The organism is Alcaligenes sp. 13f (genome assembly GCF_020496585.1).
GTDB classification, from domain to species: Bacteria; Pseudomonadota; Gammaproteobacteria; order Burkholderiales; family Burkholderiaceae_B; genus Alcaligenes; species Alcaligenes phenolicus.
This window is the reverse complement of sequence record NZ_JAHKKC010000016.1, coordinates 1-102,470: the sequence shown is the minus strand read 5'-3', so window position 1 is coordinate 102,470 and position 102,470 is coordinate 1. Positions and strand designations below refer to the sequence as shown.

General features: G+C 55.8%; 95 protein-coding genes, 1 tRNA gene, 1 other RNA gene, 1 pseudogene and 1 riboswitch. Of the genes and pseudogenes, 62 read left to right on the top strand and 36 right to left on the bottom strand.

Annotated features, from left to right (window positions below):
* Positions 1-221: 221 nt before the first annotated feature.
* Both KOE80_RS14455 and glnK read right to left on the bottom strand, forming a co-directional pair.
* On the bottom strand, positions 222-1,463 hold the full coding sequence (locus KOE80_RS14455; protein WP_083053308.1) for an ammonium transporter: 1,242 nt from the start codon (positions 1,461-1,463) through the stop codon (positions 222-224).
* A 14-nt stretch (positions 1,464-1,477) separates the two neighbouring features.
* Positions 1,478-1,816 carry a P-II family nitrogen regulator gene (gene glnK / locus KOE80_RS14450; RefSeq protein WP_009456229.1) on the bottom strand — a complete coding sequence of 113 codons (339 nt, stop codon included), beginning with the start codon at positions 1,814-1,816 and terminating at the stop codon, positions 1,478-1,480.
* A gap of 1,464 nt (positions 1,817-3,280) precedes the next feature.
* Between glnK and KOE80_RS14445 the strand changes: the two genes are divergently transcribed.
* The 4 genes from KOE80_RS14445 (at position 3,281) to KOE80_RS14430 (ending at position 6,796) form a co-directional block, all read left to right on the top strand.
* Complete coding sequence (locus tag KOE80_RS14445; RefSeq protein WP_009456231.1) at positions 3,281-3,757, top strand: MarR family winged helix-turn-helix transcriptional regulator; 477 nt, start codon at positions 3,281-3,283, stop codon at positions 3,755-3,757.
* 88 nt (positions 3,758-3,845) lie between these two features.
* The gene (locus KOE80_RS14440; protein ID WP_226349414.1) at positions 3,846-4,724 is read left to right on the top strand and encodes a TauD/TfdA dioxygenase family protein; all 879 of its coding nucleotides are present in this window, start codon (positions 3,846-3,848) and stop codon (positions 4,722-4,724) included.
* 36 nt (positions 4,725-4,760) lie between these two features.
* The gene (locus KOE80_RS14435) at positions 4,761-6,065 is read left to right on the top strand and encodes an MFS transporter (protein ID WP_226349413.1); all 1,305 of its coding nucleotides are present in this window, start codon (positions 4,761-4,763) and stop codon (positions 6,063-6,065) included.
* A 71-nt stretch (positions 6,066-6,136) separates the two neighbouring features.
* Positions 6,137-6,796 carry a CatA-like O-acetyltransferase gene (locus KOE80_RS14430; protein WP_407066151.1) on the top strand — a complete coding sequence of 220 codons (660 nt, stop codon included), beginning with the start codon at positions 6,137-6,139 and terminating at the stop codon, positions 6,794-6,796.
* A gap of 189 nt (positions 6,797-6,985) precedes the next feature.
* Here KOE80_RS14430 and KOE80_RS14425 read toward each other — a convergent pair.
* Together KOE80_RS14425 and KOE80_RS14420 are read right to left on the bottom strand one after the other, a co-directional pair.
* Positions 6,986-7,061 (bottom strand) — tRNA-Lys (locus KOE80_RS14425).
* A 75-nt stretch (positions 7,062-7,136) separates the two neighbouring features.
* Positions 7,137-7,988: a neutral zinc metallopeptidase gene (locus KOE80_RS14420; RefSeq protein ID WP_226349412.1), complete on the bottom strand. Its 852-nt coding sequence runs from the start codon at positions 7,986-7,988 to the stop codon at positions 7,137-7,139.
* 265 nt (positions 7,989-8,253) lie between these two features.
* Between KOE80_RS14420 and KOE80_RS14415 the strand changes: the two genes are divergently transcribed.
* Positions 8,254-9,900 (top strand): ABC1 kinase family protein, encoded by a 1,647-nt coding sequence (locus tag KOE80_RS14415; RefSeq protein ID WP_035272623.1) that lies wholly within the window; start codon positions 8,254-8,256, stop codon positions 9,898-9,900.
* A 153-nt stretch (positions 9,901-10,053) separates the two neighbouring features.
* Here the strand turns inward: KOE80_RS14415 and KOE80_RS14410 are convergent, their stop codons facing one another.
* Positions 10,054-10,752, bottom strand: coding sequence for a cytochrome b/b6 domain-containing protein (locus tag KOE80_RS14410; RefSeq protein WP_115633886.1), 699 nt, complete (start codon positions 10,750-10,752; stop codon positions 10,054-10,056).
* An 81-nt stretch (positions 10,753-10,833) separates the two neighbouring features.
* Positions 10,834-11,346, bottom strand: coding sequence for a hypothetical protein (locus KOE80_RS14405; RefSeq protein ID WP_203145645.1), 513 nt, complete (start codon positions 11,344-11,346; stop codon positions 10,834-10,836).
* A 310-nt stretch (positions 11,347-11,656) separates the two neighbouring features.
* Here KOE80_RS14405 and ribA point away from each other — a divergent pair, with 310 nt between their 5' ends.
* Complete coding sequence (gene ribA, locus KOE80_RS14400) at positions 11,657-12,328, top strand: GTP cyclohydrolase II (RefSeq protein WP_009456248.1); 672 nt, start codon at positions 11,657-11,659, stop codon at positions 12,326-12,328.
* A gap of 315 nt (positions 12,329-12,643) precedes the next feature.
* Here ribA and KOE80_RS14395 read toward each other — a convergent pair whose 3' ends face one another.
* Positions 12,644-13,270 (bottom strand): FMN-dependent NADH-azoreductase, encoded by a 627-nt coding sequence (locus KOE80_RS14395; protein WP_026483011.1) that lies wholly within the window; start codon positions 13,268-13,270, stop codon positions 12,644-12,646.
* A gap of 125 nt (positions 13,271-13,395) precedes the next feature.
* Between KOE80_RS14395 and KOE80_RS14390 the strand changes: the two genes are divergently transcribed.
* The gene (locus KOE80_RS14390) at positions 13,396-14,304 is read left to right on the top strand and encodes a LysR substrate-binding domain-containing protein (RefSeq protein ID WP_009456252.1); all 909 of its coding nucleotides are present in this window, start codon (positions 13,396-13,398) and stop codon (positions 14,302-14,304) included.
* 5 nt (positions 14,305-14,309) lie between these two features.
* Here KOE80_RS14390 and KOE80_RS14385 read toward each other — a convergent pair whose 3' ends face one another.
* On the bottom strand, positions 14,310-15,872 hold the full coding sequence (locus KOE80_RS14385; protein ID WP_226349411.1) for a glycosyltransferase family 39 protein: 1,563 nt from the start codon (positions 15,870-15,872) through the stop codon (positions 14,310-14,312).
* A 90-nt stretch (positions 15,873-15,962) separates the two neighbouring features.
* Positions 15,963-16,139: riboswitch (yybP-ykoY riboswitch) on the top strand.
* Between the two features lies 1 nt (position 16,140).
* Between KOE80_RS14385 and KOE80_RS14380 the strand changes: the two genes are divergently transcribed.
* Entirely contained in the window at positions 16,141-16,716 is a 576-nt protein-coding gene (locus KOE80_RS14380) for a TMEM165/GDT1 family protein (RefSeq protein WP_009456260.1), read from the top strand.
* A gap of 5 nt (positions 16,717-16,721) precedes the next feature.
* Here the strand turns inward: KOE80_RS14380 and KOE80_RS14375 are convergent, their stop codons facing one another.
* Together KOE80_RS14375 and KOE80_RS14370 are read right to left on the bottom strand one after the other, a co-directional pair.
* Positions 16,722-18,428, bottom strand: coding sequence for a methyl-accepting chemotaxis protein (locus KOE80_RS14375; RefSeq protein ID WP_226349410.1), 1,707 nt, complete (start codon positions 18,426-18,428; stop codon positions 16,722-16,724).
* Positions 18,429-18,630: 202 nt separating this feature from the next.
* Complete coding sequence (locus KOE80_RS14370) at positions 18,631-19,254, bottom strand: helix-turn-helix domain-containing protein (RefSeq protein ID WP_026483008.1); 624 nt, start codon at positions 19,252-19,254, stop codon at positions 18,631-18,633.
* Between the two features lie 852 nt (positions 19,255-20,106).
* Here KOE80_RS14370 and KOE80_RS14365 point away from each other — a divergent pair.
* Together KOE80_RS14365 and speE are read left to right on the top strand one after the other, a co-directional pair.
* A complete protein-coding gene (locus tag KOE80_RS14365; protein WP_226349409.1) occupies positions 20,107-21,192 on the top strand; it encodes an ATP-binding protein in 1,086 nt (361 codons plus the stop codon).
* Positions 21,193-21,366: 174 nt separating this feature from the next.
* On the top strand, positions 21,367-22,644 hold the full coding sequence (gene speE / locus KOE80_RS14360) for a polyamine aminopropyltransferase (protein ID WP_226349408.1): 1,278 nt from the start codon (positions 21,367-21,369) through the stop codon (positions 22,642-22,644).
* Between the two features lie 111 nt (positions 22,645-22,755).
* Here speE and KOE80_RS14355 read toward each other — a convergent pair whose 3' ends face one another.
* Positions 22,756-24,465 (bottom strand): sulfate adenylyltransferase, encoded by a 1,710-nt coding sequence (locus KOE80_RS14355; protein ID WP_035272635.1) that lies wholly within the window; start codon positions 24,463-24,465, stop codon positions 22,756-22,758.
* A gap of 461 nt (positions 24,466-24,926) precedes the next feature.
* Between KOE80_RS14355 and KOE80_RS14350 the strand changes: the two genes are divergently transcribed.
* Positions 24,927-28,370, top strand: a complete 3,444-nt coding sequence (locus KOE80_RS14350) for a PAS domain-containing hybrid sensor histidine kinase/response regulator (protein WP_226349407.1) — start codon at positions 24,927-24,929, stop codon at positions 28,368-28,370.
* Here KOE80_RS14350 and KOE80_RS14345 read toward each other — a convergent pair.
* The 7 genes and pseudogenes from KOE80_RS14345 to sstT form a co-directional block, all read right to left on the bottom strand.
* Positions 28,357-29,019 (bottom strand): response regulator transcription factor, encoded by a 663-nt coding sequence (locus KOE80_RS14345; RefSeq protein ID WP_035272636.1) that lies wholly within the window; start codon positions 29,017-29,019, stop codon positions 28,357-28,359. The genes KOE80_RS14350 and KOE80_RS14345 overlap by 14 nt on opposite strands.
* Positions 29,020-29,149: 130 nt before the next feature.
* Positions 29,150-30,814 (bottom strand): cation acetate symporter, encoded by a 1,665-nt coding sequence (locus tag KOE80_RS14340; RefSeq protein WP_088450403.1) that lies wholly within the window; start codon positions 30,812-30,814, stop codon positions 29,150-29,152.
* Entirely contained in the window at positions 30,811-31,122 is a 312-nt protein-coding gene (locus KOE80_RS14335; protein ID WP_009456280.1) for a DUF485 domain-containing protein, read from the bottom strand. Before KOE80_RS14335 ends, KOE80_RS14340 begins: the two co-directional genes overlap by 4 nt.
* Before the next feature lie 286 nt (positions 31,123-31,408).
* Positions 31,409-32,257 (bottom strand): MurR/RpiR family transcriptional regulator, encoded by an 849-nt coding sequence (locus KOE80_RS14330; protein WP_226349406.1) that lies wholly within the window; start codon positions 32,255-32,257, stop codon positions 31,409-31,411.
* Positions 32,258-32,451: 194 nt separating this feature from the next.
* Positions 32,452-32,955: a nucleoside 2-deoxyribosyltransferase gene (locus KOE80_RS14325; protein ID WP_009456284.1), complete on the bottom strand. Its 504-nt coding sequence runs from the start codon at positions 32,953-32,955 to the stop codon at positions 32,452-32,454.
* Between the two features lie 334 nt (positions 32,956-33,289).
* Positions 33,290-33,922, bottom strand: a complete 633-nt coding sequence (locus tag KOE80_RS14320) for a LysE family translocator (protein WP_226349405.1) — start codon at positions 33,920-33,922, stop codon at positions 33,290-33,292.
* Positions 33,923-34,080: 158 nt separating this feature from the next.
* Positions 34,081-35,307 (bottom strand): annotated as a pseudogene (gene sstT, locus KOE80_RS14315) (serine/threonine transporter SstT).
* A 144-nt stretch (positions 35,308-35,451) separates the two neighbouring features.
* On the opposite strand from sstT, the gene ssrA reads away from it, so the two are divergent.
* The 4 genes from ssrA (at position 35,452) to KOE80_RS14295 (ending at position 38,433) form a co-directional block, all read left to right on the top strand.
* Positions 35,452-35,813: a transfer-messenger RNA gene (gene ssrA, locus KOE80_RS14310) on the top strand.
* Between the two features lie 116 nt (positions 35,814-35,929).
* A complete protein-coding gene (locus KOE80_RS14305) occupies positions 35,930-36,553 on the top strand; it encodes a glutathione S-transferase family protein (RefSeq protein WP_226349404.1) in 624 nt (207 codons plus the stop codon).
* Between the two features lie 155 nt (positions 36,554-36,708).
* Positions 36,709-37,644 carry an NAD(P)/FAD-dependent oxidoreductase gene (locus KOE80_RS14300; protein WP_226349403.1) on the top strand — a complete coding sequence of 312 codons (936 nt, stop codon included), beginning with the start codon at positions 36,709-36,711 and terminating at the stop codon, positions 37,642-37,644.
* Positions 37,645-37,737: 93 nt separating this feature from the next.
* Entirely contained in the window at positions 37,738-38,433 is a 696-nt protein-coding gene (locus tag KOE80_RS14295) for a class I SAM-dependent methyltransferase (protein ID WP_060185300.1), read from the top strand.
* A 56-nt stretch (positions 38,434-38,489) separates the two neighbouring features.
* Here the strand turns inward: KOE80_RS14295 and KOE80_RS14290 are convergent, their stop codons facing one another.
* The gene (locus KOE80_RS14290) at positions 38,490-38,951 is read right to left on the bottom strand and encodes an Rrf2 family transcriptional regulator (RefSeq protein ID WP_060185299.1); all 462 of its coding nucleotides are present in this window, start codon (positions 38,949-38,951) and stop codon (positions 38,490-38,492) included.
* Between the two features lie 132 nt (positions 38,952-39,083).
* Positions 39,084-39,737, bottom strand: coding sequence for an FMN-binding negative transcriptional regulator (locus KOE80_RS14285; protein ID WP_226349402.1), 654 nt, complete (start codon positions 39,735-39,737; stop codon positions 39,084-39,086).
* Between the two features lie 105 nt (positions 39,738-39,842).
* On the opposite strand from KOE80_RS14285, the gene KOE80_RS14280 reads away from it, so the two are divergent.
* Complete coding sequence (locus KOE80_RS14280) at positions 39,843-41,351, top strand: PLP-dependent aminotransferase family protein (protein ID WP_226349401.1); 1,509 nt, start codon at positions 39,843-39,845, stop codon at positions 41,349-41,351.
* A 112-nt stretch (positions 41,352-41,463) separates the two neighbouring features.
* On the opposite strand, the gene KOE80_RS14275 is transcribed toward KOE80_RS14280, so the two are convergent.
* Complete coding sequence (locus KOE80_RS14275) at positions 41,464-42,363, bottom strand: LysR family transcriptional regulator ArgP (RefSeq protein WP_137430193.1); 900 nt, start codon at positions 42,361-42,363, stop codon at positions 41,464-41,466.
* A 110-nt stretch (positions 42,364-42,473) separates the two neighbouring features.
* Here KOE80_RS14275 and KOE80_RS14270 point away from each other — a divergent pair, with 110 nt between their 5' ends.
* The 3 genes from KOE80_RS14270 to KOE80_RS14260 all read left to right on the top strand — a co-directional run bounded on the left by KOE80_RS14270 (position 42,474) and on the right by KOE80_RS14260 (position 44,323).
* Entirely contained in the window at positions 42,474-43,091 is a 618-nt protein-coding gene (locus KOE80_RS14270) for a LysE/ArgO family amino acid transporter (RefSeq protein ID WP_009456290.1), read from the top strand.
* A 203-nt stretch (positions 43,092-43,294) separates the two neighbouring features.
* Positions 43,295-43,786, top strand: a complete 492-nt coding sequence (locus KOE80_RS14265) for a RidA family protein (protein ID WP_009456291.1) — start codon at positions 43,295-43,297, stop codon at positions 43,784-43,786.
* Positions 43,787-43,819: 33 nt separating this feature from the next.
* The gene (locus tag KOE80_RS14260) at positions 43,820-44,323 is read left to right on the top strand and encodes a GNAT family N-acetyltransferase (protein WP_083053328.1); all 504 of its coding nucleotides are present in this window, start codon (positions 43,820-43,822) and stop codon (positions 44,321-44,323) included.
* Positions 44,324-44,422: 99 nt separating this feature from the next.
* Here KOE80_RS14260 and KOE80_RS14255 read toward each other — a convergent pair whose 3' ends face one another.
* The gene (locus KOE80_RS14255; protein WP_226349400.1) at positions 44,423-46,165 is read right to left on the bottom strand and encodes an ABC-F family ATP-binding cassette domain-containing protein; all 1,743 of its coding nucleotides are present in this window, start codon (positions 46,163-46,165) and stop codon (positions 44,423-44,425) included.
* A gap of 730 nt (positions 46,166-46,895) precedes the next feature.
* On the opposite strand from KOE80_RS14255, the gene KOE80_RS14250 reads away from it, so the two are divergent.
* Both KOE80_RS14250 and KOE80_RS14245 read left to right on the top strand, forming a co-directional pair.
* Positions 46,896-47,351 carry a MaoC family dehydratase gene (locus KOE80_RS14250; RefSeq protein ID WP_035274486.1) on the top strand — a complete coding sequence of 152 codons (456 nt, stop codon included), beginning with the start codon at positions 46,896-46,898 and terminating at the stop codon, positions 47,349-47,351.
* Positions 47,352-47,939, top strand: a complete 588-nt coding sequence (locus tag KOE80_RS14245; RefSeq protein WP_088450381.1) for a TetR/AcrR family transcriptional regulator — start codon at positions 47,352-47,354, stop codon at positions 47,937-47,939.
* Positions 47,940-47,979: 40 nt separating this feature from the next.
* Here KOE80_RS14245 and KOE80_RS14240 read toward each other — a convergent pair whose 3' ends face one another.
* Positions 47,980-48,381, bottom strand: coding sequence for a RidA family protein (locus tag KOE80_RS14240; RefSeq protein WP_022983255.1), 402 nt, complete (start codon positions 48,379-48,381; stop codon positions 47,980-47,982).
* A 142-nt stretch (positions 48,382-48,523) separates the two neighbouring features.
* Here KOE80_RS14240 and KOE80_RS14235 point away from each other — a divergent pair, with 142 nt between their 5' ends.
* A complete protein-coding gene (locus KOE80_RS14235; RefSeq protein ID WP_226349399.1) occupies positions 48,524-49,426 on the top strand; it encodes a LysR family transcriptional regulator in 903 nt (300 codons plus the stop codon).
* 56 nt (positions 49,427-49,482) lie between these two features.
* On the opposite strand, the gene KOE80_RS14230 is transcribed toward KOE80_RS14235, so the two are convergent.
* Complete coding sequence (locus KOE80_RS14230) at positions 49,483-50,766, bottom strand: pyridoxal phosphate-dependent aminotransferase (RefSeq protein ID WP_226349398.1); 1,284 nt, start codon at positions 50,764-50,766, stop codon at positions 49,483-49,485.
* 290 nt (positions 50,767-51,056) lie between these two features.
* Here KOE80_RS14230 and KOE80_RS14225 point away from each other — a divergent pair, with 290 nt between their 5' ends.
* On the top strand, positions 51,057-51,545 hold the full coding sequence (locus tag KOE80_RS14225) for a MarR family winged helix-turn-helix transcriptional regulator (RefSeq protein WP_022983289.1): 489 nt from the start codon (positions 51,057-51,059) through the stop codon (positions 51,543-51,545).
* Positions 51,542-52,318, top strand: a complete 777-nt coding sequence (locus tag KOE80_RS14220) for a DNA alkylation repair protein (protein WP_226349397.1) — start codon at positions 51,542-51,544, stop codon at positions 52,316-52,318. Before KOE80_RS14225 ends, KOE80_RS14220 begins: the two co-directional genes overlap by 4 nt.
* A 22-nt stretch (positions 52,319-52,340) precedes the next feature.
* Here the strand turns inward: KOE80_RS14220 and KOE80_RS14215 are convergent, their stop codons facing one another.
* A complete protein-coding gene (locus KOE80_RS14215; protein ID WP_115633870.1) occupies positions 52,341-53,465 on the bottom strand; it encodes a metallophosphoesterase in 1,125 nt (374 codons plus the stop codon).
* Positions 53,466-53,714: 249 nt separating this feature from the next.
* On the opposite strand from KOE80_RS14215, the gene KOE80_RS14210 reads away from it, so the two are divergent.
* The gene (locus tag KOE80_RS14210; RefSeq protein ID WP_083053334.1) at positions 53,715-55,790 is read left to right on the top strand and encodes a catalase; all 2,076 of its coding nucleotides are present in this window, start codon (positions 53,715-53,717) and stop codon (positions 55,788-55,790) included.
* Positions 55,791-55,833: 43 nt separating this feature from the next.
* Here the strand turns inward: KOE80_RS14210 and KOE80_RS14205 are convergent, their stop codons facing one another.
* Positions 55,834-56,637, bottom strand: coding sequence for a hypothetical protein (locus KOE80_RS14205; RefSeq protein WP_226349396.1), 804 nt, complete (start codon positions 56,635-56,637; stop codon positions 55,834-55,836).
* Between the two features lie 106 nt (positions 56,638-56,743).
* Here KOE80_RS14205 and KOE80_RS14200 point away from each other — a divergent pair, with 106 nt between their 5' ends.
* On the top strand, positions 56,744-57,073 hold the full coding sequence (locus KOE80_RS14200) for a hypothetical protein (protein WP_009456315.1): 330 nt from the start codon (positions 56,744-56,746) through the stop codon (positions 57,071-57,073).
* Positions 57,074-57,162: 89 nt separating this feature from the next.
* Here KOE80_RS14200 and KOE80_RS14195 read toward each other — a convergent pair whose 3' ends face one another.
* Positions 57,163-59,178 (bottom strand): ligand-gated channel protein, encoded by a 2,016-nt coding sequence (locus KOE80_RS14195; protein WP_203145666.1) that lies wholly within the window; start codon positions 59,176-59,178, stop codon positions 57,163-57,165.
* 235 nt (positions 59,179-59,413) lie between these two features.
* On the opposite strand from KOE80_RS14195, the gene KOE80_RS14190 reads away from it, so the two are divergent.
* Together KOE80_RS14190 and fdxA are read left to right on the top strand one after the other, a co-directional pair.
* A complete protein-coding gene (locus KOE80_RS14190) occupies positions 59,414-60,487 on the top strand; it encodes a linear amide C-N hydrolase (protein ID WP_226349395.1) in 1,074 nt (357 codons plus the stop codon).
* Between the two features lie 138 nt (positions 60,488-60,625).
* Entirely contained in the window at positions 60,626-60,958 is a 333-nt protein-coding gene (gene fdxA / locus KOE80_RS14185; protein WP_226349394.1) for a ferredoxin FdxA, read from the top strand.
* Here the strand turns inward: fdxA and KOE80_RS14180 are convergent.
* Entirely contained in the window at positions 60,955-62,490 is a 1,536-nt protein-coding gene (locus KOE80_RS14180; protein WP_226349393.1) for an MFS transporter, read from the bottom strand. The genes fdxA and KOE80_RS14180 overlap by 4 nt on opposite strands.
* Positions 62,491-62,574: 84 nt before the next feature.
* On the opposite strand from KOE80_RS14180, the gene KOE80_RS14175 reads away from it, so the two are divergent.
* Positions 62,575-63,441 (top strand): LysR family transcriptional regulator, encoded by an 867-nt coding sequence (locus KOE80_RS14175; protein WP_035272676.1) that lies wholly within the window; start codon positions 62,575-62,577, stop codon positions 63,439-63,441.
* Positions 63,442-63,447: 6 nt separating this feature from the next.
* On the opposite strand, the gene gph is transcribed toward KOE80_RS14175, so the two are convergent.
* From gph to ompA, 3 genes are all read right to left on the bottom strand, one after another.
* Positions 63,448-64,143: a phosphoglycolate phosphatase gene (gene gph / locus KOE80_RS14170; protein WP_226349392.1), complete on the bottom strand. Its 696-nt coding sequence runs from the start codon at positions 64,141-64,143 to the stop codon at positions 63,448-63,450.
* Between the two features lie 6 nt (positions 64,144-64,149).
* Entirely contained in the window at positions 64,150-64,872 is a 723-nt protein-coding gene (ubiG, locus tag KOE80_RS14165) for a bifunctional 2-polyprenyl-6-hydroxyphenol methylase/3-demethylubiquinol 3-O-methyltransferase UbiG (protein ID WP_226349391.1), read from the bottom strand.
* An 83-nt stretch (positions 64,873-64,955) separates the two neighbouring features.
* A complete protein-coding gene (gene ompA, locus KOE80_RS14160) occupies positions 64,956-65,552 on the bottom strand; it encodes an outer membrane protein OmpA (RefSeq protein ID WP_009464175.1) in 597 nt (198 codons plus the stop codon).
* Positions 65,553-65,992: 440 nt separating this feature from the next.
* On the opposite strand from ompA, the gene gyrA reads away from it, so the two are divergent.
* From gyrA to cysM, 15 genes are all read left to right on the top strand, one after another.
* Positions 65,993-68,677: a DNA gyrase subunit A gene (gene gyrA / locus KOE80_RS14155; protein ID WP_035272681.1), complete on the top strand. Its 2,685-nt coding sequence runs from the start codon at positions 65,993-65,995 to the stop codon at positions 68,675-68,677.
* The gene (gene serC / locus KOE80_RS14150; protein ID WP_009463913.1) at positions 68,677-69,786 is read left to right on the top strand and encodes a 3-phosphoserine/phosphohydroxythreonine transaminase; all 1,110 of its coding nucleotides are present in this window, start codon (positions 68,677-68,679) and stop codon (positions 69,784-69,786) included. Before gyrA ends, serC begins: the two co-directional genes overlap by 1 nt.
* Entirely contained in the window at positions 69,779-70,870 is a 1,092-nt protein-coding gene (pheA, locus tag KOE80_RS14145) for a prephenate dehydratase (RefSeq protein ID WP_009463912.1), read from the top strand. The genes serC and pheA overlap by 8 nt, the downstream gene beginning before the upstream one ends.
* A gap of 63 nt (positions 70,871-70,933) precedes the next feature.
* Complete coding sequence (locus KOE80_RS14140) at positions 70,934-71,203, top strand: hypothetical protein (protein WP_226349390.1); 270 nt, start codon at positions 70,934-70,936, stop codon at positions 71,201-71,203.
* 39 nt (positions 71,204-71,242) lie between these two features.
* On the top strand, positions 71,243-72,127 hold the full coding sequence (locus tag KOE80_RS14135) for a prephenate dehydrogenase (RefSeq protein WP_088450366.1): 885 nt from the start codon (positions 71,243-71,245) through the stop codon (positions 72,125-72,127).
* The gene (gene aroA / locus KOE80_RS14130; RefSeq protein ID WP_226349389.1) at positions 72,124-73,446 is read left to right on the top strand and encodes a 3-phosphoshikimate 1-carboxyvinyltransferase; all 1,323 of its coding nucleotides are present in this window, start codon (positions 72,124-72,126) and stop codon (positions 73,444-73,446) included. The genes KOE80_RS14135 and aroA overlap by 4 nt, the downstream gene beginning before the upstream one ends.
* Positions 73,443-74,120: a (d)CMP kinase gene (gene cmk / locus KOE80_RS14125; protein WP_226349388.1), complete on the top strand. Its 678-nt coding sequence runs from the start codon at positions 73,443-73,445 to the stop codon at positions 74,118-74,120. Before aroA ends, cmk begins: the two co-directional genes overlap by 4 nt.
* An 84-nt stretch (positions 74,121-74,204) precedes the next feature.
* Positions 74,205-75,923, top strand: a complete 1,719-nt coding sequence (rpsA, locus tag KOE80_RS14120; protein WP_022983279.1) for a 30S ribosomal protein S1 — start codon at positions 74,205-74,207, stop codon at positions 75,921-75,923.
* Positions 75,924-75,928: 5 nt separating this feature from the next.
* A complete protein-coding gene (locus tag KOE80_RS14115; protein WP_026482971.1) occupies positions 75,929-76,288 on the top strand; it encodes an integration host factor subunit beta in 360 nt (119 codons plus the stop codon).
* A gap of 114 nt (positions 76,289-76,402) precedes the next feature.
* Positions 76,403-76,735, top strand: a complete 333-nt coding sequence (locus tag KOE80_RS14110; RefSeq protein ID WP_009456012.1) for a lipopolysaccharide assembly protein LapA domain-containing protein — start codon at positions 76,403-76,405, stop codon at positions 76,733-76,735.
* 16 nt (positions 76,736-76,751) lie between these two features.
* On the top strand, positions 76,752-77,999 hold the full coding sequence (gene lapB, locus KOE80_RS14105) for a lipopolysaccharide assembly protein LapB (RefSeq protein ID WP_009456011.1): 1,248 nt from the start codon (positions 76,752-76,754) through the stop codon (positions 77,997-77,999).
* The gene (gene rfaE1, locus KOE80_RS14100; RefSeq protein ID WP_226349387.1) at positions 77,996-78,925 is read left to right on the top strand and encodes a D-glycero-beta-D-manno-heptose-7-phosphate kinase; all 930 of its coding nucleotides are present in this window, start codon (positions 77,996-77,998) and stop codon (positions 78,923-78,925) included. Before lapB ends, rfaE1 begins: the two co-directional genes overlap by 4 nt.
* The gene (gene rfaD, locus KOE80_RS14095; protein ID WP_083053346.1) at positions 78,922-79,920 is read left to right on the top strand and encodes an ADP-glyceromanno-heptose 6-epimerase; all 999 of its coding nucleotides are present in this window, start codon (positions 78,922-78,924) and stop codon (positions 79,918-79,920) included. The genes rfaE1 and rfaD overlap by 4 nt, the downstream gene beginning before the upstream one ends.
* A gap of 116 nt (positions 79,921-80,036) precedes the next feature.
* Positions 80,037-80,423, top strand: coding sequence for a ComEA family DNA-binding protein (locus KOE80_RS14090; RefSeq protein WP_115633863.1), 387 nt, complete (start codon positions 80,037-80,039; stop codon positions 80,421-80,423).
* A gap of 99 nt (positions 80,424-80,522) precedes the next feature.
* Positions 80,523-81,428 (top strand): cysteine synthase CysM, encoded by a 906-nt coding sequence (cysM, locus tag KOE80_RS14085; RefSeq protein ID WP_009456005.1) that lies wholly within the window; start codon positions 80,523-80,525, stop codon positions 81,426-81,428.
* Here cysM and mltB read toward each other — a convergent pair.
* Positions 81,425-82,618, bottom strand: coding sequence for a lytic murein transglycosylase B (mltB, locus tag KOE80_RS14080; protein WP_226349386.1), 1,194 nt, complete (start codon positions 82,616-82,618; stop codon positions 81,425-81,427). The genes cysM and mltB overlap by 4 nt on opposite strands.
* Before the next feature lie 11 nt (positions 82,619-82,629).
* Here mltB and KOE80_RS14075 point away from each other — a divergent pair, with 11 nt between their 5' ends.
* From KOE80_RS14075 to KOE80_RS14050, 6 genes are all read left to right on the top strand, one after another.
* Positions 82,630-83,553: a histone deacetylase family protein gene (locus tag KOE80_RS14075; RefSeq protein WP_026482964.1), complete on the top strand. Its 924-nt coding sequence runs from the start codon at positions 82,630-82,632 to the stop codon at positions 83,551-83,553.
* 85 nt (positions 83,554-83,638) lie between these two features.
* Positions 83,639-84,388 carry an electron transfer flavoprotein subunit beta/FixA family protein gene (locus KOE80_RS14070; RefSeq protein ID WP_009456000.1) on the top strand — a complete coding sequence of 250 codons (750 nt, stop codon included), beginning with the start codon at positions 83,639-83,641 and terminating at the stop codon, positions 84,386-84,388.
* Positions 84,389-85,318 (top strand): electron transfer flavoprotein subunit alpha/FixB family protein, encoded by a 930-nt coding sequence (locus KOE80_RS14065; RefSeq protein WP_026482963.1) that lies wholly within the window; start codon positions 84,389-84,391, stop codon positions 85,316-85,318. It begins immediately after the preceding gene.
* A gap of 108 nt (positions 85,319-85,426) precedes the next feature.
* On the top strand, positions 85,427-87,244 hold the full coding sequence (locus tag KOE80_RS14060; protein ID WP_060185276.1) for an acyl-CoA dehydrogenase: 1,818 nt from the start codon (positions 85,427-85,429) through the stop codon (positions 87,242-87,244).
* Positions 87,245-87,430: 186 nt separating this feature from the next.
* A complete protein-coding gene (locus KOE80_RS14055; protein WP_009455994.1) occupies positions 87,431-88,072 on the top strand; it encodes a peroxiredoxin in 642 nt (213 codons plus the stop codon).
* A 207-nt stretch (positions 88,073-88,279) separates the two neighbouring features.
* Entirely contained in the window at positions 88,280-88,474 is a 195-nt protein-coding gene (locus KOE80_RS14050; protein WP_226349385.1) for a hypothetical protein, read from the top strand.
* 31 nt (positions 88,475-88,505) lie between these two features.
* On the opposite strand, the gene KOE80_RS14045 is transcribed toward KOE80_RS14050, so the two are convergent.
* Both KOE80_RS14045 and KOE80_RS14040 read right to left on the bottom strand, forming a co-directional pair.
* The gene (locus KOE80_RS14045) at positions 88,506-89,276 is read right to left on the bottom strand and encodes a biotin/lipoate A/B protein ligase family protein (protein WP_035272697.1); all 771 of its coding nucleotides are present in this window, start codon (positions 89,274-89,276) and stop codon (positions 88,506-88,508) included.
* On the bottom strand, positions 89,273-89,548 hold the full coding sequence (locus KOE80_RS14040; protein ID WP_035272700.1) for a lipoate protein ligase C-terminal domain-containing protein: 276 nt from the start codon (positions 89,546-89,548) through the stop codon (positions 89,273-89,275). Before KOE80_RS14040 ends, KOE80_RS14045 begins: the two co-directional genes overlap by 4 nt.
* 272 nt (positions 89,549-89,820) lie before the next feature.
* Here KOE80_RS14040 and rplS point away from each other — a divergent pair, with 272 nt between their 5' ends.
* Together rplS and KOE80_RS14030 are read left to right on the top strand one after the other, a co-directional pair.
* On the top strand, positions 89,821-90,195 hold the full coding sequence (gene rplS, locus KOE80_RS14035; RefSeq protein WP_003799181.1) for a 50S ribosomal protein L19: 375 nt from the start codon (positions 89,821-89,823) through the stop codon (positions 90,193-90,195).
* 153 nt (positions 90,196-90,348) lie between these two features.
* Positions 90,349-91,020, top strand: coding sequence for an NUDIX hydrolase (locus KOE80_RS14030; protein WP_052159464.1), 672 nt, complete (start codon positions 90,349-90,351; stop codon positions 91,018-91,020).
* A gap of 78 nt (positions 91,021-91,098) precedes the next feature.
* Here the strand turns inward: KOE80_RS14030 and rsgA are convergent, their stop codons facing one another.
* Positions 91,099-91,998, bottom strand: a complete 900-nt coding sequence (gene rsgA / locus KOE80_RS14025) for a ribosome small subunit-dependent GTPase A (RefSeq protein ID WP_115633857.1) — start codon at positions 91,996-91,998, stop codon at positions 91,099-91,101.
* Complete coding sequence (locus KOE80_RS14020) at positions 91,995-93,242, bottom strand: M48 family metallopeptidase (RefSeq protein WP_226349384.1); 1,248 nt, start codon at positions 93,240-93,242, stop codon at positions 91,995-91,997. Before KOE80_RS14020 ends, rsgA begins: the two co-directional genes overlap by 4 nt.
* A gap of 43 nt (positions 93,243-93,285) precedes the next feature.
* Here KOE80_RS14020 and orn point away from each other — a divergent pair, with 43 nt between their 5' ends.
* From orn to paaK, 10 genes are all read left to right on the top strand, one after another.
* The gene (orn, locus tag KOE80_RS14015) at positions 93,286-93,831 is read left to right on the top strand and encodes an oligoribonuclease (RefSeq protein ID WP_009455985.1); all 546 of its coding nucleotides are present in this window, start codon (positions 93,286-93,288) and stop codon (positions 93,829-93,831) included.
* Positions 93,832-94,117: 286 nt separating this feature from the next.
* Positions 94,118-95,110: a 1,2-phenylacetyl-CoA epoxidase subunit PaaA gene (gene paaA / locus KOE80_RS14010; RefSeq protein WP_009455984.1), complete on the top strand. Its 993-nt coding sequence runs from the start codon at positions 94,118-94,120 to the stop codon at positions 95,108-95,110.
* Between the two features lie 94 nt (positions 95,111-95,204).
* Positions 95,205-95,489, top strand: coding sequence for a 1,2-phenylacetyl-CoA epoxidase subunit PaaB (gene paaB / locus KOE80_RS14005; protein ID WP_003799192.1), 285 nt, complete (start codon positions 95,205-95,207; stop codon positions 95,487-95,489).
* A gap of 8 nt (positions 95,490-95,497) precedes the next feature.
* Positions 95,498-96,262, top strand: a complete 765-nt coding sequence (paaC, locus tag KOE80_RS14000; protein WP_035272706.1) for a 1,2-phenylacetyl-CoA epoxidase subunit PaaC — start codon at positions 95,498-95,500, stop codon at positions 96,260-96,262.
* A gap of 5 nt (positions 96,263-96,267) precedes the next feature.
* Positions 96,268-96,768, top strand: coding sequence for a 1,2-phenylacetyl-CoA epoxidase subunit PaaD (gene paaD / locus KOE80_RS13995; RefSeq protein WP_060185316.1), 501 nt, complete (start codon positions 96,268-96,270; stop codon positions 96,766-96,768).
* Between the two features lie 4 nt (positions 96,769-96,772).
* Positions 96,773-97,855 carry a 1,2-phenylacetyl-CoA epoxidase subunit PaaE gene (gene paaE, locus KOE80_RS13990; protein WP_009455981.1) on the top strand — a complete coding sequence of 361 codons (1,083 nt, stop codon included), beginning with the start codon at positions 96,773-96,775 and terminating at the stop codon, positions 97,853-97,855.
* Positions 97,856-97,938: 83 nt separating this feature from the next.
* Positions 97,939-99,603, top strand: coding sequence for a phenylacetic acid degradation protein PaaN (gene paaN, locus KOE80_RS13985; RefSeq protein ID WP_115633854.1), 1,665 nt, complete (start codon positions 97,939-97,941; stop codon positions 99,601-99,603).
* Positions 99,604-99,617: 14 nt separating this feature from the next.
* The gene (gene paaG / locus KOE80_RS13980; protein WP_009455980.1) at positions 99,618-100,409 is read left to right on the top strand and encodes a 2-(1,2-epoxy-1,2-dihydrophenyl)acetyl-CoA isomerase PaaG; all 792 of its coding nucleotides are present in this window, start codon (positions 99,618-99,620) and stop codon (positions 100,407-100,409) included.
* On the top strand, positions 100,409-100,870 hold the full coding sequence (gene paaI, locus KOE80_RS13975; protein ID WP_009455979.1) for a hydroxyphenylacetyl-CoA thioesterase PaaI: 462 nt from the start codon (positions 100,409-100,411) through the stop codon (positions 100,868-100,870). Before paaG ends, paaI begins: the two co-directional genes overlap by 1 nt.
* Positions 100,871-100,944: 74 nt before the next feature.
* The gene (gene paaK, locus KOE80_RS13970; protein WP_009455971.1) at positions 100,945-102,258 is read left to right on the top strand and encodes a phenylacetate--CoA ligase PaaK; all 1,314 of its coding nucleotides are present in this window, start codon (positions 100,945-100,947) and stop codon (positions 102,256-102,258) included.
* Positions 102,259-102,470: the final 212 nt, after the last annotated feature.

Genomic DNA, 102,470 nt, shown 5'->3' with positions numbered 1-102,470 from the left:
GTCGCCCGGAACCAAGGAGTCCAGCGTGACCATTTCCCATTCATGTTGATAAGCAGTCGGGGTCTTAAGCATGAACGTATTATGAACAAGCCTGCTGTTTTATGGGAGGGTTTGTCAGCAGTCTGAGCCCTCGAAAGAGGGCTTTTTCTTTTAGGCCTGTGCCTGTGTTTAAAGGGAGCAGTTTGCCCGCAGGCAAGATTGGCAAGAATCATGATGGGATCTCAGTGTTGATAACCCGTTTCACCGTGGGTACGGATATCCAGACCTTCGCGCTCGTGGTCAGCATCGACACGTAAACCGCCGCAGACTAGCTTGGCAATGGTGAAGGCAATCCAGGCAGCCACACCGGACCAGACCAGCGTAACCAGCACGCCTTCGAGCTGAATCCACAACTGCATCCAGATACTGTTACCAGCGGCAGTACCAGGACCACCCAGAACAGGTGCGTTGAACAGACCTGTGAGCAAAGCGCCCACAATCCCGCCCAAACCGTGAATGCCAAAAACGTCCAGCGTATCGTCGGCGCGTAACCAGCGCTTCAGAACATTCACACCCCACAAGCACGCCAGGGAGGTAATCAGGCCAATGGCCAGTGCGCCGGAAGGAGCCACAAAACCGGCTGCCGGAGTAATGCCGACCAAACCTGCGATCGCACCCGAGCAGGCACCCAGCAAGGAAGGATGACCTTTGCTGATCCATTCACCCAAAGTCCAGGCCACAACGCCGATGGCGGCTGCCAGCATGGTGTTGAAGAATGCCAGCGTGGCATTTTCATTGGCCGACAAAGCCGAGCCTGCGTTGAAACCGAACCAGCCTACCCACAGCAGAGCCGCACCAATAAAGGTCAGGGGCAGGTTATGAGGTGGCATGGCTTCACGACGGTAGTTCAGTCTGGGGCCAATCATCCAGGCACCGACCAGACCGGCAATACCGGCGTTGATATGCACCACCGTGCCACCGGCAAAGTCCAGCGCGCCACGGGAGTTGAGCAAGCCGCCGTTCTGTTCATCGGCAAACCAGACCATATGGCAAATGGGCAGATAGGCCAAAGTGAACCAGATCACGGTAAAGACCAGGATGGCGGACAGGCGGGTACGTTCTGCCAGACTACCGACAACCAGAGCGCAAGTCAGGCCGGCAAAGGTGGCCTGAAAAGACGCAAACAGCAGTTCAGGCAAGGTGCCCGACATGGAGAACTGTTGGTCAGCAGCGGTGAACATGCCGTTGAACAAGACCTTGTCGAAACTGCCAATCAAGGGATTGCCAGCGGTAAAGGCCAGTGAGTAGCCATAGATAAACCACAGCACCACCCCCAGACTGAACACCAGCAAGGTCTGGGACAACATGGACAAGGCATTTTTTTGACGCACCATCCCCGAGTAAAACAGGGCCAGGCCCGGCGCGGCCATCATCAGTACCAGAAGCGTGGAGACCAGCATCCACGATAGATCAGCGTTGTTCATGATGGAGTCTCCGATTACAGGGCTTGCTCATCGCATTCGCCGGTGCGGATGCGGATGACATGGTCCAGCGGCTGGACAAAGATCTTGCCGTCACCAATACGTCCGGTGCGGGCACTGCTTTGAATGGCCTCCAGAACGCTTTGCAACTGCTCGTCGGGAATAGCCAGTTCAATGCGGATCTTGGGCAGGAAGTCGACTGCATATTCCGCACCGCGGTAAAGCTCGGTGTGGCCTTTCTGGCGACCAAATCCCTTGACCTCGGTAAGCGTCATCCCCTGTATGCCCAGATCGGAAAGGGCCTCGCGTATCTCGTCAACCTTGAAGGGTTTGACGATGGCGGTAATCAATTTCATAGGTGTTCCTGAAGTAAACACAGGCAAGCTGGCCTTGCGGATGCAATGGAACACCGAGAGGGGTAGGAGACGGTTGAGAGGGGGCCGACCGGGATGGGTAATCCTGGTGGATGGCTTGAGTGCAACCGGGCAACGCCGGTTTGAGCGACTCTCCGGCTGTCAGCAGGGTGTGCGACAGCGCGAACGCAAGTGGTAGGCAAGCGGACCTGTGTTGTAGGTTGAAGAGCAACACAATTCCGGCAAGGCGAGTAAGCTAGCTAGGCACGTGACCCCGGTCTTGCCTAGTCGGTGGGCAGCGAGATAACAGCAGCGCTCTGTGACGCCTGTCTCCGCTCATCTCACCACCGCAGGAACAACGACTATGGAAAAATAATATATGTTGCGGCGCAACAAGTGCGCATTTTTTTTTAATAGTCTTAACTTTGCAACATTCGGTTCAGTAAAATGACCGGCTGCAGAGTAGGCAAAACAGACCTGTTCGTGCTGGAATTGCCGTGTCTGAATGGCAGGGCGCCAGGAGGATCGACAGGGCAGCCCGCGTGTCAGCGCTGCCCGTGTATCGATAGAGCTAGTTCTGCGACTAGCAAGGATCAAGAGAGCAGCTCAGGACCTTTGTGCTTTCTGGTTTTTTTGCTGTCTGTGCTCTGAGTGGGGAAAGTAAGCGGTACATGCCGCCGGTTAAATGCCTGCAGGCCTCCTTGCCATAATTTGAATCCCAGGCAGGCGTCCCATTTGTCGCGTTGGTATAGCCAATGGGTGTGACAAACAGTGCAGTGATACAGACTTTCGGTGCTTGGTTCGTCAGTGTCATCTACTCGTCTGATGGGTTTGAGGTAAGGATGTCGTTGAGCGTTGGGTTGCGATAGTGGAAGGGTTTGGCACATGATGCACATGGTGCCTCGGTCTAGCTGGGCCATACAATGCTCCTCAAATAATTTTGTGGTTGATGTAATAGCGTTTGCAAACTGGCTTGCCAATTAGCGTAGGGTGATGGTTTGTAATAAATATCACCACGATTCACTGTACTGCAGAAAATGTGACAGCCGTTTCAGGCCGCATCTCAATGTAATGACACGCGACCTGCGTATGGCGAGCAAGTGTTCAAATTCCTGCAAATACCAGCGTCAAAAGCTCTGGCCTTTGACTATTTTTTGGATGGCGGCTCATTGCCAGGAATCTTTTTAGGGTCCGGCTCGGGGTTGGGCGTTTTGCCGGGAGGAGTGGTGTCGGGCGCTTTGGTGGGATCAATGGCAATTAGCATGAACATCTCCTGACTGAAGTGATCTTCCAGCGTATCGGATTTAGGGCGCAGCTAAAGTAAACAACTATGACTGCAGGGCAGGCCGCTCTTGTTTTTTCTTGTTGCATCGAAAAGAAGCTGGGTAGCCAATCGGCGAAGCCATTGCCTGGCGATGCTATGATCAAACTCCTTACAGAAAGCGGACTAGCGCCTTGGGAAGCGAGTTGGAAAAAACCACCCTGGACCTGGAGAATTTTCTCCCTTATCAAGTCACGATATTGGCCTCGCATATTGCGGTGACCTTTGCGCGTCAGCATGCACAGCAATTTGGTTTGTCCATTCCAGAGTGGCGCATCATTGCGACCCTGGGACGCTATGGCACCCTGACCTCGGGCAGTTTGACCGAGCGCACCAGCATGGACAAGGCCAAGGTCAGCCGTGCCGTTTCTCGCCTGACAGCCGCTCAGTTAATTGCTCGTCGCGATAATGAAAACGATATGCGCAGCAATCTGCTGTGTCTGACCGAGCAGGGTCAGCAAGTGCACGATCGCATTGTGCCCATCGCTCTGGGTCTGGAGCAGGAGCTGACGTCCGTGCTTAGCCAGGAAGAGCTCAGCTCCTTTAAAGAGATGATGACGCGCCTGGAGAACCGTATGGTCCAGCGCTTTGGCAGCGATTTCAGCGGCGACGCACATATTTGAAGTCTCAAGGGTAATCACCGAGTTGTGCTGGATATTTCTCACGCTAATATTGTTTCGTTTGAAACGAAACAATATTCAGGAGAGGATCATGACGCAGGTCGTAGACAGCCCAATCGCAGCCAGCCGCTTGGAAACCAGAATCATGTCGCCCGCTATCGGTGTCGAGGTAGCGGGTGTCGATTTGACTCAGCCCCTGGAAGATACGCAGGTACAGGAGCTGCGCGCCTTGTTGTTGAAGCATCAATTGCTGGTGTTTCGCGACCAGCCTTTGAATGCGGCACAGCATGTTGCATTTGCCCGTTGCTTTGGTGAGCTGGAAGTGCATCCGGTTTTTCCACACGATCCGGACTATCCCGAGCTGGTGCTGCTGGGGGGCAATAACACGCAGCCGGGGCGTGAGAATATCTACCATAGTGATGTCAGCTGGCGGGCCGAACCTTCCATGGGTTCCATTCTGCGTTGCATTGAATGCCCACCCGCCGGGGGCGATACGATCTGGTGCAATATGGCAGTGGCCTATGAGAACTTGCCGCCTCACATCAAAGATATTTTGCATGAGCTGGAAGCCGTGCACGATTTATTGCCTGGTTTCATAGACCGTATTCCTGAGGAGGACAGGGCGGCAATGCGAGATCGTTTTCCAGCGCAGACACACCCTGTGGTGCGTACTCATCCAGAAACCGGTCAGCGGATTCTGTATGTCAGTAGCTGGACTACCCATCTGGCCAACTACATTGAAACCGGCTTTTTCCGTGGCATGCCCGAGCTGCAAAGCGGTGCTCATTTCCTGCTGCAGTATTTGGTGGATCAGGCCCGTCACCCGGAGTATCAAGTGCGCTTGAAATGGCAGCCTCACACCATTGCGTTTTGGGACAACCGGGCCACCCAGCATTACGCCGTTCAGGACTACTTTCCTTTGCCCCGCAAAATGGCCCGAGCCACCATTATTGGTGACCGTCCTTATTGATCGTATCGCTGTACTTTTGACAAGTTGGGGGGAGACATGGAAAACCAGAAAAAGTATTTCCCAGGACAGCGCTACGTCGTGGTGTTCTTGTTGTTTTTGTTCATGGTGATCAACTTTGCCGATAAGGCGATATTTGGTCTGGTCGCCGTGCCGTTGATGGAGGAGCTGGCCATCGGGCCACAGCAGTTTGGCACCATTGCAGGCAGCTTCTTCTTCCTGTTTGCGATCTCGGGCATTGTGGTGGGTTTTGTGTCCAATACGGTGTCCTCGCGTTTGCTGCTGGTGGGGCTGGTCGTTATCTGGTCTGTAGCCCAGGTTCCGATCGCTATGGGAGCCAGCACGATTATTGCCTTGATGGCTTGTCGCATTTTGCTGGGAGTAGGGGAAGGGCCTGCCTATCCCCTGGCCTTGCATGCTTGCTACAAGTGGTTCCCTGATCAGGAACGTACCTGGCCTACGGCCATCGTGATGCAGGGTGGGCAGGTAGGTATGCTGCTGGCCGGTCCCTTGGTGGGGTATTTGACCATCAGTCATGGCTGGCGCTCGGTGTTTTGGGTGACAGCGGCAGCAGGGCTGATGTGGCTGGTGGTATGGGCCTTGTTGGGTAAGGACGGCCCCCTCAGTGCAGCTGCGGCGCCCGCTGCAGGCAAGCACATGCCGCAGTCTCGTTGCTCTTACCGTGCTGTGCTTTTGAATCGTAGTTTCATCGGCAACCTGCTGATGTACTGGGTAGCGTACTGGTGTGCTGCGTTGGTCTTTACCTGGTTGCCCGCTTATTTGCAACGCGGTCTGAACTTCTCGTCGGACACGGCGGGATGGCTGTTTTCCTTGTGCATTTTCGTGGCAATCCCGATTGTGTCGGGCGGCTCTTACCTGTCCAACCGCTTCTTGCGTCAGGGGTATTCGTCCCGAGTGGCACGCAGTCTGGTCACGGTAGGTTTCTTGTTGGCAGGGGCCTTGTGCCTGCTGGCGGCCGCTTACTTGAAGCCGGGTCCAACAGCGGGGATTGTGCTGATCGCCTTGGGCTTGAGTTTTCCCCAGGTCGGTTTTGTGCTCTGTTCGGCAATCTCAGCGCAAATCAGCCCGATTGAAAAGCGGGGTTCCACACTGGCCATCACCAATTCATTGTCCACAACAGCGGGCCTGGTTGCGCCCATTGTGATGGGAAGGCTGATTCAGGCCGAGCCCGGTCTTGCCGGTTTTCACCAGGGCTTTGCCTTGACGGCCGTGCTTTTACTAATGGGAGCCGTGTTGGGTTTCATCTTGGTGGATCCTTCCCGCACGCTGTCGCAGATTCAGGCAAAGGCAGGAGGTCCTGTGAGCGGTCCGGCCTCTGTTTAAGGCAAGGTTTTGAAGAACACAGAGTGGCACTGCTTACCGTGTTTTTCTATACACTTGCCTGGATGGACAGTATGGAGATTCAGGAAAAGATGATGGCAAGCTACCAGAAGTTCGATCTTGAGAGTTGGGGGCGGCGTGAGCATTTTGAAGTCTTTAAAACGTATGCTCAAAATGCGTTCAGTATTACGGTTGAAATTGAAATTACCGGGTTTCTGAACTGGGTGAAGGCCAGGCGCTGCAAGTTTTACCCGGCAATGATCCATGAGGTAGCTGCTGTCCTTAATCGCTATCCCGAGTTTCGTATGGCCATGAAGGACGATGAGCTGATTGTCTACGATCGACTCAACCCCAGCTACACCATCCCGCACGTGCAGCAAGAAAGTTTTTCATCTATTTGGAGTGAGTACCACGAGAAGAAAGAGGACTTTCTGGCCGAGTATGAGCGGGATCTGGAAAAGTACGGCGAGGACACTCGTTACTTTCCACGATCCGATACGCCTGAAAACGTATTCTATATTTCCGCCTTGCCGTGGGTTTCCTTCACCAGCTTCAGTATGCAGTTCGCGAGCCTGCATAATTTGTTCACCCCTATTGTCACGCTAGGCAAATACTTTGAACGGGACGGCAAGGTTTATATTCCCGTGGCCATTCAGTTGCATCATGCTGTGTGTGACGGGTTTCATGCGGGCCGCTTCATGACCGAATTACAGAAGGGGTGCCACGACTATTGATCGTGTTCAGTACTTACTGTCACCAAAGCTTTGCCGATCCTTGCATGGCAGGGCTACTGAGCCTCGCTGAGCTTGTATTCAGACGCAAAAAAGCCCGCTCTATAGCGGGCTAAAATGCTTTTTGCGGAGCAAGGTACATTTTGCGGAGCAGAAATTTACCTTGAAAACTCTCGCAAGTCGCAGGGTGCTTGGTGGGTCGTGACAGACTCGAACTGTCGACCAATGGATTAAGAGTCCAGTGCTCTACCAACTGAGCTAACGACCCCCGTTTCCTGCGAAGAAAAATATTATAGAACGGAAATTATCTAGCGCAAGACTAGGTTACATAATTTTACGTTTATCAGGAGACCGGGTCAGGACGGGTGAAGGTGTCGCACATTTTCAGCTGTCCGGTTTTATAGCCTTCCATGAACCAGGCCATGCGTTGTTGCGAGCTGCCGTGGGTAAAGGAATCGGGGACCACATAGCCTTGCGATTGCTTTTGCAAGGTGTCATCGCCTACGGCTTGAGCGGCATCCAGGGCCGAGCGAATATCGCCTGGTTCCAGAATCTGGCGTTGCGCGTCAGCGTGGTGTGCCCAAATACCGGCATAGCAATCAGCCTGAAGCTCCAGGCGTACGGAGGCTTGACGAGCCTGAGAGGCGGAGCCGCTGCGACGGGCCTCATCGACACGACGCATCATGCCTAACTGGTTCTGAACGTGGTGGCCCACTTCATGCGCAATCACATAGGCAGGGGCAAAGTCGCCCTTGACGCCCATCTTTTGCTCCATCTCGGTGAAAAAGCCCAAGTCTATATAAAGCTTTTGATCGGCAGGGCAGTAAAACGGCCCCATGGCAGATTGACCCGCCCCGCAGGCGGTCGGGGTAGCGCCCCGGTACAGCACCAGCACGGGATCGCGGTAGCTGCCATTGGTTTGCTTGGCAAAAACATCACGCCAGACATCCTCGGTTTCGCCCAGGATCTTGGCAATGGTTTGGCCCTGTGCATCCGAGGCTGCAACGGGTTGAGACTGAGGGGCGCTGGTAGGGCCGTCGGCCAGGTTCAGCACCACACTGGGATCCACCCCAAAGTACATGGCCACCAGGGCCAGCACGATTGTCCCCAGGCCGATCTTGCCGCCGCTCAATCGTGGCCCATTGGCACGGCGGTCCTCGACATTACGGCTGGAGCGAGACTTATCCAGACGCATCACGCTCTCCTTGAATTGGAAAACGTCAATGTACTCTGATTTCCGTGGATAGAGCAGGGGCATTTTCGATTCTTGTCATCGGAAAACGGGTAGGGGGCGTTAATTACCCCACCATGACAAGTCATTGAATTGCTTGGCTTTATGTGACTTGTCCAAAGGCTATCCCCGAGCTTGCCCACTGAAAATGTGGATAAGTGGATAAGTAAGTCACCGGGACACTGCGGTATGCTACTTTTCTCAGAGCGTACCCTACTGGAGAGCGAGTATGTTGGGAGGAACCTTGTTGGCCTTGCGCGACCATGCACGGGTCCGTGCCATTGGAGCGGTCATAGCTCGATACGGGATTGGGGATGTGATGCATCGCCTGGGCTTGTCGGACCTCCTGCCCGGTAACAAGACCCCGGTGGCGGCCGAAATGCCCGAGCGCTCGGCACCTGAACGTTTGCGACGTGCGCTGGAAGAGCTGGGTCCGACCTTTATCAAGCTGGGTCAGATTCTGGCTACACGTAATGATTTGCTGTCGTTGGAGTGGACACAGGAGCTGGAGAAGCTGCAAGGTCATGCCGCGCCGGTGCCTTGGGAAACGATCAGACCCGAGCTGGAGCAGGCTTTGGGGCAAACGGTTGAGCAAGCCTTTGCGCGCTTTGACACCCAGGTGCTGGCCTCGGCCTCCATGGCACAGGTGTATCGCGCCTGTTTGCGGGATGGCACCGAAGTCGTGGTGAAGGTGCAGCGCCCTGGTCTGGAGCCACTGATTCAGGCTGACTTGCGTTTGTTGAAACAGATTGCCCGCCTGGTCCAGCAACAAGGCCTGCTGCCCGAGTATCGCCCTTACGATATCGTGCGTGCCCTGGCTGAAGCCATTGCCGATGAGCTGGACTTCACCCGCGAAGCGGCCAATACCTTGGCGGTGCGCGAGAACATGCAGCCCTTCAAGGACATCGTGGTTCCGCGTGTCTATATGGAGTGGACCAGCGCGACGGTCATGGTGCAGGAGTTTGTCCCCGGGGTCTCGCCCATTCAAGAGGCACAGTTGCAAGCTATTGAGGCGGATCGTCCATTATTGGCCCGCCGAGGTGCCTTGGCGTTCCTGCATATGGTGCTGGAGGACGGGCTGTTTCATGCTGATCCGCACCCCGGCAATATGATGGCCTTGCCGGGCAATAAGGTTGCCTTTATTGATTTCGGCTTGGTGGGCCATTTGACGGAACGTCGCCGCCAGCAATTGCTGGTGTTGCTACGGGCGATTGTGGATGGACAGGCAGATGGGGTGGCAACGACCTTGCTGGACTGGTCCGGGGCAGAGGACTTTGATTGGAGCCGTCTGGAAGAAAGTGCCCAGCGTTATGTAGCCCGACAAAGCAGTGGGCTGTTGTCCATCTCGGCTGCCTTGCTGGACTTCATGGCTCTGGCGCGCGAGAACCATTTAATTCTGCCGCCGGATCTGGCCTTGCTGTTCAAGGCTTTTATCACGGCGGACGGTGTGCTGAAGCGTCTGGACCCGCAGTTTGATGTGGTCGAAGTCGCGCAGCCCGTGATTATGGGCTTGATGCGCAAGCAGTACTCGCCACGTCGTGTTTATGCGGACCTGCAACGCAGTTTGCTGGAGTCCCGGCAGTTGGCCATGGATGCGCCCCAATTGCTGCGTCTGTTGATGCATAGGGTGCGGCAAGGAAAGATCTCGGCGCGTATTCAAATCGAGGGAATGCCGCGTCTGGCCTCGTCGCTGGAAAAGGCGGCCACCCGTCTGGCCATTGCGATTGTGACGGCGGCTTTTGTATTGATTTTGGGTCCGGTGCTGGTTACGCGCGGTCCCGCATGGCTGGGTCTGACTATTTTCAGCTGGGCGGGTTTATTAGCCGCTGTGCTGGGCCTGGTTCTGGTTTTGTGGGGATTTTGGCGACGGCGCTAAGAAGTATCTTGAGGCCGTCGCTTTCTGCGCAGGAAGTGCTCAAGCGGCTAGTCACCGTCCAGTTTAAAAGACGGCTAGTAAAAATGCGGCTCAGCCCAAACAGTCCCCGCATTATCCCCAGGTTTATTCACAGCTTCTGGGGATAAGTCGGGCTTACATAAAGTCGTCCATGCCGCCGCCTACGGGTGCCAGACCTGTCATCCAGTACACACCCCAGGCAATCAGCGCCACAATGATCAGAGCGAGAAAACGGGTTTTCCAGCTGTCTTTGCTGGCAGGCAGGCTGGCATCGGCGGGAACCGGCATGCTGCCCTTGACCATGACGCTGGTTAATTTCTGACCACGCAACACGCGATACAGGAAAATAGCCAGGATATGCAAGGCAATAATGGCCAGCATGATCCATTCATTGGCTTTGTGCAGGCCGGTCAGGGTTTTGGACCAGTCGCTGCTCAGATAGGCCAAAGGGCCAGTCGTGAAGATGTCGTCATTGGCAAACAGGCCCGAGACCGCTTGAAAACCGAACACAATCAACATGATCCAGACGGACCAGGCACCGATGGGGTTGTGGCCGGGGTAAACCGCGGGCTTGTCGCGCAAGTAGCGCAGGCTTCGTACAGGATTGGGCAGGAAGTGGCTGAAGCGGGAGTAGTAACCACCAATCAGACCCCAGACCAGACGAAATGCCAGCAGCCCCAGAGCCAGCAAGCCAAAGCGTACGTGCCAGTCCATCCACAAACCGCCAACCTTGATCGTCACAAAACAACCCACGATGCTGATCACGAGCAGCCAGTGGAACAGGCGGGTGGGTAGATCCCAGATGAGTAAAGGGCGAGTCGAGGAGGCGTGCATAGGGAAAATCCGGAGAGACTAAGACATCTGATTATAGTCAGTGTTGTCTTGGAGTCCGTTTTCCGCCGCGGGTTCCTTCTCTTATTGAGTGCGGTGTTTGCGCTTGCGCAAACTGATCGTGCGACCGTCGTAACGGTACTCGTCGATCAGGGTGGGATTATCCAGGCTGGGGGTTTCCATGATCAGGGTTTGGCCCTGGTGGCGTACTCGAATTTGTGCGCTGCAAGACCCAAACGCTGGCGAGACGGTATAGCCCTTGGATGACACTGTGACCCAGTGATAATAAATCGAGCAACCCCCCAGGCCGTTGTCCACCGAAATCAACGCTGTCTGGTTGTTGGATTGTCTGAAGGCGTAGGGAATATTGATCAAGCCCTTGAGTTCGGGCGCGATGATTTGCGAGTCCAGTTGCAGTTGTGCTTCATAGACATAATCGCTTTGGCTCACTTGCAAGGTGCCGTAGGGGCTGTCCAGACTTAATTGAGAAGGAGGCTGGGGCCAGGTCTGGCTTGCCGCACTATGGGCGACAAACGGTTGCAGGGCCAAGCCGAGCCCAATCACAACATAACGAATAAAGACCTTAGTGGCGGGCATGATCAATCAAGTAAGAGGATGATCAAGGCTCAGTGAAAAACACAAAGCGCCATAGATCATCTGTATTTGTAAGTTTCATAACATTTTATGTATTTTCTTGTTGCGTAGAATACCGGATCGCAGAACTTTTCGCTATAAGGATAGGCACATAAGGTGAATGTTTCATGTCTGTGTCATAGGGGGACTGGCGAAATTAGTCCTGAAAAGCATCTTGCCTCAGGCTTAAAGAAATGGAGTGAATTGGGCTATCATTGCTAGGTTGCCCCGGATGGGGCCAAGCCGCATTTCTTCGTTGCAGCAGAGACTCATTATGCAATCCATCCCGGATGCCGCACTGGCATCAGAATCGGACTCCCCGCTGGCTGCCCAGCAGGCCAAACCCGGCGCTTTATTGGACTACGTCAGCTCCAGCCGTTTGCCTACCCCCTGGGCCGTATTCCAAATCCATGTATTTGTAGAGCGCAGCAATCAAAAAGAACACGTATTGTTGACCCTGGGGGATGTGGCCGACGGCGAGCCTGTCCTGGCCCGTGTCCACTCCGAGTGTCTGACGGGCGATGCCTTGTTCAGCCTGCGCTGCGATTGCGGCCCTCAACTGCAATTAGCGCTGGAACGTATTGCTACGGCAGGCCGTGGTGCCTTGATGTATTTGCGCCAGGAAGGGCGGGGTATTGGTCTGGTGAACAAGATCCGTGCCTACAACCTGCAAGATCAGGGGGCGGATACGGTGGAAGCCAACGAGAAGCTGGGGTTTCCTGCGGATATGCGTCGCTATGATATTTGCAAGGATATGCTCGAGCACGTCGGTATCCAGAAGCTGCGTCTGATGACCAATAATCCGCGCAAGGTAAAAACCCTGCAGGAAATTGGCATTGATGTGGTGGAGCGTGTGCCGCATCAAATTGAAGGTAATCCCTTTAACGAGGCTTACCTGAACACCAAGCGTCTGCGCTTGGGCCACTGGCTGGAAACAGACGAATAAAAAGGGGCGCGCGGGCAGAAATTGATTCTGCTCCGATTTCGTTCCTGCTTATCGCGGTATCAACACAAAGGGCCATCAATTGGCCCTTTGTGTTTTTCTCTGGTGGAGATTCAGCGCGATCAGAATGTGCTGCCTGCCTGCCTGCCTGCCTGCCTGCCGGCAGGCAACGCAAAAGAGAAAGCCGGATCCGATGTCCACGCAGGGATTGGGATCCGGCTTTATCTTTGCTTGCTCAGGCTTGAGCGCTGAAGGGGCGGGTGGCTGCTTGTGCAGAACTAAACAGCCAAGGCCTGGTCGAACCAGGCCTTCCCGGTCTTAGGCAGGGCTCTTTTCCAGCAAGGCGCTGACACTGGCCTTGGCGTTCTCTACAATCTGATCACGCAGCTCTGGGGTTTTGCCCAGACCTTCGGCGTACACAATACGCAGGTCCGTTACACCCATGAAGCCGAACATCACACGCAGGTAGCTTTCCTGATGTTCCATGGCCTGGCCTTGCTCCGATTCGGAGTAGATGCCACCACGGCTCAGAACCAGGTAAACCGTTTTGTCGCCGGCCAGACCTTCCGGGCCATTGCTGGTGTAGCGGAAAGTGCGGCCAGCTTGAGCCAGACGGTCCATCCAGGCTTTCAGTTGGCTAGGAATGGTGAAGTTGTAGAAGGGGGCGCCAATCACCACCACATCGGAAGCCAGGAACTGGCTCAGGTATTGTTCGGTGATGGCGTTCTCGGCACGCTGGCGCTCGCTCAGGGTGGCTGGGTCCAGACCCAGGCGCATGCCCAGGGAGTCAGCCGAAAAGTGAGGTGGCGGGTTCAGGGCCAGATCTACATGCTCCACTTGGACTTGCTCATTTTGCTGGCGCAGCTGATCAACCACAAATTGCGAAAGTTCGCGGGAAACGGAGTTGGCGCCGGTGATACTGGAGTCTACGTGTAGCAGTTTCATGATGTTTGGTGTCCAAAGCGATGAAGGAATGGTGTCATTATGTTTGATGCCCATACCTTTGATAAGCCGGTTTTTCTGAGAAAGATTATTCTACTTTTGTCTGTAATCCTGGAAAACTTCCCTGTATGTATGACTTAAATGACATGGTGCTGTTTACCGAAGTGGTACAGCGTGGCGGCTTTAGTGCTGCTGCCCGACACTTGGGCATGCCGCCATCGCGAGTATCGCGACGTCTTAGCCGTCTTGAGGCTGAAGTCGGTGTGCGCCTGCTGCAACGCACCACGCGCAGCCTGTCTCTGACCCCTGCTGGAGAGGTGTTTCTGCGCCATTGCCAGGCCATGCGTGACGAGGCCGAAGCTGCGTATTCTGCGGTGGCTCAAGTGCAGCAAGAACCACGCGGTCTCTTGCGTATCAGTTGCCCGGTCACCTTGGCCCATACGGTCTTGTCGACCGTGTTTGCACAGTTTCTGATTCGCTACCCTCAGGTTGAGCTGGAGGTGGAAGTCAGCAACCGGGTGGTTGATCCGGTGGCGGACGGGATTGATGTGGCTTTGCGAGTGCGCAGCACCTTAAGTGATAGTGCGAGCTATATCGTCAAGCGCCTGGGTGAAACAGGGGCAATTCTGGTTGCTCAGCCTGAACTGCTGGCGCGTTTTGATCCGGTGCGCGGCCCGGCTGATTTGGTGAAATTGCCCACGGTGGCCATGTCGGCCCGACAAGGTCAAAACGAATGGGAGCTGTATGGTCCCGAGGGCGCCAGCCTGACGGTAACGCACAGGCCGCGCTATATGGCCTCGGATTTGCTGACGTTGCGTGAAGGGGTGGAGCAGGGCATAGGTGTGGGTATCTTGCCCGACTATATGTGTTGCGAGGCCTTGAAAGCCGGACGCCTGGTGCAGGTATTGCCACAGTGGGCACCCTTGCCGGGGATTATTCACGCTGTGTTTGCTTCCCGCCGAGGCATGGCCCCGGCGGTACGACATTTTCTGGATTATCTGGGTGAGCAACTGCCGGTGCATCACCCTAAAATTTAAGTGATTCAGCGGGCAGTGGCTGTAAAGGGGCAGCTGCTTTGTGCGGGCAGAATGGCCCAGTTCAGATCAATCATGGGACTGCGCTCGGAAGACCAGCGCTGCTCGGCCTGCCCCTTGATAGGGGCTTGCTCGTACAGCTGGAGCAAGGATGCGGGAGGTTTCCCACGGGTCTGGAGGCTGTACACAATCAGAGCGCCGCATTCCATATCCTGCGGGAGTGTCAGCCAAGGTGAAGCAGCCGGGTCAGCATCAATAAAGACCATCACATCCTGGCCGGCATGAACGGCAATATTGCCGCCTAGCCAGGTATCGGCTACTACGACTTTAAGTGGGATGCCGGGCATGTGTTCGTTCCAGATGGCTTGCATTTGGGCAGACACTTCCGGGCCGGGGAAGGTGGAGCGAGAGTCCCTACCTTTATGCCAGGCCAATGGGCCACGAGCCAAGGCGTAGCCCGATGCCAGCAATATCTGCAACACGATCACAATAATAGCCACGCGCCGCAGCTGGATCTTGTCCTTGCCGTGCATGACCCAAAGAGCAAAAAAGCCATACAAAACAAAGAAAGTGGTGGCCCAGGAAGCGACCAGACGGGTGCCCATCATGGCTGAAATCAAGACGGTGCTGACGATCGGAGTCAGGCCCACCCACAGCAGGAATTGCTTGTCGCTGCGGGAAATATCATCGGCGTAGCGTTGCTTGTTTTGCAAGGCCGCGTCGGATGGGGCCAGCTTTTTCCTGTCGCGACGATTCCAGATACCCAGCGCAATCATGGCCACAACCATGGGGCTTAGTCTCCCCAGCTGGTCCAGGCTAAACGCCAGCAGTTCCTTGTAGGCCTCCCAGCGGGTATGTGTTTCCAGCGAGCCGTCCATATAGCGGAAGGGGGCGAAGTCGTGCTTCACCAGCCAGTACAGATGGGGCGACAAGACCAGCACATAGGCAAGCAGGGCCAAGCCCAGCCCTATCCAGGTCTGCCGCTGACGCCACATACCGCTGCGCAGGAAATACAAAAAGAAGGCGGTGAACAGAATCACGGCACTGTATTTGGTGACCGTAGACAGCGCAGCGACGGCGCCCAGCCATAACCAGTCTGCCGGTTTCTGGTCGCGGCTGGCGCGATAGAAAAACCAGGTCGCGGCGGTTACGGACCACAGTTGTGCCGTGTTGTGATTAAAAATGGTGCCGCGCAAGGAAAAGTAAATACTGACAGAACTGATCAGCAAGACCATGAAGGCGCGTTCGGGATTCAGGAATTCGCAGGCCAGTTTCCAGATAAACCATAGCCCCAGCACCGAAGCTGTCATGCCCGCGGCAAAGGTCAGCCATGCCGGGCGTCCGACTACGCTGGTCAAGGCGGCCATCACCCACGCTGGGAAGGGCGGATGCTTCAAATAGCCCAGCTCGAAACTGGTCGACCAGACCAGTTCTTCCATGCCGTCCAGATCGGGGGCTTTATGGCTAATTGCCATCAAAACGGTCCACAGCAAAATCATGAATAACAGATACAGCAGCACATAGCGCTGGTAGGTGTTGGGCTGAGCCGATGCTGGGTTTTGGGCAGTCATGCGTCTGGTGAAAGCGTGAAAATAAGCAAGTGTACTTCTTGTGCGTTGAAAAGCCCCGATTGGACAGGCGTCTTAATCTGGGCTACGATGCGCTTCGTCATTAGGGAGTAGCCGCTTCGGTTTACCGAAGATCAGCGTCAACATACTTGACCTACACAGGGTCATGGCGCTGATAGCAACTTAGCCTGGCAAGACTTTTGACCATGGACCTTCGCGTTTGGCCGGGAAGGTTTGTGGTCATTTGTCTCTTATCCGGCCAGGAGTTGTTATGGAAGCGTTGTTTATCTCCACGGGTGTGGTTGCCTTGGCAGAAATTGGGGACAAAACCCAATTGTTGGCTTTTATTCTTGCAGCCCGCTACAAACGCCCTTGGCCCATCATTCTCGCTATTTTCATAGCAACCTTAGTTAATCACGGTCTGGCTGGCGCCATTGGTGCTTGGGTTCCCGCTTTGCTGGATCCGGAAGTGCTGCGTTGGGTGCTGGGTATTTCCTTTCTGGCCATGGCCATATGGATTCTGATTCCTGACAAGATCGATGATGCCGAAGCCACCCGTACGCGTTTTGGTGTTTTTGGCACAACGCTGGTGACATTCTTCCTGGCCGAGATGGGCGACAAGACACAGATTGCGACGGTCGCTTTGGCTGCTAAATATCAAGAGTTCGGTTTGGTGGTGCTGGGCACGACCTTGGGCATGATGTTGGCCAACGCACCTGCCGTTTTGTTTGGCGAGCGCATTGCCCGCCGTTTGCCGACTCAGTTGGTACACCGGATTGCTGCCTGTATCTTTGCTGTGCTGGGCGTGCTGGCCTTGTTGGGAGGGGCTGAAAGCCTGGGCTTTTAGCGAACTCAGGTACTGGATGCCAATTGTCGTAGTCGGCCTGGGTGGGCTGGTTTGCGACGAGCGGCGTCCATTTTCACAACCGGGGCCAGGATCAAGGGGGCAGCAGAGCGAGTGGGTGGATGAGTATGCGCACTTTCTCCGTGATTCAGGACACTGATAGCCTCTTGCAGTTCGGCCCCATTCTGGTTCAGTTCCTGCGCTGTTTCACTCAAGTCATGGACCAGAGCGGCATTGTCGCTGGTGATTTGGTCCACCTGTTTCAAGGCCTGGGTCAACTGGCCCAAACCGATGCTCTGCTCGCTGGTGGCAGCAGAAATCTCACCCATCAAACCCGCAACCTCAGACACGGATGTCAGGATTTCCTGCATGGTCTGCCCCGCATGGGCGGCGTGGGTGGCACCTTCAGCACTGAGGGTTTGGGTTTCGGTGACCAGTTGCTTGATTTCATCGGCCGCTTGAGCCGCTTGCTGAGCCAGCGAACGCACGGCAGAGGCAACCACCGCAAAGCCTTTACCGGCCTCTCCGGCGCGGGCCGATTCAATTGAGGCGTTGATCGACAGGATATTGGTTTGAAAGGCGATGTTATTGATCATCGACACGATATTGCCGATATGCTGCGAGCTTTCCAGAATCTGCTGCATGGATGAGCTGACTTTCTGAACCGCCTCGTTCCCGCGACCCGCGATATCCGCGCTGCGGCTAGCCAGTTCGTGGCTGGCCTTGGCGTTTTCCGCGGTCTGTAGAACGGCTTGCCCAAAGGAGCTCATACTGGCAGTGGTCTGCTGCATGGAGGCCGCTTGCTCTTGAGTGCGTGCTTCCAGCAGGGCGCTGTTATCCGAGAGCTTGCGTGACACCATTTGATTGTTGCTGCAGCTATGGTCCACGTCGGTACTAATGCTCATCAGGCTCTTACGCATCAGATCCAGATTCTGGCCCAGCGTTTCCAGCTTCTTCACAGCGGGTCCGCGTGTGTTGACTGTCAGGTTGCCTGCGGCAATTTGTTGGGCGATGTGCGTGGCCGTTTTAAACGATCCCAAAACCCGTCGCATCAGCACGGCCTGATAGCCCAAAATCATCAGTGTCCCCACCCCCAGAGAACTGGCCAGGAGGATCATGCTTTGCTGTGGCATTTCCGTATTCAGGATCATGGCAATAATCCCGCCGGTAATACCCAGATTCAACAGGCCTTTTCGTAAAAAGGCGGCCAGCAAACTGGGGCCAGCCAGGAAACGAAGGCCGGCAAAAGGGCGACGCCAGCTGCGAGCTGTAATTTGGCCAGCGCGTATCGTTCGGGAACGATTTCGACCTTCGCGCAATTCCTGATAAAACTGTTCAGCTGCTTGAATATCCTGAGGTTTTGCGCGCACACGAACCGACGCAAAGCCGGTTAATTCCCCTTGTTCAATAATGGGACTGGCATGGGCCAGAACCCAATAAAAACCGCCGTCTTTACGGCGATTCTTTACCACCCCCACCCACGAACGGCCCTGTTTTAAGGTATGCCACAAATCTGCAAAAACTTCGGATGGCATATCGGGGTGACGCACGATATTGTGCGGCTCGCCAATCAATTCTTCCCGACTAAACCCGCTCACCTCGACAAAGGCCGGGTTCGCATAAATGATGCGGCCGGCCAGGTCAGTTTTGGAAATGAGATATTGCTCGTCCAGCAGCTCGGTTTCGATGCCGGTAATTGGTAGGTTCTTGCGCATAGCCTTTCCCTTTGTATTTTTGTATCAGCAAAAGACTCGAGATAAACGGATCAATTTCTTGTTGTGAATTTTCGTGAATAGTATCATTTGATTCGTTTTTTATGTCTAAAAATAAAAAAATGATAATCAAATGAAAATTTTTGTCACAAAAAGATCGAAATTGAAAAAATTGATCCTGGCTGATAAAGGGAAGAGGACGTGCTCAGGAGGGCAGGTATTGGGCGTGGAAGGCTTCGCTGAGCAGCTGCAGGAGCAGGGCAATGGGAATGGGCTTGGCCAGGGCTGTTGCTTTGCCGGGCAGACCGCCACGCGCGTGAATATCGGCGGCGCTCAATGCAGAAATCACATAAATCTGGGTATGTTCGGTTTCAGGGGCATCGGCCAGCGCCTTGAGCATGGCAAAACCATCCAGTTTGGGCAGGTTCAGGTCCACGATCAGCACATCAGGGTAGAAATTGCCGGCAGCAATCAGACCTTTCAGGCCATCTTGTTCGCAGCGCAATTCGACCGGGAAGGGCAGATGTTCCATGGCCATGCGGTAAATCGCCAGCAAATCCAGGTCGTCTTCAACGACCAGTACGCGCAGGCAGGGTTCACCGCTGCAAACAGGTAGGCTGGGAGTGATCGGAGCATCAGGCGTCGGGGGGCTGGTTTGCCCACGGCGCTCTTGCAAGATGGCTTGTACGGAATCGCGGTCGATGCGTCGGTGCCCGCCTTGGGTTTTCCAGGCTTTCAGGGTCCCGGCTTCTACCCAAAGTTGTACGGTGCGTACAGACACACCTAGTAAATCAGCAGCCTGCCGAGTGGAGTAAACGGCGTCGTTCATGGAGTCAACAAAATGAAAGCAGGCCAGACCGGGGAAAGAAAGGCTATGGGCCCCGATGTAGCAGTGCAGAGTGTAGAGACGGTATTAGTAAGTACAGAAATACTACTAATGGCAATGGGAAGTGGCCTGTTCACGCCAAGTGATAGGCAGAGTATTCGACACACATGCTTCTAATATCTCCGATTTTCAGATGTTCATGCTTCATCAGGGACTCACTTCAATCGGGCGGGCCTGTGAACCTGGACTCGCCTTGCTGATTTTACGCGTATCCCTTGCGCTGTCGTGTTACCGGACGGGCCCAGTGTGGGGAGCTGAACACACTTATAAGTGTTGATGTTACGGGCGGGTCCGGGCGGTGCTCGGCTTGTCGGGCCAAGAAAAAGGGTGTTAGCACCCTAGCACTTGTTTTTATCGTTAGTCTTGATCCTGGTCAGTCTTTATGAAATAAATAGGAATCCATTTTGTACAAGTTCCCTTGTTTCCTCAAAGAAAATTTATGCGCCTTATGATACGGCTGTTTCTGCCGTTAAGCAGTATGGGCGGTGGTTTTGGAGTAAAACTTTTAAAAAGTACTAATCCCTTTCTTATTGTTCCGCCTGATTGTTATGAAATTTATTTATTAGGCGATTAACCGTTTTTTCACCCAGGCTGATGCAAAGGCATTGGCAGATCAGTAATCCCATCTAGAAAAATGCTTGGTTTATCCGCTGGACTGGCTTTTTGTCGCATGGAGATTGAAACCACACTGAGGCAGGCCTGGTGCTTGTTTTGGGACGAAAATAGGGGATTGGCTTGTTGCTCACACTATTTACCAGTTTTTTGATCGGGCAACGTTTGTTTGACCGAGCGAGCGTGCCTAAATGGCCGGGACAGGCTTATGAAAAAGCACATCGCTTTGAGCAAATGCTGGATGCCTTGCCCGATGCCATTGTCATGTTCGATTCCTGTGGGCGAATTGAGGGTTGTAATCGGGCCATGCGGCGTTTGCTGGATACGCCGGAATTGGCCAATGACAACGATGATTTAATCCATTTTTTCCAGAATCTGGAAAAAGGAATACGGGCAGATTTAGCGTATTTGCTCCCTGGGATTAGTCAGGTTATTAACCGCGAAAAAAATCCTTTTTACTACATGCACCGGGATGGGGAAGGGGAACAGGCCCGTGCCCTGGAGTTTCATGCCTATGCGGCCTCCGATTCAGACAGCGCAACTTTGTTGATGATTCGCGATGTCAGCACAAAAATGCAACAGGAGCGCGATCGTGCCGACTGTTTTGCCATGGCTGCCCATGAAATACGCTCTCCGCTGGCCGCCATCAGCGGCTATATCCAATTGCTGCAACTGGAGACAACCCCGTCAGCCTGGGCCAGCAAGATCTACTCTCAATTACATGAAAAGGTTCGTGGCGTTGATGTGCTGCTGGATGATTTGACGCGCTTGAATCGCATGGAGTACGAGGGGACGAGCATGCAGGAATGGCGCGAGTCCGATTTGCGTGCCGTGCTGCGCCTGAGTCTGCGCCCTTTTCACGAACAGCGCCACCGCATTTACCTGGATGTGCCCGAGTATGGCTTATGGGCCAAGGTGGATATCGTTCCTTTATTGGTAGCTCTGCGCAATGCGCTGGAAAATGCCCTGAAGTACTCCGCGCCAGACACCATGGTGACCCTGCGCTTGCAGCCGGGCGAAACCGGTTGGGCTCGGATAGAGGTCCTGGACCAAGGGCCGGGAATTGATCCGCTCTATAAAGAGAAGGTCTTTGACAAGTTCTATCGCCTGCCCGGGCAACAGGTGCAAGGAAGCGGTCTGGGCTTGTCCATTTTGCGCTCGATTGTTCACCATCATGGGGGCAGAGTCTATTTCAAGGACCGTCCGGGTCCAGGAGCGCATTTGGTCATGGAATTGGTTCTGCTGCCTTCCGCGTCGTATATACCTTAATCTTCCCTAAAATAGGGTTATTTTCATATATTTAAGTTTGATATAAGGTACAATTTGCGCTCTTTTCGATGAAGCGAGGTGATCGCCATTCCAGGTGCACCTCGCTTTGAAGTTTTTACGTTGCGGTCGTCTCGTTGGTAGGGAGCGCAAAATCTGTTAAAGGAGCACACGATTATGCAAGGCTTGCACTTGACCGCAGACCTTTACCAATGTGCATGCAGCCCGGAGCTGCTAATCGATGCCCAGAAACTGGCTGATTTTTGCCGTCAGCAGACTATTGATGCAGGGCTGACGATTGTTGGTGAAGAGTGGCAGGCATTTCCCGAATTTGAAGGGCAGCCTGGTGGTGTTACCGGGGTACTGTTATTGGCCGAGTCTCACTTGGCCATCCATACCTGGCCAGAGCGTGGTGGCGTGACGCTGGACGTCTATGTCTGCAATTTCATGCAGGACAATTCGGGCAAGGCGACCCGCCTGATTGACGGTATTGAGCAGGCTTTCAAGCCCGGCCAAGCCCAGCGTAATCGCTTGTGGCGTGGCGAGGCTGATGGCCCGGCCCATGCTGGTGAACTGCTGACGGAAAACCTGAATCAGGATGCGCTGTACGGCTTTCGCTTCACCGAGCGTTTGCTGGAGCGCCAGACTGCTTTTCAGCGTCTGGAGTTGCTGCGTTCCGAAACCTTGGGTAAGACCTTGCGCCTGGACGGTTGCATGATGACTTCCGAGGCCGAAGAGTTCTTCTACCACGAAGGTCTGATTCACCCGGCCGCTATGTCTCACCCGAATCCACGCCGTGCCCTGATTGTGGGCGGTGGGGATGGTGGAGCCCTGGAAGAGTTGTTGAAGTACCCCAGCCTGGAGCGAGTCTCTCTGGTTGAGCTGGATGGGGAAGTGATCGAGGTGGCCCGCGAGCACTTGCAGTCCATTCACAAGGGGGCGTTTGATAACCCGCGTGTACAAATTCAGATCGAAGACGGCGCGAAGTTCCTGGCCCATACACAGGATCGCTTTGACTTGATCTATCTGGACCTGACCGACCCCGAAACTCCGGCCGGCCCCTTGTACACGACTGCCTTCTTTGAGTCCTGCAAACGTGCGCTGGCAAGTGGTGGTGCTTTGGTATTGCACCTGGGTTCGCCTTTCCACGAAAGTCAGCAGGTCAAGAACCTGAGCGAATCCCTGGCCAGTGTGTTTGCACAAGTGCATGGCTACGGTCTGCATATCCCGCTGTACGGCTCTTACTGGGGGCTGGCAATTGCCTCCGACGAGCTGAACCCGCGTGCTTTCTCCGCCGATCAAATCCAGGAACGACTGGAGCAGCGTATGAGCAACGAGAACCAGGATTCCCTGCAGTTCTACAACGCTGATATTCATGGCGCCTTGTTTGCTCTGCCTACTTTTTACCGCCGCCTGATGCCTGTGAATGAGGTCAATCTGGAAGAGGTCTGTTGAGCAGGTTCTGGACAGTTTGAGTCTGCCTTCGGGCAGATTTCGTGATGAAAAAGCCCCTGATCTTGTCAAGGTCAGGGGCTTTTTCTGTTCAGGGGGAAGCTGGATAGAGCCTTATTCCTTATCCGCCCCACGATAGCGCTGGTAAGGCAGGACGTTCCAGGTCCTTTTGGTCAACTGCTTGGCAGAAATCACGGTCGGAATATCATCCAGCAAGCTGCGGGCCGAATGCAGCTCGCGCACGACTTCCTGCTTGTCCTGATACATGAACTCGTCCGAGGCTTCTTCCGGTGCTTGCTGCTGCTTTTCTTCCAGATCGCTGATCAGACGTTCCTGCTGGAAGCGTAGAGCAGCACGTGCATCCTCAATCCAGGCGGCTTGCATGCTGCGGTTGTGATCCACCACGGCGCTGTACTCGGTGTACACCCCGTTGTAGATATCTCCCGCATGGTGCCGCACGTCGTGGCTGGCGATTTCCAGATCGCGCACCGTCAGCTGAGATGGATCCAGCGGTTCACTACGCTTGGCCCCGCCCAGACGGGTGTACTGGGTGTAGTAGGGGAACATGCTCTGGATCACCTTGCTGACAGGCTGGATTGCTTCGCCTTCCTCGCACAGTCCTTTGGGCTGTACGCCTTGCATGGCCGGCAGAATGGATTCAGGGCGGCAAATTTCCTTGGGCGGCATGATGCCGTGACGCAGCATCTCGCGAATGCCGGTGCCGGAGATGGTCAGCCTGAAGCGATCATCGTGCGGGCAGGTCTCGGAAGTGGCATGGCAGGCACAACGCGTGCAGTAAAACACTTCGTGGAACAGGCGCACATCAATGCCCATTTCCTTGGGGCTGAACTGATCGAAAATACTGTGGCTGGCGTACTTGTCGTAGTAGCTGCCAATCCCGGCGTGATCTCGACCAATCAAGGCGTGGGTGCACCCATAGTTCTTCATGATCAGGGCATGCAAAATGGTTTCGCGCGGACCCGCAAAAATATAGGTGACCCGCAGCGGCGAGAGGATGGCACGGTCCTTGGGGTAGTAGGTATCCAGTACGTTTCGGTAGGCCATCATGCGGAACTCGTGGCGCACGTATTCACGCTTGGCCATCTCTACCAGTGGCTGCAGGAACAGGCCATCAATCCCTTCCAGCGCATTGCGGTGAATGTACTCGTGGCCACGGTGCAGCGGATTCGCACCGGTGATAAAGCCTGCCACGGAATTGAATTTCTTTTCTTCGTAGAACAGGCGCCAGGTGTCTTTGGGTTCGCGGCGCAGCTTCTCGAACGGGCCCCAGTCCACACGCTGCAGCAGGTGCAAGGTGCCACCCAGGGACACATCGCCCATGCGGCGGTAAATGGAGTCCACGCCGGGGTGATTTCTGTCCGTGGTGCCAAACAGTTGCTGGGCGCGTTGCTCTTTGTCGTAGGAGAAGATGTCCTCGATGCTCAGGATGGCTACCGGCTCGTTGTCGCTATTGGTCAGCGCCACTTCAGAGCCGACCGAAAGTCCTTTAATAATGTCGCGGTTGCGATCGCCAATCGGGGCGAAGCTCAGCGGCACAGGCCACACCACACCATTACTCAAACGACCCTCTTTGAGCACGGAGTTGTAGTCGGCCTCGTTCATGAAGCCTTTGTTGGGGGAGAGCACGCCCGTAGCAATCATCTCGATGGTGATGACGGCTTCCAGATCCACGCGGATGCTGGGCAGGGTGCGCGCACGTTCGATCTCGTCCTTGACGCGATCCTCCGGGACAACCTGGTTGACCAGCGTTCCACCGTGCGGTTGCTGTGGATAGCGATCAAAGTTCAATGTTGAGTGGTTCATATTGCCTCCTTTAATTTGCCCCGCATGACGATGAAAGATAGTTTTTTTGTCGGGGCGTTTTTCGTTTGCGAGTGATAGATGAGTTCTGGACTGGAGCAGTGACTCCCCGGTTTCAAACGCTCTATTTCTTCTTGTGATGCCAGACGAAAGCTCTTCGTCCAAACAGGTGATGCAGCGCTGGCTTGAATACCGCCTGCGCATTGTTTTGCTGCGCTTGTTAAATGCGACATGAGGACAGGAATGCAGGCATCGTTCCGGGTTTATCGGTGCGTGAGGTGATCCTCGCCGTGGCTCATGATGCTGCGGGTGCTGCCTGCCCCAGGAGATCCGTCCTGAAAATCAAATTGGGTATAGGTGATAAGCCCTAGTTTTCCGAGCTCAGATCCTGCTGGAACTGTCTTAGTATTACTCACAATCGCGAGAAAAATCATCGCGTTATACCAAAGTAGGAGACAGTGCAGATGACGCCAGCTTGGGTGGTGTTGGCCTCGTTGATTTACGCCGCAATTTTGTTCGCCATTGCCTGGTTCGGGGACAGGAATCCTTTGTATACCCAGCGCCCCTGGTTGCGACCTACGGTCTACAGCCTGGCCCTGGCTGTGTACTGTTCGTCGTGGACGTTTTACGGCGCGGTCGGGTCAGCCGTGCGCTATGGCATTGGTTTTCTGCCTATTTATCTTGGCCCCATGCTGATGCTGCTGTTTGGCTGGCGGATTATTGAACGTCTGGCGCTGGTGGCTCAATCCCAGAACACGGTTTCCATTGCGGACTTCATGGCCAGTCGTTATGGGCGCTCGCAGCGCTTGGCGGCCATGGTGGCGGGGATTGCCGTGGTGGCGGCCGTGCCGTATCTGGCCCTGCAATACAAGGCGGTGGCCTTGAGTTTGAGTGTGCTGGCCGGGACCGAGTTTCACGCCGGGCTGTTTGGTGATCCGGCCTTGTATGTCGCGATTTTGATGGCCTTGTTTTCTATTCTGTTTGGAACACGCCAGGTGGACGCGACCGAGCATAGACCGGGTTTGATGCTGGCCGTGGCCTTTGAGTCCGTGGTGAAACTGGTGGCCTTGGTGGCGGTTGGCCTGTTCGCCTTTCGCTGGTTTGGCAAGACTGAACTGAATATGGTGGGGGCCGTCAGCACACTGTTCGAGAACAGTCCGCCGGTGGGTTTTGTCGGTCAAACCTTGCTGGCCTTTGCCGCGATTATTTGTTTGCCCCGTCAGTTCCATGTGGCCATTGTGGAATGTGGTGACGTGGTGGATATACGGCGGGCGCGCTGGTTGTTTGGGGCGTATCTGCTGGTGGTCAGCGTCATGGTCTTGCCGATTGCTGCGGCAGGTGTCAGCCTGTTTGGCGTCGGGGGCGAGGGCGTGGCGCCGGACAGTTTTGTGCTGGCCTTGCCCCTGTCGCAAAACCAGGTTGGCTTGGCCTTGATGGTTTACATAGGCGGTTTTTCGGCTGCAACTGGCATGGTCATTGTGACCAGTGTGGCGCTCTCAACCATGGTCAGTAATGACTTGGTGATGCCTTTGTTGCTGCGTCGTGGCTGGGCGCAGTATCAGCAAAGTACGGTGGCCTCCACAGTGCTATGGATACGCCGTGTCGCCATCATGGCGCTGGCGGGTGTGGCTTACGGCTATTACATGCTCAGTGGCAGCGATACGACCCTGGCCGCGTATGGGCTGATGGCCTTTGTGGCGGTTGCGCAGTTTGGGCCGGGCTTGATTGGTGGTTTGTATTGGCGCGGTGCCAGTCGACAGGGCGTAGAGGCCGGACTGCTATTGGGCTTTGCCATCTGGGTCTACACCTTGCTCTTGCCGACGCTGACCGAGGTGGGCTGGCTGGCGGATGATTGGTTGTATCACGGGCCATTTGGCCTGTCCTGGCTGCGCCCTTATCAACTTTTTGGCGTAGAGGGCTGGGACCCGCTGACACATGGCACTTTCTGGTCCCTGCTGTGCAATATCAGCGCCTTTTTGTGGGTGTCCTGGCGCCGGCGTCCGGGCTTGGGAGAGCGCTTGCGGGCCGAACCGTTTCTTAATCCTTATGCGGAGCGGCAGACCTTGGCGGCCCGTCATTCTTATGGGGATTTGTCGGTCCAGGATTTGCTGCTTTTGGCAGAGCGTATCGTTGGTAAAAAAATGGCGAAGCGGGCTTTTGAAACGCAGGCCAGACAGGCCAAGCAATCGCTGGAGCCTGGTTTGCGGGCGGATAGTTCCTGGGTGCATTTCACGGAGCTATTGCTGGCAGCTGCGGTGGGGGCCGCGTCCGCGCGCCTGGTGCTGACCAGCGCCTTGCGTGGTTCGGGCATGGAGGTGGCTGCCATCATGGCCGTGCTGGATGAGGCGGGGCAGGAACTGCGTTTCAATCGGGATATTTTGCTGGCCACCCTGGAGAACATTGATCAGGGTGTCAGTGTGGTGGATGCGGACATGCGGCTGGTCGCCTGGAACCAGCGCTATCAGCAGTTATTCGATTACCCGCCCAGCATGTTGTACGTGGGGAGGTCCGTGGCGGATCTGATTCGCTTTAATGCCGAGCGGGGCAAGGTCGATGGCGTGGAAAGCATAGGGGTGGAACAAGCTATAGAGCGTCGTATTCAGTTCATGCGCGAAGGCTCTTCCTATGTGACTCAGCGTATGTTGAATGACAAGCAGGTGATCGAGCTGCGGGGGCGGCCTTTGCCGGGCGGCGGTTATGTCACCAGCTATAGCGATATTACGCACTACAAGCGCGTGGAGCGCGAGCTGCGGGAGATGAACGACAGCCTGGAGCAGCGTGTCGCGGTGCGTACGCAGGAGGCGGAAAAAGCTCAGGAGTCTCGTACCCGATTCTTGACGGCCGTCAGCCACGATGTGCTGCAACCGATTAACGCGGCACGTCTGTTTGCGGCGGCCTTGCGCGATACGCATGACCTGGCGGAGATGCCCAATCTGGCCGAACGAGTCGATACCTCTTTGCGTACGGCGGAGGAATTGCTGGAAGGCCTGCTGGATATTTCCCGTCTGGATGCCGGAGCCTTGAAGCCGGATCTGGGCGTGATCAATGTGCAGCATCTGCTGCAGCATTTGGCAGACCAATACGCTCCTATGGCTGCACGACGTGGTATCCAGTTGCGGATTCATGCTCGACCTTTGCAGGTGTATAGCGACCATCGTCTGTTGCGGCGCGTGCTGCAGAATTTCCTGGCCAATGCCTTGCGCTACACCCAGGAAGGACGAGTGGTGTTTGGCGTGCGTGTCCGGGGCGAGGAGCTGGAGTTTCAGGTCTGGGACTCAGGCCAAGGTATCCCGCCACATCATATTCAGCAGATTTATGCGGAGTTTCATCGCTATGAACAAGCCTTCGATTGGGATGGCCGTGGCCTGGGCTTGGGCCTGTCCATTTGCCAACGTATTGCGGTCTTGCTGGGGCACACGCTGGATGTGCGATCCGAAGTGGGGCGTGGCAGCATGTTCTCCATTCGCGTTCCTTTGAGTGACGCTACGCAGGCCAGCAGTCAGCAAAATAACGAGTCCAGCAAGCCTGCCGATGGCTTGCCTTTAACAGGCTTGCGTGTGCTGTGTCTGGATAACGATCTGGATATTATTGCGGGTATGGAAGTGCTGCTGGGGCGTTGGGGAGCACAAATTATCACCGCCAACACGGTAGATAGCGCTTTGGAGAAAATTGCCTTGAGTCCCGATGTCTTGCTGGTGGATTATCACTTGCATGATAGGCTGGACGGCTTGCAGGCACTGCAACTATTGCGTCTGCATCTGCCCCATGCGCAAGGCGCTTTGTTGACGGCGGATGGTAGCGACGAGCTGAAAGCAGCGGCTCGACAATATGGCTATCTGGTGCTGACCAAGCCGGTAAAGCCCGCTTCACTGCGAGCTTTTTTGGCCGCGCAAATTAAAACGTATTAGCGTCCTGGGATTCGTCCTGGTTCAGGCCAAGATGACTGGCCATCAAGACCGCCTGGGTGCGATTGGAAGCACCGAGCTTGCGCAGGATGGCGGTCATGTGCGCCTTGATGGTGGCCTCCGAGACATTCAGTTCGTAGGCAATTTGCTTGTTCAGTTGTCCGGTACTAAGCATCTGCAGAACGCGAAATTGTTGCGGTGTCAGCTCGCGCAATTTCGCCGCGACCTCCCGTTCGTCCAGGCTGATGCCCGGAGAGGAAGAGCCGATTTCCGGCAACCAGGTGCCACCATCCAGAACCACCTGCAGGGCCACGCCCAGCGTCTGTGCATCAATGGATTTTGGGATGAAGCCCATGGCTCCGTGATCCATGGCGCGGCGCATGAAGCGTGCCTCTTCATGGGCGGTGACCAGAATGATGGGAAGGCAGGGGTAGGTCGCGCGTAAATGGACCAGAGCGCTGAAACCGATTGCCCCTGGAATATCCAGATCCAGCAAGAGCAGATCGGCGTCAGGATGGTCGTCGACCAGGGGATACAAATTGGAGATACGATCCGCTTCGTAGATGGCCGTGCCGGGAAACAGGTTAGCGACGACGCCTCGTAACGCCTCACGAAATAGTGGGTGATCGTCAGCAATGAGCAGTTCATTCATGTGGGGATTATGCCATGTTCAAGTATCTGTAATGGTGCCTGCCAGGATGAGCTGCACATCAGTAAAAACAGGGCACCGAAATGCCCTGTTTTTTGTCCCTGCGTGCTGATTAAGTCAGCGTTGAAAAGGTTTAGTGAGCGCTGGCGCTGGCAGCACCAATGCCGGTTTGACTGCGTACGGTCAGAGCCTCGAAGGCTTCGCGTTCCTGGGTAGCGCGGGCGCTGTTATCCAGGGTCGAGAACAGCCAGATCGAGAAGAAAGCCAGTGGGATGGACAGGATGCCGGGGTTAGGGAAGGGGGTGATGGGCTCGGCAAAACCGAATACATCGACCCACACCGTGCTGCTCAAGACCACCCACACCGTGGCGGTGACCAGGCCCAGGAAGCCGCCAATGGTGGCGCCCCGTGTGGTGCAACCACGCCAGGCGATCGACAGCACCAGAACCGGGAAGTTGGCACTGGCGGCAATGGCAAAGGCCAGGCCCACCATGAAGGCGACGTTCTGGTTTTCAAAGATAATGCCCAGCAAAATCGCCAGCACACCCAACACCACTGTGGAGATACGCGAAATGCGCATCTGGTCTTTTTCGGTGGCGCGGCCTTTGGCAATGACGTTGGCGTACAGGTCATGCGAAATGGCGGCGGCACCGGCCAAGGCCAAGCCTGCAACCACGGCCACAATCGTGGCGAAGGTAACTGCTGCCAGGAAGCCCAGCAACAGGTTGCCGCCTACTGCATTGGCCAGGTGCACCGCCACCATATTGGTGCCGCCAATCAGGTTGGTCAGCATGTTGAAGGAGCCGTCCGGACCCGTCTGGAAGTACTCGGGATGCTTGACCAGCAAGGCAATCGCACCGAAACCGATGATGAAGGTCAGCAGGTAGAAGTAGCCAATAAAGCTGCTGGCGTAGATCACGGATTTGCGGGCTTCCTTGGCATCGGCCACGGTAAAGAAACGCATCAGGATATGCGGCAGACCTGCGGTACCGAAGGCCAGGGCAATACCCAGGGACAGCACGTTCAGCGGGTTGCTGCTGACAGCTGCGCCGGGTTCAAGAATGGCGTGTCCGGTAGGGTGTGTTTCCACGGCAGCGGCCAGCATGGCATCGACATCCCAGTAGAACGCAGCCAGAACCAGAATCGTCATCAGTGTGGCACCGAACAGCATCAGTACGGCCTTGATGATTTGCACCCAGGTGGTGGCTGTCATGCCGCCAAAGGTGACGTAAATCATCATCAGTGAACCTACGATGACGACGGCCACGTTGTAGTCCAGACCAAACAGCAGCACGATCAGCTTGCCAGCGCCGACCATTTGCGCGATCAGGTACAGGGCGATGATCAATAGGGAGGCACTGGCCGCCAGAATCCGCATGGGGTTTTGCGACAGGCGAAACGAGGTGACGTCGGCAAAGTTGTAGCGGCCCAGATTGCGCAGGCGCTCTGCAATCAGGAACATCACAACCGGCCAGCCGAACATGAAGCCGATGGCGTAAATCATGCCGTCGAAACCGCTGACGTAGACCATGCCCGCAATCCCCAGGAAAGAAGCGGCGGACAGATAGTCCCCGGCAATTGCCAGGCCGTTTTGAAAGCCGGTCAAACCGCCACCAGCGGTGTAAAAGTCGGACGTGGTGCGTGTACGGCGGGCCGCCCACCAGGTAATGACCATGGTCCCGGCAATAAAGATCAGGAACATCACAATGGCAGAGGTATTGGCCTGGCCGGAAGAGGCTGCCATGGCATTGCCACTGGCCATGCCAAACAGGCCCAGGCTCAGAAGTAGTTTCTTCATGTCACGTCCTTCATGATTTGAGCCAGCAAGGGGTCATACACCTTGTTGGAAATGTAGACGAAGGTGGACACCAGGACGACGGCACTAATGAGCACAATGGCGGCGCTAAGTACGCCAATGGTCATGGTCATGGAACCGACAGAACGGCTGAAAAGTTCGGGGTCAAAGGCCAGGGTCAAGATAAAACCGGCGTACACAATCACGGTCAAGCCGAAAAAAATCAGGCTCATGCGGTTGCGTCTTCTAAGCAGTTCTTGATAGGCAGGGTGCTGAGTTACTGCCGTCACGACAGTATTGGCTGAGCTCATTCTTATGTCTCCTTATGGGGTTTGATGATTCTTGGCATCGAGGCTCTCTAAACACGGCGTGTACAGAGAGTTGGCGCTTGAGGGCGCTCTGTGTACAGCATGTATAGAACGAATCAACTTTTCCCAACAGGCGACTTTGGTCGTAGATGAGGGAGGAGAAGGCTCTGATTTTGGAGCCTTGGTTTAGCTGGGCGGGGAAAATGATGCAGGAGACGCACAGGCACAAGAGCTGGTCTCTTCTGCTCTGAGTAGCTTGCAGAGCTTGAGAAGGGAGTTTTTTGTTAGTTCAAAACAGCGCGTCAGCGGTGGCCAGTTCTTGTTCTGATTCATCACGGCGATCAGCGCCACGTACTTTCAGTATTTCGGACAGCAGCAGATGAGACAGGCTGGCAACGGCCACCGAATTATCAGGCAGCGCTTCAGGCCCAGGCTGGCAGGGAAGGGGCCAGCGGGTTTTGGGCCGCTCTTTGTAATCCTGGTCGGTGATCAGCACGATGTCCGCACAGCGTGTTTCCAGGCGTCCGATCAGCTCCGGCATGTGGCTGGGGCGTGGATGCAAATCAAAAACAATCACGACATCCTGGTGCTGAATGTCGGCCAGGTAGTCGGAGACGGTTTGCCCCGCTCCGGGGATAAGCCGTACGCCCGGCATGAGTTTGGACAAATGCCAGTAAAAATGCCCGGCCAGAAAGTAGTTTGCCTGTAAACCCACCAGCCAAACCTGCCGCGCACGGCTGATGGCCTGACTGGCTTCCTGCAGAACAGAATGGGACAGATGCCGATAGGTATTGCCCAGCTTGCTATAGCTTTCCTGCAAGTGTGAGTGCAAGGCGGCCTCGCCCGGAGATAGCGGCTGGTGGACCGAGGTGAAGGAGTCATCCGTTCTTTCCGTGCGAATCTGCTTGCGTGCCGCTTCGTAGTTGGCGTATTCCAGACGACGGATCAGACGTGTGACAGTGGCATTGGAAACTTGGGCCAGACTGGCGAGTTCCGAGGCGTTGTAGCTGGATAAATCACCCGAGAAATCCAGTGTGAATTGGGCCAGACGTCGCTCGGAGGCGGGGAGATCACTAAGAATGGCGCGTACACGATCAAGAAAAGAGATGTTGCTGGTGTCTGGCATGGTGCTGGGCATAGCCCTGTTTTTTTGATTCAGGAAAAGCGGGTGCGGCGGGGAACCAATTGTGGTTCCTGTGTACGGGCAGGGAATTTCAAGTTCACATCATACCTGAGTACAAGATGCGTTTAATTTCCCTGAAAACCGTTTAATTTTGACTCTGTTTGACTGCTTGTGATTGATTAATCAGCAGTATTTTTTCCGAAAATGAATTAGCCAATAGCTTTGAAATAATCCTGTGCGGCGATCAGGGCATCCGTAAAGGAACCGTGTACAAACTCCGTGCTGATCGCCACCATCAAGTTCGAGGGCAGGCCAAAGTCTTCGATCAGCGCACCATTGCGATCACGCCAGATCTGGCTGGCCGGGTCCAGCACAACTGGGCTGTAGTGCTCGCGTACGGTGTCCAGAACGGTATCGGCGGTAGAGCGGTAGGTAAAAACAGGCAGGCCCTGGGCTACGGCGTAACCGATTTCAAAAGCGGTGCCGGTATCAATCTCTGCGCCTCGAAAGGGCGTGATGTTGGCCAGAACCGCATCGGCTTGGTCCAGCAGACGAATATTATGGTGGTAGATAGCCGAGGCCTCGATCTCTTCCTGATCAACGGGATGCAAGGGCTTGAAGCCAAAGTCTCGTACCAATTGCTTGTGCAGCTTGGCACGCTCGGTGGCATCGCTGAAAAACACATCAGGACCCGCTAAATAGATACGCTTCATCTTGGCTCCTTGTTGATTCGGGGTGAAGGGAAATCGTGCCGGTTCAGGCTGGGCTGCTGGCCGCTGGGGCAAACCGGAATTTGTGAGGACATGGCTGTTCTGAACCCATAGCAGGCTATTCGTGGTGGCCATCTGAATGATGATATACGATCCCATCAGCCTGAACATGGCGCTGGGTGAAAGGACCTGGCACGGGTTTGCGGTTTGTCGTTTGGCCTGTTGCTCTAGCGTCACGGATGGTGAGGTGCAGTCTTGTGGTAGGCAAGACTGGCTTGCAGCACATAAGAAAAAGGGACCGATTCAGGTCCCTTGTTTTCCTTGGAGGTTGCGATCTTCAGTTGACATTACCGCGTCGATACAGACTTAACGCAATACCCAGACCTGCCAGCATGCCAGCACAAGCCCGGTTCAACCAACGCATAGCCTTGCCGGAAAGCAGCCGCATGGCGTGATGGCCACCCACGGCGTAGACAGTCATTAAAGCCATATCAATCAGGGCTGTGACCAAGGCCAGTGTGATGTACTGAACGGCAATCGCTTCTTCCGGACGAATGAATTGCGGCAAAAATGCAGAGAAGAACAGCAGCGCTTTAGGGTTGGACAGGGCAACCAGCAAAGATCGCAGAAAAGCCGCGCGACCCGTCCGAACTTTTTCCGTGGGAGTGTCTGTCTGGATAGAGCCGACCGGAGCGTGCCAGAGACCATAGGCCAGATAGAGCAGATACGCCGCACCTATCCACTTCACCACTGTGAAAAGCTGCTCGGAGGCAAGCAGCAGCGCGCCCAGTCCACAGCCGACAGCAGCAATCAGAATCAGGTCCGAGAGCGCCGCACCCGCAATACCGCATGCTGCGATCCGTTTGCCGCCATGTGCACCATTGTTCAAGGCAAGCAGCATGGTGGGACCCGGTATGATAGTGACGGCCGATACTGCAACGATATATAGAGAAAGGCTGGCTAAATCCACGAAGATTCCTTGGTAAGAGTCTGATTGCAGAAGCATTGAGTGCCTGCGCACTCAAGCATGGCGGCGGGTACTTGGGCTGAGGCAATCAGGCGTTGCTTGATCGGCCTACAAAAAGGGCCAGCCTGAATGGCTGGCCCCTTGTGCGTCAAGATATCAAATCAGGCACGGCCTGGTTCGAGTGTTGCCGCAGCGGTAAACAGCACGTCGGTCGAGGAGTTCAAGGCCGTTTCTACCGAGTCTTGCACCACCCCAATCACAAAGCCTACGCCAACCACTTGCATGGCGACATCGTTGGAAATACCGAACATATTGCATGCTAGTGGAATCAGCAGCAAAGAGCCACCAGCAACGCCCGATGCACCGCAAGCGGCAATGGTAGCCACCAGGCTCAGCAGCAGGGCGGTAGGCAGGTCAGCCGGGATTTCCAGTGTGTGCACCGCAGCCAGCGTCAGGACGGTAATCGTGACGGCAGCACCGGCCATATTGATGGTGGCACCCAGTGGAATTGAAACCGAGTAGGTGTCTTTATGCAGGCCCAGGCGTTCGCACAAAGCCATGTTCACGGGGATGTTGGCGGCAGAACTGCGGGTGAAAAAGGCTGTGATGCCGCTTTCACGCAGGCAGGTGAATACCAGCGGGTAGGGGTTGCGACGAAGCTTGGCAAACACGATCAAGGGGTTGATGACCAGAGCCACCACCAACATGCAGCCTACCAGCACGAGCAGCAGCAAACCGTATTGGCGCAGCGCATCAAAGCCGGACTCGGCAATAGTGACTGCTACCAGACCAAAAATACCCAGCGGTGCAAAGCGAATGACCAGGCGCACCAAGGACGACACGGCATTGGCCATATCGGTCAGCAGGTCGCGAGAACCTTGCGAGCCGTGTTTCAGCGCCAGACCCAGAGCAATAGCCCAGGCCAAAATGCCCATGTAGTTGGCATTGAGCAAGGCATCAACCGGGTTCACCACAATGCTGGTCAGCAGATCCAGCAATACCTCAACGATATTGCCAGGAGGGTTCAAGGTGGCATCGGCCAGATCCAGCTAGAGCTTGACCGGGAAGGCGAAGCTGGCGATTACGGCAATCAGTGCAGCCAGGAAGGTGCCCAGCACGTACAAGAGCAAAATAGGACCCATGCGGGTGGAGGACTGGGCTTTTTGGTTGGCAATGGAAGACATCACCAGAACAAACACCAGAATCGGCGCAACCGACTTCAAGGCAGAGACAAATAATTGGCCCAGCAGGGCGATCGAGTGCGCGGCATCGGGAGCAAAGCGTCCCAGCAAAATACCGGCGACCAAACCGATCACAATTTGAGTAACAAGACTGCCGTGCAGGATAAAGCCTAATGGGCCTCTGGCTTGATTGGCGGGATGGGCCATGAAAAGCGACTCCAAACAAATGGGTAGGCGTGAAGTACGTGAAAAACGCTCTGGCGAGGACTCAGCCAGAGCGCGGAAGAGGGTTATTCTAGCACCAGGTGCTATACATTTTGTAGCCGATGTGATATGGTTGCTAATCCACATGGGGTCGACATGGCTTCGACGTGGGTCAAGAAGCAGATCAGGGCGTGTCGAGCACCAGTACGCTCGTAAATCCACTGGAAAACTACAAACGCCAACGACGAGCGTTTCGCTCTAGCCGCTTAAGGCTGGGCCACTGCACTAATTTGTCTTTGGGTTAGGTAGGGCAACCTACAGCAGTGTTATTTACAAAGAATCGAATCGGCCTGCGCCACGAAGTCCGGTTCTAAAACTTAGTGGATCGCCAAGGAAAGGCCTGTCAATTGGCACAGTCCAAGGTTAAAACTTAAAATTAATTGACTACACATGTAGAACTGTCTGTGGACGGCTTGCGGACGGGGGTTCAATTCCCCCCGACTCCACCAAGATATCCCAAGAAACCCAACAGCTTAACGGCTGTTGGGTTTTTTGTTTTCTGCTTGCCCAACAAGGCTTCAGCGTCATAATGATCCTTTCGTTTTATGGACAAAAGGAGATCGACATGTCTCGTTGGGTGTTCTATTCCGCGCCAGGGACCTGCGCGCTTGCCACTCATATTGCACTGCATGAAGCAGGGGCTGACTTTGATGTGGTCAAGCTGGATTTTGGTGCGAATCAACAGCAAAGCCCGGAGTTTCTGCGCGTCAATCCCAAGGGGCGTGTGCCGGCACTGGTGACAGAGCAGGGGGCTTTGACGGAAACTCCGGCTTTGCTGGCTTTTGTGGCGCAGAGCTTTCCGGATGCCAAGCTGGCGCCTTTGAATGATCCTTTTGGATTCGCCCGTATGCAGGAGCTGCATAGCTATCTGGCGTCCACGGTGCATGTGGCCCACGCACATAAGCGCCGTGGCTCTCGTTGGGCAGATGATCCAGCGGCGGAAGAAGCCATGCGCGCCAAGGTGCCGCAGAACATGACGGTTTGTGCGGCTTATCTGGAGTCCTTGATTGTGGGTCCCTGGGTGTTGGGCGATCAGTTCAGCGTAGCTGATGCTTATCTGTATACAGTAGGTGGTTGGCTGGAGGGGGATGCAGTCGATATGAGCCAATTTCCCAAACTAAGTGCTTATCTGGAGCGGGTAGGGGCGCGTGAAGCCGTGCGCAAAGCGGTAGCCGAGGCCGCTGCCTGAACGGCATTCTTTATATGCGTTGCGCTGTGTTCGGCATGGCGTAACGCCTTTCTTCCTATTCCCGAATCAAAATCGTAACAAACATAGTTTCATGAGTTGACCTGCTTTTCTCTAATACGTAACATGAAAAGATACGTTAAAGAGAGGGTGAATTTATGGACTTCGACATCATCATCGTCGGTGGCAGTTTTGCGGGTCAGGCTGCGGCGATTCAATTGGGTCGGGCGCGGCGGCGCGTACTTTTATTGGACGCGGGACAGCCCCGGAATCGCTTTGCCCAGGCCTCTCATGGTTTTCTGGGGCAGGATGGGCAGGCTCCGGCGGCCATCATGGCGACGACAAAACTTCAGCTTGCGAAGTACGAAACGGTCGAGCAGCGAGCCGGGCGTGCTGTGGAGGTTCATGCCATTGAGGGTGGGTTTCAGCTATTGACCGAGGACGCCCAGACCATCCGTGCGAGTCGCCTGATTCTGGCCACTGGCGTCAAGGACAGCTTGCCTGATATTCCCGGTGTGCAGGAACGTTGGGGCAGCAGCGTGCTGCATTGTCCTTATTGCCATGGCTTTGAGCTGAACCAGCAGCCGTTGGGTGTGTTGGCCAGCAGCGAGCTGGCTATACATCAAGCCATGCTGGTGCCAGATTGGGGGCCGACCACTTTGTTTACTCAAGCTGCATTTACACCGAGTGCAGAGCAGGAAGTCCAACTGATAGCGCGTGGCGTGCAGATCGAAAAGACACCGATTGCAGAGCTGTTGGGAAGCAAGCCTGGGCTGGAGGCAGTGCGTTTGCAGGATGGCAGAATCGTGGCTATTTCCGGCCTGTTTGTAGCGCCCAAAACAGAGCTGGCCAGTGACCTGGCCATACAGCTGGGTTGCAAGCTGACAGCGGGCCCTACGGGGTCTTTTATTGCTGTGGACCCCATGCAGCACACGTCCGTGCCGGGTGTGTTTGCGGCGGGTGATGCTGCCAGTCCCATGGCTAATGCCACCCTCGCAGCCGCCGCGGGGGTAATGGCGGCGGGTGGGGCACATCACTCCCTGATTTACGGCTTGGCGGAGCAGGGGGGAGCCAGCTCTGAAAAGGCTGCATGAGGCCAGAGTAACGTCCAGCGCCAAACTCCACGCAGACCGAGTAATGGCATAGGGTGTACCCATGCCATTGCTTACCACCCGCTCAGGATTTCAATGAAAACACCCACTTCCGTCCAGCCCTTTAGCGATCCTGCCTTGGTCGCCCGGTATGCCGATACAACACCACAGCGCATTCCTGGCTTCCATGATCTTCATCGCATGGCCTTGATCCTGCTTTCCGAACGGGTAACGAGCAATGCCAGGATTCTGGTCCTGGCAGCAGGTGGTGGGCTGGAGTTGAAGTCCTTTGTGCAAGCCCGCCCGGATTGGTCTTTCGTGGGAGTCGATCCTTCGCAAGCCATGCTGGATCTGGCGGCCCAGGTGCTAGGGCCTTTGGGGTCGCAAGTGGATTTGATACCAGGCTATGTGGACGATGCACCGCTGAAGCTGTTTGATGGTGCTACTTGTCTGCTGACTCTGCATTTCTTGTCAAAAGCAGAGCGCTTGTCGCTGTTGAAGTCCTTGCGCGCACGCTTGAAGCCGGGGGCGGCGCTTATCGTGGCTCATCATTGTCGGTCAGAGGAGGGGGCAACTGAGGACTGGCTAGCCCGATCCATCGCCTTTGCTACAGGGGCGGAAACTACGGCGGAAGCGATAAGTTCTGCATCAAATATGGCCCGGCATTTGACGCTGTTAAGCCCGCAGGAGGAAGAGGGTTTGTTGCGGGAGGCCGGGTTCTCGTCACCAGCCTTGTTCTATGCTGGGCTCTCGTTCCGGGGTTGGGTAGCCTATGCGGATGATCAGGCCTAATTGCTCAACCTTTGCTCTTGTATTGATCCTGCCCTGAACCAAGCAGAGCCTGCGGATTATTGCTCCGCTATTTTCCTGTCCAGCTCTGCCATTTCTGCCTTATAGAGCTGCTCAAACTCGGCCAATAGCTCTGCCAGGGGGATGGCTTCCAGCCTTTGCATGACCAGGGCTTCCGCTTCCTTGAGCACATCGCCCAAGGCGGCGTTAACCACTTTGGCGACACCGCAGCTTGGGTTCTCGTTCTCGTGGCCGATAAAGAAGATACGCGGTCCCCCAACCGCCTTGTGTATGTCCAGCAGCGTGACTTCTTGCAGATCACAGCTTAGCGTCCAGCCGCCCCCGTGCCCTTTCTCGGAGCGCACGTAGCCCGCCTTGCGCAAGCCGGCCATGGTGCGTCGGACGACCACGGGATTGGTGCTGAGCATGGTGGCGATTTGCTCGGAGGTAAATGGCTGATCGTGCCTGGCCATGTGCAGCAAAACATGCAGCATGCGGGAGAGCCGACTATCACTTCTCATATTCTTGACCTTGTAATGCACCGGGGAAGGAAGGGGGGAGGGTGTCCCGGTGCACGATGTCACATTATAAGTAGCAATAAGGGGATAGTCCGAGCGGGGTGGTTTGTACTTTGCAGTTGGCCGTCACCTTGCTTATTTCTTGGCCTCTTGTGCCCGTTTTTCTGCTGCCACCGCCTGCATCGCACTGCCAATGAAATGATCTCCCTGGCTGATTAATGCTGCTGATGCGGCCTCCACATCCCGAGCCTCCTTATTCTGGCTCAGCTTGGTTTTGCCGATCAGCCGAGTGATCTCAATTTCAATTCCGACAATGGCTTTCAGCATGGCGTCGATATAGTCCTTGGGGCCATCCGTCATCTTCCAGGGCACGGGCTGGCTGGCTTCGTGGATGCGGGTCAAACGTGCCACGGCACCGCGAACATAGCGTTCTTCATCGCGTATTCTTACTCGCCCATAGGCGTGTACCACGATGTAGTTCCAGGACGGGACTTGCTTGTGTGTTTCCAGTTTGCTTGGGAACCACTGTGGGGAGATGTAGGCGTCTCCTGCACGGAATATCACCATCACTTCGTCACCGTTTTCCAGGTCTTGCCAGACGGGATTGTTTCTGGCGACGTGGCAGTGCAGTACTCCTTGTGCACCTTCCTGGGGATGCAGCATGAAGGGCAGGTGATTCGCGCTTAATCCGCTTTTGCCATGGGCGACCAGAATGCCCAGGGGATGCTGGGCGATCAGCTCGTGCAGTGGTTCAGGCCGGGATTCATTGAAGTGAGCGGGGATATACATCGTTGTCTTTCTTGGCTTGGGATTCAGGATCAATGTGTCTATTATTGGTCTATTCTGGATCATTGATCTGTACCAGTTTGGCGCTATTTTTATGGACCACAATTCATGTCTCGTACTGCTCATAATCCAAAGATTCCTTCCCTTGGCGAACTGGACCGAAGTGCAGGGGGCCTGGGCCGTCAGTTGGCGCAGAAGTTGCGCGAAGCAGTAAAAAACGGTGCGCTCAAGCCGGGTGAATCTTTGCCCTCCACACGAGCCTTGGCAGCGTCTTTGGGTGTCGCCCGTGGCACGGTCGTAGAGGCTTTCGAGCAACTGATTGCCGAAGGTTTTCTGGAGTCCTCGCTGGGCGTAGGTACTTACATCGCTCACTCGCTGGCCAATCCCGAAACAAGGCCGAAGAAGCGCAGGGCGGCATCGCTGCCTGCCCAGCCTGCACCACTTGCCGCCCAGCCATTCAATACGGTTGCGGCTCAATTTCAGCCTTTGCCCTCTGCCCCGTTTGCCGTGTCGATCCCCTTGGGTGCCGCCGCGCCAGGCCCCATCTGGCGACGCTTGGGGAATCGCTTGCGGGCCCATGGTCAGGGCGCGCCGGGTGGTTATGGGGACCCTCAAGGCGCCTTGCCATTACGAGAGGCTATTGCAGAGTACGTGCGCCGGTCACGCTCGGTGCGCTGCGAGGCGGAGCAGGTCATTGTGACGACGGGTACACAGCAGGGCTTGTTTCTGGCTTGTCTGGTGTTGATGGGCAGGCAGGATTTTGCCTGGGTAGAGAACCCCGCCTATCCCGGTATTACCGCGATCTTGAATACGATAGGTTCGCCGGAACGTATGGTTCGTGTACCGGTGGATGAAGAGGGGCTGGATGTGGCTGCGGGCATACGTTTGCAAGCAGATGCGCGGCTTGCCTTTGTCACTCCCTCGCATCAATATCCTTTGGGCATGCCCATGAGCATGGCGCGGCGCAATGCCTTGTTGGCCTGGGCACGCGATAGGTCCGCCTGGATTGTCGAAGATGATTACGACAGCGAGTTCCGCTACAGTGGCCATCCCTTTCCTTCCTTGCAAGGCCTGGACCCGGAGCGAGTGGTCTATCTGGGGACCTTCAGCAAGGTGTTGTTTCCCTCGCTGCGCCTGGGCTATGCGATTGTGCCGCCGCAGTTGGTCCAGGCTTTTTGCGGAGCGCGCGTTCTGCTGGATCGGCATCCGCCCAGTGCAGACCAGCATGTCTTGGCCAGCTTTATTTCAGAGGGGCATCTGGAGCGCCATATTCGGCGTATGCGCGGGATCTACACCCAATGTCGTAACCACCTTTTTGAGATTGTGCGCGAGGTTTTGCCCAGTGACTTGGCCAGCTTGCAGCCAAGCGATCAAGGCATGCATTCCGTCTTGTGGCTGGCCTCGCCGGTTGATGATGTGGTGGTGGCGCAGCGGGCCATGAAGGAAGGCGTGGCAGTGCGTCCCGTCTCACCCATGTATCACGCTGGGCAGGGGCCTTCGGGACTGATTCTGGGTTTGAGCGCATTCAGTCCCGAGCAGATGAAGGAAGCGGCGCAGAAGCTGGCGCGCATTATTTCTGAGCTTGCCCGACCTTCCAGAACCAAACGAAAGTCCTGAGTGCTGTTCTCGACAAGTCTGTGGCAAGAGCCGGCATGAATCAGACTTCTGCCATCTTCCTGAAGTGGAAAACTCCACCCATTGTTTCCCCGTACGGACCTCAAAGAGCTGTTCAAGAAGGCGCTGGCAGCAGTGAGGTGCGGGTCGCTTCTTGAAGGGCTCTACCCATATTGCGCAAGGTGTCGGAGCGGATAGCCGCATGTTGCCAATACAAAGGCACATCCAGCCACAGGCCGGGGGCGACTAAAGCCAGCTCTTCGGCGGCCAAGGCATCGCTGACCATGGAGTCGGGTGCCAGACACCACCCCAGGCCCAAAGCCGCTGCTTTCACAAAGCCGGTGGAGGTGGGCAGGTAGTGGATGGGAGGGGCTACGGATTCATTCGTGATTTGGCGTATAAAGCGCCACTGCAATTCGTCCTTGCGGTTAAAGACGATCATGGGGGCTTGAGCCAGGGATGCTGCGTCTATTCCCAATCCAAAATGGCGGGCCACAAACTCGGGAGAAGCAATGGCCTGATAGCGCATGATGCCCAAGGCCTGCACCTCGCAGCCTTGAAGGGGGGCAGGTTCGGCAGTGACCGCGCCCAGCACGGAGCCATTGCGTATCAATTCCAGTGTGTGGTCTTGATCATCCACGCGCACATCAAACAGGTAGCCATATTCCTGACTTAGCCGGGACAAGGCTTCCAGAAACCAGGTGTCCAGCGAGTCACTATTGACCGCAATGGCGATAGGCCGTCGTGGGCCATTTTGCTCTGGCAGGAAGTCTGCGACGGCCTCGGCTTCCAGAACCTGCATGGGCCGTACACGACGCAGCAGCAACTCTCCCGCCGGTGTTGGACGACAAGGCGGCTGGCGCAGGACCAGCACTTGCCCCAGTCTGTCCTCCAGCGCTTTGATACGCTGCGAGATGGCTGAGGTGGTGATGTACAGCTTGCGCCCGGCTGCTTCAAAACTGCCTTCTTCCAGGACGGCCGTAAATGCTCGTAGTTGTGGGTGCAGCAGATCCATAATTGGCTTGTTTGATTAATTATTCTTAATTAAGTGAAGAATAATTAGCTTTTCTTAAACCGTAAATGACAGCACCATAACGCAGTTTTTCAATTCTGTGGATGGCTGGCATGTTCTTCTCTGTTGTTGCAACTGGCTTTCTGACGGGGGCGGGCCTGATCATGGCTATCGGCACTCAAAATGCCTTTGTGTTGCGACAGGGCTTGGAGCGTAGTCATGTGGGGCTGGTGGTGGCAATCTGCGCGCTGGCCGACATTGTCCTGATTCTGGGGGGCGTGGCTGGCATTGGTACGTTGGTACAGGAATGGCCTGGTTTGCTGCAAGTTCTGCGCTTTGGTGGCGCGGCTTTTCTGGCCTGGTATGGGCTGCTGGCCGCGCAGCGGGCCTGGACGGGTAAAGGAAGCCTGATGGCCGGGCAGGGGAGCGAGCGCAATCGTCGTCGTATCTTGCTGACCTGTCTGGCGTTCACCTTTTTGAACCCCCACGTCTATCTGGATACGATGGTGCTGTTGGGCAGTCTGTCCACGCCTTATCCCGGTAACTTGCAGTGGGCATTTGCTTTGGGGGCCTGTGCGGCCAGTGCCAGCTGGTTTCTGGCCTTGGGCTATGGGGCGCGGTTGCTGCAACCTGTGTTTCGTCAGCCGTTGGCCTGGCGTGTACTGGATGGCAGCATCGCTGTTTTCATGCTGGCTTTGTGTGCTTTATTGCTGTTGAGGCCTTTGCATTAAGCCTTGGACTCCTTAGAGATTTTCTGTGGATGCGATTGCTGCCTGGATAACAGCCCGCTGCACAGACTACAGAAAGACAGTTTTTTTGAATCAAAAGATAACTGTCTGAACTTTAGAGCGGCTTTCTGAAATTAAATAGGCTTTAGGGAAGAGCTTGTACCTAATGAAGTCTTGGTTTTTGAACCTTCAATCAGGAGAAAACTATGAATGTCGTGAAGATGCTTGCCTCTGCTGCCTTGATCAGTAGCCTGGCTGCGCCGGCGTTGGCGCAGGATGTGAAGCGCCATCCTATTCCCAATTCGGATTTCCCGATTCTGACGGCAGTGGAAGTGCCTGCCGGTAAAACCACGGTGTACTTGAGCGGTACCGTTCCCGCTGTGCGCGACAAGTCGGCTGATGCAGCCAGCACGGCAGCCTACGGCAATATGCAGCAGCAAACCGAGTCCATCATGGAGCAGATCAAGGCTCAACTGGAAGGCATGGGCATGTCGGTAGGGGACATTATCAAGATGCAGGCCTTCCTGGTTGCTCCGGAGGGCGGCAAGTTGGATTTTGACGGCTTCATGGCAGGCTATTCCAAGTACTTTGGAACCAAGGAGCAGCCAAATCTGCCTGTGCGATCAGCCATGGCGGTCCAGGCTCTGGTGAACCCAGGCTGGCTGGTCGAGCTGGAGGTGACGGCCGTGCGGCCTTGATCGCCGCCAGATTTTTCTTGAAAAGGATGTGTTGTGATCTCTATTCGTCCGGCTCAGGCGCGCGAATGGCGCACGTATCAAGCATTGCGTCTTGGCGCCTTGCGTGATTGTCCCGATGCATTTGGGAGTACCTATGCCGTGGAGTCCACACATCCAGAGCATTTCTGGCAGGAGCGGATTCAAGCTGCTTGTGCGTCCGAGACGGACCGCGTCTTGTTCGCTGAAAAAGAGGGGCAGGCTTGCGGCCTGGTCTGGTGCAAGTTGTCTGCCTCAGAGCCCGTTCTGGCCGATATTTATCAGATGTGGGTGGCGCCGTCGGCGCGAGGTTTGCGAGCGGGTTTTGCTCTGCTGGATACCGCAGTGCAATGGGCAAAAAGCAGGCAAGCAGCCTGTGTTCGCTTAGGCGTGACCCTGACGAATGAAGCAGCCGTCCGGCTATATGAGAGTTACGGCTTTGTGCCCAGCGGAGAGCCCGAGCCTTTGCGTGAGGGTTCGTCCTTGATGTCGCAGACCTTGGTGCTGGATTTAGCAGACTGAAGCCCAGCTGATACTGACAGCCCCTTGTTGAATCTGACAACAAGGGGCTGTTTTTATGCCTTGCCGAATCTGTTGAGCAGTCAAGGCATAAGGTCTGGATTACTCCAGGTTCAAGGCTTGGCGCAGCTTGTGGATTTCCCCTTGCCAGACCTCTTGCAAGCCAGGCTTTTGATGCTTGGGCTTGCGTGCCAGATCAGCCTCCAGTTTGCTTTCCAGTTCAATCAGTTGCTCCAGCAATGTGTCGTCGCTGGAGGGGGTTGATTGAGCCCTTGTTGTGCTCCCTGGGCCCGGACTGAGGATGGGTGAGGATTTCTCTGGCTGATCTGTCTGGATCAGAGCGGCATACAACTGCGTCAAGTCCTGCATTTCCGTCAAGGAACCTTCGTCCACCAGCCAGAAGCGATTGCAGCTTTTCTCCAGCAGCTCCCGGTCATGGGTGACCAGGATAAAACCGCCTTTGAATTCGCACAGTTCCTCTGCCAGTTCTTCCTTGCCGTCCAGATCCAGGTGGTTGGTTGGCTCGTCCAGAAAGAGCAGATGATAGTTGGCCAGCGACAGGGCAATAAACATCAGCCGAGCACGCTCGCCACCACTCAAGCTATCCACCTTCTGTGCATGCCGCAGATAAGGAAAACCGGCACTGATCAGCGCCATTTTCCTGACATCGTCCGGCAAGGGCGAAAAGTCCTGCAAGGCATGCAGCAAGGTCTTGGAACCATCCAGTTGCTGTTGGTCCTGGTCGTAGTAACCAATGCGGCATTGCGGGTGAAACTTCAGCCCGTCCATGTCCGCCTCGTCCTGCCAGTATCGCCATAGCTGACGCAATAAAGAGGATTTACCGCAACCATTGCGACCGACCAATCCGATGCGATCCCCGCTGCGCACTTGCAGGCCATGGGCTTGAAAGAGAGCAGGCAGGTTCTGTGCCGGGCTGACGACCATATCTGCAATATCCAGTAGGCGATCTGCCTTCATGTCCAGGCCATGCAGCTGCAAGGTCCAGGGTGTGCCATCCGTCAGATCGGTCTGGTTTTCACGCAGTTTGGACAGGCGCTTTTCCATGCTTTGGGCTTTGCGGGAAAAGGTCTCGTTGTCGTAGACCTGTCCCCAGATGGCCAAGCGTTTTGCGCTTTGTTCGATGCGATCAATTTCCTTTTGCTCGCCTTGGTAACGACGCAAATCCGCCTCGTCTCGATTGCGCAACGCTTCACGCGCAGCCGAGCAGGGCAGAGAGAAAAAAGACAACGTACGATCACGCAAAATAATGGTGCTGTTGCACACACGATCCAGCAAGCGCTGGTCGTGAGAGACTAGTACAAATGTGCCGCGCCAACTGCTTAGAAAGCCTTCCAGCCAAAGCAGGGAAGGCAAGTCCAGATGGTTGCTGGGTTCGTCCAGTAAGAGCAGATCAGGCTGGGTAATCAAGGCCCGTGCCAGCAGCAGGCGAGTGTATTGCCCACCACTTAAGGCACTGACCTGGGTATGCCAGTCCAGTTCCTGAAAGCCCATCTCGCCAAGCAAGCTTTCTGCGCGCCAGGCATCCGTATCGTGCTGCTCTGCGGGCAGGGCAGCCAGTACGGCGTTCAGCAAACTCAAGGCGTGCAGATCCGCTGGCAGGTATTGCTCAACACGCGCCAGAATGCAGTGGTTTGCTAGTGAAATACTGCCTTGCCTGGGCGTCAGTTCGCCGCAAAGCAGGCTGATTAAGGTGCTTTTGCCACAACCGTTGTGGCCTATAAGTCCCACTCGATCTCCGGCCTTGATAGTGAAGGCAATTTCTTTGAATAAAGGACCGGAAAGGGTTTCGTAAGAGAGTGAGTGGACTGACAGTAAAGTACTCATGACATGCTCAAGTTTTTTGGGTGCGCGGGTACAGCGCATCCTCGTCAATAGAAGCTGACGATAATTCTTGAGGCCTGAGTGAAGTCCTTCAGTAAGTTAATGCTTCGCTCAAGTCTAGATTATCGCGCTGCGAAATCGAAAACTTGAGCCGTTCTCTATACCAAAGAAGAGTGCATAAATGAATGTGCACATAGGTGTAGGATCTCCTCTTAATCAATGGGTTAGCCATGCTTGAAGCGGGTACAAAAGACTTGTTGAATCAACAAGCTTGTGGCCTCAGGGCAGGGTAAGGACTGGTTGTGCCTGGGAAGGAAAGACGGGTATGAAACACCGTTCGTCCCGACAAAACCGCAAGAGTGTGATTGTAATCAGGAAGCAGAACGATAGAAAACTCAGGCGTTGGTTTTTGGAGGGGTGTGTAGCATTCAAGATGCATTGTCCCTGTAGTAGCAGGGGTGTGGCCTGACGGGTGTGTCACTGGCTACTGTGCCTTCATCTGGCCGCAAGGAACTGATTTTTAGACTGTTTTTCGGCGTTCAGGCACCTGCTTTCAAGCGTCTGGATGGGTTGTTCCGCAGTAAAAAAAGCAGAATTATTACCATTTTAAAAATAGAGTATGACCATAATCTATCCTTGATTTTCCAGGAAGGCTGTGCAAGGATAGCTGCCATCCATAATCTATTTACGCGGGCAGCGACGCGCACTCACACACTTTCTGGAGAGTATTCGGATGAGCCTTACAGCACCTGTCTATCTTGAGGATCTGGCCCTGGGAATGGAGTTTCGCAGCGCAGAACATGCTCTGGATGAAGCGCAAATTGTCAGTTTTGCCCGCCAGTTCGATCCGCAGCCTTTCCATCTGGATGCAGAGGCGGCCAAGGGCACGTTCTTTCAGGGGCTGGCCGCCAGTGGATGGCATACCGCCGCCATTACCATGAAGCTTTTGGTGGACAGCCTGGTATTCAGTCAGGGGATTATTGGTGCAGGCGGGCAAATCGATTGGCCACGGCCTACGCGCCCTGGCGATGTCTTGCATGTGCTCAGTAAAATCATCGACATTCAGCCCTCCCGCTCCAAAGCGGACAGAGGCATGGTGGTGGTGGAGTCTCACACCCTGAATCAGAACAATGAGGTGTGCCAGCGCCTGATTGCCAAGCTGATTGCCTTTCGTCGTCCGGAGGTTTGAATGGGGCGTGTCTCGCGTGAGCAGGCCGAACGCAACCGCGAGCGTGTGCTGGAGACGGCTTGCCGACTGTTTCGCAAACATGGAGTGGAAGGGGTCTCGATCGGGGACATCATGAAAGAGGCGGGCTTGACGGCAGGCGCTTTCTACAAGCAGTTTGTCTCCAAGGAGGCTTTGATTGACGAGGCCTCCCGATTTGCTTTTACCCAGTCTTCCGAATCCTGGGAGCGTATCAACCAGCGCTATGAACAGGACGCCGTGCAAGGGTTTCAAGCCTTGATGCGGCGATATTTCAAGCACCGTCCTCAAACCCAAAGCTGCCCGATCCTGGCCTTTTCTTCCCTGGCCAGCGGCCTGCCTGCGGATGCGCAGACCACAGCAATTTACAGCGAAGGCGTAGAAAGCTTGTTTGAGCAGTTTCGCGGCGTTGCCATGCAAGCGTGTGCCGAGCAGACCGAAGAGCAAGTCATGCTCTTGTTTGCCGCCATGTTGGGGACAGGGATGATCAGTCGGGCCATGGGCGATACCGCGTTTACACAAAGTATGCAGGCTGCGGTATTAGCTGCATTGCCTGGCAGTGAGTCCGATTAGCACGATTAGCCTATCGATAAAGGCGACAAGAGCTTGCGTATCAGGCTTGTTCGGGCAGTTGCGCCACTACCTTGATCTCGAACTGAAAGCCTGACAACCAAGGCACCCCTACACCTGTCAACGCCGGGTAGGGCGCATCACCCCAGTAGTCCGGCAGAACCTTCCACAGGGTTTCCAGATTGGCTTCCGGGTTCACCAAAAACAGCGTCACATCCAGCACATGAGCAAAGCTGCAACCTGCTGCGGCCAGCACGGTATTGAGGTTCTCAAAGGCCAGGCGTATTTGCTGTTCCAGGTCCGGCTCGGGTGAGCCGTCTTCGCGGCTGCCGACCTGGCCAGAAATAAACAAAAAGCCATTGGAACGAATCGCCGGTGAGTAGTGACCACGCTCATACAAGGCTTGGCGTTCGGTGGGGAAGACGGCTTGGCGTAAGGTAGTCATCATGCTTTCCAGTGCCTGCTGGGCAGGTGAAGTTCATTGAGCTATGCACTGTAGGTCTTGTGCGTGGACAGATAAACGCTGGATGGCAGACAACACTATTTCTATAATCCAAACAATCACTGCAACCGATTGGGGACAATACGTGGACCGTTTCGAAGCGATGCGTACCTTTGCCAAGGTGGTGGAAACGGGCAGCTTTACCAAGGCGGCCCAAGCTTTGCATCTGAGCCGAACCCGGGCCACGCATCTGGTGCAGCAATTGGAGGCACGCTTGCAGGTGAGCTTGCTGCATCGCACGACGCGCAAGGTCAGTGTGACCAGCGCTGGGGCACTTTATTTTGAGCGTGTGGTGCAATTGCTGGCCGATCTGGAAGACAGTGAGCGGGATCTGGCCCAAGCCTTGGCTTCGCCCAGTGGCCGCTTGCGGGTAGATGTGCCCAGCCCTTTAGCCAGCCGTGTGCTGGTGCCTGCCTTGCCGTCGTTCTACGCACGCTACCCGGATATTCAGCTGGATATGGGCGTAGGCGACAAGACGGTAGATCTGCTCGATGAAAGCATGGACTGTGTGGTTCGAGGTGGTCAGATTCAGGACCAGTCCTTGATCGCCAAGCGGGTGGGGGCGCTGCATCTGTCCATCTATGCTGCACCCTTGTATCTGGAGCGGTTTGGTACCGTTGTGCATCCTGAAGAGCTGGACGGGTCTGCACATCGAATGGTGGGGTACCTGTGGGAACATCAGAACAAACCGTTTCCTTATGCCTTGCGTCGCGATAAAGAACGGGTTTCTTTGCCAGGCCGTTATGGCTTGGCCGTGAATGATGGCAACGCCTATCTGGCAGCGGGTGAAGCGGGTTTGGGGCTGGTTTGCCTGCCGGCGTATTTGGCCAAGGAAGCGGTGCAAGCAGGGCGCCTGATCGCGTTATTCCCGGATTGGACGATGGACCCTATGCCCTTGTATGTGGCTTTTCATCGCAGCAAACATACGAATGTTCGGCTGCGTGTCTTTATTGATTGGGTTGCGGAGCAATTGTCTCAAGTATCTTGAGTGCCAAAAAAAGCCAAGGAGAATGAGTCCTTGGCTTTTTTCATTGAGTCCAATTTTTATTCAGCTTCGGCGCTGTCTACGACTGGAATGGTCGCCTGGGCAAACTCAGGCCGTTCTGTACCGTGCTTGATACGGTAGTCTTTCAGGAACTTGGCGATGCGGTTGATGGCCTCGCGCAGGTCCGGCTCGTGGGGCAGAAACACCATGCGGAAGTGATCCGGATGAGGCCAGTTAAAGCCCGTGCCTTGCACCAGCATCACGCGGGTGGCTTCCAGCAGTTGCAGGAAGAATTGGCGGTCGTCCTTGATGGGATAAACCTCGGGATCCAGACGCGGGAACATGTACAGGGCAGCGTGGGGCATGACGCAGCTAACCCCTGGAATGGCGGTGATCAGCTCGTAAGCCAGATCGCGCTGACGGCGCAGGCGTCCGCCTTCGCATACCAGATCGTTAATGCTTTGATAGCCACCCAAGGCGGTCTGAATGGCCCATTGGCCGGGCACGTTCGCGCATAGTTTCATATTGGCCAGCATGCTCAGACCTTCGATGTAGTCGGCACCGGCTTTCTTGTCGCCCGAAATCACCAGCCAGCCTGCGCGGTAACCACATGCGCGGTAGCTCTTGGACAGGGAGTTGAAGGTCAGGGTCAGTACGTCGTTGGACAGGCTGGCCATGGCGGTATGCTTCATGTCGTCGAACAAGACCTTGTCGTAGACCTCGTCGGCCAGCAGCACCAGATTGAATTCGCGAGCAATATCGACCAGAGCGTGCAGCACCGAGTCGGGGTAGAGCACGCCGGTGGGGTTGTTCGGGTTGATGACAACCAGGCCCTTGGTGCGTGGGGTGATCTTGGAGCGGATATCGTCCAGGTCCGGAATCCAGCCTTTGGATTCGTCACACAAGTAGTGCACGGGTGTACCGCCGGACAAGCTGGTTACAGCCGTCCACAGCGGATAGTCGGGCATGGGCAGGAGCAGTTCATCACCGTCGTCCAGCAGGGCGTTGGTGGCCATGGCAATCAGCTCAGAGGCGCCATTGCCCAGGTAAATATCTTCCAGCGTCACGCCCTTGATCCCTTGTTCCTGGGTGTAGTGCATGACGGCTTTGCGCGCGGCAAAAATACCTTTGCTATCCGAGTAGCCCGAAGAGTTAGGCAGGTTGCGGATCATGTCGAGCTGGATTTCTTCCGGGGCGTCAAAACCGAATACCGCCAAGTTGCCGATATTGAGCTTGATCAGTTGCTGGCCCTCGTCTTCCATTTGTTTGGCCCGGTCCATGATGGGGCCGCGAATATCGTACAAAACATTCGCCAATTTGCTCGATTTCTTGATGCTATTCATGATGCTGGTAATCGGATTCCATGTGTGCTGCTAATGAACGGTGGCAGGGCTGATGCCTGACCAGCCTTATACCTTACCGCATGCGTGAGCCTGTCTTGTAAGCATCAAGCTTAAAATGTGGCATTGTCGAATTTTGGCGACACTCTTTTGTCGATAGGCTCCTTACTACCTGGACATATTCCGCTTTATGGATTGGATTGGCATGATGTGAAATCAGCCCTCCTTTATTTTTCTTGTTTTTGAAGCGCTCTGAGATTAAGATTCGATATCAAATTATTTGATGTCGAACTATGAAACTGGAAGCGAAATATCGGGCCTTGCTCTCGCACGCAGAGCAGCAAAAGGGCGTCAACGTTCAGGGCATGTCCCTGTGTTTTCAGCTCCTGTCCTTGTCTGCCCGTATTGATCGAGACTGCGCCGCCTTGTTGGCGCCCCATGGCTTGAGTGAAGCCCGTTTTGTGCTTTTGTTCCTGCTGGAAGAAGCACCCGACGGGATGCCTTCCCACATCCTGGCTGAACGGGCAGGCGTGACGCGGGCGACTGTCACAACTCTGGTGGATGGGCTGCTGAAAGCGGGCTTGGTGCAGCGCTTTGCGGCTCAGACCGATCGGCGTTCTGTCATGGTGAAACTCAGCCCTCAGGGGGCGGAGTTGGCCAGGACGCTGGTAGGAACTCACGCCCAGTGGATAGGCGAATTGTTCCGGCATTTGTCCGAGGCGGAGTGCACCCAGCTTAGCGCCTTGTTGAATAAAGCCGCTGGTGGAGAAGACGCGTCATGAGTATCGAGAACCGCAAGGCTTATGCCAAGGTCGCGGATATACCGGCTGATATTTTGCTGGCTCTGTCCAAGGGGGAAATCCAGGGTCTTACTCTGACCGAGTCCTTGGCCATCGATCAGCGCGTGCTGGTGGCGACCGTATTTCCGGATTTGGATGAGCAGGGTGCACAGCACATCGACACCCTGGCCCAATTGGGCATCCTCAAGCGCATGAAAGCCATTGGGGAATATTTGCTGGACACGTATGGCGAGATGGCCTGGACGCGCTGTTTGGATCACCCGGCTGATGTGGTGCGGGGCTGGGCCTGCTTTATGGTGGGAGCCCGTGCATCCTTAAGTGTGCCTCAGCGCCTGGAGGCACTGCGCCCTTTGGCTGATGATGCGCATTTTGGTGTGCGTGAATGGTCCTGGATGGCGGTACGTCCTCATTTGGTGGCCGAGCTGGATGCGTCGATTCAGAGCTTGCAGCAGTGGGCGCGCTCAGACTCGGAATATCTGCGTCGTTTTGCGTGTGAGGCTTTGCGCCCTCGGGGAGTGTGGTGCGCACATATTGCCATCCTGAAAAAAGAACCGGAACGCATGTTGCCGATTCTTGAGCTCTTGTATCGGGATGGCAGTGTGTATGTGCAGGACTCGGTAGCCAATTTCTTGAATGATGCGGCCAAGGATCAGCCGCAGTGGGTGCGTGATCTATGTGCTCAATGGCAGATGCAAGCGCCGGATAATGCTGCTGTGCAGCGCCTGTGTCGACGGGCGCTGCGCAGCGTGTCTTGATGCTCCGGTTCCAGTCCTGGAATCAGGAGGCGCGCAAGGTAATCAAGGTGATTTCTGAGGCGCGCCCCAGTCGCAGCGGGAAGCCCGCCCACAGTCCGGCACCGTAGCTGACGTACAGCTGCATATCCCCCACTTGATACAGTCCACCCACATAGCCATCATTGGCCATCTGCACGATCTTGTGCATGCCCACAATATGGCCGCCATGGGTATGGCCCGACAACTGCAAGGCCGCCCCGGCCGCAGCGCTTTCCTTGGCGGTGTCAGGGCGGTGGGCCAACATGATGATGGGCATGCCAGCAGGGATCCCGGCGACTGCTGCAGCCACATCGGGCATGGGTTGCCCATGCACGGCTGCCGACTTGTCGGTAATGCCAGCCAAAGCAAAAGCAGCATCGTCTTGTTCAATAATGCTGTGCTCGTTCAGAAGCATACGTAGCCCAAGGCTGTTGAAGTGCTCGATCCAGGGTTGGTACTGGGTGTAGTACTCGTGGTTGCCTGCAATTACCCACACCCCTTGCGGGGCAGACAGGGCTTGCAAGGGGGCGACATCATCGCGGCGCGCTTTCACCGTGCCATCGACCAGATCACCAGTAATGACGATCAGGTCCGGTTTCAAAGCCTGTGTTTTATCAACAATGGCTTGTATCCAGGGGCCTTGCAGCAGACGACTGGCGTGCAGATCAGTCAGTTGCACCAGCTTGAAACCATCCAGCTTGGGGGACAGGCCCTTGACCTTTACTTCGATGGACTTGAGCTCGGGGACTTGCACTGCCTGCCAGACACCCAGTGCGGACAGGCTGACCGCTGCGATGCCCAGCATGCCCCGCAAGGCAGGGGAGCGCAACAGAAGCAGCCCGGCTGGCTTGTACAGAACGCGCATCAGCAAACCTGCCAGATCGGTGATCAAGGTAAAGCAGGCAGCCAGCAGGACGGCCCCGAAAGCCCAGCCCAGGACCATGATGACTTGTGCAGGGATTTCCGGAGAAGCTCGCGACCCCCAGAACAGGGCTACGGTGTAATGGTGGAGTGTGGCCGCAATGGCCAAGGCGCTTAGCAGCCACTTGATCCAGGGGCGGATCTTCAGCGGTTTGATCAGTCGCCAGGCGACATACAGGGCAAAAACGAGGGCAGCGACTTGAAACACGAAATCATTCCAAAAAGAAACGGGGAGCCCGCACTTGAGCAGGCGATAAAGCGTGCCCAGTATAGAGCGAGGAAGTGGGCATGATGTCAGAGCTCAGCAGACAGTTACGGGTCTGTCACGAAAAAAGCTGGACATGCTTGTTTACGTTTTGAGAGATTGCTTCGCACATCAAGTCATTAAAACTTCTAGGCTTTTTCCCAAGGGCACCCCAGTGGAACGGGGTTTTCGTTTGATTTGATTGGAGGACATATGGTGACGAAAAAATCCGCAGCCAAAACCAATCAGGATGCCGTGGGGCAAGGTGGGGAGTTACATCAGTTTGGCCATGCTGAGTTGACGACCAATCATGGCGTACCGATATCGGACAATCAGAATTCCTTGCGTTTCGGGGCGCGTGGCCCGACCTTGTTGGAAGATTTCGTCCTGCGCGAGAAAATATTCCATTTCGACCATGAACGTATACCGGAGCGCATTGTTCATGCTCGCGGCACAGGAGCACATGGTTATTTTGAATGCACGCAAGCAATCCCGGAGTTGACCCAGGCCTGTGTATTTCAAAAGGAAGGACATCGGGTGCCGGTGTTCTGTCGTTTCTCAACGGTAGCCGGCTCTAAAGGCTCCAAAGACACACCACGCGACGTGCGTGGTTTCGCGGTCAAGTTCTATACCGAGCAAGGCAACTGGGATCTGGTGGGCAACAATATGCCCGTTTTTTTTATCCAGGACGCCATCAAGTTCCCGGATCTGATCCATGCCGTCAAACCCGAGGCGGACCGGGGCTTTCCTCAGGCAGCGTCAGCCCATGATACGTTCTGGGATTTTGTCTCCCTGATGCCCGAGTCTTTGCATACCGTCATGTGGCTGATGTCTGATCGAGCCTTGCCACGGTCCTTTCGCATGATGCAGGGCTTTGGTGTGCACACTTTCCGTTTTGTGAATGCCAAGGGCAAGTCGCACTTTGTGAAGTTTCATTGGAAGCCCAAGCAGGGCTTGCAGTCCACCCTGTGGGATGAGGCGGTCAAGATTTCCGGGGCGGACTCGGATTATCTACGACGCGATTTGTACGAGGCGATTCAAAACGAAGCCTTCCCGGAGTGGGAACTGGGTGTGCAGGTTTTCGATCAGGAGTGGGCTGACAAGCAGGACTACGATGTGCTGGATGCGACCAAACTCATTCCCGAGGAAAGTCTGCCCGTCAAGATCGTGGGTCGTATGGTTCTGGATCGTTATCCCGACAACTTCTTTGCAGAGACCGAGCAAGTTGCTTTCTTGCCGTCCAACATCATTCCGGGGATCGACTTTACGGATGATCCCTTGTTGCAAGGCCGCTTGTTCTCCTACCTGGATACGCAAAAATCTCGACTGGGAACGGTCAACTTTCATCAGATTCCTATCAATGCACCCCGCTGTCCATTCAGTAATATGCAGCGCGACGGCATGATGCAGACGCAGGTTCCCAAGGGCCGTGCGACCTACGAGCCCAATAGCCTGGAGGAGGCGGGTGAATCGGGCGGACCGCGCGCGCAGCCGCATGGCTTTCGCACCTTCCCCAGTACCGTAGACGATGGCGCAAAACTGCGTGTACGGGCTGAGTCGTTCTCGGATCATTACAGCCAGGCCCGATTGTTTTATCGCTCTCAGACTGAAGTTGAGCAGGAACATCTGATTGCCGGGCTGGTATTTGAACTGTCCAAGGTCCAGCTCAATCATGTTCGTGTGCGTGTGCTCTCGCACATGCGTGTCATTGATGAGGATCTGGCCAAACGAGCGGCTCAGGGATTGGGGCTGGATTTGCCGCCTCCTGCCAAGCCCGCCCGCAAGCCGATCGACATGGCACCTTCCAAAGCCTTGTCCATACTGGCCCAGAAGTCGCCGATTGCCGGTCGGATGCTGGGTATTCTGGTAACGGACGGAGCTGACAAGGGCTTGCTGGAAATGCTGCTGACAGGGGCTCAGGAGGCCGGGGTGGCCGTCAAGCTTATCGCTCCGCAAGTAGGGGGAGTGACGCTGTCAGACGGCACACAATTGGCTGCCGACGAAAAGATTGCGGGTGCGCCTTCGGTTCTGTTTGATGCGGTGGCCTTGCTGCTTACCCAGGAAGAAGCTTCAAAACTGTGCACTAACAAGGCGGCGGTGGATTTTGTAGCCGACGCCTATGGACACTTGAAAGCAATTGGTCATAACGGCGCAGCCCAACCCTTGCTGGACCGGGCAGGCGTTTCAGTGGACAAGGGGGTGTTCGTCATCAAAACCGGTGATGATCTGCTTGAAAAAGTGTCTTCACGGTTCTGGGAGCGACGCCATCAGGTAGATGGTATGGCCTGATGTCTTGTGAAAAGGGGGCGGTGCCGCCCCCTTTCACGTGCCGTCAGTAGCGCCAGCTCAGCCCCAGCACGGGGCCCGACATGCGAGTGTCAAAGACATGGCCGGAGCGACGATAGTCCACATCCAGCATCTTGTATCCGGCAGCGATGGAGAAGTTCTCTGACAGATCGTAGTTCAAGGTCAAGGTAGCTTGATAGCTCAGGCGCGAGCCGACGCCAAAGCCGCCCAAGTGGATCTGGGCTTGAGTGGAAAACTCCGGGGTGAAACGATAGAACGCCCGCAGTCCTATCATGGGGTCTACCCAATTGAAGCTCTCCTGATGATGTCGGGTTCGGCCAGCCGTACTCAGATGGGCACGGGTGCGTATATCCCAAAAAGAAAAACCGGCCAGTGCGTCCAGGCTGGCTTGTTCAGTGTCGTAGATGCGGTAACCACCTTGCAACGTGGCCATGAACAGACGTGTGTCCACGGTCCCTTCTGCAGCACCGACCAAAGGCAAACCACCTACCACTTCACTTTCGCGTGTGTTCACGTAGAGCAGGTCACTGTTGAACACATAGCGGTCGCGACGCACCCAGGCGTTCAGAAAGGCCGCGGCACGCAGATCGTGCAGGACATCTGAAAAGGACTTTTCTATATCCAGGGAGGGCGCGCGTTTGAAGGGGGAGGACTCACCCGACAAGCCGGTAATCCAGGCATAGGGTGTAATCTGCACGGCATAGTGTGGCGAAGTCGTGCTGTCGGAAATGGCGTCTGGACGTTGAGCACTCACTTGGGCATGAGCCAGACTGGCCAGTGGCAAGACTCCCAATAATAGCCAGCGGGAATGAGTGAGTTTACGCTTCATTGTCATGGCCCCCCTTTTTAATTCTGTAAATGACGGCGCACTAGCGCCAGTCTTGTGTCTTTCGGTATGCTGGACTAGCCGATCACCAACCCGTGGAGAACGTGTCATGCATGTGTTTTACCTTAGCAAGCAAGATATTGATAATTTGTTGCCCTTAGTGCAAGCGGCGTTACACGCTGATCGCACCGGACAAGTTGGTTTCACGGACGAAGAACTGGCCTTGCGCGCTGCCCTGGAGGCGATGCAGGACCCCAAGCTGTCCGAGCTGCTGGCCGGTGCCCGTGTCGAACCGGGCCGCATAGCCGTTGGCTTGGCTGAAGAAGATTACCGGGAAAACCTGCTGGCTCTGGAAACCCGTGACAGCGCTTATGTCATTGACCAGCTTATGGATAGCTATGCAGGATTGCCGGGTTTTTTTGATTGCCTGGAGTTTTGATTGCCTGGAGTTTTGAATGGCCGAGTTGAACTGATATGTAAAAACGGCCCATGTAGGGCCGTTTTTTGATTTAGCATGAAGCGGTGTTTTTAGAAACCGACAGTGAGCTGAGCCCAGTAGCGGCGGCCATCATACACAGCATCAAAGGTTTCATCCGTGACGCGCTTGTCAAAGATGTTGTAGACACCAAAGCCAACTGTAGTAGTTTTGTTGAACTTGTAGTTCAAGCCGGCATCCAGGAAGGTGAAGGATGGTGTCCCTTGCGCCATGCTGGTACGACTCAGATAGTCCGAAGTCTTGCCGCGGTAGTTCACACGTGTCCACAAGCCCAGCCGCTCGTTGGCATCCCAGTCCAGCGTGGCATTAAACATATGTTTGGGCATCTTGTTCAAAGGCTGACCGGAGAAGTCTCCGCTCTTTTGCTTGGAGTAAGTGTAGGTATAGTTGGCGGCCAGACGCAGATCATCGGTAATCGACCAGGTTGTGGATGCTTCCACACCGCGCATGATGGCCTTGTCTACGTTGACACGGTCACTGATGAATTTGTAGCCTTGATCGCCTGGGAAAACGTGGCAGTTAGGCAGGCCATCCGGATCTGTGCAACGGCGTGTCTCAGAGATCTTGTCTTTGAAGTTGGTATTAAAGAAGGTCAGGCTGTTGACCATACCGTTCTGGTTATCCCAAACAACGCCCAGTTCCTGGCTCAGGCTCTTTTCAGGCTTCAGGTTCGGGTTACCAACAATCACGGCAGGTACGCCACCGCCACCACCCGTGATCTGCCCCCAGTCCGCCACGGCTGAGCGCAGGGAAGGGGCCTTGAAGCCGGAGGACACTCCGCCTTTCAGGGTCAACTGCTCGGTCGCATGCCATACACCGTACAGGCGTGGGGTCCAGTGATTGCCGTAGTTCTCATCGTGAGTCATGCGCACGCCTCCGGTCAAAGCAAAGTTGTCGGTCATGCTCCATTCATCTTCAGCAAAGACGGACCATTGCTCGCGGCTCAGGCGGCTGACATCAGGTTTGTATTGATTGTTCGTGTCACGCAGTTGCTCGTGTAGATATTGAAATCCCGAGGTCAGCATATGGTTGCCCAAAGGCAGGCTCCATTGCGTATTGAACTCGGTATTTTTCAGGAACATGCTGCGGCCGGGGTTATCAATCTCTTCACGTTGCACGTAGGTGTTGGAGACAGCTTGTCCCCAGCGACCGTTATGGCCTACGGAGAACACATTGCGAGAGTACTTGCTGGTAGAGATCTCGTTGGGCGTGCATTTGCCGTTCTTGCCGCAGGTCTCAGCTGCCATGCTTTTGCCGGGCGTAGACGTACGCTCTTGCAAGGTACGGGAGAACTCGGCAGTAAAGTCGTGGTTGGCCGAAGGGGTCAAGGTCAGCTTGACGGTACCCGAGGAGGTGTTCTGCTTGTTGAAACCGTTAAGAATTTCGTCTTCGTTGCGACGGGATTCCTGACCATAAATTTGCAGGCCCAACATGTCTTGCTTGATGGGGCCTGCCAGGTAGAAATTGCCTTGATAAATATTGCCGGACTTGGAGTCCTCCTGGACGGTGCCTTCTGTACGCAGCGAGCCGGTCCATTCCTGGTGGACTTTGCGGGTAATGATATTGATCACACCACCCATGGCTTCCGAGCCATACAAGGACGACATGGGGCCGCGGATGACTTCAATACGTTCGATTGCCTGCATGGGTGGCAACCAGCCTTGCTCGATACCGGCACCGTCGCTATTGGGACGTGTCTCACGCGAGTTTTGTCGTTTGCCGTCAACCAGAATCAGGGTGTAGGCCGATGCCATGCCACGGATACTGATATCGCTGCCGCTGGCTCCCCCGGTGATGACAACGCCGGGCACATCGCGCAGTGCGTCAGTCACATCGCGATAGGCCTTCTTTTCCAGTTCGGCACGTGGCACTACGCTGATGGACGCAGGGGCATCTTGAACCGCTTGCTCAAAGCCAGAAGCCGTAACCACGATATTGTCGAGCTGGTTAACGCTTTGTTGAGCCAAGGCACAGGAGAGGGGGGCAAGGGAGCCGGTCAGGAGGATTACGGCGCGGGCAGCAGGGGAAAGAGGAAACAAGGGGGACATGAAAATCAGGTAAGGAACAATAATGAGAACAGTTATTATTATTTAAACGCTGTGTTTCTCAAATCAAGAGAGCTCTTTTTCATGTATCTGTAGGTCTTCTGCCACAACTTGTCACTTGGCTTGACGCGCTGCCCTAATCCTGTTTTTGTTACACCCGTGTCCAATGTATCGGCTGTGAAAGCAGTCGGTTTTTTTGTTTCATTGATTGGGCGGCTAGCCGTCTCTGGAGAGAAAGATGTTGCTAAAAAAATGTCGTCGTACTTTGCTGGCATGTGCAGTTGGGCTGGCTTTGGTGCCTGCGGCCTCTCAGGCGTGTACCCGAGCTGTTTTTCTGGGTGATAACGGACAGGTGATTACCGGTCGCTCCATGGACTGGAAGCTGGATGTCGGCACCAACCTCTGGATTTTTCCTCGCGGTGAAAAACGCACTGGCGAAGCTGGCCCCTCGTCCATTGAGTGGACTTCGAAATACGGCAGCGTGATTGCGTCGGGTTATGACCTGGCCTCCACGGACGGTGCAAATGAAAAGGGACTGAACGTCAACTTGCTATGGTTGGTGGAGTCGCAATACCCCACACCTCAAAAGGGCGACAAAACCTTGAGTATGTCCTTGTGGGGGCAGTATGTTCTGGATAACTTCGCCACGGTGGCTGAAGCGGTGGCTGCCTTGGAAAAGAATCCCTTCGTGGTCATCAGCGACAAAGTCCCCAACGAAGAGCGTTTGGCAACCTTGCACCTGTCCATGTCGGACTCGTCTGGTGACAGCGCCATTATTGAGTACATCGACGGCAAGCAGCATATTCACCATAGCCGCAAGTATCAGGTGCTGACGAACTCACCGACTTTCGATCAGCAACTGGCAATCCGGGATTATTGGCAATCTGTGGGAGGCATGAACATGTTGCCGGGCACCAGCCGTGCCGCTGATCGTTTTGCCCGTGCTTCTTTTTATATTGATGCCGTGCCTCGCAACCTTAGCGATGACAAGGCCGTAGCCAGCGTACTGAGCGTGATGCGCAATGCCTCCACACCTTACGGCATGACCGTACCTGACCAGCCTAACAACTCTTCGACTCGCTGGCGTACAGTGTTCGATCACCAGCGCAGCCTGTATTACTTTGACTCGGTACTGTCGCCCGGTGCGTTCTGGGTCGATATGAGAAAGGTCGATTTCTCGGCCGAGACCGGCAAGGTCATGAAGCTGGATCTGGGTCCCGAGCAAAGCACGGTGTATATGGGTGAAGCGCTGGAGCACTTCAAACCTGCCAAGCCCTTCCAGTTCTTGCCCGCGAAAGTACCTGCCATCTAAGTTGCCTGGTGGTTCAGGCCGCTTCAGGGTAGCTTGAGCCCAGGCTGAATACCCGGGGCATAGCCGACAGCGATCACATGATGTTCATGTTCAGCTGTTATGCTATGCCCCGTCTTTATTTGTTGAAGTAGCTGTTTCATGACCTATGTAGTGACGGAAGCCTGTATCCAGTGCAAGTACACCGATTGTGTGACGGTGTGCCCCATGGATTGTTTTTTTGAAGGCCCGAATTTCCTGGTCATTCATCCTGACGAGTGCATTGATTGCTCCATCTGCGTGGCCGAGTGTCCGGTGGGGGCGATTGTCAGTGATCAGGATGTGACGCCCGAGCAGCAGGTCTATGTGGAACTGAACCGGACCTTGAGCGAGGACCCGGCCTGGAAGCGTATCAGTCAACAAAAAGCGCCCTTGCCGGATCATGAGTACTGGGCGACTCAGAACGACAAGCTGGCGCTGTTGAAGAAAGATTAATGGGCTTTCTGATGGCTGTTGTTGCGTTGGAAGTACCAGACCGCCAAGGCCGCAATCACCAGCAAAGCCGTACAACTGGCCAGTACAGCGACATAGCCTTTATCAAAAGAGTCGCGGGCCAGTTCACTTAAGGTCAGAGCCAGATTCTGTGGCATGGTTTCTGCCATCAACAAGGCTTGATCCAGGCTGTCGTAGGCCAGGGCGCGGTCACTTAATTCCTGTGGCAAGATCAGGCTGGCGCTATATACGAAGGACAGCAGGCTACCCATAATGGTCACGCCCAGCGCACCACCCAGTTCATAAGACATTTCCTCGACCGAGGCCACCATGCCAGCGCGTGAAGGTGGCACGCTTTGCATGATAGTGCTGGAAGCCGCCGTCATGGCCGCACCGATACCCAGGCCCAGCATGACCAGGCTGATCACTTGTAGAGGCTGTGCACTGTTATGCCACAGCAGATAAGCGGCCATGCCTGCTCCCGCCAGGCTCAGGGCGCCAATCAGCAGTCGCTTGCTGCCGATGACGACCAGCAGGCGCCCGGCCAAGGGACCGGCTATAAAGGCTGCCAGTGGCAAAGGAATAATGGCCAGGCCCGCTTCCAATGGTGAGAAACCCAGTACCAATTGCAGGCGTTGGCTGAAAACCAGTTCCATGCCGATCAAGGCCGCTGAGGCCGTCACGGCAGAGAGTACGGCGGTGCTTAGCGTGGCGTCCTTGAACAGGGCAAAGTCCAGCAAAGGGAAAGGGCTGCGGTTTTGTTGACGGACAAACCAGCTCAGAAACAAGATGCCGATCAGCAGGGCGGCAGCGGTCAAACCCCAATCCGTATGCAGCTTGCCCATTTCCTTGATAGCCAGGGTGCTGGCTACCAGGCCCACCATGATCAGCAAGGAGCCTTTGATATCCCAGGGGCGCGATGCATCTGGCGTGGAGCGGGGCACCAGAATCCAGCCCATAGGCAGTGCGATCAGCACGATGGGCACGTTGATCAGAAAGACTGACCCCCACCAGAAATGTTCCAGCAGGAATCCGCCCAGAACCGGACCAAAGGCGGCACCACCGGAGGCGATAGAAGACCAGACACCGAAGGCCACCGCACGTTCGCGCTCATCATGAAAGGTGATGCGTATCAGCGATAAAGTGGCGGGCATCATCATGGCCGCTGCCACACCTAAAAAGGCGCGTGCGGCGATCAAGGCCGTTGGGTTCGGAGAGTAAGCGGCTGCGACTGAAGCCAGACCAAACATGGCCAGACCCGACAGGAACAGGCGCTTGTGACCCAGGCGGTCACCCAGGGTGCCCATGCCCAGCAGCAGTCCGGAGACGACCAGAGCGTAGCTGTTGATGATCCACAGCTTGTCCGAGGCCGAGGCCTGCAGATCATGGGTCAGGCGTGGCAGGGCGGTGTAGAGCACCGTCATGTCCACCACAATCAGTAGAAGAGCTGCCGACACAATTGCCAGGATCAACCAGCGACGGCTTGGGGATAGGGGAGCAGTGTGGGCTTGATGGGTAATCGAGCTGTGCAGCATAAAAGACCAGAGGGGTAGGAAAGCAAGTATGATCTATCAATATTATCAACAGTCAAAGTTGATTAGCATCTATAAAATAGATAAATGGATTGGACACTAGAACGTATTCGACATTTTGTCGCTGTGGCAGAAACTGGCTCCATGACTCAGGCCGCGAAAGAGTTGGGCAAGGTGCAGTCAGCCGTCAGCACCTCGATTTCCCTGCTGGAAGCGGATCTGAATCTGGAGCTGTTTGATCGTTCACGACGAACGTTAAGCCTGACGGTGCCGGGCGAAATCATGCTGCTGGAAGCCAAGGCTCTGTTGCGTCAGGTAGATGTGTTGAATCGTCGGGCCCTGGATTTCTCGCAAGGGCAACCGACTAGACTGGAAATTGCTCTGGATGAAGCCTTGCCTCAAGAGCCCTTGCGGCTGCTGCTCAAGGAGCTGGCTGAACGCTGGCCTGCGCTGGAGTTGACGGTCTGGAACGGAACCGCTTCCGAGGTGATGGACTATGTGCAGGAAGGCCGCTCGGATATGGCTTTTCAGTTTGATCGTGGAGCTGATGCCACGTCATTTGCGCAAAGCTATATTGGCGCTGTGCCCCAAGCAATTTGTGTGGCGCGTACGCACCAGCTTGCCAGTCAGCATCAGGTCAGCCGTAAAGAGCTGACGGCACATCGACAATTGCTGATTCATATCGAAGGGACAGAGCAGACGGTTGTCAGCCCCAGTGTGTGGCGCTCAGACAGCTTTTATGTCATTGCCGATATGGTGGCCGATAGTCTGGGCTGGGCGATTTTGCCGCTGAACATTGCGGAGTATGAAAACTTGCGCAACAAGTTGGCGCAGTTGCATTGCCGGGAGATGGTTTTGCCACCCTTGCCAGTGCGGATGCTGTGGCGACAGGGGCAAACTTTGCCCCCTGCGGCAGTGTGGATGCAGCAGCGCCTGTCGGAGCTGCTGCCTTAAGCCTGTTTAGCAGGCCAGCGGGGAAGGGCGGGATAGCTGACCGTTGGCCCAGCGTTGTACGCCTTCCCAGATATCAGAGGCGTGATGCACGGTCATATCGGCTTGCCAAGTGCTCAGGCTGTCGTCCTGAGCGCAGTAGCCGTAGGCGGCAATCATGGTAGCCATGCCCGCCGCCTGACCTGCCTGGATGTCGCGCAGATCATCACCTACGTACAGGCAGTCTTTGGGATCAAAGCCCGTTTTCTCAGCGGCATACAGCAAGGGGGCGGGATGAGGCTTGGTGTGCTGGGTGGTATCGCCACCGACGGTGACTGCGCAACCCGCTTCCAGTCCTAAATGACGGATCAGGGGCAGGGCCAGGTATTCCAGCTTGTTGGTGACGATGCCCCAGGTGTAGCCGGCCTGCTCTAACTGTTTCAGCATGGGGGCTACGCCCTCAAACAGATAGGTCAGCTCCGTCATGTGATCGTTGTAGTCCTGCAGGAATTGCGCTCGCAATTGTGCGTAGTTGGGGTGATCGGTATTGATATCCAGCGCTACCTTGAGCAGCCCCCGTGCACCGTGCGAGGCATAGGGACGTAGCGCTTCGTAGGGCAAATCAGGCAGGCCATGTTCATTGCGCATGCGATTGGCCGTAGCAGCCAGATCCGGAGCAGAGTCGGCCAAGGTGCCGTCAAAATCGAATAGAACCAGTTTATTCATGAGGGCTTAGCTTTGGCGGCGGCTGGCCAGCAGGTAGTTGACGGAGGTGTCGCCAGACAGGCGATAGTGCTCGGTAATCGGGTTGTATTCCAGACCTTTCAATGCCAGGGCATCCAGACCACTGCGGTGGGCCGAGGAAATCAGCTCGCTGGGTTTGATGAAGCCCTCATAGCTGTGCGTGCCCTTGGGAATCAGGCGCAAGAGGTACTCGGCACCCACAATGGCAAACAAGAAAGATTTGGGATTGCGATTCAGGGTCGAGAAAAAGACCCAGCCACCGGGTTTGACCAGTTTGGCGCAGGCCGCAATGATGGAGCCCGGATCGGGGACATGTTCCAGCATTTCCATGCAAGTGACAACGTCAAAACGACCAGGGTGCTGATCAGCCATGTCTTCGGCGCTGATCATCTCGTATTTGACGGGTACGCCCGATTCCAGACTGTGCAAACGGGCAATCTTCAAGGAGCGCTCGGCCAGATCAATGCCGGTGACGTCGGCGCCGGACTGAGCCAGGCTTTCCGACAAGATTCCGCCACCACAACCGACGTCTAATACCTGCTTGCCCGCCAGGGAGCCGGTGTAGGACAGAATCCAGTCCAGACGCAAAGGGTTGATGGCGTGCAGCGGTTTGAACTCGCTGTCAGGGTCCCACCAGCGGGATGCCAGTGCACTGAATTTATCGATCTCTGCGGGATCGACATTGACGTTAGTGACGGTGGAAGCGGTCATGGCTCATCCAAAAAAATTAAGGCCCCGCAAAAGCGGAGCCTTAATTGTAGCCTTAGCTACAGAAATACGTGATGCAGCAAGAATTACTTGCGGTTGCCCACGATTTCGATTTCTACGCGACGGTTTTGAGCACGGCCTTCGCGGGTCTTGTTGGACGCCACTGGCTGAGCTTCGCCCTTGCCTTCGGTGTAGATACGGTCTGCAGGTACGCCCTTGTTGACCAAGTATGCTTTAACAGCATTGGCGCGACGCTCGGACAGCTTCTGGTTGTAAGCTTCAGCGCCGATCGAGTCAGTGTGACCGGTAGCGATCAGAGTTTCCAGATCGATGGACTGAACGGTGTCAGCCACTTGATCCAGAACCTGGCGGCCTTCTGGCTTGATGGTGGATTTGTCGAAGTCGAAGAACGTGTCAGCGTTCAGAGTCACTTTGGTGACAGTAGGAGCGACGACAGGAGCTTCGGGGGCTTGGGCAACGGGCACACCGTCACAACCTGGAATACCTGTAGCAGGTGTCCAGAAGTTGTTGCGCCAGCACAGTTCGTTGGTGCCGTTTTTCCAAACGTCGCCGAACGGATTGCGCCAGTTGTTAACTTCGCCGGACTCTTGTGCGGAAACTGCACTAGTGGCCGATGCGGCGGCAATGGCGAGTACAAGTGCGATTTTGGAGGGTTTGTTCATATTTCTCCTCGTTGAGCTGATGCTGTTAAGTGACCGCAGCGAACCCCTGCCGCTGATTAACGGAACCAGTATAGCAATCCTTTGAACGGAACAAAGACTTGCTTGCGCTGGGTTTCATGCGTGTTAGGTCGAATCTTAAGACATTTCGGCCACATGCGTGAGGGGGACGGGGAACGATTCGTGAAGATGCGTGGAATTAGCCTTGTTCTTTCCTTTTATTGTTGGTTTTAGGCAACAGGGAAAGGGTGGGGCCGCTTCTTCAATCCATCATCGATACGATTAGTGGACGATGGATTTTTGGCGAATCGACCGTTTCAATCACATATCGCCCGCCTTCTCGCCTCGCTACGCTGCGTCCCTCTATGTGAAAGTGCTAGAATTTCCTCTTGTCCGTTTACGGCTGGCTTACTGCTTAACCCATATCTATAAAGAATTGACCTATGGATTCCTTTGCCAAGGAGACGCTTCCCGTTTCGCTTGAAGAGGAGATGCGCCGCAGCTACCTCGATTACGCCATGAGCGTGATTGTGGGCCGTGCTCTTCCCGACGTGCGAGATGGTTTGAAGCCCGTGCATCGCCGTGTTCTGTTCGCCATGCATGAACTCAATAACGACTGGAATCGTGCCTATAAGAAGTCGGCTCGTATCGTCGGTGATGTGATCGGTAAGTACCACCCTCATGGTGACTCTGCCGTCTATGACACTATCGTGCGTCTGGCGCAGGACTTTTCCATGCGCTACACCCTGGTCGACGGACAAGGTAACTTTGGTTCCATCGACGGGGATAACGCCGCGGCCATGCGTTACACCGAAATCCGTCTGGCCAAGATCGCCCACGAACTGCTGGCCGATATCGACCAGGAAACCGTGGATTTCGTGCCTAACTATGATGGCAGCGAAAAAGAACCGGCCCTGTTGCCTTCGCGTCTGCCCAACCTGCTGGTCAACGGCAGCTCGGGTATTGCCGTGGGTATGGCTACCAATATTCCGCCGCATAACCTGGCTGAAGTGGTCAACGGCTGTCTGTACTGCCTGAGCCACCCCGAGTGCACGGTTGATGAGCTGATCGAATACATCCCGGCCCCCGACTTCCCGACCGGCGCCATTATTTATGGCATGTCCGGTGTGCGCGAAGGCTATCGCACGGGTCGTGGCCGCGTCATCATGCGTGCCAGTACACACTTTGAAGACATGGAAAAGGGCAACCGTCAGGCCATCGTGGTCGACGCCATTCCTTACCAGGTTAACAAGAAGTCGCTGCAGGAACGCATTGCCGAGCTGGTCAACGAAAAACGCATCGAGGGTATCTCCGATATCCGCGACGAGTCCGACAAGGACGGTATGCGTTTGGTCATTGAACTGAAGCGCGGCGAAGTGCCGGAAGTTGTGCTGAACAACCTCTACAAGAATACACAGTTGCAAGAAACCTTCGGGATGAACATGGTGGCACTGGTCGATGGCCAGCCCCGTCTGCTCAACCTGAAACAGTTGGTGGATTACTTCCTGAGCCACCGCCGCGAAGTGGTTACTCGCCGTACCGTATTCCAGTTGCGCAAAGCGCGCGAGCGCGGTCATGTGCTGGAAGGTCTGGCTGTGGCCCTGGCCAATATTGATGAGTTCATCGAAATCATCAAAGCGGCTCCAACGCCACCGGTTGCCCGTGTCGAGCTGATGGCTCGGTCCTGGGATTCTGGTCTGGTGCGCGAGATGCTGGCCCGTGCCGACACCAGCGCCATTGTCGGCGGCCGTCAGGCTTACCGTCCGGATGATTTGGGTGCTGAATTTGGCATGAACACAGACGGTCTGTACCGTCTGAGCGAAGTGCAGGCCCAGGAAATTCTGAACATGCGCTTGCAGCGCCTGACTGGCCTGGAGCAGGACAAGATTGTTCAGGAGTACCGTGAGGTCATGGACAAGATTGCTGATTTGCTGGATATCCTGTCCAACCCGGCCCGTGTGTCCGCCATTATTGGTGACGAGCTGATCGCCGTGCGCGACGAGTTCTCGGCCACTGGCAAGGACGTTCGTCGCTCGCAGATCGAGCACAACGCCACCGAGCTGGATACCGAAGACTTGATCACCCCTATGGATATGGTGGTGACGCTCTCGCATACCGGCTATATCAAGAGCCAGCCGCTGTCCGAATACCGAGCCCAGCGTCGTGGTGGCCGTGGCAAACAAGCCACCGCCATGAAAGAGGACGACTGGATCGACAAGCTGTTCATCGCTAATACCCACGATTACCTGCTGTGCTTCTCCAACCGTGGCCGTGTGTACTGGCTCAAGGTCTGGGAAGTGCCACAAGGTTCGCGCAACTCGCGTGGCCGTCCTATCGTCAATATGTTCCCTCTGGAAGATGGCGAGAAGATCAACGTGGTGCTGTCCGTCAAGGAATTCAGCGAAGATCAGTTCGTGTTCATGGCGACCTCGCGCGGTACGGTCAAGAAGACCCCGCTGTCCGACTTCTCCAACCCCCGCAAGGCCGGCATTATTGCTGTGGGCCTGGACGAGGGCGACTACCTGATCGGCGCTCAGCTGACCGACGGTGTGCACGACGTCATGTTGTTCTCGGATGCCGGCAAGGCTGTGCGCTTTGATGAGGGTGATGTGCGCCCAATGGGCCGTGCAGCCCGTGGTGTGCGCGGCATGACGCTGGAAGAGGGTCAGTCCGTGATTGCCTTGCTGGTGGCCGAAGACGAAACCCAATCCGTGCTGACCGCCACCGAGAACGGTTTCGGCAAGCGTACCCCGATTGGCGAATACACGCGTCACGGTCGTGGCACCAAGGGCATGATTGCCATCCAGACCTCGGCCCGTAACGGCAAGGTCGTGGGTGCGGTGCTGGTTCGTGAAACCGACGAGATCATGCTGATCACCAACGCCGGTGTGCTGGTACGCACTCGCGTGGCTGAAATCCGCGAAATGGGTCGTGCGACTCAAGGTGTGACCTTGATCAGCGTGGACGATGACAGCGAGCTGTCTGGTGTGTACCGCGTGGTGGAGACCGATGACGAGGTCGACGCCGAGCTGGCCGAAGAGGGTCAGGCGCCAGAAGGTCAGGAGCAGGATAATCAACTTGATTCCGCCCAAGACCAGGCGGACCCTTCCGGCGAGGAAAACGAGTAATGCGTGTATGGAATTTTTCGGCAGGCCCGTCAATGCTGCCGTTGGAAGTGCTGGAGCAAGCCGCTGCTGAAATGACAGATTGGCATGGCACCGGCATGTCCATCATGGAAATGAGCCACCGTAGCAAGGACTATATGGGTGTGCGTGACGAGGCAGAAGCCGATTTGCGCAGCTTGTTGTCCGTGCCCGATGATTTCGCGGTGCTGTTTGTTCAGGGTGGGGCACAAGGCCAGAATGGCCTTTTGCCCTTGAACCTGATTCAACGCAATGGCAGTGGCAAGGCCGACTACGTGCTTTCGGGCAGTTGGTCGGTCAAGTCCTGCGAAGAGGCTCAGCGTTACGGTGATATTCACGTTGCCGGTACCAGTGGTCAGGCATGGCAGGATCAGGGCAAGGAGTGGGCGCCCTGGACCTGGTTCCCCGAGCCTTCCCAATGGGATGTGCGCCCGGATGCGGCTTACTTGCACGTTTGTACCAATGAAACCATTGGTGGCGTGGAGTTCAATGATATTCCCAAGCTGGATGTCCCCGTCGTTGCTGACGTGTCGTCCAACATTCTGTCCTGCCCGATCGATTTCTCGCGCGTGTCGGTTGCTTACGCCGGTGCCCAGAAAAATGCCGGCATGTCCGGTATTGCCTTGATGATGATACGCAAGGACTTGCTGGGCCATGCCATGGATCTGTGCCCGTCGGCGTTCAACTACGCCAACATTGAAAAGCAGCAGTCCATGTTCAACACGCCGCCTACGTACTCGATCTACATGGCCGGGCTGATGTTCAAGTGGCTGGAGCGCCAGGGTGGTGTGGCTGCCATGCAGGCACGCAATGCGGCCAAGTCCGAGGCCTTGTACGGCTTTCTGGATGCGTCCGAGTTCTACAACAACACCGTGCATCCGGCGTATCGCTCGCGTATGAACGTTCCGTTCCTGTTGCGTGATCAGTCCCTGGATTCCCTGTTCCTGGAACAGGCTACGGCTGCAGGCCTGACTTCCCTGAAAGGACACAAGAGCGTGGGCGGTATGCGCGCTTCAATCTATAACGCCATGCCGCTGGAGGGTGTGCAGGCACTTATCGATTTCATGACTGAATTTGAACGACGGAATGGCTAATACCTTAACTGAGCGCCTGCTCCCTTGGCGCAATCGTATTGATGAGCTGGATCGCCAGATCCTGGAGTTGCTCAACGAGCGTGCTCGTGCGGCTTTGGAAGTAGGCAAGATCAAGCAGGACTTCAATACAGAGGAAGTCATCCTCAAGCCCGAACGCGAGGCACGTATTGTGCGTCGCTTGCAGTCTGAAAATGATGGCCCGTTCACACCGGCAGCAGTCGAAGCGGTGTGGGGGCAGATTATTTCTGCCTGTCGCGGTCTGGAAAGCGTATTGCGCGTGGCTTATCTGGGCCCGCAGGGCTCTTTTTCCGAGCAGGCCGCCTACGAGCATTTCGGCCATGCTTTGGATGGCCTGCAATGTGACTCCTTCGACGAGGTTTTCCGCAGCGTCGAAGTGGGTCAGGCTGAAGTCGGCATGGTGCCCGTCGAGAACTCGACCGAAGGTGCTGTGAACCGCACGCTGGATTTGCTGCTGAACTCGCCCTTGCGTGTCTTGGGCGAGCGCTCGATTCGTGTACATCACAATCTGCTCACCCAAACTGGCACGATGGAAGGCGTCACCCGTGTGATGGCCCATCCTCAGGCTTTGGCGCAGTGCCAGAACTGGCTGCAAAAGCATTACCCACAGCTTTTGCGTGAGGCCGCCTCCAGCAACGCTGAAGCAGCACGCATTGCGTCGTCCGATCCTACGGTTGCAGCGATTGCGGGCAATACGGCTGTTACCGCCTGGAATCTGGGCGTGGTAGAAGCCGGTATTCAGGACGATCCGCACAATCGCACCCGTTTCCTGGCCATTGGCAATATCGAGTCCCTGCCTAGCGGCAACGACAAGACCAGCATCATTCTGGCGGTGCCCAACCGGGCTGGCGCTGTCTATGACATGCTGTCTCCTTTGGCAGTGCATGGTGTGTCCATGACGCGCCTGGAGTCGCGTCCTGCGCGGACAGGGCAGTGGGAATATTATTTCTACGTAGACCTGATCGGTCATCGTGACGAGCCAGCCATGGCCGCCGCTTTGGCAGAGCTGAAGAAACAAGTCGCCTTTTTCAAGATTCTGGGTTCTTACCCCGTAAACGACTTTTAATCATCAGCAACAAGAAAGGCCTGGGGGGGCGTCCCCCTCAAGGCCTTATTGTCTGTGTGGGACATGCCTGTTCAGGACGTGCCTGTTCAGGACATGCCTGTTCAGGACATGCCTTGTCAGGACGAGTGGCTCGCACAGGATCTGCTTGTTTCGGTCTGTCTTGCGCAGTTGCTTGGTGCGCTGTGTCATCAAGAACTGGCTAGACAAAATAGAGGCTTTGCGCGTTGCTTTAATCCTTTGATGGGGTTTACACAGCAGTCTGGCAAAGTCTGCATCAATATCCCGGTTTTGCTCGTGCTATTTCACGCAATACGCGCAGCATGGACGGCCTGAGAGGGAACGGAATTAATCATGATAGCGTCATCAGAAACTATGGCGCCGCCGCCCTTGGTTCCGGTGCTGGCGATCGTCGGAGTCGGTTTGATTGGCGGCTCTTTGGCTCTGGCGCTCAAGCGCTCCGGGGCGGTAGGAAAAGTGCTGGGCGTAGGTCGGCAGCTGAAAAGCTTGCGACGTGCCCAAGAACTGGGCCTGATCGACGAGGTCGCCACGCTTGAGCAAGCCGCGCAGCAAGCGGACCTGATTGTGTTGGCTACGCCTATCGGGGCCATGGCCTCGGTATTGAAAACCTTGCGACCCCATCTGCGTGACGACACCTTGATCAGCGACGCAGGTAGCACCAAGGTCGATGTGGTCAGTGTGGCGCGTGATGCGCTGGGTGATCGTATCAGCCAGTTTGTTCCCGGCCACCCCATCGCCGGTGCGGAGACCGTAGGTCCCGAAGCGGCGCGTGCTGATCTGTATGACGGTCGCAACGTCATCTTGACCCCCCTGGAAGAAAACAGTGCCAGCGCACGCGAGCGTTTGATTGCCGTGTGGGAGGCTTGCGGGGCGCGTGTCATGTTGATGGACCCGGCCACGCATGACGAAGTGCTGGCATCGGTCAGTCATGTGCCGCACTTTTTATCCTCGGTTTTTATGTGGCAGGTGGCCTCCAGTGCCAACTCGGATCAGCGCTTTGCCTTGGCAGGAACTGGCTTTCGGGACTTCACCCGCATTGCAGCCGGATCAGCCGAAGTGTGGCGCGATATTTTCCTGAGCAACCGCGAGGCTGTCTTGGGTCAATTGCAGGAAGTACGTCAGGCCCTGGATCAGGCCGAACAGGCTTTGCAGGACCAGGATGGTCAGGCTTTATACGAATTTTTAGAGCGTGCTGCCTTGGCGCGCCGTTTTTGGGCAAGTAGGAGTGGTTTGCAATGAGCCAAAGCGACAGTCTTGTTTTGAACCCCGTCAGCCGCGCTAGCGGACAACTGCAATTGCCAGGGTCCAAGAGCATTTCCAATCGAGCCCTGTTGTTGGCCGCCTTGGCTCAAGGGCAAACACGCCTGGAAGGCTTGCTGCATTCGGACGATACCCGCGTCATGATGGCCGCTCTGCAGCAAATGGGCGTGGCTGTGCAGGACCTGGGGCAGGGCACGGTAGTGATCGACGGTGGGGCTCCTTTTGCGCATCGCGATGCGGATCTGTTTTTGGGTAATGCCGGTACGGCTTTCCGCTCCTTGACCGCTGCTTTGGGCTTGATGGGTGGTCGCTTCAACCTTAGCGGTATTGCCCGCATGCACGAGCGCCCCATTGGGGATCTGGTGGATGCGCTGCGCAGCCTGGGAGCTGAGGTGCAATATCTGGGGGCAGAGGGCTATCCTCCCTTGGCGATTGGTGAGTTGGTACAGGCTGATCAGCGTCGTGTGTCGGTGAAAGGCTCGGTATCCAGCCAGTTCCTGACAGCCTTGTTGATGGCCGCTCCCTTGTTGACTGCTCGTACGGGCCAGCCTTTGCGTATCGAGGTGGAAGGGGAGTTGATCTCTCAGCCTTATATTGAAATCACGCTGGCCATGATGGCGCGTTTCGGTGTGCAGGTGGAGCGCGACGGCTGGAGCAGCTTTACTGTCCCCGCCGATGCGGCTTATGTCAGCCCCGGCTTGTACGTAGTGGAGGGCGATGCTTCGTCCGCTTCGTATTTCATTGCTTTGGGAGCTATTGGCGGTGGCCCGCTACGTATTCAGGGCGTGGGTACAGAAAGTCTGCAAGGCGATATTCAGTTTGCGGATGTGGCCCAAGCCATGGGTGCTCATATCGAGCGTCATGCCAATGAACTGATCGTTTCTGGTCAGTGCGTAGCCAAGGGCGACAAGCTCAAGGCCTTTGATCTGGATTTCAACCATATTCCTGACGCCGCCATGACGGCAGCCGCCATGGCCATGTTTGCTGATGGTCCTTGCACCTTGCGCAATATCGCCAGTTGGCGCGTGAAGGAGACAGACCGTATTGATGCCATGCAGGCTGAATTGCGCAAGCTGGGGGCAACAGTAGAATCCGGGCCGGACTGGCTGACTGTGCATCCTATTGCCGCCGATCAATGGCGTTCGGCCAGCATCGAAACGTATGATGACCACCGCATTGCCATGTGTTTTTCACTGGCCAGCTTTGGCCCGGTGCCGGTCACCATTCTGGATCCCGGCTGTGTCAGCAAGACGTTCCCCGAGTATTTTTCTGTTTTTGAACAATTGGTGCAGGCATGACAGAGCTGAGCATTCCCGTCATAACCATTGATGGCCCTACCGCTTCCGGTAAAGGGACGATTGCTTCCCTGGTCGCGCAGCGGCTGGGCTGGCATACGCTGGACAGCGGTGCCTTGTATCGCCTGACCGCCTTGTCCTGCCTGCGTCGCGGCGTGGATGTCCAGGACGAGGCCCAGGTCCAGCATGCGGCCCAGAGCCTGAACGTGCAGTTTGACTACCCCCATATCTACATGGATGGCGATGACGTCAGCGACGCTATTCGTCAGGAAGAGGTAGGAAATCTGGCCTCTCAGGTGGCGGCCTTGCCTCTGGTGCGTGAGGCACTTTTGCAACGGCAGCGGGATTTTCGCGTTGCCCCCGGTTTGGTGGGCGATGGGCGCGATATGGGCACAGTTGTGTTCCCGGACGCACCTTTAAAGATATTTTTGCTGGCAGATGCGGAGGTGCGGGCCCAAAGACGCTGTAAACAGTTGAGCGAAAAGGGTATTTCTGCTAATCTTACGAGTCTTTTGGCGGACTTGCGTGCGCGCGACGAACGTGATCGTTCTCGAACTCATGCTCCGCTTGTGCCTGCGCCGGGTGCCCACATTGTGGATTCTTCCCAGCTCAGCATCCAGGAAGTTGTAAATAAGGTGCTCGACCTTTGGTCGGGCATTGCGGTCCCGACAGCCTAATCCCGTGCTGATCGGGCTTTGTTCACTCCACCGGGTTCTGCCTGGTGTGTTTTTTATGGCCATTTTGGCTAACGGATTGATTTAATGTCCACTAACCTTCACACAGACGCAACGGGCGGCGAAAGCTTTGCCGATTTGTTTGCAGAAAGCATTAAAAACCAAGACCTGAAAAGCGGCGAAGTTATCTCCGCCGAGGTTCTGCGTATTGACCACAACTACGTTCTGGTCAATGCTGGCCTGAAGTCCGAAGCACTGATCCCTCTGGAAGAGTTCCTGAACGATCAGGGCGAACTGGAAGTTCAAGCTGGTGACTTTGTTTCCGTGGCAATCGACGCCTTCGAAAACGGCTACGGTGACACCATTCTGTCCCGCGACCGCGCCAAGCGTCTGTCGGCCTGGTTGTCCCTCGAGCAAGCGCTTGAGTCCGGCGAACTGGTCAACGGTACCATCACTGGTAAGGTCAAGGGCGGTCTGACCGTCATGACCAACGGCATCCGCGCCTTCTTGCCCGGTTCGCTGGTTGATCTGCGTCCTGTCAAGGACACCACGCCATACGAAGGCAAGACCCTGGAATTCAAGGTCATCAAGCTCGATCGCAAGCGTAACAACGTCGTGTTGTCGCGTCGCGCTGTGCTGGAAGCCTCCATGGGCGAAGAGCGTCAGAAACTGCTGGAAACCCTGTCCGAAGGCGCTATCGTCAAAGGTATCGTCAAGAACATCACCGATTACGGTGCGTTCGTGGATCTGGGCGGCATCGACGGTCTGCTGCACATCACCGATATGGCATGGCGCCGTGTTCGTCACCCATCCGAAGTTCTGCAGGTGGGTCAGGAAATCGAAGCCAAGGTCCTCAAGTTCGATCAGGAAAAGAGCCGCGTCTCCCTGGGCGTCAAGCAGCTGGGCGAAGATCCATGGATCGGTCTGGCACGTCGCTACCCACAAAACACCCGTCTGTTCGGCAAGGTTACCAACCTGACCGACTACGGTGCATTTGTTGAAGTGGAAGACGGTATCGAAGGTCTGGTTCACGTATCCGAAATGGATTGGACCAACAAGAACGTTGACCCACGCAAGGTTGTGACCTTGGGTGAGGAAGTCGAAGTCATGGTTCTGGAAATCGACGAAGATCGTCGTCGTATCTCCTTGGGCATGAAGCAGTGCCGTGCCAACCCATGGGAAGATTTCGCCATCAACTTCAAGCGCGGCGACAAGGTTCGCGGTGGCATCAAGTCCATCACCGACTTCGGCGTGTTTGTTGGTCTGCCTGGCGGCATCGACGGTCTGGTTCACCTGTCCGACCTGTCCTGGTCCGAGACTGGCGAAGAAGCCGTTCGCAACTTCAAGAAGGGCGACGAAGTTGACGCCGTGGTTCTGGGCATCGACACCGACAAAGAGCGCATTTCCCTGGGTATCAAACAGCTGGAAGGCGATCCGTTCAACAACTTCGTAGCAACCTACGACAAGGGTGCCGTGGTTAGCGGTGTCGTCAAGTCCGTGGAAGCCAAGGGTGCTGTTGTAACTCTGTCGCTGGACGTTGAAGGCTACCTGCGCGCCTCCGAGATTTCCTCGGGCCGTGTTGAAGATGCCACGACGGCTCTGAAAGAAGGTCAGGAAATCGAAACCATGATCTTGAGCGTGGATCGCAAGACCCGTTCGATTCAGTTGTCCATCAAGGCTCGTGATACCGCCGAAACCGCTCAATCCATGGCCCGCCTGACCGAAGCCAGCGCTTCGTCCGGTACGACCAATCTGGGTGCTCTGCTGCGTGCCAAGCTGGACCAGCAGCAACGTGACGACGGTTAATCAGCGTGACAAAGTCTGAGCTGATCGCGTTGTTGGCCAGCCGCTATCCGCAGCTGGCTCTGCGCGATATGGATTTCGCCGTGAAAACGGTTTTGGATTCTATGACCCAGGCCCTGGCCAGTGGTCAACGGATCGAAATCCGAGGGTTTGGCAGCTTTTCGCTCTCTACCCGCTCGCCGCGGGTAGGGCGCAATCCCAAATCGGGTGAAAAAGTGATGGTGCCTGGCAAACAGGTGCCGCACTTCAAAGCCGGCAAGGAATTGCGCGAGCGAGTCGATTCTGTCTTTCTCGAGCAAGAGCAAATCGAAGCAGACGACCAGTCGTCTGCCTTCGAGCAGCTCAATGCGAGAGTCCGTCACGGTTAAGACCTACTTGCATACTGATTACACAGGCCCTTTTCAGGGCCTGTTTTGCGTGTGCGCTAAATTCCGCTTGCACGTACAATCAGACATTATAAAAACACTGTTGGAGCCCTAAAAATGCGCTATCTAGTCTGGGTACTGCGTCTGCTCGTTTTTGTGATCGTGCTGCTGTTCGCACTGAAAAACACGGAACCGGTGCAAGTCAGCTTTTTCGCCGAGCATATTATTCAAGACGTTCCGCTGATCGTCGTAATGCTGGCCGCGTTTATTTTAGGTTTGGTGTTGGGGCTGCTTTTGATGGTGGGCGCGGTGATGCGCCGCCGTCGCGAGGTCAACCGCTTGCGCCGCGAAATGGACCGTCTGCAAGACAGACTGGAGCAAGCGCAGCAATCGCCCGTGAATACGGCTGCTGTGGCGCCCGAGACCGTCGCCCCGCTGGCGCCTTTGTAAGTCCTTGGAGTAAACAGTGGATTTTGAAACCTGGTGGTTGGTTTTTGTACCAATTCTATTTGCCTTGGGCTGGGTCGCCGCGCGGGTGGATTTTCGACAGATGATGTCCGAAACTCGCACCTTGCCGGACTCCTATTTCAAGGGTTTGAACTTCCTGCTCAATGAAGAGCCGGATCGTGCCATTGACGCCTTTGTGGAAGTGGCCAAGCTGGACCCCGAAACCACCGAGCTGCACTTTGCACTGGGTAGCCTGTTTCGCCGTCGTGGTGAAATGGAGCGCGCCATCCGAGTGCATCAAAGTCTGCTGTCGCGCGCTGATCTGCCGGTTGCTGATCGTGAAAATGCCCAGTTTCAGATTGCCCAGGATTTCCTGAAAGCTGGCATGCTGGACCGGGCCGAGGCCGCTTTTGAAGCGGTGCGTGAAACGCGCTTTGCTATTCCGGCCATGCGCGCCTTGATCCGTATTTATGAGTCCGAGCACGATTGGCCGCGTGCCATTGAAGCGGTGCGCCGTTTGCGTGCCTTGGTCGATGAGCCTGTGCCGCAACTGGTGCATTACCAGTGTGAGCAGGCTGAAGGGGCTTTGCAAGGCAAGCAGCCTGATTTTGAACGTGCCGCCAAAGCTTTGGACGAGGCGGATAATGCCATTCGCAAGCTGGGCACGGGCCAAGGCATGTATGCTTCTCAGGCGCGGGTTGCCGGTTTGCGTGCTCGTGTGGCGCGTATGCAAGGCCAGAGCGAGCAGGAGCGGGCTTACCTGGTTTCCATTTTGAGCAGCGCGCCTGAATATGTGGGCCTGTACGCGACCGAGCTGCTGGACAGTTACCGCAAGCTGGGTCGGGGCGAAGAGGGCGTTGCCATGTTGCGCAGTCATTATCAGCAGCATCCCAGCCTGGATATTTTCAATGTGCTGTTCCGTGTTCTGCGCGAACAGGAAGGCCATTTGCAGGCTTGGGCGTTTGCGCGTGATGCTTTGCGTGCCCATCCTTCTCTGTTGGGTCTGGACAAGATGCTGGAAGTTGAACTCCAGGATCAAGGGCAGGGCAAGGAAAGTACCGAAGGCGCGGAGGCTGTCGGTGTCGATCAGATTATTGCAGGTGCGGATTTAAGCCTGCTGCGTTCCTTGATACATCGTCACACCCAGCGTCTGGATCGTTATTCCTGCAGTTCTTGCGGTTTTGAGGCTCGCCATTTCTATTGGCAATGCCCCGGCTGCAACTCCTGGGAAACCTATGCACCTCGCCGCCTTGAGGAGCTGAAATGATGACCTTCCCTGGTGAGGCTGTTGCTGCCGGCCGTGTGCTGGTCGTGGGTGACGTCATGCTGGACCGTTACTGGTTTGGCGATGTGGATCGTATCTCCCCCGAAGCACCCGTTCCTGTGGTCAAGATGGGGCGGGTAGAGGACCGTCTGGGTGGTGCCGCCAACGTGGCACGCAATATTGCCGCTTTGGGTGCCCAGGCCAGCCTCTTGGGTGTGATTGGGCAGGACGAAGCGGGCAAGACCGTGCGTGAACTGGCTGAAGCGGACCATGTTCAGGCTCACTGGGTGCAAGACCCGATCATGCCTACGTCGTTGAAGCTGCGCGTGCTGGGTCGCCAGCAACAATTGCTGCGCGTGGATTTTGAAGAAAGCCCGGCCAGCAGTGCTTTGGATCAGTTGCAGCAAAGCATGAGCGACTTGCTGGATCAGCATCAGGTGCTGGTCTTGTCGGACTATGCGAAAGGCGCTTTGGCCCAGGTAGAAAGTTTGATTGCGTTGGCACGATCGAAGAACATTCCTGTTCTGGTCGATCCCAAAGGCAAAACCTACGAGCGCTATCAAGGGGCCACTATCCTGACGCCGAATCGTTCGGAAATGCAGGAAGCCGTGGGCGCCTGGAAAGATGAAGATGATTTGATGCGACGCGCTCAAGATTTGCGTCGCAAGCTGAATTTGGAATGCTTGCTGATTACCCGTTCCGAACAAGGGATGACCTTGTTCACCGAGCAGGGGCGTGAGCATGTGGATGCGCAGGCACAAGAGGTGTTCGATGTCTCGGGTGCCGGGGACACGGTATTGGCAACGCTGGCGGTGATGCGAGCGGCGGGTCTGGACTGGTTGCAGGCCATGCGCTGGGCGAACCGCGCGGGTGGTATCGTGGTCGGAAAATTGGGTACGTCCATTGTGACGGCAAAGGAATTGGCATGATCGTAGTGACCGGTGGCGCTGGCTTTATTGGCAGCAATTTGGTGAAAGGCCTGAACCAGCAGGGTGTGACTGACATTCTGGTGGTGGACGACCTGAGCGATGGCGACAAGTTCGTCAATCTGGTGCATGGCCAAATTGCCGACTATATGGACAAGGACGATTTCCGTGCCCGGTTGGCGCGCGACGAGTTCTCCAATATTGAAGCTGTGTTGCACCAGGGCGCATGTTCGGATACGACCGAGCGCAATGGTCAGTTCATGATGGACAACAACTACCGCGTGACGCTGGAAATCTTCGAGTACTGCCAGGCCAAGCGTATTCCTCTCTTGTATGCTTCGTCCGCCGCTGTTTACGGTGCGGGTCCCTTGTATGCCGAGGACCTCAGCAACGAAGCGCCGTTGAACGTCTACGGCTATTCCAAGTTTCTGTTCGACCAAGTGCTGCGTCGTCATCTGGATAGTCTGCGTGCGCCAGTGGTCGGCCTGCGTTACTTTAATGTCTATGGTCCACAAGAGCAGCACAAAGGTCGTATGGCCTCGGTGGCTTATCACAATATGCTGCAATACCGTCGCGACGGTCATGTGCTCTTGTTTGGTGGCTGGGATGGCTATGTGGATGGCGGTCAGCAACGTGACTTCGTCTTTATTGATGATGTCGTGTCGGTGAATCTGCATTTCCTGGGTCAGGACAAGCAGTCGGGCGTGTTCAACTGCGGTTCGGGACGTGCCCAGCCGTTCAATGATGTAGCCCAGACCGTCGTCAACACCTTGCGTGAGCATGATGGCTTGCCTACCCTGACATTGGAAGAGTTGGTGACGCAGCAGTTTCTGCAATACATCCCGTTTCCCGATGATCTGAAAGGCCGTTATCAAAGCCACACCCAGGCAGACCTGACACAGCTGCGTGCGGCTGGTTACGACAAGCCTTTCCACGATGTACAGACGGGTGTCGCTGAGTACGTACGCCGTCTGCTGCAGTCGGGGGCTCTGCGCTAAGCAGTAGGGCTTTAAAGTCCATGCGGGCTGCCACGCATGGCTAAATGCGGTCTCCGGCCCGCTTTTGCATTCACCCAGGCAGCACCATAAAGGCTTCTTTCCAAGGAGCCTTTATCATGTCTACCTCCCTGATCTTGTCCCCCGTTTCCCATCGCTGGTTGCACTCAATGCAAGGTTGGCGTGCGTCCGTTCTTCGCTTTCTGCTTGCCCTATGCTTATTGGGGCCCTGGAACTTGGCTGCCGCGGTTGATTTGAATACGGCTGATGCTCAACAATTGCAGCAAATTAAAGGTATAGGCCCCCGCACGGCCGAGTTGATTCTGGAGGAGCGCCAGCGGGGTGGCCCTTTCGACTCTTTGCAGGATTTGGCGGACCGGGTCAAAGGGATAGGCGCGAAAAAGATCGTTACGATGGAGCAGTCGGGCCTGAAAGTGGAGCCTGCCAAAGCCGCCAGCAAGGCGGTTTCCAATACGGTCGATGCGGATATAAGAAGAAAGCCGTAGCCCTGGGCGTAGACTCGCTTTAAGCTAGTAGTTTGTTTAGTCTGCATGGGCAGTCAGTGCGAGCTGGCTGCCTTCTTGCTCAAGGTAAGAGATTGATCGATGAAAAACTATCCCACCATTGAAGATACCGTTGGCCAAACCCCCTTGGTTCGCTTGCAGCGTATTCCAGGCGAGTTTGGGCAGGCACGCGGTAATGTCGTGTTGGCCAAGCTGGAAGGTAATAACCCTGCCGGTTCGGTGAAAGACCGTGCTGCCAGTTCCATGATTCAAGAGGCCGAGCGCCGCGGTGATATCAAGCCGGGAGACACCTTGATCGAGGCCACCAGTGGCAATACTGGTATTGCCCTGGCCATGATTGCGGCCGTGCGTGGCTACAAAATGATTTTGATCATGCCCGATAACCTGTCGCTGGAGCGACGTGCTTCCATGACAGCCTATGGCGCGAAGTTGATTCTGACGCCTGCGGATCAAGGCGGTATGGAATATGCCCGTGATCTGGCGTTGAAGATGCAGGCTGAAGGGCAGGGCAAGGTGCTGGATCAGTTTGCCAACAAGGATAATCCAGCGGCGCACGTGCATAGCACCGGCCCGGAAATCTGGCAGCAAACCGATGGTCAGGTCACTCACTTTGTCAGCGCCATGGGCACGACGGGCACCATCATGGGTGTGGGTAATTACTTGCGCAGCCAGAACAGCGGCATAGTGGTGGTGGGGGCTCAGCCTGCACCAGGGGCGCAAATTGCCGGCATTCGTAAATGGCCAGAAGAGTATCTGCCCAAAATTTACGACCCCTCCAAAGTGGATATGTTCGAGGAAATTGGCCAGCAAGAGGCCGAGATCATGACGCGCCGTATGGCCGCTGAAGAGGGGATCTGTGCCGGTATTTCGTCCGGCGGTGCCTTGGTGGCTGCCATGCGCGTTGCTCAGCGCGTAGAAAACGCCACGATCGTTTTTATTGTGTGTGACCGTGGCGACCGTTACCTGTCTACCGGCATCTTTAATTAATTAGGGTTGCCGTAGCCCATTTGTTTGGCCAGTTCGGAAGCCAGATCGGCGACCGAGCTGGCATAAAAGTAACTGCGGTTGTAATGGGTAATGGCAAAGAAGTTGGGCGTGCCCAGGCGATACTCGGTGGTATTGCGTGGCTCGTCCACCAGGTTCACTACACCTAATTGAGCCTGCTGCCAGGGGCCTGCGTTCTGGCTCTGACCTTTCACCGTCGCACCGGCATTATTCAATTGTGCCCAACTAAGTTTGGGATAAATGCCGCCGTCCACCATCGCTTTACTTGCGTTGCTCAATTCGACCGGAGCGAAAACCGGCAGGCCGGGTTCCCAGCCGTGTGCACGCAAGAAGTTGGCAATCGACGCCATGGCATCGGCTGGGTTATTGCGCAGATCAATACGGCCATCTCCATCGCCATCGACGGCATAGCGTATCAAGCTGCCGGGCATGAATTGAGACATACCCATGGCGCCTGCGAACGAGCCTTGAACAATCCGTGCGTCCAGCTCGCCTTGATAATGCAATTCGATCAGGTCCGCTAATTGATCACGGAACAACTGACCACGCTCGGGACGGCTGTCATCCGGATAGGCAAAGCCCAGCGTAAACAAGGCATCCAGCACTTTGAAGTCGCCCATGATTTTGCCGTAGACGGTTTCCACGCCCAGGATGGCCACAATAATAGAGGGCGGTACACCATAGTCTTTGGAAATCTGGTCCAAGGCCAGGCGATGTTTTTGCCAGAACTGGACGCCACCTTGGATGCGGGCCGGGTCTACATTGCGTTTTTTATACGTTACCCAACTGCGCTTGATGCGCCCTTTGGTGGGGCGCATTAATTTGGCGGCGGTCTCGTTATATTGAGCTTGCTGCAACATATCGGTGACGACATCCAGCGGGATCTTGCGTACTGTCGCCACTTCCTGGGCGTAGCTCGCAATCTCATCGTTTAATTCACCGTTTAATTTAAAAAATTGTGTCCGACCAGAGCGAGATTCACCGGCCTGAATGGACGCGGGTTCGGCCAAAGCCTTGATTTCGACGGTGCCGGTTTTTTTTGCCGAGGTCTGGAAAGCCGCGCCGCTGCTGGGTTTGGTGTCCGTGGTCGGAGCTTGGGAAGTGGTTGTGGCGCAGCCGGCAGTGCTCAGCGCGATCAGTACTGCTTGCAAAATTCGAGTGGGTCTGAACATAATCCATCCTCATGGAGACACTATATTTTATCCATCCATCATGCCATTTGCATGAGATGGGCCGATGGCATCCGGAAAGTCCGCAGCGACTGGATGCCATAAACGATCAACTGCTATCAAGCGGTCTGGCATCCTATCTGGCTCAGCGACAGGCAAGGCTGGCGACGGATGAGGATATCTTGCGGGTACACGATGCCGCTTATGTGCAAAAGCTCAAAGAGCAATTGCCGCAGCAGGGGTATTTCAATATCGATCCGGACACCTTGATGAATCCGCACACTCTGGAAGCAGCCTACGCCGCTGCCGGAGCGGGCCTGGATGCGGTCGATGGCGTCATGAACGAAGGGGCGACGGGCGCATTTTGTGCGGTACGACCTCCCGGTCATCATGCCGAGCGGGCGCGGGCGATGGGGTTTTGTTTTTTTAACAATATCGCTGTGGCCGTGGCCTATGCGATGGAAAAATATGGCCTCAAGCGTGTGCTGATCGTGGATTTTGATGTGCATCACGGCAATGGAACCGAGCAGATTTTTGCCGGCGACGAGCGGGTTCTGATGTGCAGTTTCTTTCAGTCCCCGTTTTTTCCTGATTCCTTTCAGGACCCGGCGGCGCAAAACATGGTAAATATACCGGTTGAGGCCTACACCAAGTCTGCTCAGATTATCGATCTGTTCAAACAGGTTTGTTTGCCCCGCATAGAGGCGTTTGCCCCTGAAATTGTCTTCTTCTCGGCCGGCTTTGATGCCCACCGTGAAGATGAAATGGGACAGCTCAGCTTGGTTGAGGCCGATTATGCGGAATTGACCGCTATGGTGGTCCAGGCCAGTGCGCCTAGTGCCGGACAACGTCTGGTCAGTATGCTGGAAGGGGGGTACGATCCCTCGTCCCTGGGGCGCAGCGTGGTGGCTCACATCAAGGCCTTCGCCGGGCTTTAGGCGAGTGGCTTCGGGCTTTGGAATTCTTCTAAAGCCTTATTTCAACAGAATAATTTTTATTTAAGACTGCACTGGAGAACATTACATGAAGGTGTTAGTACCCGTGAAACGCGTAGTTGACTATAACGTCAAGGTGCGCGTGAAATCTGACCAAACCGGGGTGGACATTGCCAATGTGAAAATGTCCATGAACCCCTTTGACGAAATCGCTGTCGAAGAGGCCACTCGCCTCAAAGAAAGCGGTGCAGCCACTGAAGTGATCGCTCTTTCTTGCGGCGTTGCACAAAGCCAGGAAACGCTGCGCACGGCCTTGGCCATTGGTGCGGATCGGGCCACCCTGGTGCAAACCGACGCTGAATTGCAGCCCTTGGCCGTGGCCAAGCTGATCAAGGCCGTGGTGGACAAAGAGCAGCCTCAGCTCGTGATCCTGGGCAAACAGGCGATCGACGACGACGCTAACCAGACTGGTCAGATGCTGGCTGCCTTGCTGGACTGGCCACAAGCCACTTTTGCCAGCAAAGTTGAAGTTTCGGGCGACAGCGTGTCGGTCACTCGCGAAGTGGACGGCGGTCTGGAAACACTGAAACTGAGCCTGCCCGCTGTGATCACCACCGACCTGCGCCTGAACGAGCCTCGTTACGTGACACTGCCCAACATCATGAAGGCCAAGAAAAAGCCTTTGGAAACCCTGACTCCCGAAGAGCTGGGCATTGATGTGGCTCCTCGTATCAAAACTCTGAAAGTGACTGAGCCTCCAGCTCGTGCTGCCGGCATTATGGTGCCCGATGTTGCCACACTGGTCGAGAAACTGAAGAACGAAGCGAAGGTGATTTAAATGGCTATCCTTGTTATTGCCGAGCACGACAATCAGCAGCTGAAGGCTGCAACGCTCAACGCCCTGGCTGCCGCTCAGAAGATCGGCGGTGATGTGCATGTTCTGGTCGCAGGTAACCAGGCTGCTGGCGTGGCCCAGGCGGCTGCCAAGGCTCAGGGTGTCAGCAAAGTCCTGTTGGCCGATGGTCCTGCATTGGCTGAAGGACTGGCCGAGAACGTGGCTGCCCAAGTGCTGGCCATCGCCTCCAATTACAGCCACATCCTGTTCCCGGCAACCGCTTCGGGCAAGAACATTGCCCCTCGCGTTGCGGCCAAGCTGGATGTTGCCCAAGTGTCGGACATTTTGTCCGTGGAGTCGGCGGATACCTTCACCCGTCCTATTTATGCCGGTAATGCTGTGGCGACCGTTCAGTCCAGCGATGCCGTTAAAGTGATCACCGTGCGTACCACCGCTTTTGACGCTGTGGCCGCTGAAGGTGGTAGCGCCGCTGTTGAAGAGCTGAGCGCCGTGGCTGATTCGGGCCGTTCTACGTTCGTCAGCCGTGAAGTGGCCAAGAGCGACCGTCCTGAGCTGGCGGGTGCCGGTGTGGTCGTGTCCGGTGGTCGCGGTATGGGCAGCGCCGAAAACTTCAAATTGCTGGACGGTCTGGCTGACAAGCTGGGTGCCGCACTGGGTGCTTCGCGCGCTGCAGTGGACGCCGGCTATGCTCCGAACGACTGGCAGGTGGGTCAGACAGGCAAGATCGTGGCTCCTCAGCTGTACGTGGCCGTGGGTATTTCCGGTGCCATCCAGCACTTGGCTGGCATGAAAGACTCCAAGGTTATCGTGGCGATCAACAAAGATCCCGAAGCGCCTATTTTTGGCGTGGCCGACTACGGTTTGGTCGCGGATCTGTTTGAAGCTGTGCCTGAGTTAGAAAAAGCGCTCTAAGCGCCCATCGGCCTGCTGGGGACTTCTCCAGCAGGCTTTTTTTCAGTGCGTATATCCTAGGGGCCTGATTGTGGCTTCGGTCCTTTTTGTTTCTGTGTAGGAGTGTTCATGACGTATCGTGTACCCACCCAAGACATCCGCTTTGCACTTACAGAGCTGGCTGATCTACCTGGTGTGCTGGAATTGCCTGGCTTTGAGGATTTCTCGGCCGAGTTGATCGATGCCATTATTGATGAGAACGCCCGCTTCGTTGAGCAGGAAGTAGCACCTTTGAACCGCGCCGGTGATCAGAATGGCGCCAAGTGGAATGATGGTGTGGTCACCACCACACCCGGCTTCAAGAAAGCCTTTGAAGAATTTGCAAAAGCTGGCTGGCAGGGTTTGCAGCACGAAGCCGAACTGGGTGGCCAAGGCTTGCCCAAGCTGATCGGCGCCGTGGCATGTGAAAACATCAATGCTGCCAACCTGGCTTTTTCCCTGTGTCCTTTGCTGACCGACGGCGTGATCGAAGCCGTGTCCATGGTTGGCTCGGAAGAACAGAAACAACGTTTCCTGCCTCCTTTGCTGGAAGGCCGCTGGACCGGCACCATGAACTTGACCGAGCCTCAGGCCGGTTCGGATCTGGCCCAGGTTGCCAGCCGTGCTGTTCCTCAGGATGACGGCAGCTACCGCATCAGCGGTCAAAAGATTTTCATCACCTACGGTGAGCACGATATGGCCGAGAACATCGTCCATCTGGTGCTGGCCCGTACGCCTGATGCACCTGCCGGTGTGAAAGGGATCTCGCTTTTCATCGTGCCCAAGTTCATGGTGAACGACGATGGCTCCCTGGGTGCCCGTAACGACGTCTGGTGTGCTTCGCTGGAGCACAAGCTGGGCATCCACGGTAGCCCAACCGCTGTGCTGCTGTACGGCTCGGGCAAGGGTGATGTGGGCGAGGGTGCCGTCGGCTACCTGGTCGGCAAGGAAAACGAAGGCCTGAAGTACATGTTCATCATGATGAACGCGGCCCGTTACGCGGTGGGCGTGCAAGGTATCGCCGTGGCCGAACGTGCATTCCAGCAGGCTCTTGAATACGCCAACGAGCGTGTGCAGGGTGCGCCTCTGACTGGCGGCAAGGCCGTGTCGATTGCCCATCACCCCGACGTGCAGCGCATGCTGGTGCAAATGCGTGCTCTGACGGAAGGCTCCCGTGCCTTGGCTTACTTTGCTGCCGGTGTGAACGACAAGGCGCGTCACAGTGCTGACGAAAATGCCCGCAAGCGCTACCAGGCCCTGTACGAGTTCCTGGTGCCTGTGGTCAAGGGTTTCAGCACTGAAATGTCCCTGGAAGTGACTTCCCTGGGCGTGCAGGTGCACGGTGGTATGGGCTTTATCGAGGAAACTGGTGCGGCCCAGCATTACCGCGACTCGCGCATTCTGCCTATCTACGAAGGGACAACCGCGATTCAGGCCAATGACTTCATCGGTCGCAAGGTTCTGCGTGATGCCGGCGCTGTGATCCAGGGTCTGGCTCCCGAGTTGGGCGCAACTGTTGCCAAGCTGCGTGAACGTGCGGCTCAAGGCGGTGATCACAAAGCTGCCTTGACCTTGATTGCCGATCGTCTGGAAGCCGGTGTGAAGAGCGTGGAACGCGCTGCCATGTTCACTCTGATGAACGCTCAGAAAGACCTGCCTGCCGTGTTCCTGGGCAGCGTGCCATTCTTGATGCTGTCCGGCTATGTGCTGACTGGCTGGCAAATGGCCCGTGCCGCTTTGGCTGCGGAGAAAGCATTGAGCGAAGGCAGTCAGGATCCATTCCTGCGCCGCAAGCTCTCGACCAGCGTGTTCTTTGCCAGCCACTTGCTGCCACGTGCCGGTGCCTTGGCACAGTCCGTAGCGGATGGTGTGGAGTTGACTCCTTACCTGTCGACTGAGCTGCTGTAACTCGATCAGCCCCAAGGCATGAAGGCCCGCGCAGCTTCTTTGGCTGCCGGGCCTTTTTTGGGTATATTGATATAACGTTTAATTATTTGAAACGTACTCTTTATACTGACAAAATCATCTGACTAGTCCTGATTATTTAAGTCGGTGATCTCCTGATCGCGGCTGCATTTCGAAAAGAGGAACGTAATGGCTACACTTCGTCTGGGTGACCTGGCCCCTGATTTTGAACAAAAATCCTCCGCTGGCACCATCAAGTTTCACGAGTTCTTGGGTAATAGCTGGGGCGTTCTGTTCTCCCACCCAGCCGACTTTACGCCTGTGTGCACCACCGAACTGGGTTACACCGCCAAGCTGGCGGATGAGTTCGCCAAGCGCGGCGTGAAAGTGATTGCCGTTTCCGTTGACGACGTTGATTCCCACGGCAAGTGGATTGATGACATCAACGAAACTCAAAAAACCACCGTTAACTTCCCTATCCTGGCTGATGCTGACCGCAAGGTGTCGGATCTGTACGATATGATCCACCCCAACGCCAGCACCACCGTGACAGTGCGTTCGGTGTTCATCATCGACCCGGCCAAGAAAGTGCGTCTGATCATCACTTACCCAGCCAGCACGGGCCGCAACTTCAACGAAATCCTGCGCGTGATCGATTCCCTGCAACTGACCGACAGCCACAGCGTGGCCACGCCAGTGAACTGGGAAGACGGCGACGACGTGATCATCGTTCCCAGCCTGAAAGATCCGGAAGTTCTGAAGCAGAAATTCCCCAAAGGCTACACCGAGATCCGTCCTTACCTGCGTGTGACGCCTCAGCCTAACAAGTAATCGCCACTTGGCCTTTAGGCTCAGTCAGAAAGCCCTCCTGCTTATGGCACGAGGGCTTTTTTGTGGGTACAGCCTTTCCAGGTAGACGGCTCTCGCTTGGGCTCAGCGCATCAGTGGACAAGGCGCAACATCAGCGCAGGTACTAATTGCACTCAATGCTGGTTTTAAGTACAGTACTGTATAAGAAAACAGTAAACGGAGTTAGCCATGTCCAGTCCGAGCCGTCATTACCGTCCTCAAGCCACTCCACGTTTCCGTGGCCCTGTCCGTTCCGCGGCCTCGTCCAGTCCATTTACCAAGCCTCTGTCTTTCAGGGCCAAGGTCATGGATGTATGTTTGGTTGCCGTGTGGGGTGCCAGTATTCCTGGCTTGTTGTGGTTGGGCAGCATGGGCGGGTTTTAAGGCCACGCCCTTGTGCTGTTCCAAGGGGCGATCAGGGCACCAGTTGTGTCCAGTCGTTTGACAGGAAACGGTCGCGTGCCAGTTTTTCGGCCTGCTCCAGTGTGGGTGTTTCCAGTGTGCGGGGTTGAAGTGCCGTCTTTTTGCGGAACACGTCCAGCATGGCTTCAATCACAGCCTCGCGGCTCATGCCGGTTTGACTGCGGATAGGGTCCACGCGTTTCTTGGCGCTGGTGGTGCCTTTATCCGAGAGCTTTTCTTTGCCAATGCGCAAGACTTCCAGCATCTTGTCAGCATCAATGTCGTAGGCCATGGTCACATGGTGCAAGACAGCATTGCCACGGCGTGCTTGTGCGGCACCGCCAATTTTTCCACCGGCGCTGGTAATGTCGTTCAGCGGTTGGTACCAGGCATCAATACCAATTTCGCGCAGGGCTTCGATCACCCAGGAATCCAGAAACTCGTAGGACTCCTGAAACGTCATGCCGGCTACAAACTGCTTGGGTACGCTGAGCGAATACGTTATGGTGTTGCCTGGCTCGATGAACATGGCACCACCGCCACTGATACGGCGCACGACGCGTATACCGTGACGGGCAGCTGCCTCGGCTTCAATTTCATTGCGCAAGGACTGGAAACGCCCAATCACCACCGCCGCTTCCTGCCACTCCCAGATGCGCAGGGTGGGGGCGCGGGTGCCTTCACTGACTTCCTGGGTGATGATTTCATCCAGGGCCATATGCAGGGCAGCGGGTTGCGGCTCCATATGGACCAGTTCCCAAGGCAACTCGTTCCAGCTCATCATGCCAAGGCCCTCCGCACGACCACGCCAATGGCTTGCGGGTCCAGACCGAACATTTCAATGTCCTTGGGCAGGGCGCGGCTAACGTGAGCCGCAATTTCTTCGGCACTGCTGTTGACGGACAGACCCTGCAGGGCCTGGTTGATCAGGCTCAGTGCTTCGGGGGGTTCCAGAAAAAAGTCGCCGCTCAATCGTGCTTGTTCGATCATATGGTCTTTGACATCCAGATCGATCACGACCAGCTTGCCGCCAGGGACTTTGTATTCAGCATGCATAGACTGTGTCCTTTGATAAGGTCGGCCCCTTTTTGCCAAGGGGAGGGCGAAGCGAGTAAATTTCCGCCTTTGCTGCGTTTAATACGGGGGCACCGTGCCCAAAGTGTCGTATTTTAGCGTAGTTAAACGCCGGGAAACGACGCTGCGATCAGTCAAAAAGCTTGGTAATTCAGGCTTTTTGCTGATAGAATCATGGGCTAATCATTTTTTCATCCTCTGTCAGCGCGATTTTTATAATGTGTGTGGCTGATACGATGGTTTTGGAGTCAATCGTGGATTTGATCGCTATTCTTGAGCAAGAAGAAATCCAGCGCCTGACCGGTGGCAAGCTGCCTCCCGAGTTCGGTCCTGGTGACACTGTTGTTGTGAACGTAAACGTGGTTGAAGGTACGCGTAAGCGTGTCCAGGCTTACGAAGGCGTGGTTATCGGCCGTCGCAATCGTGGTCTGAACTCTTCTTTCATCGTTCGCAAGATTTCTTCGGGCGAAGCTGTTGAGCGTACATTCCAGCTGTATTCCCCTCAGATCGCCAGCATCGAAGTCAAGCGTCGTGGCGCTGTGCGTCGTGCTAAACTGTACTATCTGCGCGATCGCTCGGGTAAAGCCGCTCGCATCAAAGAAAAACTCGTTCGTCGTTCGGGTAACTAATTCCCAAGCGAACAGCGATGCAAAGGCACCCAGGCGGGTGCCTTTGTTTTTATGTGGGATCACATACCAGTTCTTATGGATAAGCCTCGTATCAGGCCCGTTATCGTTCCTGGATTCGACCCTCGCAGCCAGCCTCTGGTTGCATTAGATTCTTTGCCTGAATTGCCTGCTCAGGCCCAGCAACTGGATTTTCTGCGTAGCGCTTTTGCCCAGCCCATACAGTGGCAGGTCGAGCCTTTGTTTCGCAGCTCCTTTTATCCAGAGTTTTTGCCCGGTTCCATGAATGTGCGCTCCGCCGTCTGTATTGGCGTGATGCAGCGCCCCGAAGGGCCCACCGTCATTTTTACGCGTCGGGCCATGCACCTGCACAATCATGCGGGGCAGATCAGTTTTCCCGGTGGTCGTATTGAAGCCTCGGATCTGGGGCCGGTCGAAGCCGCCTTGCGTGAAACCCAGGAAGAGATCGGCATCGAGCCGCGCTTTGTGCGTTATCTGGGTCAGCATCCTATTTTTGTAACCAGTACCCAGTTTGCGATGCGCCCCATTATTGGCGAGCTGCAAGAGGGTTTTCAGGTGTTGCCCGATAGCTCTGAAGTGGCCGAGGTCTTTGAAGTGCCCTTGTCGGTCCTGCTGGACCCGCAGCGTCATCAATTGCATCACGCCGATTTGCCGGACGGGGCAGGGCGTTACTACTTCTCCATCCCTTGGGGGCCGTACTTTATCTGGGGTGCTACGGCGGTCTTGATCCGTAATCTTTACCACCACTTGTCGGCTGCCTGGGTGCAGTTGTCTGCCGGTGGGGATACTCACGCCAAAGGCCTGTAATCAGGCCTGACAGGCGGGCGCTTTGCAGCGTATCCCACCTTCACAAAAAAGGGGCGTTTTGCTTTGCCCCTTGTTCCCTTAATAGCGTGGCTTGTTTTCGTGCTCGGCCAGCAAACGCTGGTATAGCGCGTGCCGTTCAGGGTGAATGCTGCCTGCTTCGATGGCCGCCAGCACGCCACAGCCCGGTTCATGCCTGTGGGTGCAGTTATAAAAGCGGCAGGACTCCACCGCTTTTCGGAAATCGGGGAAGCCGTGCGCAATATCTTCCTGTGTCATATGCGACAGGCCAAAGGCTTGAAAGCCGGGGCTGTCGATCAGGTCGCCGCTATTGGGCAGGTGATACAGGCGGGTGCTGGTGGTTGTGTGTCGGCCCGCCCCCAAGGCTTGCGAGTATTCCTGGGTCAGCGCGCCGGCATCGGGGACCAGGGCATTGAGCAGGGTGGATTTACCCATGCCACTTTGCCCCAGCAGCAATGTGCGCTTGTTCGCCAGCCAGGGAGCCAGGGCTTCCCGTGTCTGTTCTGGCTCCAGCGCCACCATTTCCAGAATAGGGACGCCCAGGGCGGCGATAGGGGCCAGCTTGGTGCGTGCCCGTTCCAGGTGGGTGCTTAGATCGGCCTTGTTCAGAATAATCACCGGCTCAATATCCACACTCCAGGCCGCGACCAGGGCACGCCCCAGCAGGTCTTCGGAGTACACGGGTTCCGGTGCCACCACAATCAGAAGCTGATCAATATTGGCGGCAAACTGCTTGGTGCGGAAGTCGTCAGAGCGATACAGCAGATTGCGCCGTTCCTGCACCGCCTCAATAGAGCCTTCCCCTTTGGCTTGCATCAACACATCGACTTGATCGCCCACTGCAATCCCGGCTTTTTTTCCACGAGGGAAGCACTTGATCGTTTCGCCATCAGGCAGTTCGACAAAGTAGTGACGACCGTGGGCGGCGGTCACCAGACCGCTAATGTATTTAGATGTCATGCCAGGCTTTTCAGGTGTCGAATGCGATCAATCGCGTTGGGGTGGCTATCGTAAAAGGCAGAGTGCATAGGGTCGGGCGTCAAGGTTGCGGCATTGTCGTTATAGAGCTTGAGCAAGGCGCTGATCAAGTCCTGGGCCTGGCTGTGCAGGGCGGCAAAGCTGTCGGCCTGATATTCGTCCCGGCGCGAGAGCAGGGCGCTCAAGGGGCCCATCCAGAAGGTGAAGGTAGGCACCACCATAAAGAACAGGATCAGGGCCAGGGCGTCGTTGGGGCGACCTAACTGGGGAATCACGCCCAGCCCGGTATAAAAGCCCACCTTGCCCCAGGCCCAGCCGGCCAGCAGAAAAAAGATCAGGGATGTGAATACGCTGATCAGCAGACGGCGTTGGATATGGCGATGCTTGAAGTGGCCCAGCTCATGCGCCAGCACGGCTTCCACTTCTTCGGGCTGCAGCTTGTTCAGCAAGGTATCAAAAAACACGATGCGCTTTTGGCGACCCAGGCCGGTGAAGTACGCATTGCCATGGGCGGAGCGGCGCGAGCCATCCATCACATACAAGCCATTGGTTTGAAAGCCGCAACGCTGCGCCAGGGCATTGATGCGTTCACGCAGGCTGGCATCTTCCAGTGGTTTGAAGGTATTGAAAATGGGGGCGATAACGCGCGGGTACAGCCACAGCACCAGCAGATTGAAAACCAGCCACAGACCCCAGCCGTACCAGGGCCATGAAGGGCCTGCCCAATCCATCAGACTGAGCAGGGCGGCACACAAGGGTGTACCCAGAATCAGGACGATGATCAGAGTTTTGGCGGTATCGGCAAAGAACAGGGCAGGCTTCATGCGGTTAAAACCAAAGCGCGCTTCCAGTACAAACTTGCGATACCAGGCAAAAGGCAGGCCCACGACACCCATAATCGCCAGGACAGCGCCAATCAGGGTTAGCTGACGCAGCAGTTCATGACTGATCCAGTAGCCCAGCGTGACATCCAGCCATTGCAGACCGCCCAGCAGCGTAAAGCCCAGCAAGACCAGGGCCTCTACCAGACGCTCGCTTAAACCCAGCCGGGTGCGTGCGATGGTGTAGCGTGCCGCACGTTGATGGCTATGCAGGCCAATGCGTTCGGAAAACTCGGCCGGCACCTCGTTCTGATGACGATAAACGTGCCGGATCTGCCGCAGGCCTAAATAAAAGCGCAGCAAAACGTCTGCAAGCAGAAAGATAATGAACAACAAAGTCAGCATGTAGGCGGCTATATGTAAAATGGGCGTTTTGAGGAATGATTATATGGCGGTTCATACACAGCGTCTGGTCTGGCTCGATATGGAGATGACAGGACTGGATCCGGACAAAGAGCGCATCATCGAAGTTGCGGTCGTGGTAACAGAAGCAGACTTGACTCTGGTGGCGGAAGGCCCGGTTCTGGTGGTTCATCAAAGCAATGCATTGCTCGATGGGATGGACGCCTGGAACAAGGGTACGCATGGCCGTAGCGGCCTGATCGACAAGGTCAAAGCCTCTACCCTGACCGAAGCGCAAGCCGAGGATCAGTTGCTGGAATTCCTGAAAGAGCACGTACCGGCTGGCAAGTCGCCCCTGTGTGGCAACACCATCAGCCAGGACCGTCGTTTCATGTACCGCTACATGCCTCGTCTGGAGGCTTTCTTCCACTATCGCAATCTGGATGTCAGCACTCTGAAAGAACTGGCTTTGCGTTGGAAGCCTGAAGTGGTTAAAAGTTTCGTCAAGCAAAGCCGCCACGAGGCCTTGGCCGATATTTACGAGTCCATTGACGAGCTGAAACACTACCGCGAGCACTTCATCCGTCTGTAAACGGGAAGGGCAGGCAGGGCGGAAGGGATGCGGGTCCCAGCAAGGTTCGTGAGCGTGCTGCAGCTGTAGGCGGGGACACATTGGCAGGATCAAAACCGAGGATAGCGATTTGTCGCACCTCGGTTTTTTTACGTCTAAGTATTTACCCTTAAAGTATCTGCTTCAAGGCCATATGATACGGTTTTACGATTGACATCACATTTTTCGTATTAAATAATGAAGTGTATATGGTTTGCGTCGAAACAAATTTGTTTGGGCGCTTTCTGCACTCTTACCGGGGATGGTCATGTATGCACAACTTGTAGAGACAGGCGTCAAGCAGGTCCAGGATATCGAGCAGATGTCCGACGAAGAGCGTCGGTTCCAAGAGCGCATCGATGAGGGTGTCCGCATCGAAGCCAGGGACTGGATGCCCGAAGCCTATCGCAAAACCTTGGTTCGCCAGATTTCTCAGCACGCACACTCCGAGGTTGTCGGGATGCTGCCCGAAGGTAACTGGATTACCCGCGCCCCTTCGCTCAAGCGCAAAGCCATCTTGATGGCCAAGGTGCAGGACGAGGCCGGTCACGGTCTGTACCTGTACAGCGCGGCCGAAACGCTGGGCGTAAGCCGTGACAAGCTGGTCGACGATCTGCTGTCGGGCAAAGCCAAGTACTCCAGTATTTTTAACTACCCAACATTGAACTGGGCTGATATCGGCATGATCGGCTGGCTGGTCGATGGCTCGGCCATCATCAACCAGATTCCGCTGTGCCGCTGCTCCTACGGTCCTTATGCCCGTGCCATGGTGCGCGTGTGCAAGGAAGAGTCCTTCCACCAGCGCCAGGGTTACGACTTGCTGATTCAGATGTGCCTGCACGGTACGCCGGAGCAAAAGGCCATGGTTCAGGATTCCATCAACCGCTGGTGGTGGCCTGCCCTGATGATGTTCGGTCCTTCGGATGCGGACTCCACCAACAGCGCCCAGTCCATGCAGTGGAAGATCAAGCTGTTCTCCAACGACGAACTGCGCCAGAAGATGGTGGACCAGACCGTGCCTCAGGCCGAGTACCTGGGTCTGACCATTCCTGACCCTGATCTGCGCTGGAACGAAGAGCGCGGTCACTATGACTTTGGCGAGATCGACTGGGAAGAATTCTGGGCGGTGATCAAGGGTAATGGTCCCTGTAATCGTGAGCGACTCGAAGCCCGAGTCCAGGCCCACGAGAACGGCGCCTGGTTCCGTGATGCACTGGATGCACATGCCCAAAAGCAGGAAGCCGTCCGCAAGGTGGCCTGATCAAGAAGGCTAGGAAACCAGCACGGTTTCTGATTCGATCCGATTCGCAGCAGGCGCTTTGACAGCGCCGCTGCACAGCAAGGAATTTTCAGTTATGAGCAAGAACGATTGGCCCCTGTGGGAAGTTTTCATTCGCAGCCAGCATGGCTTGGCCCACAAGCACGTAGGCAGCCTGCATGCTCCGGACGCCGAAATGGCCATCAACAATGCCCGTGATGTTTACACCCGCCGTAACGAAGGCGTGAGCATCTGGGTCGTACGTGCAGCTGATATCGCTGCTTCCAGCCCTGGTGACAAAGGCCCGCTGTTCGAGCCATCCAACACCAAGGTCTACCGTCACCCTACGTTTTTCCCCATGCCTGACGGCATCAATATGTAGGAACTGGTATGGACAAAGCTTTGTTTTCCTACGCCCTGCGCATGGGCGATTCCACCCTGGTGCTGGCTCAGCGCCTGGGTGAGTGGACTGGCCACGGCCCGGCTCTGGAAGAAGAACTGGCCTGTGCCAATACGGCACTGGACTTGCTGGGTCAGGCCCGTATGTGGCTGACACTGGCAGGTGAGACCGAAGGTCAGGGCCGGGACGAAGATCGTCTGGCCTATCACCGAGACGTCCACGAGTACACCAACTACTTGTTGGTGGAGCGTGAGAATGGTCACTACGGCGACACGCTGGCACGTCAGTTCCTGTTTGATGCCTGGCATTGCTTCCTGCTGGAGCAGTTGATCGAATCCAGCGACGAGCAGATTCGCGAGATTGCCCAGAAGGCACATAAAGAAGTGCTGTATCACCTGCGCCGCTCGACCGACTTGATCGTGCGCCTGGGTGATGGCACCCCGGAAAGCCACAAGCGCATGCAAAAAGCCATTGATGATGCCTGGTTCTACCTGGGTGAGCTGTTCCTGGATGACGAGGTCACTGAGGAACTGGCTCAGCGTCAGGCTGTGCCTTTGATGGCCAGCCTGTGGCAGCCTTGCCTGGAGTACATCCAGAATGCGCTGGAGCGCGCCACCTTGCGTTGCCCGGCCGAGCAGGATGCTCAGCACAAGGCCTACCGTGGTGGTCCGCAAGGCCGTCACACGGAAGCGTTAGGGTTTCTGTTGGCAGAAATGCAGCACCTGCCACGTATGTATCCTGACGCCACTTGGTGATCGCCATGACACAGACCTGGAGCACCGAGCAGGTCATGCAAGTGCTGGCCACGGTTCCAGATCCGGAGATCCCCGTGATCTCCTTGCTGGACCTGGGCATTGTGCGTGACGTGAGTTGGGAGCAGGACGTGTGTGTGGTCACCATCACACCGACCTACTCCGGTTGTCCGGCGATGTACGAAATGAGCCACTCGATTGAACAGGCCTTGCAACAGGCCGGTATCGAGCAGGTTCGGGTGGATACCAAGTTGTCACCGGCCTGGACGACCGATTGGATGAGCGAGCAGGGCAAGCTGGCCTTGCGCGACTACGGTATCGCTCCTCCGGCCCAAAGTGCGGTTGATATTTCTGGTTTGCTGCGTCAGCCCGAGGCGCCCGTGGTGGCCTGTCCTCAATGCAGCTCCACGCATACACGGGTGATCAGCCAGTTTGGCTCCACACCCTGTAAAGCGCTGTATCGCTGCATCAGCTGCGGTGAACCATTCGATTACTTTAAGGCGCATTAGTCCTATGAGTCAGTTTTATTCTCTTCCTGTGGCCTCGGTCTCCCGCAGCACCCGCGACGCCGTGGTGGTGGCCTTTACCGTGCCCGAGGATTTGCAGGATGTGTTTCAGTTTCGTCCCGGTCAGTACCTGACCTTGCGCACTCACCTGGATGGCCAGGAATTGCGCCGCTCCTACTCGATCTGTGCGGCTCCGCACGATCGGTTGCTGCGCGTGGCGATCAAGCGTGTGAATGATGGCGCTTTCTCCACCTGGGCCAATAGCCATCTGGAAGCGGGCGCCACTCTGGAAGTGATGCCGCCTGATGGCAACTTCACCGTGGACTTTGATCCCAGCCAGGCTCACCGTTACGCCGCCTTTGCGGTCGGTAGCGGCATTACACCGATTCTGTCGCTGGTAAAAACCGCGCTGGATACCGAGCCCAAGTCCACTTTCACGCTGTTTTTCGGTAACCGTGCTTCCTCGGCCATCATGTTCCGCGAAGAGATCGAGGACCTGAAAAACACCTATATGGAACGTTTCTCCATCGTGTATATCATGAGCCGGGAAACGCAGGATATCGACCTGTTCAACGGCCGTCTGGATGGCGAAAAAGTGCGTCAGCTGATGCAGCAATGGTTTGATCCAGCCAGTGTGGACGTGGCCTTTGTGTGTGGCCCCCAGGACATGAGCGAGCAGGTGGTTGCGGCCTTGCAGGAAAACGGCCTGGAAAAATCCCAGATCAAGTTCGAGCTGTTCGGCGCTCCCAAAGGCCCACGTGCACTGCGTACGGGCGAAGAGTCGCGCAAGGCTCCGGGCAAGGAAGAGTGCGAGCTGACCGTGATTCAGGACGGCATTACCCGCAACCTGACTATCAGCAAAAGCAACAGCAGCATTCTGGACGCGGCACTGGAGCAAGGGCTGGAGTTGCCTTACTCCTGTAAAGGTGGGGTTTGTTCTACCTGCCGTTGCAAAGTGGTAGAGGGCGAAGTGGACATGGACGCCAACTTTGCATTGGAAGATTACGAAGTCGCCCGCGGTTTCGTGCTCAGTTGCCAAAGCTTTCCGGTTACCGACCGGGTGGTGATTGACTTCGATCAGGAAACCTAAGACCGCAGCAACATAGCGGTTTTTCAAGAATCTGGACGCCAGCTTCCCAGCTTGGCGTCCTACTAGTTTCAGGAGCACATTGTATGGCAGCAGATTTTTTCAAGACGCATCAGGCAACACTGGATCAGGCTTTGAGCAGTATTCTGGAGCGCAACTTCTGGAGCGCTTATCCTGAAAATCCCAGCCCGCGCGCCTACGGTGAAACCGCGGCTCAGGATGGTCAGGCTGCTTTTGAAGCCTACCGTGGCAAAGCCTTTCCCTTGACGCTGGAAGGCGCACAAGGTGAAGTCGGCAACGAGCAATCGCCTTTTGGTTTTGATCTGGGCATTAGCTACCCCAAAGTGCCGGTGGACCAATTGCTGGCTCAGTCGCAACTGGCGTTGGACAGCTGGCGCGATGCTGGCCCGCAAGCCTGGGTTGGCATTTGCCTGGAAATCCTGCATCGCTTGAATCAGCGCAGCTTCGAGATCGCTCATGCTGTGCAGCACACCACGGGTCAGGGCTTCATGATGGCCTTCCAGGCCGGTGGCCCTCACGCTCAGGAACGTGCGCTGGAAGCCGTGGCCTATGCCTGGCAGGAAATGTCCCGTATCCCCGGTCTGGTTGACTGGATCAAGCCCCAGGGCAAGCACGATCCCATCCAGATGAAGAAACAGTTCAAAGTCGTGCCCCGTGGCATTGGTCTGGTGATTGGTTGCTCCACCTTCCCGACCTGGAACGGTTACCCCGGTCTGTTTGCCTCGCTGGCAACCGGTAACACCGTAATTGTGAAGCCGCACCCTGGCGCGATTCTGCCTTTGGCCATTACCGTTGCTGTCGCCCGCGAAGTGCTGGCCGAAGCCGGCTTCAATCCTAATGTGGTCTTGCTGGCCGCTCACGAGCCATCGGAAGACACCGCCCAGCAACTGGCACTGAACAAGGCCGTCAAGCTGATCGACTTTACCGGCAGCAGCCAGAACGGTAACTGGTTGGAAGAAAATGCTCGCCATGCCTTGGTCTACACCGAAAAAGCCGGTGTGAACCAGGTCATTATTGATTCGGTTGAGGATTTCAAGGCGGTTGCCCGCAACCTGGCGTTCTCCTTTGCGCTGTACTCCGGCCAGATGTGTACCGCCCCTCAAAACATTTACGTGCCTCGTGACGGTATCCGTACTGCCGATGGCGTGATGAGCTTTGACGAAGTGGCTCAAGGTCTGGCCCAGGCAGTGCAAAAGCTGGTGTCCGATCCGGCCCGTGCCGTTGAAATTACGGGTGCTGTACAAAATGAAGCCTGCGCACAACGCATTGATCAGGCTCGCCAACTGGGCATGCCTATCCTGGCTGACAGCCAGACGCTGGAACACCCCGCATTTCCCGGTGCCCGCGTACGTACACCGCTGGTCTTGCAGGCAAGTGTGGATCAGCCCGAGATTCAACAAGAATGGTTTGGCCCCATCGTTTTTGTGGTGCAAACCGATTCGACCGAGCAAAGCATTGAAGTGGCAGGTCGCAACGTGATCGAGCACGGCGCACTGACCTTGTCGGCTTACAGCACCGATGATGCCGTGACCGCCAAGATTCAGCGCATGGCCGAGCGTTCCGGCGTATCCCTGTCCCTGAACCTGACCGGCGCTGTGTTCATCAACCAGACCGCAGCCTATAGCGACTTCCACGGCACTGGCGCCAACCCGGCTGCCAACGCATCCCTGTCGGATTCGGCCTATGTTGCTAACCGCTTCCGTGTCGTTCAGACTCGCTGGCATTTCTAAAGGAGGGTGGCCAGGTGACTGACCAAAGTATTCAATTTCAGCTGGAAAATGGCGTAGCACGCATTACCTTGAATCGTCCCGACAAGCTCAACAGCTTCACGGCCGATATGCACGGCGAGCTGGCTCAGGCTCTGGATAAAGTGGAACAGTGCGCGGATCTGCGTGTGCTGATTCTGACCGGTAATGGCCGTGGCTTTTGCGCCGGCCAGGACCTGTCCGAGCGTCAGATGAGCGCGGGCGATGCCCCCGTGGATCTGGGTGCCACCATTGAAAAATTCTACGCACCGCTGGTGCGCCGTCTGCGTGCGCTGGCGGCCCCTGTGGTGGTGGGTGTCAATGGTGTGGCCGCCGGTGCTGGCGCGAACCTGGCTCTGGCCGGCGACATCGTGATCGCCACTCGTTCGGCCAGCTTTATCCAGCCATTCTGCCGCCTGGGCTTGCTGCCTGACACTGGCGGTACCTTCTTCCTGCCTCGTCTGGTGGGCACGGCACGCGCGATGGGCCTGTCTTTGCTGGGTGACAAGCTCTCGGCCGAGCAGGCAGCGCAGTGGGGCCTGATCTGGGAATGCGTGGACGATGACGCTTTCCAGGCTCGCCTGAACGAACTGGCTGCCCATTTTGCGCAGGCACCGACCAAAGGTCTGGCTTACGCCAAGAAAGCGATTTATGCCAGTGATGCCCATTCGCTTGATCAACAGTTGGATCTGGAGCGCGACTTGATGCGTGAACTGGGTGCATCCGAGGATTACCGCGAGGGTGTTAATGCATTCCTGGGCAAGCGTGCCCCCCAATTTAAAGGAAAGTAATGCAAAGCAACGCAATGGCTGTTGAAGACCCACAAGCACTGGCCGAGCAGGTCAGTGACCATATGTATGGCAATGACCAGGCATCTCAGGCTTTGGGCCTGAGCCTGGATAGCGTGGCACCGGGCAAGGCCGACATGAGCATGACGGTGCGCGCCGACATGCTCAACGGGCACAAGACCTGTCACGGTGGTTTCATTTTTGCGTTGGCTGACAGCACCTTTGCGTTTGCCTGCAATTCTCGCAATGCACCGACTGTTGCGTCCGGCTGCACTATCGATTACCTGGCTCCTGCCTTTGAAGGGGACGTCCTGACCGCTCGTGCGGTCGAGGCCTCCCTGGCCGGTCGCACCGGGGTGTATGACATCGAGGTGGTCAACCAGAACAACAAGCGCGTTGCCTTGTTCCGTGGGCGCTCGTACCGGCTGAATGGCACGGTACTGGGCGGGATTGAAAAAAAATAATTTTTTGACGATACATACCCTGTAGACCCGGGGGGGTCGGAAGTACCACACCAGCGGCAGGGCAGGAGTACACCATGACAGCAATTAAAGAACAGGTTGGCCGCGATGCCATCGAGCATGCAAGTGTTGACGAAATCCGCAACTTGCAACTGGAGCGTCTGAAATGGACGCTAAAGCATGCTTACGAGAATGTGCCGCACTATCGGCAGAAATTTGACGAAGCGGGCGTGCACCCCGACGACTTGAAGCAGTTGTCGGACATTTCCAAGTTCCCTTTCACGACCAAGCAGGACCTGCGCGACAACTACCCCTTCAAGATGTTTGCGGTTCCCCGTGAACAGGTAGCACGCGTGCATGCTTCCAGTGGCACCACGGGCAAGCCAACCGTGGTGGGCTATACCGCCAATGACATCTCCACCTGGGCCGATCTGTTTGCCCGTTCCATGTGGGCGGCCGGTGCCCGCCCCGGTGATATTGCCCACGTGGCTTACGGCTACGGCCTGTTCACTGGCGGTCTGGGTGCGCACTACGGTGCCGAGCGCCTGGGTTGTACTGTGGTTCCCATGTCCGGTGGCCAGACTGAAAAACAAGTTCAGCTGATTCAGGATTTCCGTCCCGACGTGATTCTGGTTACCCCTTCGTACTTCTGCAATATCGTCGAAGAGATCGAGCGTCAGGGGATGGACCCCCGCGATACCTCCTTGCGTATCGGTATTTTTGGTGCCGAGCCCTGGACCGGCCAGATGCGTCTGGATATTGAGCAGCGCGCTGGCATCGACGCCGTGGACATCTACGGTCTGTCCGAAGTGATGGGCCCGGGCGTGGCCATGGAGTGTGTGGAAAGCAAGGACGGCCCAGTGGTATGGGAAGACCATTTCTACCCCGAAATCATCAACCCTGAAACCGGCGAGCCTGTGGCCGAGGGTGAAAGTGGTGAACTGGTCTTTACCTCGCTGAGCAAGGAAGCCATGCCCGTCATTCGCTACCGCACTCGCGACCTGACACAACTGTTGCCGCCCACTTCGCGCAGCATGCGCCGTATTGGCAAGATTACGGGCCGCAGCGACGATATGGTCATTGTGCGTGGCGTGAACCTGTTCCCGACCCAGGTCGAAGAACTGGTTCTGAAGATGCCCGAGCTGGCCGCCCAGTATCAGTTGGTATTGAGCCGTAACGGCAATATGGACGAACTGGAAATTCTGGTTGAAGTGCGTCCCGAGTTCAATCACCTGAACGACGCCGAGCGTGAGCAAATGGCCCGTCGTCTGAGCCACTCCATCAAGACCTTTATCGGTGTCAGCGCACGAATTCGTGTGCAGTCCTCCGGCATGGTCGAGCGTACCGTGACGGGCAAAGCCAAACGTGTGATCGACAAGCGCGCGTTCTAAGTCTGGCGGATTGACGTCAAAAAACGGCTCTGCTCTGGCAGGGCCGTCAGACTGCTGATAAACCCCTGGTTTTGCGCCCTGGGGTTTATTTTTTTGTTCTCCCGCCCAGGCGATGAGGTGTCGCTCACGATTCTACGGTTTTCGGTCGATCAGGCCTCAGATCACACCATCAGGCCGTTTGCGGGCCGGGGGCAAGCTCGCAGGCGCGTGAA

Bases quoted from the DNA above. Each gene is read 5' to 3' on its own strand.
- KOE80_RS14455 (WP_083053308.1), bottom strand. From the start codon at position 1,463: ATGAACAACGCTGATCTATCGTGGATGCTGGTCTCCACGCTTCTGGTA.
- glnK (WP_009456229.1), bottom strand. From the start codon at position 1,816: ATGAAATTGATTACCGCCATCGTCAAACCCTTCAAGGTTGACGAGATA.
- KOE80_RS14440 (WP_226349414.1), top strand. From the start codon at position 3,846: ATGACGCAGGTCGTAGACAGCCCAATCGCAGCCAGCCGCTTGGAAACC.
- KOE80_RS14435 (WP_226349413.1), top strand. From the start codon at position 4,761: ATGGAAAACCAGAAAAAGTATTTCCCAGGACAGCGCTACGTCGTGGTG.
- KOE80_RS14430 (WP_407066151.1), top strand. From the start codon at position 6,137: ATGGAGATTCAGGAAAAGATGATGGCAAGCTACCAGAAGTTCGATCTT.
- KOE80_RS14420 (WP_226349412.1), bottom strand. From the start codon at position 7,988: ATGCGTCTGGATAAGTCTCGCTCCAGCCGTAATGTCGAGGACCGCCGT.
- KOE80_RS14415 (WP_035272623.1), top strand. From the start codon at position 8,254: ATGTTGGGAGGAACCTTGTTGGCCTTGCGCGACCATGCACGGGTCCGT.
- KOE80_RS14410 (WP_115633886.1), bottom strand. From the start codon at position 10,752: ATGCACGCCTCCTCGACTCGCCCTTTACTCATCTGGGATCTACCCACC.
- KOE80_RS14405 (WP_203145645.1), bottom strand. From the start codon at position 11,346: ATGCCCGCCACTAAGGTCTTTATTCGTTATGTTGTGATTGGGCTCGGC.
- ribA (WP_009456248.1), top strand. From the start codon at position 11,657: ATGCAATCCATCCCGGATGCCGCACTGGCATCAGAATCGGACTCCCCG.
- KOE80_RS14395 (WP_026483011.1), bottom strand. From the start codon at position 13,270: ATGAAACTGCTACACGTAGACTCCAGTATCACCGGCGCCAACTCCGTT.
- KOE80_RS14390 (WP_009456252.1), top strand. From the start codon at position 13,396: ATGTATGACTTAAATGACATGGTGCTGTTTACCGAAGTGGTACAGCGT.
- KOE80_RS14385 (WP_226349411.1), bottom strand. From the start codon at position 15,872: ATGACTGCCCAAAACCCAGCATCGGCTCAGCCCAACACCTACCAGCGC.
- KOE80_RS14380 (WP_009456260.1), top strand. From the start codon at position 16,141: ATGGAAGCGTTGTTTATCTCCACGGGTGTGGTTGCCTTGGCAGAAATT.
- KOE80_RS14375 (WP_226349410.1), bottom strand. From the start codon at position 18,428: ATGCGCAAGAACCTACCAATTACCGGCATCGAAACCGAGCTGCTGGAC.
- KOE80_RS14370 (WP_026483008.1), bottom strand. From the start codon at position 19,254: ATGAACGACGCCGTTTACTCCACTCGGCAGGCTGCTGATTTACTAGGT.
- speE (WP_226349408.1), top strand. From the start codon at position 21,367: ATGCAAGGCTTGCACTTGACCGCAGACCTTTACCAATGTGCATGCAGC.
- KOE80_RS14355 (WP_035272635.1), bottom strand. From the start codon at position 24,465: ATGAACCACTCAACATTGAACTTTGATCGCTATCCACAGCAACCGCAC.
- KOE80_RS14350 (WP_226349407.1), top strand. From the start codon at position 24,927: ATGACGCCAGCTTGGGTGGTGTTGGCCTCGTTGATTTACGCCGCAATT.
- KOE80_RS14345 (WP_035272636.1), bottom strand. From the start codon at position 29,019: ATGAATGAACTGCTCATTGCTGACGATCACCCACTATTTCGTGAGGCG.
- KOE80_RS14340 (WP_088450403.1), bottom strand. From the start codon at position 30,814: ATGAAGAAACTACTTCTGAGCCTGGGCCTGTTTGGCATGGCCAGTGGC.
- KOE80_RS14335 (WP_009456280.1), bottom strand. From the start codon at position 31,122: ATGAGCTCAGCCAATACTGTCGTGACGGCAGTAACTCAGCACCCTGCC.
- KOE80_RS14330 (WP_226349406.1), bottom strand. From the start codon at position 32,257: ATGCCCAGCACCATGCCAGACACCAGCAACATCTCTTTTCTTGATCGT.
- KOE80_RS14325 (WP_009456284.1), bottom strand. From the start codon at position 32,955: ATGAAGCGTATCTATTTAGCGGGTCCTGATGTGTTTTTCAGCGATGCC.
- KOE80_RS14305 (WP_226349404.1), top strand. From the start codon at position 35,930: ATGTCTCGTTGGGTGTTCTATTCCGCGCCAGGGACCTGCGCGCTTGCC.
- KOE80_RS14300 (WP_226349403.1), top strand. From the start codon at position 36,709: ATGGACTTCGACATCATCATCGTCGGTGGCAGTTTTGCGGGTCAGGCT.
- KOE80_RS14295 (WP_060185300.1), top strand. From the start codon at position 37,738: ATGAAAACACCCACTTCCGTCCAGCCCTTTAGCGATCCTGCCTTGGTC.
- KOE80_RS14290 (WP_060185299.1), bottom strand. From the start codon at position 38,951: ATGAGAAGTGATAGTCGGCTCTCCCGCATGCTGCATGTTTTGCTGCAC.
- KOE80_RS14285 (WP_226349402.1), bottom strand. From the start codon at position 39,737: ATGTATATCCCCGCTCACTTCAATGAATCCCGGCCTGAACCACTGCAC.
- KOE80_RS14280 (WP_226349401.1), top strand. From the start codon at position 39,843: ATGTCTCGTACTGCTCATAATCCAAAGATTCCTTCCCTTGGCGAACTG.
- KOE80_RS14275 (WP_137430193.1), bottom strand. From the start codon at position 42,363: ATGGATCTGCTGCACCCACAACTACGAGCATTTACGGCCGTCCTGGAA.
- KOE80_RS14270 (WP_009456290.1), top strand. From the start codon at position 42,474: ATGTTCTTCTCTGTTGTTGCAACTGGCTTTCTGACGGGGGCGGGCCTG.
- KOE80_RS14265 (WP_009456291.1), top strand. From the start codon at position 43,295: ATGAATGTCGTGAAGATGCTTGCCTCTGCTGCCTTGATCAGTAGCCTG.
- KOE80_RS14255 (WP_226349400.1), bottom strand. From the start codon at position 46,165: ATGAGTACTTTACTGTCAGTCCACTCACTCTCTTACGAAACCCTTTCC.
- KOE80_RS14250 (WP_035274486.1), top strand. From the start codon at position 46,896: ATGAGCCTTACAGCACCTGTCTATCTTGAGGATCTGGCCCTGGGAATG.
- KOE80_RS14245 (WP_088450381.1), top strand. From the start codon at position 47,352: ATGGGGCGTGTCTCGCGTGAGCAGGCCGAACGCAACCGCGAGCGTGTG.
- KOE80_RS14240 (WP_022983255.1), bottom strand. From the start codon at position 48,381: ATGACTACCTTACGCCAAGCCGTCTTCCCCACCGAACGCCAAGCCTTG.
- KOE80_RS14230 (WP_226349398.1), bottom strand. From the start codon at position 50,766: ATGAATAGCATCAAGAAATCGAGCAAATTGGCGAATGTTTTGTACGAT.
- KOE80_RS14225 (WP_022983289.1), top strand. From the start codon at position 51,057: ATGAAACTGGAAGCGAAATATCGGGCCTTGCTCTCGCACGCAGAGCAG.
- KOE80_RS14220 (WP_226349397.1), top strand. From the start codon at position 51,542: ATGAGTATCGAGAACCGCAAGGCTTATGCCAAGGTCGCGGATATACCG.
- KOE80_RS14210 (WP_083053334.1), top strand. From the start codon at position 53,715: ATGGTGACGAAAAAATCCGCAGCCAAAACCAATCAGGATGCCGTGGGG.
- KOE80_RS14205 (WP_226349396.1), bottom strand. From the start codon at position 56,637: ATGAAGCGTAAACTCACTCATTCCCGCTGGCTATTATTGGGAGTCTTG.
- KOE80_RS14200 (WP_009456315.1), top strand. From the start codon at position 56,744: ATGCATGTGTTTTACCTTAGCAAGCAAGATATTGATAATTTGTTGCCC.
- KOE80_RS14195 (WP_203145666.1), bottom strand. From the start codon at position 59,178: ATGTCCCCCTTGTTTCCTCTTTCCCCTGCTGCCCGCGCCGTAATCCTC.
- KOE80_RS14190 (WP_226349395.1), top strand. From the start codon at position 59,414: ATGTTGCTAAAAAAATGTCGTCGTACTTTGCTGGCATGTGCAGTTGGG.
- fdxA (WP_226349394.1), top strand. From the start codon at position 60,626: ATGACCTATGTAGTGACGGAAGCCTGTATCCAGTGCAAGTACACCGAT.
- KOE80_RS14180 (WP_226349393.1), bottom strand. From the start codon at position 62,490: ATGCTGCACAGCTCGATTACCCATCAAGCCCACACTGCTCCCCTATCC.
- KOE80_RS14175 (WP_035272676.1), top strand. From the start codon at position 62,575: ATGGATTGGACACTAGAACGTATTCGACATTTTGTCGCTGTGGCAGAA.
- gph (WP_226349392.1), bottom strand. From the start codon at position 64,143: ATGAATAAACTGGTTCTATTCGATTTTGACGGCACCTTGGCCGACTCT.
- ubiG (WP_226349391.1), bottom strand. From the start codon at position 64,872: ATGACCGCTTCCACCGTCACTAACGTCAATGTCGATCCCGCAGAGATC.
- ompA (WP_009464175.1), bottom strand. From the start codon at position 65,552: ATGAACAAACCCTCCAAAATCGCACTTGTACTCGCCATTGCCGCCGCA.
- gyrA (WP_035272681.1), top strand. From the start codon at position 65,993: ATGGATTCCTTTGCCAAGGAGACGCTTCCCGTTTCGCTTGAAGAGGAG.
- serC (WP_009463913.1), top strand. From the start codon at position 68,677: ATGCGTGTATGGAATTTTTCGGCAGGCCCGTCAATGCTGCCGTTGGAA.
- pheA (WP_009463912.1), top strand. From the start codon at position 69,779: ATGGCTAATACCTTAACTGAGCGCCTGCTCCCTTGGCGCAATCGTATT.
- KOE80_RS14140 (WP_226349390.1), top strand. From the start codon at position 70,934: ATGCCTGTTCAGGACGTGCCTGTTCAGGACATGCCTGTTCAGGACATG.
- KOE80_RS14135 (WP_088450366.1), top strand. From the start codon at position 71,243: ATGGCGCCGCCGCCCTTGGTTCCGGTGCTGGCGATCGTCGGAGTCGGT.
- aroA (WP_226349389.1), top strand. From the start codon at position 72,124: ATGAGCCAAAGCGACAGTCTTGTTTTGAACCCCGTCAGCCGCGCTAGC.
- cmk (WP_226349388.1), top strand. From the start codon at position 73,443: ATGACAGAGCTGAGCATTCCCGTCATAACCATTGATGGCCCTACCGCT.
- rpsA (WP_022983279.1), top strand. From the start codon at position 74,205: ATGTCCACTAACCTTCACACAGACGCAACGGGCGGCGAAAGCTTTGCC.
- KOE80_RS14110 (WP_009456012.1), top strand. From the start codon at position 76,403: ATGCGCTATCTAGTCTGGGTACTGCGTCTGCTCGTTTTTGTGATCGTG.
- rfaE1 (WP_226349387.1), top strand. From the start codon at position 77,996: ATGATGACCTTCCCTGGTGAGGCTGTTGCTGCCGGCCGTGTGCTGGTC.
- rfaD (WP_083053346.1), top strand. From the start codon at position 78,922: ATGATCGTAGTGACCGGTGGCGCTGGCTTTATTGGCAGCAATTTGGTG.
- KOE80_RS14090 (WP_115633863.1), top strand. From the start codon at position 80,037: ATGTCTACCTCCCTGATCTTGTCCCCCGTTTCCCATCGCTGGTTGCAC.
- cysM (WP_009456005.1), top strand. From the start codon at position 80,523: ATGAAAAACTATCCCACCATTGAAGATACCGTTGGCCAAACCCCCTTG.
- mltB (WP_226349386.1), bottom strand. From the start codon at position 82,618: ATGTTCAGACCCACTCGAATTTTGCAAGCAGTACTGATCGCGCTGAGC.
- KOE80_RS14075 (WP_026482964.1), top strand. From the start codon at position 82,630: ATGGAGACACTATATTTTATCCATCCATCATGCCATTTGCATGAGATG.
- KOE80_RS14070 (WP_009456000.1), top strand. From the start codon at position 83,639: ATGAAGGTGTTAGTACCCGTGAAACGCGTAGTTGACTATAACGTCAAG.
- KOE80_RS14065 (WP_026482963.1), top strand. From the start codon at position 84,389: ATGGCTATCCTTGTTATTGCCGAGCACGACAATCAGCAGCTGAAGGCT.
- KOE80_RS14060 (WP_060185276.1), top strand. From the start codon at position 85,427: ATGACGTATCGTGTACCCACCCAAGACATCCGCTTTGCACTTACAGAG.
- KOE80_RS14055 (WP_009455994.1), top strand. From the start codon at position 87,431: ATGGCTACACTTCGTCTGGGTGACCTGGCCCCTGATTTTGAACAAAAA.
- KOE80_RS14050 (WP_226349385.1), top strand. From the start codon at position 88,280: ATGTCCAGTCCGAGCCGTCATTACCGTCCTCAAGCCACTCCACGTTTC.
- KOE80_RS14045 (WP_035272697.1), bottom strand. From the start codon at position 89,276: ATGATGAGCTGGAACGAGTTGCCTTGGGAACTGGTCCATATGGAGCCG.
- KOE80_RS14040 (WP_035272700.1), bottom strand. From the start codon at position 89,548: ATGCATGCTGAATACAAAGTCCCTGGCGGCAAGCTGGTCGTGATCGAT.
- rsgA (WP_115633857.1), bottom strand. From the start codon at position 91,998: ATGACATCTAAATACATTAGCGGTCTGGTGACCGCCGCCCACGGTCGT.
- KOE80_RS14020 (WP_226349384.1), bottom strand. From the start codon at position 93,242: ATGCTGACTTTGTTGTTCATTATCTTTCTGCTTGCAGACGTTTTGCTG.
- orn (WP_009455985.1), top strand. From the start codon at position 93,286: ATGGCGGTTCATACACAGCGTCTGGTCTGGCTCGATATGGAGATGACA.
- paaA (WP_009455984.1), top strand. From the start codon at position 94,118: ATGTATGCACAACTTGTAGAGACAGGCGTCAAGCAGGTCCAGGATATC.
- paaB (WP_003799192.1), top strand. From the start codon at position 95,205: ATGAGCAAGAACGATTGGCCCCTGTGGGAAGTTTTCATTCGCAGCCAG.
- paaC (WP_035272706.1), top strand. From the start codon at position 95,498: ATGGACAAAGCTTTGTTTTCCTACGCCCTGCGCATGGGCGATTCCACC.
- paaD (WP_060185316.1), top strand. From the start codon at position 96,268: ATGACACAGACCTGGAGCACCGAGCAGGTCATGCAAGTGCTGGCCACG.
- paaE (WP_009455981.1), top strand. From the start codon at position 96,773: ATGAGTCAGTTTTATTCTCTTCCTGTGGCCTCGGTCTCCCGCAGCACC.
- paaN (WP_115633854.1), top strand. From the start codon at position 97,939: ATGGCAGCAGATTTTTTCAAGACGCATCAGGCAACACTGGATCAGGCT.
- paaI (WP_009455979.1), top strand. From the start codon at position 100,409: ATGCAAAGCAACGCAATGGCTGTTGAAGACCCACAAGCACTGGCCGAG.
- paaK (WP_009455971.1), top strand. From the start codon at position 100,945: ATGACAGCAATTAAAGAACAGGTTGGCCGCGATGCCATCGAGCATGCA.